This window comes from Pseudoalteromonas luteoviolacea (assembly GCF_001696455.1).
Taxonomy (GTDB): Bacteria; Pseudomonadota; Gammaproteobacteria; order Enterobacterales; family Alteromonadaceae; genus Pseudoalteromonas; species Pseudoalteromonas luteoviolacea_C.
The window spans coordinates 117,665-233,007 of sequence record NZ_MAUJ01000008.1 but is presented as its reverse complement, the minus strand read 5'-3'; the positions used below and the strand labels follow the sequence as shown (position 1 = coordinate 233,007).

The following is a 115,343-nucleotide window of genomic DNA, read 5'->3' as shown; positions in this document are numbered from 1 at the left end:
CACTACCTACACGTTTTGAGCGTTTCACTGTATTGATCTCTCCGCACGTAAACAAAGACGCGCGTGATCAGTATGAAATCCGCACCCATAAACGTCTGATCGACATCGTAGAACCAACTGACAAGACTGTAGACGCTCTAATGCGCCTAGACCTTGCTGCTGGTGTTGATGTTCAAATCAGCCTGGGTTAATCGAAAGATTAGAGAGGTTTTAGGAAAATGGCATTAGGTCTAGTCGGTCGTAAAGTGGGTATGACACGTATCTTCACTGAAGATGGTGTATCTATCCCTGTGACAGTTATCGAAGCGACGCCTAACCGTGTAACTCAGATCAAATCTGACGCTACAGACGGTTATAACGCGCTTCAAGTTACTGCAGGCGAGAAAAAAGCAAGCCGTGTAAACAAACCAGCAGCGGGTCACTTCGCTAAAGCTGGCGTTGAAGCGGGTCGTGGCCTGTGGGAATTCCGTCTTAACGGCGGAGAAGGTGAGTTTGAAGTAGGTTCAGAACTAACTGTTGAACTTTTCACTGAAGTGAAAAAAGTAGACGTTACTGGTACTTCAAAAGGTAAAGGTTTCCAAGGTGGTGTTAAGCGCTGGAACTTCAGCATGCAAGACGCTACACACGGTAACTCTCTATCTCACCGTGCTCCTGGTTCAATCGGTCAAAACCAGTCTCCTGGTAAAGTTTTCAAAGGTAAGAAAATGGCCGGTCAAATGGGTAATGTTCGTTCTACGACACAGAACCTTGAACTAGTTCGTGTTGACGCTGAGCGTAACCTGCTTTTAGTTAAAGGTGCAGTACCTGGCGCTATCGGCGGCGACGTTATCGTTAAACCTGCTGTTAAAGCATAAGTCCTGGAGATTTAGTGATGGAATTAGCAATTAAAGGCGCTGGTGCGCTTGAAGTTTCCGAAGCTACTTTTGGACGTGAGTTTAACGAAGCATTAGTACACCAAGTAGTTGTTGCTTACGCAGCAGGTGCTCGTCAAGGTACTAAAGCTCAGAAGACGCGTTCTGAAGTACGTGGTGGTGGTAAGAAACCATTCCGCCAAAAAGGTACTGGCCGTGCACGTGCTGGTACAATCCGCAGCCCAATCTGGCGCAGCGGTGGTGTGAGCTTTGCAGCTAAGCCGCAAGATCACAGCCAAAAAGTTAACCGTAAGATGTATCGCGGTGCGATCAAGAGCATCTTATCTGAACTAGTTCGTCAAGAGCGTCTTGTTGTTGTTGAAAACTTCGGTTTAGAAGCACCTAAGACAAAAGAACTAGTAGCTAAGCTTAAAGAGCTTGAGCTAAAAGACGTATTAATCGTGACTGAAGAAGTAGATGAGAATCTATTCCTTTCATCTCGTAACCTGTACAAGGTTGATACTCGTGACGTAGCTGGCATCGACCCAGTAAGCCTAATCGCTTTCGATAAGGTTCTAATTACTGCTGGTGCTGTGAAGCAACTTGAGGAGTCATTAGCATGATCAGTGAAGAACGTCTTTTAAAAGTAATTCTTGCTCCACACATCTCTGAGAAAAGCACAATCTCTGCTGAAGCGAACAACACTATCGTGTTCAAAGTAGCAAAAGATGCAAACAAAGCTGAAGTTAAAGCAGCTGTTGAAAAGCTTTTTGAAGTAGAAGTAACTGGTGTTCGCACTCTAAATGTTAAGGGTAAAACAAAGCGTACAGGCATGCGTTTCGGCCGTCGTTCAGACTGGAAGAAAGCCTACGTTACTCTTAAAGAAGGCAGCGAGCTAGACTTTGTCGGCGGCGCCGAGTAATAAGGGGAGTTAGAATTATGGCACTTCAAAAGTGTAAACCAACTTCTGCGGGTCGTCGTCACGTCGTTAAAGTGGTTAACCCTGATCTACACAAGGGTAAGCCATACGCTCCGCTACTAGAGAAGAACTCTAAATCAGGTGGTCGTAACAACAACGGTCGTATCACGGTTCGTCATATCGGTGGTGGTCACAAGCATCACTATCGTGTAATTGACTTTAAACGCACTAAAGACGGCATTCCAGCTGTTGTTGAGCGTCTAGAGTACGATCCAAACCGTAGCGCAAACATCGCTCTTGTATTATATGCAGACGGTGAGCGTCGTTACATCATCGCACCTAAAGGTGTTAAAGCAGGTGATGCAATCCAGTCTGGTGTTGATGCACCAATCAAAGCTGGTAACACATTACCAATGCGTAACATCCCAGTAGGTACTACAGTACACAATGTTGAGCTTAAGCCTGGTAAAGGTGCTCAGATTGCACGTTCTGCTGGTGCATATGTACAGATCCTAGCGCGTGAAGGCCAGTACGTGACTCTACGTCTACGTTCAGGTGAAATGCGTAAAGTTGAAGCGGATTGTCGCGCAACTATCGGTGAAGTAGGTAACGCTGAACACATGCTACGTTCACTAGGTAAAGCTGGTGCTAACCGTTGGCGTGGTATCCGTCCTACAGTTCGTGGTGTTGCCATGAACCCGATTGACCACCCACACGGTGGTGGTGAAGGTCGTACATCTGGTGGTCGTCACCCTGTGTCTCCATGGGGTAAGCCTACTAAAGGTGCTAAGACACGTAAGAACAAGCGTACTGATAAATTTATCGTACGTCGTCGTACTAAGTAATAGTTGAGGAATTGCCATGCCACGTTCTCTCAAGAAGGGTCCATTCATTGACCTACACTTGCTGAAGAAGGTAGAGAAGGCGTTGGAAAGCGGTGACAAGAAGCCTATCAAGACTTGGAGCCGTCGTTCAATGATCATCCCTAACATGATCGGATTGACCATCGCTGTCCATAATGGTCGTCAGCACGTACCTGTATTCGTTACAGACGAAATGATCGGTCACAAACTAGGTGAATTTGCACCTACACGTACTTACCGCGGTCACGCTGCGGATAAGAAAGCTAAAAAGCGTTAATCGGAGGGTATGATGGAAGCATTAGCTAAACACAAATTCGCCTCTGGTTCGGCGCAAAAAGCACGTCTAGTTGCTGATCAGATCCGCGGACTTCCGGTTGATCGCGCGCTAGAAATCCTAGCGTATAGCCCGAAGAAAGCGGCTGTATTGGTTAAAAAAGTACTTGAGTCTGCTATCGCTAACGCGGAGCACAACGAAGGTGCTGACATTGATGAGCTTAAAGTGGCTAAAGTATTTGTAGACGAAGGTCCTACAATGAAGCGTATTATGCCACGTGCTAAAGGACGCGCAGACCGCATCCTTAAGCGTTCAAGCCACATCACTGTTGTGGTTTCAGATAGCTAGGAGATATAAGTAATGGGACAAAAAGTTCATCCTACTGGTATTCGCCTAGGTATCTCAAAGCCTTGGGTATCTACTTGGTACGCGAATACAAAAGATTTCTCTGAGCAGCTTTTTGGCGATCACAAAGTGCGTCAATACCTTACTAAGGAATTGAAAAACGCTTCTGTGTCTAAAATCGTTATTGAGCGTCCAGCTAAATCTATCCGTGTAACAATTCACACAGCTCGTCCTGGTGTTGTTATCGGTAAAAAAGGTGAAGACGTTGAAAAGCTTCGCCAAGCTGTAACTAAGCTTGCTGGTGTACCTGCACAAATCAACATTGCAGAAGTACGTAAGCCAGAGCTAGATGCACAATTAGTTGCTGACGGTATCTCTTCACAGCTAGAGCGTCGTGTTATGTTCCGTCGTGCTATGAAGCGCGCAGTTCAAAATGCAATGCGTCTAGGTGCTAAAGGTATCAAGGTTGAAGTTAGCGGTCGTCTAGGCGGCGCTGAAATCGCACGTTCTGAGTGGTACCGTGAAGGTCGTGTACCTCTACACACTCTACGTGCTGATATCGATTACGCTACTTCAGAAGCTTTGACTACTTACGGCATCATCGGTGTTAAAGTTTGGATCTTCAAAGGCGAAGTTATCGGTGGTCTTCCACTGAAGCAAGAGCAAGAGAAGCCAGCTAAACGTGCACCGAAGAAAGCTAAGAAAAGTGCTAAGTAAGAGGTAGCGACTAATGTTACAGCCAAAACGTACAAAATTCCGCAAGGTACACAAAGGCCGCAACCGTGGTCTTGCTACTAGCGGTAACAAAGTTAGCTTCGGTTCTTTCGGCTTGAAAGCGACTGGCCGTGGCCGTATGACTGCTCGTCAAATCGAAGCAGCTCGTCGTGCTATGACGCGTCATATCAAGCGTCAAGGTAAAATCTGGATTCGTGTATTCCCAGATAAGCCGATTACAGAGAAACCGCTTGAAGTTCGTATGGGTAAAGGTAAAGGTTCTGTTGAATACTGGGTTGCTGAAATTCAGCCTGGAAAGTACTTTAGAGATGGAAGGTGTTTCAGAAGAGCTTGCTCGTGAAGCATTCGACCTAGCTGCTCGTAAATTACCTTTCAAAACAACATTTGTAACTCGGACGGTAATGTAATGAAAGCTAGCGAATTGAAAGACAAAAGCGTAGAAGAGCTTAAAGCTGAACTTCTAGAGCTTCTTCGTGAGCAGTTCAACCTGCGCATGCAAGCGAGCACTGGTCAGCTAGCTCAAACTCACGAGCTGAAAAAAGTACGTCGCAATATTGCGCGTGTTAAAACGGTTATCAACCAGAAGGCAGGTGCATAATGAGCGATAAAATCCGTACTCTTCAAGGTCGTGTAGTTAGCGACAAAATGGATAAGTCAATCGTTGTTGCTATCGAGCGTCAGGTTAAACACCCGATCTACGGTAAATTCATCAAGCGTACAACTAAGTTGCACGCACACGATGAAAACAACACAGCACTAGCAGGTGACGTCGTGACTATTCGCGAATGTGCGCCAATCTCTAAGAATAAATCTTGGACGCTAGTTGACGTGATTGAACGTCCTAAGAAAGCTTAATTTTTAATTAAGTTGACTTATAAAAACCCCAGCTTCGGCTGGGGTTTTTGTTTTTAATAGCCTGTAAATTATTGTTAACATCGATTCATTGGCACGCCATAAGTGCTGTCTCTTAATATTCAAAACCTGTCTAACTTAATAATATTGCATTATTTTTTATGATTTCAGTCATGGTAATATTCTATTTGTTGACGCCCTAATCATGCATATAAATACATTTATATACGGATTTGGTAGCTTCTTAGCTAGATTGGGTTATTCATTAGTTCCAATACAATAAAGCTCAACGAAACGGGTAATTGAATGAGAGGATTCTCATTTGTGTTGCCCACGTCTCTACTCTCATCTATAAAGGATCTAGTTATGCTTAAATCAATTGGCTTAGCATCCCTGTTAACCGCTATGACGCCTGTCGCGCAGGCGTTTACGTTAATAGAAAACGTCTCCATTACGGACCAGACAATCACCATTCCTATCAATGGTTATCATGACCCAATTATCATTCCGTCTGTGCCTACTTTTAACGATAAGGAACCTGGTGTTGTCGCCATTTCTAACGTGACAGCGAGTAGCTTTGACGTACAATTTAAAGAGTGGCCATACTTAGATGGGATTCACGGTGAAGAATATGTGTCGTTTTTAGTGGTTGAAAAGGGACGCCACCATTTAGAAGACGGCAGTGTGTGGGAGGCTGGGGAGCTGACGCTTGGTAGTGGCTCTAAGCATCAGTTTTTTAGTGAGAGCTTTGCTCATGCACCTCATGTTTTTGTGAGCGGACAGACTCAAAATGACCCTGATGCATATTCACTCAGAGTTTCAAGTACTTCTCAACAAACGTTTGGCATTAGCCTCAATGAACAAGAAGCTGGTAATGCACATGTTGAAGAGTCTATTGGCTATTTAGCTGTGTACAACAAGGTGAATAGTGGTACGACAAATGATGGGACACCATTTAACCTGACTCAAGAAGCGATCAACGAAGCGGGGTTTCAAAAGCTACAGGGCAAGTTGTTGCTACAAGAAGAGCAATCAAGGGACACAGAAACCAGTCACTTGCTAGAAATGGTCAGCATTCTATCAATGAAAAACAATTTGTTTGCCCAAGATAATACCCATTATGGTAAAGACACCATGTCACTGCGTTTATCAACCTCAGACTCGTTTACAGTAGTACCGGGAGAGACCAGTGGACAATATGGCAACATCGCACTTATAGGCACAAATGGTTTAACGGATTCATCTTATAGCTCAAGTCATAATTATGCGGCAGACAGTGCTTCGGGCGCCTTTGATGGTTATAACTCCTCCACCAAGATTAACGCTGATGCGGCGGCTAAAATCAAACGTGGCATTTGGTTGACAACACTTGCCCAAGAGCATTGGCTGCAAGTGAGCTTTAACTCTTCTGCCTATATCACGGCGTTTAGAGTGATGTTGTACTCTGCCGCTTCAGATCCAGGTATGGGCGTTAAAGATGTCACACTGCAAGTGTCTAACGACAATGTGAACTTTGTTGATCATGAGTCATTCTCGCTGGTGAAAAGTTTAGACCAAACGATTGAACTATCGCAGCCTGCGGTTGGTAAGTTTGTTCGCCTGAAGATACATAATACGCAAGGTCACAGTTATCGTGTCATTGGAGAGTTGGAGTACTTTGGGGGCTTTGTAAATTCGGGAGATGTTGTCACTCCACCAACAGAGCCAGAACCATCATTGGGTACTACTTGCGCATCAATTAAACAACAAGACCCCACTGCAAGCTCAGGCATGTATGAGATTGACCCTGATGGCGAGGGGGGCGTTGCGCCGTTCTACGCACACTGTGAAATGACCGCAAATGGTGGAGGCTGGACCTTAGTCGCGCATCACAAAGATGGGTTGGACAATATTGCCGTAAGTTTGCCACTGAGTCTAAATGAGTTGGGTGTGCTTCCCAGCGAGCAATGGCAAGCAATACAGAAAAACATGACCACAGGTATGATGTTTGTGGATGAGCATGGCAAAGTTTCTCAGTTAAATAAAGACAAGCTTGAGAGTGCAAACTGTGTTGCTTTATCACAAACTACCGATCTCAGTCAGCCGCCAGTACCGTATGACATTGGCATGATTTGGTTGCAAGAAGGTTCTGGCTGTAGTGCTTCAGGGCTAGATTACTCATTCATTAGCTTAAGTACAAAGTCTACGAGTCGTGGTGATGGTTATACACGTATTGGTGCGGCGTTGTATCAACATAATGTGAAGTTTGATCAATGGCCATATAGTAGCGGAGCGTATAGCGGCGCAGAGCAAGATACGCTGTTTTACTACGTAAAATAGTCAGTGTGATAATGAAACCAAAAAATCGGCAAGATTGACGTAAAGCCTCGATGATAATCGGGGCTTTACTTTTTATCATGCGAGTGAAATTCAACCTATGCGTTGATCGCTTTATCGTTGGTTGTACTTGTAATTAAAAGGCCATTCTTGAAAATAAAAAGTATTTTTTACAGAAACCTGCGTTGCCACGGGTGCAAACTCGGTCCATTTATGATTACTGAGTCATAAATAATGAGCGGCCTACGCTGTGGCATTTTGCTTTATCAAAGTAGCTAAAATTGGGGGTCAGAAAGTGTAAATTGCCGCGCTCAGTTTGAGGTTTGGTGCGCCTCTCTTAATATTTAAAGTATAGGCACTGTCCTCAAGTAATGGCTTGTGAACATTCAGGTGAAAGTGTCACTGCGATTCATTGTTCATGAGTTTCTTATCTAGGTACTTTAAGTACAGTAGTGCAGCAAGGCCACCTGCTAAAGGTAATGTAATGAAGCTTGCCCAACCACTCACATAAAAACTGGCCAGTAGCATAGTAATGTCAGTACCCAGCAACTCGCAGGGCGTATCACTGCGTTCATTGACAATACAATCTAATTGGCTGGACACGAATTCAGCTATCAAAATTGCAACCAATGGGGCGATGGCTATACATGCCATCATGATAGATAAGGCTAATAGCCGTCTTTGGCTAAGCATATATGTCATCCTTGTTTACTTTATATGTCCATTGTCTGATAGGGGTAACAAGAGATCAAGTCTATCGACACGTCATGAGCAATCATGAGGGAAAGTAAGAAACGTGCTCACTTTCCCATCGAGATCAATTAGCTTGATGGTGGAGTTGTACAATCTGGTGAGAACCAGAAATCATCAGAGGCTGATGTCCACTCGTCGCCACAAACGCCTAATTGTTCACCTTCCACGTCTGCGCAAGCATCGTGATTTAAACAATCTTGTGTGTATTGACCATCGCCAAACATTGGGCAACCAGCACCACAACGCGCGGCACAGAAACCGTGGCCACCTACTTTATAACGCTTGGTCTTTACGCCAACATAAGTGACATCCCAAATGGCCGTTTTGTACTTGCCCATATAGGGGCAAAGATCAGTCCAGCCTTGTGCCGAAAAGTCTTGTTCAATTGATTGTTCTAGAGGCATGCCAACAGGGTAAGTCGAAAGGAATTCAAAAAACTTAAATAATACGATTTTTGAATCTGTGTCTAGTTTGGTTTGTGCGTTCATAATAGCTTCGACATGATTTTGAGAATCGCGAAAAATACTGGTTAATGTACTTTTCAGCTTTTCACTATTAACCAGCTTTTTGTTATTAATGTCAAAACCAGAAATATCAACCGTTTTATTTACATTATCTAGTTTTAAATTGAAGGTATTGCCATTAAACGTAATGGAACTACTTATTTGGTTATTTAGGTCATCTGAGAGGCTAAATTTAACGGTATTATCTTTGTTAGATATCGTTTTTTTAAGTGAACTTACATTGAGGGTTGTTTCGAAGTGTCCACTCACTCCGTAATCTTCACTTTGAACTGTGATACCCTCGTTTGCATTCGACGCATAACTGCCAAGAGTACAGAGTGCAAACGCAATTGCAGCTAGTTTTTTCATAATAAATCCTTTTTGTTATTTTCAAAATTAGGAACGTAATTCCTGTGTTCAGAAATTGAACAAAAAGCACTTTATTTTAAGTTTGGTTAATGTGTCAATACTGTTTATTTTTTGTGACTTTTCGTTGTTTGAAACTTATGAATAATGATGTTTTATATCATTATAAATTTCTCATTAAGAGATACTAATGGTTAGAACATATCTTTTATTATCAGTGGCGTAATGCTTTAAATTGGACGATTTATAGAATTTTATTAGCTTTATTAAAATGAATTTGTGGCGTTCATAACGATTTTGTAAATGAAATTTATTTTAAGGACGTGGTATCTATATATACGTACCCAGAATCAAAGTGCGCAATATACGATTAAGTATATGTCTAGTGTGTAAATGGGTTACTGCAAATGGAGTTGACCATTTGCAGTGCCAATCTAAATAACGCGTGAGAAGCGTGTATTTTTGATCTGTTGTTGTAAGTATGCATCAAAGCTCATACATATAATACGGATGAATAAGGTTCCACGAGCCGTCACCGTGATGGTGTCATTCTCATTGACCACGAGCCCATCATCAATGAGCGGTTGTAATGACTGTAATGAATCTGCGAAGTAGGCATCAAAGTCAATATTAAATGCGTGACTAATGCCTGATTTGTCTAACTCAAAATGGCAAATCAATTGTTTGATAACTTGCGCTCTTATCTCATCGTCCTGCGTGAGTGTGACACCTTTACAGATAGCACTTCGCTGATCGGTGATGGCAGCGTAATAGGTTTTTAAGTCTTTTTCATTTTGCAGTATCGCATTACCTATTTGTGAGATAGAAGAAACACCGAGTCCCAATAAATCACAATTTCCATGTGTGGTATAACCCTGAAAGTTACGGTGTAAATGGTTCTCACGCTGTGCAATGGCAAGTTCATCATCGTGCTTAGCAAAATGATCCATACCAATATACTGGTAGCCTGCCTCTGTCATTTGCTCTAGTGCATTTTTGAAAATCTGCAGCTTTTGTTCAGCAGAAGGCATATCTTGTTCTTTCAGTTTGCGCTGAGCAGCAAATCGGTCTGGTAAATGGGCGTAATTGAACAGAGAGACTCTATCAGGTGATAGCTCTATCAGTTGCGTGATGGTCTCTTGATAGCTCTCGGGCGACTGATGTGGCAGGCCATAAATCATATCCATGTTGATTGACTTGAACCCCAATGTGCGAGCCTGCAGTAATATATCGAGTACTTCGTCTATTTGTTGTGGGCGATTTACTGCCGCTTGAACCTGATCATTAAAATCTTGAACACCAAAGGATACTCTGTTGAAGCGTAAGTCTCTTAACGTAACCAACATGTTGTCTGCCAGTGACCTTGGATCAATCTCTATGCCGCGTTGCGCATTTTCAGAAAATGTAAAATGCTGTTCAATGGTATCGATTAAGCGCGTCATTTGCTCTGCTGTGAGAAATGTCGGTGTGCCGCCTCCAAGATGGAGCTGCTCCACGCGATATGCTTTAAACAGTGCGGCTTGGGCTTCAATCTCTGCACACAAGTGATCTAAATACACATCCGCTTTAGATTGATGGCGGGTGATTATCTTGTTGCAACCGCAGTAATAACAAAGCTGATGGCAAAACGGGATATGGATATACAGAGACAAAGATCGACTTTTAGAACTGTCGACAGCTTCTGTTAACGCTTGCTGATCATACCCTGATGCTAATGATAAGGCGGTTGGATAAGATGTATATCTGGGGCCAGAAATATTATATTTCTTGATAAGGGAGTTTTCCCAAAGAGGTAATTTAATCACGATCGCACTCAAATTCAATGACACACCTTGAATTATAATTGTGTGGGCCAATGTAAAGTTTGATCTGACTCAAGTGGGCGATTAGTAGGCAAATGTAAGGCAAGTTACCTTACATTTGCAGAAACTATTCTAAAGTTGATAACGCTTGGCTGTTGTGGCTAATTCCTCAGCCAGTTTGGCTAGTTGCGCGGCATCTCTTGAAGACCTTTCAGCGCCTTGGGCTGTTTCTTTGGCTGTATTGGTCACTTCTCTGACCCCCTCAGAAATCTGTTGAGTAACGGCATTTTGTTGCTCAGTCGCGCTGGCTATTTGAATACTCATATCTCGAATAGAGACGACTGAATCAGAGACATGTTCCAGTGTTTGACCTGTTTCATGTACACGCTGAGCTGTGATCTCCGCGTTATTAACGTTATTGCTCATCAATTCAACAGAGCGTTTGGCTTCCTGTTGTAAGCGCGAAATCATGGCTTGAATTTCTTCGGTACTTTGTTGCGTGCGACTTGCTAGGCTACGTACTTCATCTGCAACAACGGCAAAGCCACGTCCTTGCTCACCAGCTCGAGCAGCTTCTATGGCGGCATTGAGAGCAAGTAAGTTAGTCTGATCGGCTATGCCTCTAATGACGTCTAAAATTGACCCCACGGATTGGGTCTCCTCTGCCAAGCTTGAGATGGTAAGGCTGACATTATTGATGTCTTCTTTGAGCGTTGAAATTGCGCTGCGTGTTTCAGCAACGGCCTGTAACCCTTGTTGTGAAGTCTGTTCTGTTGAGGTGGCAGTATCAGCGGCTGACTGGGTGCTACGCGTAATTTCTGAAACGGTTTCTGTCATTTCATCCATGGCTCTGTCTGTGTATTCAAGCTGCGCCATTTGCTGTTCTGCACCATGTTTAGCTTGTGTCGTAATCGCACTCATTGTTTGAGATGTACCAGCAAGCGTGTCAGTTGATTGGTGGATTTGCTCAATGAATTCTCGCAAATTTTGAACCATGCTGGCCATGGCTTGATAAATGCCTGTGCTGTTAGCGTGATGATTGAACTGCACAGTCAAATCGCCAGCGGCAATCTTTCTGGCTATCGCTTCTATTTCCCGTGGTTCCCCGCCAATTGGGAGTTTAATAATTTTGCTGATATACCAACTAAAAAAAATGCCGAGCAAGATAATCAAGCTGGCAAAGGCGACAACGGTAAATTTAGAGTTAGCGCTAGCAGATTGCACGACTGGACCTAGCTGATCTTGCACTGCTTTGATGTCCAGTTTAATGTTTTCTAATTGGGTGGCGACCTTTGGACCTATGGTATCTAACACTTGTGAGATCTGCTGATTGCGCTCTGTTATCACTTGATAAACCGCTTCCTGGCCATCTTGATAGGCCTTGAGTGCTTGCTCAAATTCAGCAGTAGCTTGTGTTGAGCGCTGCCCTAAAGATTTTTGAAATTGCGTGCTTAAGGTGTCAAAACTTTGCTTGGCAACCTGAAAGTCTTTTTGTGCATTGGTCACTAGAAATTTATTTGTCGATAGACGGCCTTGCTGTAATAGACCCCGCAGCGTACTTATATTTCGTATGTCAGCTAATGACTGCGAATCGCGGATCATATTACTGAGTATATTATCTAATTGTGGGCCTCGGACATTCAAGACGTCATTGACTAGCTGGTGACGACGCTCGTATAGCGACACGATATTATGAAAGCTTTTTTTGTATCGTTCCACTTGTTGTTGGCTACGCTCAATCACTTGTAATTGTGCAGGGTCTTGAAATTGCTTTTGTGCTTGTGCCATCAACTGTTCAAGTAGCGCCAAACGTTGATTAAACTGATTAATAGCCGTTGGGCTTTGATGTTTTAGATATTTACCAGCTTGTAACCTCACTTCAAGTAAGTTCGCCTGAATACGACCAGCTAAGGTGTTGTCTCTTGCTTTTGTACGATATTCGACGAAATTTGTGTACCCAGAACTTAAACCCCAATATGCAACAATAGAGAGGATTAGCATCATAAAAATCATCACGCCGAAAGCGCTATTAAGCTGTTGGTTCAGCCGCCAATTTTTAACCATTTAAAAGCCTTATGTTTGAGTTAAGCTGTTGATGAAAGACCAGGAGGAAAGTAGGCTTTCCTATGAATAGTTTAGTGTAAATATTGCAATAGGATCATATTATTTATCAGGTGAAAAAAAATACCCAATTGGCGAAATGAAGATGAAATTATTTGACTCTAATCAATAGTTTTAACTTTTCGTTTAGCACCTGATAGTTAAGGTGTTTTTACTTGGCGATGACCAATTAACACATCGTCATGGTGGATTATTGTACGCTTTGTTTTTATCTCAGGTGAAGATAATTTGATGAGTGGTTTGTGAGAGGGGAGGCCTGAGCGTGCAGCGCTATGCCGCACGCCCACTGTATTACAATTTAAATTGATTAACCGTTGCGTTCAACGCTTTAGCCAAGTCATTGAGATCTCGAGCCTCATCAGCTAAAAGGTGGGCATGGTTGGCGGTGCTATTCACCAAGTCGTTAATAGCATTTAAGCTATTATTGATGTCTTCTGCAACAACGGTTTGCTCTTCCGTTGAGGTCGCAATCTGATGGCTTTGATCTTGCACCGTATTGACGGACTCTGTGATATTGCGAAGTGCATCCAGTACCTCTTGTGTTTGTTCAACAGAGCTTTGTGCGCGCTCTTGGCCTTGCTGCATCATGGTCGATGCCTGTTGTGCAATTTGTTGCAGCTTGGAGATCATATTGCGAATATCATCCGTCGACTCTTGGGTACGACTTGCTAGGCTTCTCACTTCATCGGCCACAACCGCGAAGCCTCGACCTTGTTCACCCGCTCTAGCGGCTTCAATAGCGGCGTTAAGCGCAAGGAGGTTAGTTTGCTCTGCAATACCATTGATAACGTCTATAACCGCACCGATGTTACTGGTTTCTTGCTCTAGGCCCTCAACCACTTTTGCCGCTTCACCTATGTGGCTTGCTAGCTCTGTCATCACTTCTTGTGCTTGGCTGGAGCGATCCGCACCATCGTTCGTCATACTCTGTACTAAATCTGATGCACGGTTAGTTTCGTGTGCATTTCGAGATATCTCGGTGACAGTCGCTGCCATCTCTGTGACTGCGGCAGATACGCTATCAACTTGCTCTTTCTCTTGTTGGATTTCTGTATTGGTATTGTTCGAAACATCTCGCAACTGAGCAGAGGCCCCGCTCAGTTGTTCAGCCTGTGCTGCTGTATCGATCATCATGGCGCGCAATTTATCAATGAAGGTGTTCATGTGCATGGCAAGCTGGCCCACCTCATCTTTGCTGTCTATGTTGATTCGACGAGTAAGGTCGCCTTCACCTGTTGCAATGTCACGCATGGCGTCGGTTAGTGTAATGATAGGGCGAGTGATCATCTGTGCGGCAACAAGTATCATGGCAACGATGATGCTCAGGATAATGATCACGGCAGTTACTGTGCTGGTGACGGCATTGTCCACTGGTTCATCAATTAAGCTCACAGGGATTAAAATACCCACATGCCAATCAAGCACGGGGGTATCTAATTTGACGCTATTAAACACAACGTAGTAATCCTGACCTTTTAGCGTGACAACAGCAGTACCGGAGTCTTGGTTACTGATGGAGCGCGTTAACTCACTAAAACCTGATGTGTCCTGAAACTGTTGCTCTAAGCCTGCTAACCCTTCTTTACCTTTTGGTCCAGAGTCAGTCGTTGACAAAGAATGGCCCGTGCGTTTTGAAAGGTGTACTACTTTTAAGTCGTGATCGAGCAGGAATCCATAGCCTTCTCCATCAAACTGAATTTCTTCAACCATGGCGCTGATCCGGTTGATTTGTAAATCAACTCCGCCGACTGCAACCAGTTCACCTTGTTTGTTATAAATAGGCTGCTGTACCACGGCAGACACGTCACCGGTATTGATATCCACTGAAAGCGCACCAACATAAAGCTTGCCATGACTAAGGGCATCTTGCCACCAAGGGCGTTTGTAAGCGTGGTAAGGACGGCCATCGGCGAAATTTGACGTGCGCTCATTTTCTTTAAAATATTCACCGGTACGTGCCGATGCCATAAAGGCCGAAAGAATATTTTCGTCACTTTTACTAATACGAATGAAGTCCTCGTTTACCTCATCATAGCCTTTGTCATTGGTTAAGTCTCTTTCACGTACACTGTAATTATCGAACCAGTTAATGTTGTGCGGGTTGGTGACAAAGGTTTCTACTACCTTACCGTATTGGGCGAAAAATGACTCCATTGAGAGTTTTTCTGAATACAAATAGCTCTGCGCTTCACGTTCAATACCTTGACGAGAGATTGTTGCAATATGATTAACAAAGTACGTGGAGGCCAGAATCAGAAGCACAGAGATTGTACCGCCGATTAATATGAGAATTTTTTTACGAAGAGATAAGTTTTCAAACATGACATATTCTTTTTATTGGGACAGCAACTAGCATAATAAAACCATATCTCACCTTAATTGGCTACCACAAATGGTTAAGGTTCAGCCAATGTGAGATCATGCACAATCATCATATCTTCACTTGTGAAATAAAAAAATAGTACAGAATCATCAAATTACTGCATCACTTTTATAACCTAAAGCTGAGAAAGTGTTGATAGAAATTTAATTGCTTCTGTACTAACATTGTGACCTACTTTGGGTAAATATAAGAAAATATTATGAGTAAAAAGTTAGTCGTTTTAGGTGCTGGGTGGCTGGGTAATGCACTCTCACAAGAGGCCAAGTTAGCCGGCTGGCAGGTTGAGGCGACCCGCAGAACCGCTGACAGTCAAGCCCAAATCTGTGCCTTTGATTTGACTGATTCTGGGCTTCACCACACGCTAACTTTGACTGATGCATATTGGGTTTGTGCCATCCCACCACGTATGCGCCAAGCCAACAGTAACTACTTAGAGACATTGAAGCATGCATTGGCAACGGCTCAAAGTATGGCATGTAAAGGGTTTATCTTGTGCTCTTCAACCGCAGTTTATGACACCGCAGATGGTGTATATACCGAACAGGGCACATTAGCTGAACAAGACTCGAAGCGACAGCAAGTGCTACAGGGCGCTGAAGAATTGGTAAAGGGAACTGGCGGTAAAATCGTGCGTTTAGCGGGATTGGTTGGGCCTGAAAGAGAACCTGGGAGATTTATATCTGGCAAACAGCTATCCAGTTCATCGCAAGCCAAAGTGAATATGTTACATCAACAAGATGCAGTGAATGGCCTAATTTGTCTCATAGAAAACTGGCCGCATGCACAAGGCATTTATAACTTATGTCATCCTGATCATCCAACGAAGCAGGACTACTACCAAAAGCATTGTGAGAACTATGAGAGTACACCACCGACGTTCAATAGTGACACGCAATCAGAGCGAATCATTGAGGGTTCTGCGATTTGTCAGCTAGGTTTTAAATACAATCATGATATATAGCGCTTCGGCTCATTTTACCTGCGCTATGAGGCTACTTTTTAAAGGTTAAATGGCCACCCAATCGATATTTACTGCCCGGTGAAATTAGCCGGGCGAAGCTCACTATTCCGTGTGATGACCAAGTTCTACGGATCACTTGAAGGCACGGTTCTTCATTGAACATACCCAGCCACTGACAGATCTCTTCGTTTGGCATAATGGCTTCAACAGTATGCCTTGCCTCCGTCAAAGGAGCGACTTGAGTGAGATATTCATGGGGCGTTGTGGTGCTAAAGTCCTGCTGTAAATATTCAGGTGCAAGTGCCGGGTTAACAAAGCGCTCTTCTACCTGCAGCGGCGCTTCATTCTCGTTATGCACGATAATACTGCGATAAATCAAACTGTCCATTTCAACGCCTAAAGCGATGGCGATGGGGGCAATGGCCGCGATCGACTCCAGCGACAGTACCACACAGGTGTAATCGCCACCTCGCTCCCTAACCTCATCAGCGATGTTACGGATCTCAAGCAGCGAAGACTGAGATTTGAAACTCGCGACAAATGTTCCCAGCCCTTGACTACGGGTGAGTACGCCGCTTTCGGTGAGCTCACTTAATGCACGTCTGGCGGTCATTCTGCTAACCTGAAACTGATCCGATAGCTCATTTTCAGAGGGCACGCGTTGATGTTCTTGCCAAGCGCCAGCGCGAATGTTCTCGATAATATATTGTTTTATCTGTGCAAATTTGGGTTGTTCGCTCACTATCCGCCGCCGCCAAGTTAAAGGTTACTCATAAAGGTGGCACAGTTATCTTGTATATACAAGTATTCTTGCTAAACTCGTATTAATTTTACCCAACTGAGTATAGACAGTGATCAATGTAGATTTAGTGATAACTAATGCAAATATTGCGACAATGGACGCGCAAATCGAAGGTGCATACGGTGTGATTGAAAATGGTGCGGTCATGATTGAAGGCGACACCATCGTTTGGCTTGGTAAAGAAAGTGATTTACCAGAGTTTGATGCGCTATCTACACCTGTGACTTCAGCAAAAGGTGCGTGGTTAACACCAGGCTTAATCGATTGTCATACACACATTTTATTTGCGGGCTCTCGTGCTGAAGAGTTTGAAAAGCGTTTAAATGGTGTGTCTTATCAAGAGATCGCTGAGCAAGGTGGCGGTATTGCAACAACGGTAAAAGCCACGCGCCAAGCATCTAAAGAAACGCTTTTTGTTGCTGCAAAAGAGCGCTTAAATGCGTTACTGCGTGAAGGCGTGACGACCGTCGAAAGTAAATCTGGGTATGGGTTAGATACAGAAACTGAGTTGAAGTTACTAGAAGTAAACCAAATTTTGGATGAACATCATCCAATTCAGATTCAAAGTACTTTCCTCGGTGCACACGCATTACCACCAGAATTTAAAGGGGATAGTGAAGGTTACATTGACCTAGTCTGTGACGAAATGCTGCCTTTGGTTGCCGAGCGTAATTTAGCAGACGCGGTGGATGTGTTCTGTGAGAATGTGGGTTTTAGTCATGCACAAACTAAGCGTGTGTTTGAGCGAGCAACTGAGCTTGGGCTAAAAGTGAAGTGTCACGCAGAACAATTGTCTAACCAGCATGGCAGCGAACTTGTGGCTGAATTTAATGGCCTCTCTGCCGATCATATTGAATACCTAGATGAGCGTGGTGTGATGGCAATGGCAAAATCAGGTACTGTTGCTGTTATTCTACCGGGCGCATTTTATTTCTTAAGAGAAACACAACACCCACCAATTGAATTGTTGCGTAATCATGGGGTGCCGATTGCTATTGCCAGTGATTTTAACCCAGGCACAGCACCTCTGTGTTCGCTTCGGTTAATGCTCAATATGGCATGTACTCTGTTTAAAATGACACCAGAAGAAGCACTGCTTGGTGTAACAAGGCATGCTGCTCAAGCACTTGGACTGCAAGACCGGGGTGTGCTGAAAGTTGGTAGCAAAGCTGACATTGCAATGTGGCAGATCCAGCATCCGGCGGAATTAAGTTACCAATTTGGCGTAAACGATCTGTTAAATCTGTGGATATCGGGTAGACTTATTCAATAATAATGAAGTAAAAAGTGATTGAGTAATGGCAAGAATGATGTCTGCAAAATGGGTCTGTGCGTTGTTTATGGCGTGTATGATATTTCCGGTTTGGGCTAGTTCAGCATTGTCGGAGTTGTCATTGTCGGAAGCTTGGCAACCTGGACTCATCAACGCATTCTTAGCGGGTACTGTCATGAGCCTGAGCCTAGTTGCGATGGCTCGCTCTCACTTTGCTGTTAACCGAATCATACATGCTTTATTGGGGGCGGGATGTTTGGCTGTCCTTGCCGCTATGGGTGATTTGGCGCTGTACAGTTTGGTTGCACTACTACTTCTGCATATTTGGCAAAGCGATAGATTGGGGCAGGGCTGGCATATTGTCGCTGCTGCCTTTTGCTCAGTCAGTGCAACTTTGTTGATACTGTCTCATTTCTGGTGGTATTGGCCTGAAATCTATGTCGTTATTGCTATTTTGCCTATCTTTGTAAGTGAACTGTTTTTACCTTCTCCCAATGCGGGTGTTCCCGTGCCTGTCGAACCTCAACAAATGCCCAACAGCGACATATTGGGTTTACCCGATCGCGCTGGTGTCAGAGAAGCGTTCAACGAATACCGCGCTAGAGAACCCGGCACGGCCATGCTCGTGATGATCCGACTTGAAGGATTTCAGCAAGTAAACTTTCATCTTGGTCGTGAATTTGGTGATCTACTGCTTGCGCAGTCAGCAAATCGGATGAAACAGTATTTGCAAAGCCATGACGTTATGCCAATTGCTTTGGGAAATGAAGTGGCTCGACTTGCGCACTTGGGAGGATTGCATTTTGTCTTTGTATGCAGCTTAGCCCATCAAAAGCATCTTCATGAGCACCTTTGTGCAGAGATCATAGAAAGTACGCTCAAGCCTTTTAATGTGGGTAATTGCATTATTGAAGTAAGTGCGCGCGCTAGCTTTGTCAATTGCGATGAGGAACTTGGACAGTTCGATGATTTATTAACCTGTGCTTTTTTAGCCTTGGATAGCTCGCCTGAAAAAGTCATTTCGCCATACGAGCAAAAAATGCAGGTGGATCGTCTAGAGCAGCAAGCGCGATTGGCCGAATTAGCACACATCGATTTTAAAAACGAACTCGAACTGTATTTTCAGCCTATTGTGAGAAACGGTGACGGTGATATTGAGTATGTTGAGTTACTGCTGCGTTGGCAGCACCCTAAACAGGGAATACTTGCTGCGAGTAAGTTTATCGATGATATTCGGATCGCAGGTTTAGCTTTACCGCTGGCTCAGTACGTGATTGAACGTGCCGCAGAAATTGCATTGGCGCTTAGGGTTGAAGGGATCCAAATGCCGTTAGGTATTAACCTGTTTGGTCCAGAGATGCTACATGAAGAATTCATTGAGTTTGTCGACAGGGTATTGGTTGAGCATCAATTGTTGCCACAAGATATTATCATTGAATGCCCTTCCCAAATGTTTACCACGCTTGACCAGCAAGGTATTGCCATGGTGGCAAGGCTTCGCACAATGGGTGTGAGGTTATGTGTAGATGGGTTTGGGGAATCTCCTCTACTACTCGCTAAACTGCCAAAATTGGAAGTGGACTATGTTAAGCTTGGCCGTTCTCTCACTACGCCAAACCAAAGCCAAGGTAATTTTAAGGCGGTGGTGCGCGGTATCGTCGAAATGCAAAATGTACAAGAATGTAAGGTGATCTGCGAGGGCGTTGAATCTCAAGAGCAGCTGCAATTTGCGCGAAATCTGAATGCTTTTGCAGCGCAAGGCTATTTATTTACGAGGCCATTGAGCAGTGTTGGTATGATTAGTTGGCTAAAACAGTGGCGTTGGGAGCACCCAATAGAAAACCCATCGAGTGCAACCGATATTGACTAGCTTTGTTTTGCTCTAAGGTAGCTGCATACCAAACCAGACAGGACTTGGCCGGCTTCTATGTCACCTTGTTGCTTACCTTGTGGGTGATTAGCTGGGGCCGCTTCACACAAATGTAGGTATTTTGCATTGGGCTGAAGTGCGCTTTGATATACAAAGTGCTCGGCATCATTCACACTGAACCCGCAGTTAGTAAAAGCACTGACCGGCATACCAGAAATGGCATCAACGTCAACTTCAACACCCAGTGGTCGAGATTGATCAAAGCGCTTTAATGCAGGCTTGATGGCATCCGTTAAGCTAACTTGGCGTGATACTAAAATATCTTGATAGCTTGTATAGGTGAACCCGGCTTTTGTCAGGGCGCTGACAATCGTGTCATTATTTTTCTGCTCATGCATGCCCACGACATGGTAATTGTCTAAGTAACCTTCGTGGTGTGCATAGCTAAAGCCGTTACCCGAATGACGTCCCTCTAACGCTCTAAAGTCTGCATGAGGGTCGAAGTTTATTGCTTGGCAAGGTACTTTTTTGCTGTGTGAGAGTGCTTTTAACAACCCATAGCTGTTATTGTGCCCGCCGCCAATGACGATTGGCTCAAGGTCTGCATCAAATATTGCCTGTAAAACACCACTGACACGTTGATCCAGCTCTTCACACAGAGCGCGAAGTTGCTCGAGTCCGTCCGCAGTACGATTGTCTATGTGTTCACTTTTAGCCTGTAGATCCACCGTGATAATTTCACCGAGAAGTAATACGTTGTCAGGCTTCAAAAATTGGTTACAGGGTAAATTTAGAAAACGCTTTAAAAATGCAAACCAGCCATCGGTTGCACCGCCATTACCACAGTTACCTCGTGGGCCGATGTCTTCATTGATTGCAACGAGTACATATTTAATCCCAAATTGCGCGGCATCTTTTAATGCTTGAGAAAATTCGTTTTGTACTTGTAAAAAAGAAAGTGATTGCCAAAATCGCGTTTCATTTTCACGTGTCGCAGTGTACTCGTTGATATTCGATTCGTTATAAATTTTGATCCAGTTATTTACAGTCATGGTACTCAGGTGTTGTTTAATGCAGGTAGTACTTTGAAGATAGCAGAGCTGAGCACTGTTAGTGCATCAGCTCAGGTTATGTGGCGCGTTAGTCCTCTGCAGAGTCTTCATCTATCTCTAGCAGGAGTTCTTCAGCAGAAATGATGATGCCTGTAGAGTCGGCATAGAGAAAGTCGTCATCAAAAAAAGATACGCCGCCGAAGTTCACAGGCACACCTTGTTCACCCGCACCCTCGCTATCCGCTGCGACGGGGATTGAAGCGATTGCTTGAATGCCCAATTCACATTCTTCAAGCTCTTCCACATGGCGTACAGCACCATACACAACGATACCTTGCCAGTTATTGTCTGAAGCTAACTCTGCGAGGTCTATATCGATCAGCGCACGTCTGGTTGAACCTCCGCCGTCAATCAAGAGGACTCTTCCCGTACCATCTTGTTGTAGTACCTCAGCAATCATCTCATTGTTTTCAAAACATTTAACGGTTTTTATGCGTCCACTAAAGGCGCTTTGACCGCCAAAGTTGATGAACATTGGCTCAAGTACGTCAATGGCATCGGCGAAGTGATCGCACAGATCAGAAGTGCTGTAATCCATCATAGTATCCTCAGAGAATGGCTAAACTGTTGCCAGTATACTCCCATTCCTATGCGGCGCAATGCTTTGAATCAACTTACATAATTGTGTAACAAAAATGTCGTGTGATTGTTATTAAGCTCTTCTATGCTGAATTTGTGAACAAATGTAAGCAACTATGATGAAAGCACAAATAATTAAGCTGGATACGGCGCTTTACTTTGCACTTTATAAGCCGAAGCGAGGACCATGGTTCAAGTGGTTTATGTTGATGTTGTCAAAAAGCGGCAACGGCGGTCTGTATGTCATTCTCGCGCTACTCAATGGCTACTTTATGGGTAAGGTAGGTGTCATTTTCTTTCAAACTGTACTCGTGGCATTTGCAATTGAGCGGCCCTTGTACTTCTTATTGAAAAAACACTTTGCCCGCGTAAGGCCGTGTGATTGTTTGGCAGTGAAAGCGATGCTGACACCGAGTGATAAGTTTAGTTTGCCATCAGGACACAGCGCGGGTGCTTGGTTATATGCAACTTGTTTAATGGAAGTCTATCCAATCCTGACGATCCCTTTAATCGTTTGGGCAACAGGAGTTTCGCTATCACGAGTATTGGTGGGTGTTCATTACCCTGCCGATGTGATTATAGGTGCGTTGATGGGAAGTGGCTGTGCCGTATTGGCAATTGGGATTTTAGGAGAGTTATGAAAATTTTATATGGTATCCAGGGAACAGGAAATGGTCATATAACACGTGCGCGTGTTATGGCTGAGTGCTTTAAAGGCATGAATATTGAAGTGGATTACCTATTTTCTGGTCGACAGGCTGATCAGTATTTTGACATGGATATATTCGGTGAATACCAAACGCGAACTGGCATGAGCTTTATTACGAAAAGTGGCCGATTGAATTATCGTGAGACGGCTAAGCAGCTTAAATTCGGCACCTTTGCGCGTGATGTGAAAACGTTAGATATCAAACGTTATGATATGGTATTCAATGACTTCGAGCCAATATCCGCGTGGGCTGCGAGGCTAGCTAAGGTGCCAGTGGTTGCGATGAGTCATCAAGCGGCATTTTTATCCCCTGAAGTACCCTTGTTCGGTGCAGGATCTATGCAGCGGGCATTGATACGTTGGTTTGCGCCAGCGGATGTCTACTTGGGTGTGCATTGGCAACCTTTCGCGAAAAATATTGTGCCACCATTTATCGCCCATCATGGTACACATAAAGCCTCCATTCCAAATAAAGTCCTGGTTTATTTACCCTTTGAAGATTTGAATGGCATTGTTGAATTGCTTGGTGATTTTCCTGATAGGGAGTTTTATTGTTATCACCCCGATGCAAGTAATCAATCAATCAACCATATTCATTTGCGCGCGCCATCACGCCAAGGGTTTTTAGAAGATCTTGCAAGTGCATCGGGTGTGGTTGCCAATGCCGGTTTTGAACTATCGAGTGAAGCATTGAAGTATGGTAAAAAGTTACTACTCAAACCATTGCAAGGGCAGTTTGAGCAGTTAAGCAATGCCATGACTCTGGAATCATTGGGGCTGGCAAATGTGATGAATTACCTTAATTCAGAGGCGCTAGCGGAATGGTTGGAGTACCCTGAGGGACAAGTGATCGATTTTCCATCGGATGCGACGCCGCTAGCAGATTGGTTGGCGAAGGGTCAGTGGCAAGATTACAGTGCACTTCACGATAGTTTATGGTATCCAGTCCTACAAAATAGGAACAAAGTTGCATAACAGGTGAGCATTTTGAAAAAAAATTGCATAAAGTTGTAGATTGAATTCCGACGCAAGGTGACTTTGGCTATACTGTATTGCAGGTTCTGTAATAATTAGGTAACTGTATGGCTCTACTTGAAAATCTCACCATTAAAAGGCGTTTGCAATTAAACGCTGTGGTTGTCGGTGTAGCATTGCTTGTGATGTTGGCGGTGATCATCACCGAAGCCAATACAATGCGCCGTTTGAATGAAACCATTCAATATGCGGAAGAACTGGATGTTCACGAACTAGCGATGCGAAAGTACGAGAAGAACTTTTTGTTCTACAAAGATGTTGATGCGCTAGACAAATTTGAAAATGAATATCGTCAGCTGCAAGAAAAGAAAGCGCTGTTAAACGAGATTTTTATTGAGTTCGATATAGACAGGTCTCAGCTTCAAGAGTTTGACCAGTTGGTAAAGCAGTACCATTCGTCATTTAACAACGTTGTGTCACTGCAAAGAACAATTGGCTTACATCCAAAAGACGCGTTGTATGGCGAATTGCGAAAAGCTGTACATGGTGTTGAGACGCTGCTCAAACAACGAGAAGACTATAAACTACTGACGACTATGCTACAGCTTAGAAGGGCAGAGAAAGACTTTATGCTGCGCTTGGATACCAAATATCTAGGTAAATTTAATAAGCATATCGAGACGTTTGAAGGGCAAATTCGCGATTCAGACCACGATAGTAGCTATCAACAAGATCTGATCCGACTGCTGAATGTGTATCAAAACAAATTTAAAGGTTTAATCGATGCACAAGTGGCGCTAGGGGTTGATCTCAATAGTGGTGCGTTGGGCGAGATGAAGCGCACGGTGCAAAAGAGTGACGCCGTGGTTGCTGCCATTGTACTGCAGACGAAAAAGGAAATTCACAACAATGCGGAGTTTGCCAAATCTGTTGCCATTGTCATTTTTCTTGTTGCGGCAGTGATTGTGATGTTCTTAGTTTGGTCGACCAGCCGTTCGATTATTCGTCCAGTTGAGCGTGTTTATCAAACCATTGAACGGATCCGCAGAGAAAATAACTTAGGTATTTTCATCGAGCAGACGGGTAATGATGAAATTACCGATATGACCCGAGACTTCAATAGTTTAATTGCTGACTTTAAAGAATTAATCGCAGATGTAAATCGTGCGCTTGTGACCATTAATGATGCGACAGATCACTTATCGAAAACAACGGCGCATACAAGCTCTGGTATGAACGAGCAACTCCATGAAGCCGATATGGTGGCGACAGCTGCAACAGAAATGCAAGCGACTATCCAAGACATTTCGCACAATACAGAGGCTGCTGCACAAAAAGCTGAATCTACGAATAACAATGCACAGCAAGGTCGCAGCGAAGTAACGTCAACCATCGACCACATTATGGCGTTGTCTCACTCGTTAAGCGGCGCATCTGAAGTCGTTGGTCAGTTAGAGCGTGATGGCGAAACAATCGGCTCTGTGCTGGATGTAATACGCGGTATTGCTGAACAAACTAACTTACTGGCGCTGAATGCGGCGATTGAAGCTGCGCGAGCGGGTGAGCAAGGGCGAGGTTTTGCCGTGGTTGCAGACGAGGTGCGTTCATTGGCACAGCGTACTCAGGACTCAACGCAAGAAATTGAAAGTATTATTTCGACGTTACAGCAACGTACCCGAGACGTTGTCAGCATTATGGAAGAGTGCCGTGGGCAAAGTAATGAAAGTGTCGAGCAAGCCGAAAGAGCTGGCGAGTTACTTGGTCTGATCACTGAGGATGTGCAAAATATCATGGATATGAGTACACACATTGCGACGGCCATCGACGAGCAAAATCAAGTGGCATCGGAAGTGAACAAGAATGTTGTAAAAATCAGAGACATTGCACAAGATGCTTCTGAGCATGCAGCGTCAAATGCGCAAAGCAGTGAAGAGCTGTCAGAGCAGGCTCGAGCATTACACATGGCGATTGATAAGTACAAAGTGTAACTTTGAATTAAGTGCCTGAAGTAAAAACTTTGGGCACTTAACTTTTCCCACTATAGCAGTCTTTAATGTCATTTTAGATAGATAAAGCAATCTCCAGATATTACTTACCGATCAAGGCACAAATTTAATGGGCACGCTGTCTTTATTTTGTTGGTGTGCAGTCACGCGCTGTTGATAGGTGTGCCATAAGGACTCGTGCTCAGTACAGAGTTTGCGTAAGTATTGCCAACTGAACAACCCGGAGTTGTGACCATCATCAAAACAAAGTCTGACCGCATAGTGACCGACAGGTTCTAGTTGGGATATCTGCACATCTTGTTTATTCAAGACCAATTGCTGTTGTGAGGGACCGTGTCCTTGCACCTCAGCTGAGGGAGAGTGGGTGCGCAAAAATTCGCAGCTCAATGTCACCGTTAAGTCGTCATCAAAGTAAATATCGAGCTGCTTGCTGGCGCGGTGGTAATGTAATTTTGTGACTTGATACATAAAAGTAAGGCCAGCATATGCTGGCCCTGTCCTCAATTAAAGAATGAAGCGACTGAGGTCTTCATCTTGTACGAGCATATCTAAATGCTGTTCTACGTACTTTGCATCGATAGTCAATGATTGACCTGCTTTATCCGATGCATCAAATGAGATCTCTTCCATCAGTTTTTCCATTACCGTATGCAGACGGCGTGCACCGATGTTTTCAGTTTTTTCATTGACCTGCCAAGCGGCTTCAGCAATACGTTCAATGGCATCATCAGTAAACGCTATACCCACTTGCTCGGTTTCAAGCAAGGCTTGCTGTTGCTCTGTTAAAGACGCATGCGGCTCAGTTAAGATACGCTTGAAATCTTTTGCTGTTAGCGCTTCTAATTCAACGCGAATTGGCAAGCGACCCTGTAACTCAGGGATTAGATCAGATGGTTTTGCCATCTGGAAAGCACCCGAAGCGATAAATAAGATATGGTCCGTCTTCACCATGCCGTGTTTCGTACTGACAGTAGAGCCTTCAATCAGCGGTAATAAGTCACGCTGCACACCTTCGCGGCTCACATCTGGACCTGATGCTTCGCCACGCTTACAGATTTTGTCGATTTCATCAACAAATACGATACCGTTTTGTTCAACAGCAAAGATGGCTTGCTCTTTTAGCTCTTCTGGGTTTACTAATTTAGTTGCTTCTTCTTCCACAAGCAGCTTAAACGCTTCTTTAATTTTCAGCTTGCGATTTTTCTTTTTATCGCCAGACAGGTTTTGGAACATGCCCTGAAGTTGGTTAGTCATTTCTTCCATGCCTGGAGGTGCCATGATCTCAACTTGTGGTGACGTTTCTGCGATATCAATATCGATTTCTTTGTCGTCTAGCTGGCCTTCACGTAGTTTCTTACGGAACACTTGACGTGTTGAGCTATTCTCAGCTGGTTGGGATTCACCCCACGCATCTTTTGCTGGTGGCAGTAAGGCGTCCAAAATACGCTCTTCGGCCGCTTCTTCAGCACGATGCTTGTGTTTTTTAGTTTGCTGTTCGCGTGTCATTTTAAAAGACACTTCAACCAAATCGCGAATAATGGTCTCAACCTCTTTACCTACGTAGCCTACTTCAGTAAATTTCGTTGCTTCGACTTTGATAAATGGTGCATTGGCCAGTTTTGCCAGTCGACGTGCGATCTCGGTTTTACCAACCCCCGTCGGACCTATCATGAGAATGTTCTTAGGTGTTACCTCAGCACGTAAGTCATCGTTTAATTGCATGCGTCGCCAACGGTTTCGAAGGGCAATTGCAACCGCTTTTTTAGCTTTGTCTTGACCAATAATGTGCTGGTCTAACTCATGAACGATTTCTCTAGGTGTCATTGCAGTCATGGATTTTCCTATTACAATTCTTCGATGGTCTGGAAATTGTTTGTAAATACACAGATATCACCTGCTATCTTTAAACTTTTCTCAACAATTTCACGTGCACTGAGGTCGGTGTTTTCAATTAGCGCTGTTGCAGCTGCTTGAGCGAAGTTACCGCCACTACCAATGGCGATAAGGTCGTGCTCCGGCTGAACAACATCACCGTTACCTGTGATAATTAATGACGCAGTCTCATCAGCTACGGCAAGTAGGGCCTCTAGTTTCCGAAGGGCGCGATCTGTTCGCCAATCTTTGGCCATTTCGACAGCTGCGCGAGTAAGGTGTCCTTGGTGCATTTCTAGTTTAGTTTCGAAACGCTCAAACAATGTAAATGCATCGGCCGTACCGCCAGCAAATCCAGCTAGTACTTTACCGTTATAAAGGCGACGCACTTTTTTGGCGTTGCCTTTCATCACCGTATTGCCAAGAGAGACTTGGCCGTCGCCACCGATAACAACTTTGTCATCACGACGAACGCTTACGATAGTAGTCATAGTATTCCTTAATGGGAGGCCTGTGCCTCAGATAATTATATCAATAAATGCATAGATGAGGGCGGCTGTGCTAATTTCAAGTCCAGCCCCAAATTCCACAATCTACAATTTTGATACGTTTTAGGCGGTTTTTATCACTTTCTGCTGTACGTTTTTTTTCATAGGGGCCCAGACGCACGCGATACCAGACGCCATTTTTACCTTCTGTTCTGCGGATCTCAGAAAGCAACCCCGCAAAAGCAATGCGAGCTTTGCGTTTTTCGGCTTGTTCATAGGTTCTAAATGAGCCGCATTGCATTTGAAATGGCCCTTTGGACTTTATTTCTTTTACTTCGGCATCTACGGTCGCGCGTTCCATATCTTTGATAAAGGGAGGGGGTCTAGGCAGCGCTTTCTTTTGTTCAACAGGGGCTTCAATTTTGGCTGGTTGCTGCGCTTGCTGCACTTTTACTGGATCGGCATGTTGTTTGATATACCACAGGCCATACGCAAACCCCCCGATTAAGAGGAGCGCGAAAACCGCGAGAATTGTTGGAAAAGGCTTTTGAGCAGCGGGTTGCTTCTTCTTTTGGCCCTTTTTTGGAGTTTTATTTATATAATCGTGTTGTGCCATAACAGTTTAAAAGGTATCCATAGGATCCACATCAATATTCCAACGCACCTTCGTTGCTAGCTTGTGATTGCTAATATAATCCTTAAGTTGCACTAGGTATTGATGCAAAATATTACGTTGTGTTGCCTGTATGTGTAGTTGATAGCGATATTTTCCTGCCAAACGCTCCATTGGGGCAGGAATTGGTCCCAGCAATTGTATACCAGAGAATGGCTGAGCAGGAACCAGATCAGACAAAAATGTCATAACTAAATGTGACGAGGTTGCTTCGGCTCGGATAATTGCCAAATGAGAGTAGGGGGGGAGTAACACTTCTTCTCGCTCGGTCAGAGCATATCGCGCGAAATCTTGGTAGCCGTTATTCACCAAGTCTTGCAATAAAGGGTGTTCTGGAAAATGCGTCTGTAATAGTACAGTGCCCGGTTCTCCACTCCTGCCTGCTCGTCCTGCAACTTGTGTGACTAATTGCGCCATATGCTCAGTAGCCCTAAAATCGCTGGAGTATAGACCACTATCCACATCTAAGATGATTACGAGGGCGACATCGGGAAAGTGGTGTCCTTTAGCGAGCATTTGCGTGCCAATTAATACTTGCGCGCCTCCTTGATGAATTTGTTCAAGTGCGCTCTCTAAACTTCCTTTTCGGCGTGTCGAATCCCGATCAATACGACTGACTGGTATCTCTGGAAACTCAGCCGTTAAAAACTCTTCTAACTGCTCAGTACCCAGACCTGTCGGCATAATTTGCGTACTGCCACAATCCGGGCATTGATGTGGCACAAATTGTTGCTCGCCACAGTGGTGGCAGACCAATCGTTGCATGTTCTTATGATAAGTTGCGCTGGTACTGCATCGTTCGCAGTTACTAAGCCAGCCGCACTCATGACATATCAAAGTGGGGGCAAAGCCACGGCGATTCAAAAATATCATCGCTTGCTTACCGATTGCCAAGGTTTGTTTAATGGCCAGCAAACTGCCACTGGCAAATCCCGATTGAGTTTGTTGGGCTTTCATATCAATGATATGAAAGCTGTTATCTTGACTGGTTTGGGCTCTTTTACTCAGTGTGATGAGTTGGTATTTGTTGTCCAGTGCCTTTTTTAATGTTTCTAATGCGGGTGTTGCGGTGCCTAATAATAATGGGATCTTTGCTTGGCTAGCACGGTATGCCGCTAAGTCCCTTGCGTGGTAGCGCAGGCTATCCTGCTGCTTAAAAGAATGATCATGTTCCTCATCTACGATAATCATAGCTAAAGATTTAAAAGGCAGAAAAATACTTGAACGGGTACCGATCACCAATGCTGTCGTCGCTTGCTGTGCGCGTCGCCATGTATGTAATCGCTCATTATCGGTGAGGTTTGAGTGCCATAAATCAATAGGTAGCCCCGGGAAACGGCGCTTAAATCGATTAACGGTTTGTGGGGTGAGGCCTATTTCTGGCACCAACACTAATGCTTGTTTGCCAGCTGCCAATACTTTTTCAAGGCATTGCAAATACACCTCAGTTTTACCACTGCCCGTCACCCCTTCTATCAGGAAAGTACGAAACCCCTGATGGTGATTAACTGCACTACATGCCGTTGCCTGCTCAGGATTAAGCACTGGCTTATTACCGATTTGCAATGGCGTCGTTTGCCACGAGGTGTTCTGGCGAAGCTCTTCTCGAATCAGTTGCTTCTCTAATAACGCCTTAATTTGTGCTTGGCTGAAGCCGAGTGTTTTCAACTCGGTCCCCGTAGCGTCACCTGCATTGCGCAATTGGGTTAATAAGGCTAATTGCTTTTTAGCGCGCAGTTGTGTTGTGGAGCGTCCCGATTCTGTCAGCGTGATAATAGGGATTTGTGTTTTATCCGTATCTTGACCATCTCTCAGTGCGCCGGGTAACGCAGTAAATACGGTGTCACCAAATGGATAGCAATAGTACTGGCTGGTAAAGCGTAAAAATTCCAAATGCGATTTTGACAGCACAGGCGTGTGATCAATGATTGATTCAATGGCTTTTACTTTATCTTTTGGTACGTCGGTATGTTCTTTTAGTTCAGTCACTACAGCGACATATCGACGGTTAGCGAACTTGACCCATACTCGTCCACCGATACATGGAGGGTGTGAGGCATCATAAGCATAGTCAAAAGTTTTGTGTAAGGGTACTTTGATTGCGACAGCTGCAAATGGCATTGTGTCTCCGGTAGCTAAGCCTATTGCTGTTGAAAGAGAAGGTAAGCGGCATTGAGTATACCTTATCCCCGATAGCTTGTACGCGTAAATTACTGGTATTGCATAAAGAAACAGAAAAATCTCTTATTAGTCTCAATTATTGCTTGTAGTTTGAGCATATAAACAATAAACTACGCGTCCAATTTATATGTATAACGACGTATGGTGCCAAACTTCGGGTTTGGAGAGCGATACGGCCTTAAATAGAGGTTTCCTATGAAAGAAGGTATTCACCCTAAGTACGAGACGATCTCAGCTACGTGCTCATGTGGTAACAAATTCGAGACTCGTTCAACACTTTGTAAAGACATTCACCTAGATGTATGTTCTTCTTGTCACCCGTTCTACACTGGTAAGCAGAAGATCCTTGACACAGGTGGTCGTGTTGATCGCTTCAACAAGCGTTTCGGAGCGCTTTCTACTAAGCGTTAATCAACAGCTTGGTAATGATAGAAAAGCACCTAAGGGTGCTTTTTTTAGTTTTACCGTTCGGTAATTCCTCTTTTTTACAAAAACAGCCCTTTCTTTTTCATCTCGAATAAAAATTTGTGCAATTTGGAATTGTATTAAAAAGTTGCCATATTTGTCTTATAACATTTATTTGAATAAGTACCTTGTAGACAGTGTGTTGTCTATCAACCTACTGTTGTTAGGTGTTTAAATTATTTCTTGTTATGAATATTTATGCTTGAGTAACCTCATTTTTTTTAGATTAAATTCATCTAAATGTCACTAAAAGTCGCTATTTTTGGTTAAAGTGCATTGATATGTAGTTTAATTCTCAATGGGTTGTTGTTGTGTTTACTTCTGCATAATAATTACTCAGAATTGCTTTTTAGAAACTGATTCTGAGTCGATTTATAGTAGAAAAATTGGAAGAAAAGACATGTAAAAGTCGCTAAATTCTAAAAAAATGTCCTTAAACAGGATAGACCTGATAGTGCTTGAATTAATTTTCAAAAAGGGTATTGTGAAAGCAGTTAGCGAATTTTTATCTCACTCTCACTTTTAACTTCTCGTAGGAAAAAATCGCGTCATGTCAGATTTACGTGAAAAAGCATTACATTACCACGCTCACCCCGTCCCAGGAAAAATCAGTGTTGAGCTTACTAAGCCAGCAGAGTCTGTAAAAGATCTAGCGCTTGCCTATAGTCCAGGTGTTGCGGAACCAGTCCGTGAAATTGCCGCTGATCCTGCTAATGCATACCGTTATACAGGTAAAGGCAATATGGTTGCTGTTATCAGTAATGGTACGGCTATTTTAGGCTTAGGTAACTTAGGTCCATTGGCATCTAAACCCGTTATGGAAGGTAAGGCGCTTCTATTCAAGCGTTTTGCAGGTTTAGATTCAATTGATATCGAAGTAAAGCATCGCACTACAGAAGATTTCATCAATACCGTTGCAAACATTGCAGATACGTTTGGCGGTATCAACTTGGAAGATATTAAAGCACCTGAATGCTTTGAAATTGAAAAAGCGCTCATTGAACGATGTGAAGTGCCAGTTTTTCATGACGATCAACATGGTACGGCGATTGTAACCGCGGCAGGGATGTTGAACGCATTAGAAATTCAGGGCAAAGACATCAAAGAAGCCATTATCGTGTGTTTAGGTGCAGGTGCTGCAGCGATTGCGTGTATGGAACTATTGATTAAATGTGGCGCGCAGCGTGAACACATTTATATGCTTGATCGTAAAGGCGTGATCCATACTCGTCGCGATGACCTAAACGAATATAAAACGCTGTTTGCAAACAACACTGACAAGCGCACGCTACAAGATGTTATTGAAGAAGCTGACGTGTTTGTGGGCGTATCTGGCCCTGATCTGCTGTCTCCTGAAGACCTTAAGCTAATGGCTAATAAACCAGTCGTATTCGCTTGCTCAAACCCAGATCCAGAAATTAGCCCTGAAGTGGCTCATGGCGCTCGCGATGATTTAATTATGGCAACGGGCCGTTCTGATTATCCAAATCAGGTAAATAATGTATTGTGTTTCCCATTCATCTTCCGAGGTGCATTAGATGTGCGTGCAACGGCCATCAATGACGAAATGAAGATTGCTGCTGTAGAAGCGATTCGTAGCATCGCCAAAGAGCCTGTACCGCAAGAAGTGTTAGTGGCTGCTGAAGTGGACAGCTTAGAGTTTGGTCCAGAGTATATTATTCCAAAACCAATGGATCCACGCTTACTGCCGCGTATCGCAAAAGCGGTAGCGCAAGCTGCGATTGACTCAGGTGTCGCACAAATCGATATGCCAGAAAATTACATGGCTTAATCGCATTCGACAAAAAAAGCCTCACACTGTGAGGCTTTTTTCGTTTTTAGACGAAGTGTCGAATTATTCTTCGTTGATTTCCGGAATTTCCAGTCCCATCTTTTCCATAATATTACGTACTTCAGCAGGAATTTTTTCCGGGTTATCTTTTCTTAAATCTTCATCGTTTGGTAAAGGCTGTCCTGTAAAGGCATGTAAAAATGCTTCACATAATAGTTCACTGTTTGTCGCATGGCGCAAGTTATTTACTTGGCGACGAGTCCTTTCATCTGTCAGTACCTTGAGTACATTCAGAGGAATAGAGACAGTGATTTTTTTCACTTGCTCAGATTTTTTACCATGTTCTGCATAAGGGTGAACATATTCACCGTTCCATTTAGCCATAATTCTGTACTTGCCTCAGTGTTTACTTGGGATGCAAATAAGACTGTGTTTTTGCTCGTGGGGTGTACTGCAGACGGTATAACTAAAGTGGTCCAGCTCAAGAAAAGTGGCACTTTATACATAAGTGGCAGAACAACACGTCTTTTGCCATATTTGGTCAAAGACTCAGTCTTATTTACATACGAGATCGCTTAGTGGCGAAATTTTATCGGTTTGAATAAGATAGTCAAATACTAGTTATTTAGCCATATAGAAGTATAAATGTTTTGACTTCTTTGATTTGTTCATCTAACCTTTTAGACGTCTAAACATCCAAGTATCTAGGTGACCTATGAGCCAAAGCAACAAGTCAACTATCGCAGTTAGAAATGGCATTGATGCCGACAAGCACCATGGCGCAGTTGTGCCGCCTCTTTATCTCTCTACAACCTACTCGTTTGCAGACTTTGATAAGAAGCGTGATTACGATTATGGGCGCAGTGGTAATCCAAATAGAGACATACTCGCTGATACACTTACTCAGCTAGAAGGCGGCGAGAAAGGCATGATCACGGCGACTGGTATGGCGGCTGTGCACCTAGTTACTCAGTTACTTAATCATGATGATACCTTGGTGATCCCTCATGATTGTTATGGTGGCAGCTATCGTCTATTCACATCACTAGAAAAACGTGGGCTGTTAAAAGTGGTGGTGTTGGATTTGACTAAGCCTGAAAGTTTAGAGCAAATTGCAGGCATCGCGCCGAAAGTCGTTTGGATAGAAACGCCAAGTAATCCAATTTTGCGATTGACCGACATTGAAGCTGTTGTCAAAGCCGCGCACGGTTGTGGTGCTTTGGTTGCAGCAGACAACACTTTCTTATCTCCGGCATTGCAAAATCCCATTGCGTTTGGTGTTGATATTGTAGTGCATTCGACAACAAAGTTTATTAACGGGCACTCCGATGTTGTGGGTGGCGCTGTTATCACGCGAACGAAAGAATTGGGTGAAGAACTGGCGTGGTGGGCGAACAATATCGGCATCACGGGTTCACCATTTGACAGTTACTTAACACTGCGTGGATTGAGAACGCTTAAAGTGCGCCTAAAGCAACATGAGCAAAATGCGTTAGAAATCGCACAGTACTTAGAAGCATCACCTTTTGTCGAACAAGTTTACTACCCAGGTTTGGCATCGCACCCACAGCATGAACTGGCTAAAAAGCAGCAACATGGCTTTGGGGGCATGGTGAGTTTTGACATTAAAGGCGGATTGGCTGACTCGGCTGCTTTTCTAACTGCATTGAAACAATTTTCTCTTGCCGAGTCTTTGGGTGGGGTTGAAAGCTTAATCTGTCACCCTGCAACCATGACACATGCAGGCATGGATGCACAAGCGAGATTGGAAGCTGGTGTTGGAGACACGCTCATTCGCATTTCGGTGGGGATCGAAGAAGTAGAAGACTTACTTGCTGATATTGAACAAGCTTTCCAACGGATCAAGCCTGACACGCAAGGTGGTCCTGACAGTGCAAAAGATTTTAAATTGTCTCCGGCCCATACGGTATTGTGGTAATAAATATGACAAAAGTAGTACATAAGTTTGGCGGTTCAAGTTTAAGCTCCGCCACAAGGTATAAAGCGGTAGCAAATATTGTGCTTGGGCAGTGCCAAGATGGTGATTGCGTTGTGGTATCAGCGGCTGGTAAGACAACAAACACACTGGTCAAACTATGGCAGAGTTTTACTCAACAAGATGATAAAGCCTTTAACGATATTCTTTTGCAAGTTGAAAACCATCAGCGTCAATTGCTGAGTGAGTTGTTTTCAGAGCAAGCGGCTCAGGCATTACGTGATCAACTTCAAGACGAATTAGTCGCTATTGCCAAGTCTGCAAATACACGCACGTTGCATGAAGCAACCTTGCTTGCTCATGGAGAACTGTGGTCTGCAAGGTTGTTGGCTCATCTTCTGAATACCTTAAATGTCGCTGCCACGGATGTCGATGCCCGCGCTTTGTTTACTCAACACCAAGGTCAGTTATTACATGCGCAGAATAAACAGGCCTGTTTATCTCAAATAGATAACACGAAAATTAATGTTGTCACTGGATTCATTGCTGCTGACTGTAACGGTAATACGATCACGTTAGGACGCAATGGCAGTGATTACAGCGCAACTTTACTGGCCAATTACATCGATGCAGAGTCTGTCTCGGTATGGACAGATACGCAGGGAGTATTCAGCACGGATCCACGTAAAGTCGGGACTGCACTAAAATACCCTAAAGTGTGTCGAGTACAAGCAAACTTGTTGGCTAGGCTAGGCAACCCTGTATTGCATGCAAAGACGCTTTCACCACTGAAAGATACGAATATCAAATTACAAGTTCGCAGCAGCTACGAACCTGAAATCATCGGTACAGAGATTGTTAAACAAGGGTATAGTAAAGAGAAGCGCTTTATCACAACGTTTGATGAGTTGGATTTAATTCGAGTTGAAGCGCTGGTAAGCGGAGAAGTACGCACCCTGAGCCAACTTATTCAGCATAGTATCCATCATTTCAGCAAAGGTGGAGAAGACTACCTCTTGGTACCAAGCAACGATACTCATGCAGTCGCAACGCATTTGCAAGGTCGTGGAAATATTATCGAGACGCACTTAAGAGGGGTGGCATTGGTGGCCCCTGAGTATGAAGTGGCACAGCTTACGCAACAAGCTGCTGCAGTATTGGAACAACAAGATGTTGTGGTGCGATTTACGCACAGTGATAGCAATTATGGGCTGTTTCTGACAGATCAATCTATCGACAGTGATGTATTGGCGATTTTACATGATAAGTTAGTTAATAAGGGGCGTGAACTCGCTGTGATCATTGCTGGCTTGGGGAATGTAGGCGAAGTCTTCGTTGCGCAGTGCCAAGCACAGATTGCCAAGTTACAGGCCTCATTTGATTTAAAGGTGGTTGCACTTTTACGCTCTAAAGACATGCTATTTTGCCCCAGTGGTATCAATATTGGCAATTGGCAGCAGCAATGGCGTAGTGAAGCACAAAGTTACACACAGTCTGATTTGCTGGAGCGTATCAGTGAACTTGATTACGAACATAAAGTGATCATCGATATTACGGCCAGCGACGCGTTTAGTGAATTATATCCGAGCTTTGTAGAGCAAGACTGTCACCTTATCAGTGCAAATAAATATGCAGGTACAGCACCGCGTAAATGGTACTCACAGTTGCTTGAACAGCTACAAGAGCGAAATCTATTGTGGCGTTACAACACCAGTGTAGGCGCAGGTTTGCCAATCAATTTTGCATTGGCAGATCTACAAAATAGCGGAGATAGAATAACCCGTATTGAAGGCGTATTTTCTGGCACTTTGTCTTGGTTATGTAGCAGTTTCGATGGTTCAAAGCCATTTTCAGAGCTCGTTTTGGCAGCGCAGCAAATGGGCTATACAGAACCGGATCCAAGGGAAGATTTATCTGGCCGAGATATGCAGCGCAAATTACTAATATTGGCTAGGGACTTAGGGCTCGAACTTGATGTTGATGATATTGCGCTAGAACCACTGATGCCAGCCCACTTGGCCGAGGGGGATTGGAACGCGTTTTTAGCCAATAAACAAGACTTAGATACGTTTTACGCCACACGTGCTGAGCAGGCTGAGCAAGAAGGTAAAGCGCTGCGCTACACTGGGGCGTTAGATATTGACGAACAGGGCAAGGTGACGGCAAAAGTTGGCATTGCGTATGTTGACAATGGCAGTGCTATTGCCAATCTAACACCTGGAGACAATATTTTCGTGATTACGAGTCAATGGTATGAGACGAACCCTTTGGTCATTCAAGGACCGGGTGCGGGTAAAGAAGTGACAGCGGCAGGCATTCACTCAGATCTCTACTGGCTAACACAAAATTTAAAATAGCGATGTCATGTCGCTATTGTTTAGCATATGTTTAAACTTTAAATTTGCCTATTAAAAAGGGCCATGTCTAGCATGGCCCTTTTCTTATCGATTAAAATAATTCTTCTGTGGCAGGCAATGCATCTTCAAAGGGCGTACTGCCGCCGGAATCTAGCACATATTTTGTCGGCGCTGTGCCCCGTTCAAAGTATTCAAAGCGACTCGTAAAATCGTTTTTCTCGCTGAGTAAGCCTGTTTTTAAATCAATGCGCACCGAAACAAGACCCGGAGGAGGGTCGATAGGTGCAAGCGGCGCATCTTTAAGAGCATGGCGCGTATATTGAACCCAAGCAGGTTGTGCAGCCGTTGCACCCGCTTCACCCCCAACGATTTGCTTTTTACCCAAGTTGCTGTTGTATGTAGCGCGACCAAGCGGTTTACTCGCATCATCAAAGCCAACCCAAACCGTGGTGAGTAAGTCGCGGTTAAAGCCTGTGAACCAGGTATCGACAGCATTGTTTGTAGTACCTGTCTTACCCGCTAAGTCTTTACGTTTTAAAGCCTGTGCCCGCCAGCCTGTGCCGGTCCAACCCGTTTTATGGCGCCAGCTTCCGCCACCCCAGATCGCGCTTTTTAACGCATCAGCTACCAAAAAGGCATTTCTTTCAGAAATGATTCTTGGTGCACACACATATGGGTCGGTTTCTAGTTCAATTTCATCACATACTCTTAATGGGCTGGCAGTCCCGAGTTCATTGCCGAATGAGTCAGTCATGCGGTCAATAAAATATGGCTCAATTAAGTGCCCACCATTAGCAAATGCACTCATACCTCGAGCCATTTCTAGAGGGGTTAACGCAGCACTCCCTAATGCAAGCGATTCACTGCGGACTAAGTCTTCATCATTGAAACCAAATTTAAGAATATGGTCCGCAGTATTGTTTAACCCTACACCGCGCATTAAGCGCACTGAAACAACGTTTTTAGACTGCGCGAGTGCTCGGCGAATGCGAATCGGACCGCTATAAACATCAGGGCTGTTCTTTGGTCGCCAAGCGACACCCAGACTCTTATCCCAGTGGTTAATTGGCGCATCATTGATGATGGTTGCAAGCGTGTAATTTGACTCTAGCGCTGCGGAGTAAATAAAGGGCTTGATGTTAGAGCCCACTTGGCGTTTTGCTTGAACAGCGCGATTATATTGACTCTGCTTAAAGCTATATCCGCCGACGAGCGCTTTTATTTGGCCACTTTGTGGATCGAGAGACACAAGTGCACTGGCTGGCTGCGGTAGCTGGCTCAATTGCCATTGTTCGTTAACGTTTCTAACCCAAATCTGCATGCCGGGTTTAAGAATGTCAGTGGTCGCTTTTGGCGCTCGGCCTTGGCGTTTTTCATTGATATAAGCTCTTGCCCAGCTCATTGCTGGCCAGTCTAATGTAATCGATTGGCCTGAAGTTAAGGTGACTGAAGCTGACTTTTCTTCAATTGCCGTGACCACTGCAGCCTGTAATGGCGCGATTGCTTTGACTTTTTTCAAACGTGCAATGATTTGTTCTGTGTTCCACGGTGCTTCATCTTCTTGCCAATAAATGGCGGCTGGTCCACGAAAACCATGGCGTTTGTCGTAGGCATGTAAGTTATCAATGAGCGCTTGTTGGGCAGCTGCTTGGGTTGCAGAGTCGACCGTAGTGTACACTCTAAAGCCAGAGTTATAGGCCGTATCTGTACCATATTTTTCAACCATATAGGCACGCACCATCTCAGAGATATAGGGCGCGTATAGTTCTATTTCTGCACCATGGCGTTTTGCCGTGATAGGGGCTTTGGTTGCTTCCTCATATTCCGCTCGCGAGATGTATTTTTCAGCCAACATACGACCAAGCACAACGTTTCTTCTTGCTTTAGCGCGGGTCGGATTGCGAATAGGGTTTAACGCTGAAGGCGCTTTTGGCAACCCGGCAATCATGGCCATTTGTGGCAGCGTCAGCTGATGTAATTCTTTACCGTAGTAGACCTGTGCTGCAGCACCGATACCAAAAGAGCGGTGACCAAGCTCGATTTTATTGAGATACAACTCAAATATTTCATCTTTACTCAATAACCTTTCAATATGCAGTGCGATGAATATTTCTTTGACTTTTCGGATGTACGCTTTTTCTCTCGTTAAGAAAAAGTTTCTTGCCAGCTGCATAGTGATGGTACTGGCCCCTTGCTTTTTTTGCCCAGTACTGACTAATACAATAAATGAGCGGACGATGCCGATAGGATCGATACCAAAATGTTCGTAAAAGCGGTTGTCTTCGGTTGCAAGAAAGGCATTTAATAGTGGTTTGGGGACATCCGAGATCTGCACGGGGATCCTGCGCTTTTCACCAAACTGATTGATAAGCTTACCGTCCCGTGTAAATACTTGCATAGGGGTTTGAAGTTGTACGTCTTTTAGTACTTTGACGCTGGGGATGTCGGATTTCACATAGAAGTACAAGCCGATTAGAATCAATACGCCAAAAAGGCCAAAAACGAAAACAGTCTGTAATAATCTTTTTAATAAATTCACGAATTTATCCCTACTGAGACTCCCAATTGCTATTGGACACTGTTAGTATATCCTGATTAAAAAGCGATTAATAACTTTTACGTAAATTCTTCTGCCCGGACAGGTGTTAAAAGATGCACCGAAGTTGTTTGGTAAGTATAATGCATAATACTTAATGCGTATCAAATGTTAATTCTTAACAGAGAGCGCCAAGATAACTACTAAATAAGATATTTGGGTTAATTGCATGTTTGATCAAATATTTAAAAAGCACGCGCCAGTAATGGTTGGGATCGACATCGGCTCACACTGCATTAAAGCGGTGCTCTTAGCTGAATCTAGCGCTGGCTTCCGAGTTGAAGCTGTTGCTATCGAACCCTTACCAAAAGGGGCGATGAAAGAGCGTGCTGTTCAAGATATCGAAGCAATTGGGCGCGTTATTTCAAAACTTAAAAAGCGCCTACCCAAAGGGACGCAATATGCGTCCGTTGCCGTATCCGGGCAAACAGTCATCACCAAAATGATTTTTATGGATGTATCTTTAACCGATGCTGAACTAGAGTCACAAATAGCCATCGAAGCGGATAGCCTGATACCTTACCCACTAGATGAAGTCAGCCTAGATTTTGAAAAATTGTCTGTCAACGAAGCTGACCCTTCAAAAGTAAATGTACTTTTATCTGCAGCACGTACCGAAAGTGTTCAAGCGAGAGTGGGCGCATTAGAAGAGTCCGGGTTGAAAGCCAAAGTTGTTGATGTTGAAAGTTACGCGCTAGCTCGCTCGGTGGATGTACTTTACGAACAGTTGCCATCTGATGCATACGATAAAGTTGTTGCTATTATTGATATTGGAGCAGTGGTTACACTGATAAGCGTGGTGCAATCGGGGAAGACCCTTTATACGCGAGATCAAGTATTTGGTGGTGAACAGTACACGAATAGCATCGTAGCGTACTACAATAAAACATTTGATGAAGCTGAACTTGCTAAAACGACGGGGGATCTGCCGCCAAACTATACATTCGAAGTACTGGCACCGTTTCAGACCTCTCTGTTGCAGCAAATTAGGAGAGCATTACAGATGTTTATGACAACCAGCGGCCATGATCAGGTTGATTATATTATATTGACTGGTGGTACTGCGTTGGTGGAGGGGCTAGATCGATTGTTAGTAGACGAATTAGGCGTACATAGCATTATCGGAGATCCATTCGCAAATATGGAAGTGGCCCCGAAAGTTGATAGAAGTGTATTGAATAGACATCGTGCTCAATTTTCGATAGCAACAGGGCTAGCTTTGAGGAGCTTTTCGACATGCCACATATAAATCTACTCCCTTGGCGTGAACAGCAGCGTCAGGCATCTCAGCAAAAATTCCTGACCATTTTAGCAGTGATCGTTGCGAGTAGCTTGGCGCTCATGTACCTAATGGGGACTTTTTATGATGGTTTGCGTCAAGGGCAGGAGATTAAAAATCGATATTTGCAAGGTGAGATTGTAAAGTTAGATAAGCGCATCGGCGAGATCGAAGGTCTGAATAAACAAAAAGAAAATCTGCAAAGGCGTATACGCTTAATCGAGGTTCTACAAAGCAACCGAAATTTGGGAACTCAAATCATTGATGAAGTGGCCAGAGTTGTGCCTGCTGGGGTATACCTCACAAGTTTAGAGCGCACGGGTGACATGATTAAAGTGATTGGACGAAGCGAGTCAACAATCGCCTATCGCAAATGTTAAGAGCGGTGGAGTCATCTTATTTGTTAGAGCGACCCGTTATTCAGGGGATAGTAGCAGGGAGCAATGACGATAGATTATTGAGTGATTTTATGATGCATTTTTACGTTAAGTCATTCGAGCAGATGGAACAAGAACGCCAGGAAGGAGATGGCACGCAGTCTGGAGTACCTGCTACATGAAATTGGATGTAAAAGCGTTACAAGAGATAGATTGGAATGAAATTGAGCTAGATAACATTGGTGAGTGGCCTTTACCAGTGAAGGCGTTATGCTGTGCTATGGTTGTGCTAATCATGCTGATTGTGGGCTACACTATGCTCGTTTCAGCTTCAATCGATAGGTATGAAGGCGCGGTAAATAAAGAACAAGAGTTACGTAAAAGCTATCGAATTAAATACGGGCGTTCTAATAATTTAGAGCTTTATCGGCAGCAAATGGCCGATATGGAAGAGCAGTTTTCTCAACTACTGAGAAAGTTACCAACATCTAATGAAACGCCAGGATTACTTGATGACTTAACTTATGTTGGTACATCAAGCGGACTGACGTTTCTAAAAATAGGGTGGCTCCCAGAGGTTAAAAAAGAGTTTTACACTGAGCTACCCATTAACCTTGAAGTGGTTGGAAGTTATCACGAATTTGGTGAGTTTGTGAGTAAAGTTGCACAGCTACCACGAATAGTGAGCTTGCATGACTTTAGAATAGAAAATGCAGGTAACAACTCATTAGTATTTGGTGTGGTTGCTAAAACATACCGATATGAGCAAGGGGAAAGCCAATGAAATGGCTGACGCCAGCGTTGATGTTAGTATTATTAGCTGGGTGTAACGATGACACCGCAGAACAAAAAGAATATATAGATAAAGTTCAGGCCAGTGCGACGCCGTATATTGAACCTATTCCTGAAATGATGAACTTTGAGCACTTTGCTTATCAGGCTTCTGAGTTACGCAGCCCATTTGTTGCACCAGAGCCTGAAGTCATTGAGAGTCGATTGGTACAGATTAAAAACTGTTTGCACCCAGACCCTGATAGAACAAGAGATCCATTGGAGAAATTTCCTTTGGACAATTTAGTGATGAAAGGGATTATTGCCACAAATGCGTCGACATGGGCTTTGATTAAGGCGGCTGATCAAGGTCTTTACAGAATCAAAGAAGGACAATATATGGGGCTTTACCATGGAGAAGTTGTTGGTGTCTTTTCCGATAGAGTTGAGTTGATGGAGCTCATCCCTGATGGCTCAGGCTGTTGGAAAGAGCGCCTTACTACGATAGAAATGCCAGAAGCTGATGAAATTGGCGCGAGCGAATAATAAAAAGGTGAAATGACTATGACGCGCAATCTAGCGAATAGCTTTGCGAAAACGCTTATCAGTGGAGCTCTGCTAGGAGTTTCAATGCTCTCACATGCAATCCCCATGCTTTATGATATTCGATATAACCCAGTTCCTTCTGGTGAAACTGAACTACAACTGGTTTTTGATGAACAGCTGGATATGGAACCTAAAGTACAGGTACTTAGCGATCCAGCCAGGCTAGAGTTATTTTTTTCTGAGGCTGAATTTGAAGAGAGCCTAAAACAAATGGCCATTAATAAGGCTGGCATTAAATCAATTAGTAGCTTCATGGAAGAAGGCGGGTTTAAAATCAGCATTACATTGGATGAACTTAAATTATATAAAACAACAGTAAAAAATAATTTGGTGTATCTTCAGGTTTCTGATCAACCAATCCCCGATCCAGCAGCGCCTTCTGCCACCAATCAATATATCAATGGCATACAAAGTATAGACTTTAAAAGAACTGATAAAGGTGCAGCACAAATCCTCGCGTTTTTGAACACGTCACAAAGTGCCATCGATGTACAGCAAATTGGCGATAAAATCATTGCTGATTTTCATCATATTAGTATTGCAGATGATCATTTGTATGAACTGGATGTCACAGATTTTGGGACGATAGTTAGTAAAATTGAAACATTCAGAGAAGACAATAAGACACGCATTGTTATTGAGCCAAATGCTGCATTTAAGTTTAATTATCAGCAGTTAGAAAATATTTTTACACTGACTGTCGAAAAAGATACAAATGATTTCAACTTTGGTGGTGATAAGTCATATCAAGGGCAACCGATAACACTGAACTTCCAGGATATTCCTGTACGTTCTGTGCTACAGATCATCGCAGATACGAATAATTTTAACTTGGTCACCAGCGACTCAGTCTCGGGCAATATTACATTGCGATTAGATGGTGTGCCGTGGGATCAAGCTTTGGATGTGGTTTTACGAGTCAAGGGGCTGGATAAAAGGATGGAAGGCTCTATCCTAATGGTAGCACCTTCTGAAGAGCTCAGTGCGCGCGAGGCAAAGGAGCTGCAAGCTAGAAAGCAAGTTGAGGAGTTAGAGCCGCTCTATACTGAGTACATTCAACTTAACTATGCTAAAGCTCAAGAATTTTCTGATTTGTTGAAAACGGATGTTAATTCTATTATTAGTTTGCGCGGCAGTGTGTCTGTGGACGTACGCACTAATACCCTGCTGATTAAGGATACAGCACGTAGTATTGAGAATGTGCGCCGTATGGTAGAAAAACTGGATGTGCCAGTTAAACAGGTCCGTATAGAGTCACGGATGGTCACGGTAACAGATAACGTGCAAGAAGATCTTGGTATACGATGGGGCTTTAGTGATCAGCAGGGTACAGATGCTATCTCAGGTAATTTGACCGCAACTGAATTACTTTCTGGCGGAACTATTCCACAGCTATCAGATAGGTTAAATGTCAATTTACCTGTCCAAGGTACTGCGGCGAGTATTGGGATGCATATCGCGAAACTGTCTGATGGCACACTCATTGACTTAGAGCTCACCGCGCTGGAGCAAGAGAATAAAGGTGAAATCATTGCGACACCGAGTATTACGACTGCTAACCAAAAGACCGCACGCATTGAGCAAGGTACCGAGATACCGTTTGTTGAAGCGACGTCGAGTGGCGCGGCATCGGTTGAGTTTAAAAAGGCTGTATTGAGTCTTGAAGTGACGCCTCAAATTACGCCGGATAACAAAATAATTTTGGATTTAATTATCACCCAAGATACTCGAGGTGATACAGTACAAACCGCAAATGGTCCTGCGGTGGCAATCAACACCCAACAAATACAGACACAAGTATTAGTCGATAATGGGCAAACAGTTGTACTTGGTGGTATATATCAGCAAGAAACGACTAACGCAGTAAGCAAAGTGCCGTTATTGGGTGACGTGCCTTATTTAGGCATGTTTTTTAGAAATACGAAAGAAATCAATGAAAAGAGAGAGTTATTGATTTTTGTCACACCCAGAATTATGAATGATAATTTGTAATGGCGAGAAATTAACAAATAAAGGTGGAATTTGCGCCTTTTCACTTGAAATTTTGAATGAAATACTGAGATAATCCCCTCCTTAATTTTGGGGCCAGGTCGTTAGGCGGGGTTTTATTTCAAATTTTAGAGTTCGTTTGTACTAAAAAGATATGGCTGAGAAACGTAATATATTTCTAGTAGGCCCTATGGGGGCTGGTAAAAGCACAATTGGTCGTCACATTGCCGATCAATTACACCTTGAGTTTTTCGATTCGGATCAAGAAATTGAGCGCCGCACTGGTGCCGATATTGCTTGGGTTTTCGATATTGAAGGCGAGGAAGGTTTCCGTAAGCGCGAAGAAACTGTGATTTCAGATCTGACTGAAAAGCAGGGCATTGTTCTGGCGACAGGCGGTGGTTCTGTGATCAGTAAAGAAGTGCGTAATAAACTGTCAGCTCGTGGGATAGTCGTGTACTTAGAAACGCCAATTGAAAAACAAGTGGCTCGAACACAGCGAGATAAGCGCCGACCTCTGTTGCAAACAGGTGAAGACTCAAGAAAAATTTTAGAAGATTTGGCAGAGCAGCGTAATCATTTGTACAGCGAAGTTGCAGATATCGTTGTACGCACTGATGAGCAGAGTGCTAAAGTGGTTGCGAATCAAATAATAGACAAACTAGATTTCTAATAACCAATAAAAAAGGAGGGAGTGGTGATGCTTGAACTGAATGTGGATTTGAACGAGCGTAGCTATCCCATCTATATTGGTCAGGATCTATTGTCCGATCAGGGGCGACTTCGACAGCATATAGGCAGTAGTCGTCCGGTCATTATCAGCAATGAAACCATTGCGCCTCTTTATTTAACCGTTTTGCAAGAACAGTTAAATGACCTTTCTCCATTACACTTTATTATTCCCGATGGTGAACAATTTAAAACCTTAGAATGGTTTGAGAAAATCTGTGGTTTTTTATTGGAGCACAATTGTGGTCGTGATACTTGTCTGATTGCTTTGGGCGGTGGAGTGATAGGTGATTTAACCGGCTTTGTGGCTTCTGCGTATCAGCGTGGTGTGCCTTTTATCCAAATTCCAACAACATTACTTTCCCAAGTCGATTCATCTGTGGGTGGTAAAACAGCGGTCAATCATCCTCTAGGTAAAAATATGATTGGGGCTTTTTATCAACCAAAAGCTGTTTTTATTGATACCGACACCCTACGCTCATTACCTCCACGTGAGTTTGCCGCGGGTATGGCTGAAGTGATTAAGTATGGGCTTATATATGACGCCGAATTTTTGGCCTTGTTGGAAAATGCATCTGAGCAACTGACTGCATTGGAAACGCAGGCTTTAAATCAAGTCATTTACCGTTGCTGTGAGATCAAAGCAGAAATTGTCGCAAAAGACGAAAAAGAAGCCGGATTAAGAGCCTTGCTAAACTTAGGGCATACGTTTGGTCACGCCATCGAAGCACAAATGGGTTATGGAAACTGGTTACATGGTGAGGCGGTTGCTGCAGGAATTGTATTGGCGATGGAACTAGGTCGACAGCGTGGTGATATTACAGCGCAAGAAGTTGAACGCGTGCGTGCGCTATTATCTCAGTATAATTTGCCTGTCGATCCACCCAGTGACATGACATCTGAGCAGTTTATTCATCATATGCGCAAAGACAAGAAGAATAAACGCGGTAAAATTCGCTTTATCGTACCAACTGCTGTGGGCGTATGTGCATTAGTGGATGATGTATCAGATGAAAGTGTAGGTAATTTAATAGGGCGGTAATGCAGTCTCAAATATTACCAAGCCGAGCTGCCTTGGTAGACCGAGTTGCGATGCAATTCGAGTACGGTCAAAGCTTGATATGTTTGGTTGGCAACTCAGGTTTAGGCAAAAGTTATTTAGCAGAAAGCTTTATAACTGATAAATACGAAGACTTTTCTAAAGCGTTTATTCAGCTTTCAGCTCAAAGTAAAGACACCGATGTGATACGGCAATTGATGGAACACACCTTTCGTTCACCGATTGTCGATCAAAAGCTTTCGCTCTCTGAAAACTTTTTTGTCTTACATAGTGAGCAACCTGCCGAACCGTGTCTATGGGTTTTAGACGGTGCTCGGCATCTCAGTGATGAATTGATTGCTGAATTACAACGTTTAGCGACAAGCGCGCCCACTACCTTGTATATATTGGTAACAGCTCAAAGTCCGGGCATGGTACCTGGTGCGCTTGATATCCATCTCGAACCACTGTCATTTTCAGAGTCAAAACAACTTATGAAGATGTTCTTTAGAGAGTTACCTCCTGAAGACGATCCCATATTTACTACGTTCGTAACAGAAGCACATGGCAACCCCAGTGTGCTACTTGGCTGGACAAAACAAAGCCAAAGTTTAGATCTAAGACAGCCATCAGGGACGAAAAGTAAGCAAAAACACTTTTTCATTGCGGCATTTTCGATTGTACTCGCATTGTGCTTGATTGCTGCACTTTACAATAAACAGTTGATGAACTTGCTAGAACAACGCCAATCGGCTGCTCAGCAAAATAGTACGGCACTCACTGAGCCTACAGTCTTAGAAGCGGAACAAGTTTTGACTGATTTAGTTGTTACAGACCTCAAGCGTGAAGAGCTAACGCCTATAGCCGATGACCAAAAGGGTGAATCGTCTCAAGTCTCAGCGGTGTTAGGGGCGTTGTTATCGGCGCCAAGTGCTGAGGTTGAACAGCGAAAACGTTTGGACGGATCTGAAAAAGGGAACACGCCCGTAGCCGAAAATGTAGAATCCGAGATTGCATCGGGTGAACGATTAAGTACGTCGTCAGTGATACCCGACACAGTCAGTGGCATACCAGCGCCACCACCAGTTGAGAGTACATCGGTTAAGGTACAACCGCCTATTTCGGAGTCTTCGATCGCCAGTTCATCCAACGACAATGACTGGTTTACCTCTCGACCTGATACTGAATGGAGTATTCAACTTTTAGCGGTGACGGATAGAAAAGTCGTTGACGATTTTCTTACTCGGTACTCGGTAGATAACCTGAGAGTAGCTGAAGTGATACGCAGTGGCAAAACATGGTGGTTTGTAACTTTGGCACCATATGGTCAGTTAGAAGATGCGAAAAGGGCACGTGAGAATCTATCGGAGGATTTGTTAGCTGCAAAGCCATTTTTTAAGCGCATCTCTCAAATAAAGCAACAAATCCAACAGTCACAATAAGAAAAATAGTGTAAAATCGCGCTACTTTTGAGTAATTAGATCGATCATGCAGAAAAAGACCAGAGCCTTTTTAAAATGGGCAGGCGGAAAATATAGCTTAGTTGAAGAGATCACTAAGCGATTACGTAGTGCGAACCCTGAGGCAGATACACTAGTCGAGCCGTTTGTGGGGGCTGGCTCGGTATTTCTGAATAGCCATTTTAAACGCTACGTTTTGAATGATATTAACGCTGATCTGATCAATCTGTATAAAGAATTACAACGCGCTCCGGAAGAGTTCATTAGTGATGCTAAGAGGTTGTTTGTTGAACAAAATAACTGTCCTGAAGCCTATTACGAGTATCGTAAGCAATTCAATGAATGCGTCGATGTTTATGAACGCGCTATTTTATTTTTATACATGAATCGTCATGGTTATAACGGCCTTTGCCGATATAACTTGAAAGGCATATTTAACGTGCCCTTTGGTAAATATAAACGACCTTACTTCCCAGAAAACGAGTTATTCTACTTTGCCGAAAAAGCGCAAAATGCCACATTTACGTGTTTAAGCTACGAGCAAGTATTTAGCAAACTGCCCAAAAACTCTGTCATTTATTGTGATCCTCCCTATGTGCCTTTAAGTAAAACGGCGTCTTTTACTAGCTATGCAAAAGGCGGTTTTAACTTGGATGACCAAGCAGAACTGGCAAACCTTGCAGAAACTGCAGCATTTAAAAGTAATAAACCTGTATTGATCTCAAATCATGATACGGTTTGGACAAGAAAAATTTACAGCCAAGCCAATTTGGATGTTATCCAAGTGAAACGAACTATTAGCCCAAAGGGGAATGCGCGAAACAAAGTGAACGAATTGATGGCCCTGTACGACGCTGATAAGCGACCTACAACTTAATTGTTGAGTGCGATGATACCGTTTACGAGTGTAATGAGGAAAACTACAAACAGCACGACGAATAGTGTGCCCGCAACTGCGTAAGGCCAAAATCGACCTTGTTGGAAGTCAAATTGGTATTTTTTGTTGCTTTGCACACCAAACATAGCAGCCAAGACGCTTTGAATGAGATTAATGAAAGTCATCATTTTGCGTCCAAGCCACGTTTAGCATTAGAATTGTGAAATTGACGAAGAGTCTTGCTTGTCATCAGAACCAATTAACAGTTCTAACAAGTCTAGGTAGTGAAATTGAGCATTACTACTACCACCTGTTAACCAAGCAAACCAACTTGTGTGTGCTTCACGTTTACAGTACGGAACATTGTAATTATTATAGTTAGAATTGGTGCACTGACATTGCTCGTACTTTGTAACCACAATCTCTTCGTTTCCAAATGAGAATACACCCACTGAAACTACAGCAGCTGCTGCAAACAATACCGTCCGTGTTTTAAGCCATGTTGCCATAACTATCCCCTCAGCGATGAGCTATCTATAAATAGTACACTATGGATGTTTATTAAACAATCGCTTTATCTACGATTCCTGTTATTTACTCGCAAATTGCACAATTGTTGGTCGTGTAATTGTGGGCAAATTGGGGTAAAGTAGCGTCGACATTTTACTTGAAGGGGGTCCCATGTCTTTAGCCAGTTCACAGCCTGAATTTTTAATTGCGCCATCTATTTTATCTGCAGACTTTGCGCGTTTGGGCAGCGATGTGGAGCAAGTTATTAATGCCGGTGCTGATGTTGTACACTTTGATGTTATGGATAACCACTATGTGCCTAATCTCACATTTGGTCCGATGATTTGCGAGGCGCTAAGAGGCTATGGTATTACAGCCCCTATCGACGTGCACCTAATGATTAAGCCTGTAGACTCTTTAATTCCAAGTTTTGCCAAGGCGGGCGCTGATATTATCACATTTCACCCTGAAGCGAGTGAGCACGTTGACCGCAGTTTAGCACTGATCAAAGAGCTTGGTTGTGAAGCAGGTCTGGTGCTTAACCCTGCGACGCCACTACATTGCCTAGATTATGTTATGGATAAAGTAGACCAAATCTTATTGATGTCTGTGAATCCAGGGTTTGGTGGTCAAAGTTTTATTCCAAGTACGTTAGACAAATTAAAACAAGTCAGAGAACGCATTGAAGCGTCGGGTCGAAAAATCCGCTTAGAGGTTGATGGTGGTGTGAAGGTCGAAAACATTGCAGAAATTGCGGCAGCAGGGGCTGATATGTTTGTGGCGGGGTCCGCAATATTTAATCAACCAGACTATAAAACCGTGATAGATGCAATGCGCCAAGAGTTGGCAAAGGTACGCTAATGAGATTGAAAGGTCTTATATTTGATTTAGATGGCACCTTAGTGGATAGTGTGCAAGACATGCACTGGTCGTTAAACTTGGCGCTATCAGATGTGGCTTTCCCCGTAGTATCAGAGGCACAAGTACGCAATTGGGTCGGTAATGGCATCGATAAGCTGGTCATGCGAGGGTTGAGTTGTGACTTTGAAGTCAACCCTGACTTATCTGAGACACTCATTCAACAAGCTACAGAACAGTTTAAGCATCATTACCATACACTTATTGGAGAGTATGCTCAGCTTTATCAAGATGTTGAGAGCGTATTGAGAGAGCTTTCAGCTATGCCAAAAGCGATCGTCACCAATAAAAATAGAGCATTTACATTGCAGTTGTTGCAAAAACTTAACATTGACACATATTTTGATGTTATTGTATGTGGTGATGATGGAAACAAAAAGCCAGATCCTGAGCCTCTACAAGCGGCCTGTAAAGAGCTCGGGTTAACAGTTCAAGAAGCGATAATGATTGGCGACTCCAAAAGCGATATTTTGGCAGCACACAATGCAGGTATGCCAGTGATCGCATTAACTTATGGGTACAATCAGGGCTTTGATTTGAAGCAGTTGAATCCAGAGTACCTCTGCGATAGGTTCTTAGATATAATCCCCATTTTAAATAATTCAGACTTGAAATAAATAAAGGAACAAGATGACTAAACCAGTAGTATTAAGTGGCATTCAGCCAACCGGTGGTATGACAATAGGCAATTACGTAGGTGCCATAAACCAGTGGCTTAAGCTACAAGAAGATCACGACTGTTTCTTTATGCTGGTTGATCTTCATGCCATTACCGTGCGTCAAGATCCAGCGGCTTTACGTGAGCGTGTTTTAGATGGCATTGCCATGTACACAGCATGTGGTATTGACCCAGAAAAGTCAGCTTTATTTGTGCAGTCGCAGGTGCCAGAGCATGCGCAATTGGGGTGGGTACTTAACTGTTACGCGCAGATGGGTGAATTGAATCGTATGACTCAATTTAAAGATAAATCATCAAAGCATGCAAACAATGTAAATGTTGGTTTGTTCTCTTATCCGGTATTGCAAGCTGCAGATATATTGCTATATCAAGCTGATCAGGTCCCAGTTGGGGAAGACCAAAAGCAACATTTAGAGTTGACGCGTGACATTGCGACTCGCTTTAACAATATCTACGGTGACGTTTTTAAGGTGCCTGAGCCATATATTCCAGAGTTGGGTGCGCGTGTAATGAGCCTTCAAGATCCAACGAAAAAAATGTCAAAGTCAGATGAAAACCCGAACGGTTTTGTACTGCTGTTAGATGAACCGAAGAAAATTGAGAAGAAGCTGAAAAAAGCGGTTACTGACTCAGATGAGCAAGCACGCATTTACTTCGACCGTCAAGAGAAGCCCGGTGTGTCTAACTTGCTGACATTATTGTCTGTTGCAACAGGTCGCTCCGTTGAAACGCTTGTGCCAGAGTACGAAGACAAAATGTATGGCCATTTGAAAAAAGATACTGCGGCAGCGGTTGTTGAGATGCTTGAGCCAATTCAGTCTCGCTTTCATGAGATTAGAGCCGACAAAACACTGCTTGAAAACATCATGCGTAATGGCGCCGAAAAAGCCAGCGAACGCGCAGAGAAAACGTTAAAAGCAGTCTATGATGCAGTGGGCTTTATCCCTCGTCCGTAAATATTTTGGCTATCTCATCCTATGAGCCAAGGCAATAAAATGCTTTGGCTTTTTTATTTTCACTGATCCGTTTGAAATTGCATTGGTACTTTTGGGAAGTGGTAACGGCGCGGGGCAGGAAAAGAAAAAAGGGTGGTGACAGAGCCACCACACCTTAGCAAGTAAGTCTCAGACCTACCTACTCTCACGCAATGTGTTGTGCCAAACCTATTTAGGGCTGGCCTTATAATTCGAAGTAGTTGGTAAACAACTTATAGAGTTCAGTACCTTGGTTCACGCTCGCTGACGCAAAGTGCAAGATTGCGATGCCATCTTGTGCAAAGGTTATTGGCTGCAGTGCTTCTCCATCGCAATATTTATCCATACGCAACACTGTTGCCAGAGAATCTCCAGCTTTTACATGGGCACCTAATGAAGCTTGATAATCAATCATGCCCCCCATAGGCGCGTAAACCGCCACATAATCTTTTAAATAACAGGCATAGCGGGTGATAGGCTGCGGCCGGTAACCTGATTCCAATATGACCTCTTTGTGAGTGAGGTAACTGAGAATGCTATTGGCGTCATTGTCAGCTTCTTTGAGGTCAATATGTTCTTGTGACCCCAGTTCGACGGTGAAGGCTTCAACTAACGTTGAAAATTCTCGCCCCTGTGCTGCAAAAGCCTCACTGAGTTGCCACCAAGGGCAGAAGCAAGCTTCATCCATGGCACCGTCAAATTCATTGGGGATCAGTAAGGTGTGCGGAATATCAAAATGCTTTGCACTATCTTTAGCATATTCAGGGCAATAAAGATGCTTAGCTGATACTGGGCCTGTGTGTAAATCCAAAACCAAATCTGCTTGATGTGCTAAGTGCTGGAGGTGCAGTGCAATACGCTTACCCGTTTTCAATTGGTGCAGTGGCCCTGTGAGCAAACGCTCGGTTTGTTCAATCAACAACTGCTTGAATTCGGCACGAATGATTTCTTCAGGCTCATCTTTAAAGCGCGTCGCAAACTCTGCAATAAGGTGGCTATGGTCATGATAAAGTCTATTCCAATTTTCACCTGTAATTGGGTCAAAACGGCCAAGCGTAAATTCGCCTGACTTTTGGTTGCAACCAATTGGGTTGGCGTAAGGTACTAAGGTAATGGAGCCTGCGAGCCGTGCTGATTTTAATTTTTCAAGCAAAGCATAAATCACGGCATTGCCCTGAACTTCAGCACCATGCATATTGGCCTGAATATATACGTTTGGACCTGCTTGGATATCGCCAACAGTAAACACAGGGATCGTTAATGCTTGTCCATTGGCAAGCTCACCAACTTGAATGGTTTGTTGAGTGATCTGATTCATAATTACCTCAAGTACTCACTTGGTGTAAGAGGGGCACGCATGCAACGTACCTCTCCAGCTTGATAGATAAATTCAGCGGGCAGTGTATGGCACAGGAAATAAGGCATACTCTCAGTAAAGCCATAAGCACCACACTGGCTAAATAACAGCCAATCATTTTCATAGGCATCAGCTGGGAGCTGGTGTTCCCCTAAATTATCTAACGCGGTACACAAAGGGCCATGTAATGTAAAAGGTACCGTAGTTGCTTGGCTTTCTCGCAGCAACGTTGCAGGAAAAGCTTGCCCGGTAACCGCTGGGCGAAGCAGGTGGTTTATACCGCCTGCTAGAATTAATTGGTTTGCACCATAGTTTTTCTTTTGCTCTATGATTGGGTTGAGATAATAGCCACATTCTCCTACTGCATAGCGACCTAACTCCATCCATAGCTCATCGACTTGCGCATCGGCTTTAAACTGGGCTAAGCTCGTTAAAATTGCTTGCCAATCAATAGCAGAATCTTCGCGGCTGTAAGGTATACCCAAACCGCCACCCAAATCCAAAATACGTAGGTTCATTTTAAGTCTTTTAGATAGACTTACGAGCGGTGCAATCATTTGCTGCCAGAGCGAGGCGAGCTTGCTTGCATCGAGCATGTTGCCCCACTGGAAAATATGTAAACCCGCAAAGTCTAGGTTGGGATAGTCAATTAAACTGATTGTTGCCCATTCGTCAGCCCCTAAGCCAAAAGGGGTCAGGCTATCACCACCAAGTGGATTTTTTTCATTATTTGGCCAGCGAAGTTGAACACGCAATAAAATCCGAAGTTGCGTATCATGCCTCAATGCGGCTTCTTGTAGCCAGGCAACTTGATTGACACTTTCCGCAACAAAGGTAGTTACACCAAGGGTCAGGAATTCTTCTATTTGCTGTTTAGACTTCGCAGGTCCAGTGTTGAGTACGCGTTTAGCGTCGATACCTTGAGACAGTACTTGCTTTAACTCCCCACTACTTGCGACGTCAAAATCAAACCCTGCTTGATCTAAGGTTTGAATGACGGCGGACAGTGGGTTTGCTTTGACTGCGTACCATAGCTTGACAATCGATTGGTCATTTATCGTCTTTAAATGTTTAGCCAGCTGGTCTAAGTCATAAAGATAAAATGGTTCGTGTTGCTGGGCTGTTAGTTCGGTTATCGCTGCTTTAACTGGCGTACTCAAGGTTTGCATTAGCGAAGCACCTCTTCTAATTCAAGTGCCGCGTCGCTTTGTTCATCGCGGTATTTAACAATCAGTGCGCACGATAGGCTTAGTCCTTGTTGTTGAGCCCAATCTCCTTTAGCTGGTCTTGAACCTGGGATCACAATGGCATTTTCAGGGATGGCTTCCCCTTTTTCTAGTACACGCTCATTCACACAGTCATACACTGGGATACTGGCAGAGAGGCGTACACCAGGGGCTAACACAGCGCCCTTTTTAACCACGACACCTTCAACTAAAACACAGCCCGCACCGATAAACGCATTGTCTTCAACGACAACAGGGCTTGCACCAATTGGTTCAAGCACGCCTCCAACCTGTACCGCGGCACTGAGGTGTACATTTTTACCAATTTGAGCACATGAACCAACCAATGCATGGCTATCTACCATTGTACCTTCATCGATATATGCACCAATGTTTACATAGGCTGGTGGCATGATAATTGTGCCTGCTGCTACATATGCGCCACGGCGAACACTGCTGCCACCCGGGACCATTCTTACGCCAGCGTCAGCGGCGAAGCCCTGCGGTGCTAAGTTATCTTTGTCGACAAATCCACCTGGGTATTCTGTATTAGTACCATTTCTAAATGCTTCTAAAATGCCTTGTTTTACCTCGACATTCGCGTGCCAAGTGCCTTGTTCGTCCTGTGTTGCTGCGCGAACAGTGCCGTTTTCGAGGTTATTTAATAGGGTTAACCAGCTCATGTATACTTCCTTAACTCCAAGATAAAATTGTTGAATTTGCGGTTTTAATAAAAGTGGTATCTGTCAGTTCTAAATGGGTTAGCGGTGGTCGCAATCGTGGTGTGGAAAGCTGGCCCTGCAAGTGCATTAGTACCTTAACCGGAATTGGATTAGCGACGCTAAATAAGCTATTTACGGCATCGGTCCAAGTGGTGAATAAATTCGGAAATGTCCCAGCAAGAGAGCGGCTGACAAATTCAGCAGTCTGCTGTGGCCAAGCATTGGCTGCGACAGAAATAAGTCCAGCTGCTCCTGCTTGTGCAAAGTAGGGCATCAGTCCATCATCACCACTGAAGATGGCCAAGTCTGGTGATGCCTTACGAAATGACTCAAACGTTGCAATGTCGCCACTGGCTTCTTTGAGTGCCCAAAGGTTGGGGTGAGAAGACAAGTTTTCGATGACATTAGGGCTAATTGAAACTGCACTGCGACTAGGCACATTGTAAAGCATACAAGGAAAGTCACTGGCATCTAGCAAGGTTTTAAACCAGTGTGTGAGGCCCACATTACCTGGTTTTGCATAAAGCGGTGAACCCAGTAAAAATGCGTCAATGGGTTTGTCATTGCAAAATTTAACCCACTCAAGTTGAAGCGCTAGATCAGAGCCTCCAACGGCAACCATCAGGGGCACACATGGGGTTAAGTCACAGACAAAGTTGACAATATCACGTTGCTCTTGCTGTGAAAGTGCGAGGCCTTCACCAGTGCTGCCGAGCAGTAATATCCCATTGCCCGCGGATTGTTGGGCGTGAACCAATGCTTCTAAAGTTGCAAAATCAACTTGGTTATTGTCATCAAACGGCGTGACTAATGCCGTCCACAATGGGTAGTCAGATAAGGTATAGTTTGATTTCATCTCTACCGAACTTAAAAGCTGTTCGATAGTTAGGTGCTTGTTGAGCGAGCCCATCTTTCGAACAATTAAAATTCGAAGAGCAATGGACTTAAAATAGAATAAGGCAGGCCTTATCTTTCTAAGACCAGAAGCTCTCCACCAAATATGTTGGTGACAGTCGTTGGGATTCAGCCCAAGCGCCCGAAAAAACCGCCAAACAAAAACGGTTTCTTCTCGGCGTTAATTCCCCTCACTGAGTGTCATTGGAGTTTGCTCTCCTCGACTCAGCTACCTGAATAACGCACCTCTTCCAGCCCTCAAAACAGCAATAATAGCTATTTTGCGATAATAGGGTCAGGAGGATTGAAACATTTTGGCCATCTAGGTGTCAAGCTCTGAAAGGTAAAAGATTAAAAATAAGCTAGACTGAGAGAGTTAATCGGAAAGTTTATTTGCTGGCATTGGGGGCCTTGAGGAGCGCATCGGTTGTTGAAAATCCTGAAAAATTTTAGGCTGAGATATATTTTAGCGATATCCATCATGGCGATTTTGATCACCACTGCAATGGTGACCATGCAGGTTTTGCTTTCACAGCAGTCTATCAGCGCAAATGTGATAAACACTGCGGGGATGCAAAGGATGCTGTCTCAAAAGGCGGCTTTGTTACTGGGTAACGAATATATCAAAGAGCAACAACACAAGTTTGTGAACGAGCAGGCATTTCTTGAAACGTTGGAGATGATACGTGCAAATCATGCTTTTTTAGTTGAAAAAAATGCCGATGGATATGTGCATTTATCACCTGAATTAGTGCAGTTTTACTTTCAACAGCCTGTGGCGTTAGAAGCACAGATAAAAGACTATCTGCTGATGCTACTTGACGCACATAGGCTGGCCCTTGCCAATAAGTTAAGCATTGAAAAGTTGGAACAAGTTAATGCCAGAGCGTTACAAATACTGGTGGTGCTAGATGAAGCTGTAACGTTACATGAAGCGTTTGCTAACGCAAAAGTCGCTAAAATCCAAAATGCCGAATTGCTGATTTGGATCTTAGGGTTAATGATTTTAGCCATTGAAGTGAGATGGATATTTTACCCAATGGAAATCAGCATTAGAGATAAAATTAGTCATTTACAGCGTATGCGGCAAGAATCTAACCGTTTGAAGCATAGTAAAGGGGAGTTTTTGGCTAGAGCAAGTCATGAGATGCGCACCCCATTGCAGGCAATCTTGGGATATTTACATTTATACCAAGAAACAAAAAAGCAAGCACATTTAGACATCGTTAGTCGAAGTGCGCAGCAATTACATGTCCTACTGTCATCCATTGATGATTATAACGCACTGTCTGAGCAGAAAAATATAAAGCTAGAAACCAAAGTTGCTCGCCTAGCTGACACATTAGATTTGCCAATCTCGACCTATGAAGGGGTCGCGAGTAACAAACAGTTGCAGTTTGAAGTGGATATTGGGGATGAATTGAATCAGGTGGTAGAGTGTGACCACAATCGAGTTGCGTGGCTAGTCGGTGAGTTATTAGGTAATGCGGTTAAGTTTACCGAACACGGAAAAGTGAATATATCGGCATTTGGGGTATTTGGTGCACATGAGCAGGCGAGCATGGTGTGTGAAATTTCAGATACTGGCCTCGGCATGACGGGGATTAAAAACAATGAGGAAGAGACAAAAAACTATCAGGGAATGCAACTTGGGTTGGCCCGGGCTCGTTTACTGGTAAGTATGATGGGCGGGAAAATGGTGTTCAGTGAGTGTGACCCTAGCGGTACAAAAGTAAAGTTGGAGCTTCCAGTAAAATTGATCTTACAGAAATCTTCAGCGCCTCACCAGCAGGGAACTGCACAAAAAGTGCTATTAGTTGAAGATAATTTATTAAATGCGCGGATCGTTATTTCTATGCTGGAGAAGCTCAGCTTGCGTGTTGTGCATACCATTAATGGTCAAGAAGCTATTAACGCATTGCAAAATGAAGAGTTTTCCTTAGTGATTATGGACTTGAATATGCCTATTATGGATGGCTTTTTAGCGATTAAGCTCATTCGACAATCGTTGGGGTTGGAGTTGCCAATACTCGTTCTTACTGCAAATACATCGGAACAATCTATTGCGCGAGTGTATGAATTAGGCGCCAGCACCCATCTTTTCAAACCGGTTGATTTTGCAGCACTTCAAGAAAAAGTCGAAGCGCTGCTGATCCCCACTGCGCTCAGTGAGTAACTTTAATATTACCCACACCTACGTCGACCTCTAATTGGTATTTGCCGTGACCACGATATTTGGTTGTCGACCCAACCATCGATTTTTCGTGATTAGATTTACCTGAAAAATTCTTCAGTTTTGTTTTTCCGACACCAGACTCTAATTCGACACTTTGATAATCTTTCAAACCACTTTGGATCTTGACATTACCAACACCAACTTCAATTTCGGCACTGTTAGCAAGCGCATCAATATTGATATTTCCAACACCTAACTCGGCCTCAAGTAGTAACGAAGCTGGCATTTTAACGTGCCAAGTCTGCTCTACTGTTTCTTCGTCTATGGTGAGGTATATCTCTTGGTTTTGCTGCTGTCGCTCAAGCCTAATTGCGCTTAAATCTGTTTTACCAAACCAGCCTTCTTCTTTCTCTCTCAATTCAATATTCACTTGAATTGAGTCCCCTTGATAGGTTTCTACGTTGAGTTTGCCTACCGGAAAAGAAATTTCTAATGATTGATTTGAAGCGATAGGAAACTGCTCTGAAATAGTATGAGTTTGGGTTGCTTGTGCCTGCCACATAACACTTAAAGACAGCGGTAGCCAATATAATTTATGCATACAATGCTCCATTCATTGATTATTAATATACCTATTGGTCGCAACCCGAACAGAAAAGGTTTAAAAACAGGATAAACGAGGGCAGGAAAAAGCATGAATGCGTCTAAAAACGCACTCATGCTATGGGTTTTAAAGTCTTTTTATCGTAAAGCCTTGCGCCTTTAAAAGCGTGAGTAAGCCGTGTTCTAGTGGCAAATGTAGTGCCCCAACAGCAATAAAATGCGGCTCTTGTGCCAGAGCTGGCACGAGTGTTTTGGCCCATGCGTGGTTTCGATCTATCAGCAACACCTGTTCAGCAAGACGCGCATATTGCGAGTCGTCAAAGCTCAAATGATAATAGTTTTCCAACCGCTTCTGATCACCTGTTTTCCATGCCGCTATCATGTCGTTGATAAAGGATTGTGTGTCTTTCATCTGCGATAAAGTTTGTGTCATCATTTCATCGCTCATTTTTGCAATCTCACTAAACATAGTGAGCTGTTGTTCGAATGTTTCCAGTGGCTTGATGACTTTGCTGTGCTGTTTAGCATGGGCAATAACCTGTTTATCAATGCCAAATTGTTCACTGTATCCCGCTTTTTGATACTCAAGCTGAATGATTGTGAGCATTACCATCCAGACAGGCTGACCACGAAATAATTCGATATTAATTCCTCGCTGTGAAAAGTACGTTTTAAGTTGCTTGTATATAGGCGGGGAGAGCGCTTCATGAAGCGGTTTAAAGTTTTTGCTGGCGACAAAGTGAGCGATTTTTTGTTGTAGCTCCAATGGGGATAAGTCACTCATATCCAATTCAACGATGGTGTATTTTGAACGATTAATTGCCTCTTTTACTTGAGCAGGTAGTCCATCCATACTGACATCACCGACATGAACGGTACCGAATATATAAGATGTTACGCCATTTTTTTCTACGCTCCACAGTGCTGGGGCTGCTTGGCTTAAGGTACTGAGAAAGAGTGCAAGGAATAGAAATAGGCTCTGCACTATGGTTAATTTTAGTTTCACACAAGTCTCCTTATCGGGTCTAAGTGAACATCATAATCAAATGAGGAAGTAAATCACAAAAATTTAATACTCAAAAATGCTATGCATAAAGTTGTTTTTTATTCAGGAGCGAATTGACTTAAGGGCATACTTTTTAGAGGTAAATGAAAAAATTTTTCTAAAATTGTTTTGTTTTAGGTTTTTAATTTCTTTTGTATAGACTTGGTGATTTAATAAAGCATAGATTTTATGGTTGACTTGGTGCCACACGCGGGTTACTAATAGAATAAAGAACGGGCAGACAGCTTTTTATGCCCAAATTGTTTCGCAGTACAGACTAAGAAATTAGGTTAAGAATTTATGTTACATACAGCAACTCTACTAGTCGTGATTATCAACGTGGTGATTATTATTACCGCGGGGGCTGGTTAGTGCTGTAAGAAAATAACAGCTAAGAGCCCCCCGCACTGAAAAGTTCGGGGGGCTCTTTCGTTTTAGGGCTAAAAAAACAGAGCAAAGGGCAATGAGCAAAACAATGACAGGCGCACAAATGGTAATAGACATCCTTGTAAAGCAAGGTGTTACAGACGTATTCGGATATCCCGGTGGTGCGATTATGCCGATTTACGATGCACTGTACGGTGCGCCTCTCAAGCACTATCTGACACGCCACGAACAAGGCGCGGGATTTGCGGCGGTGGGCTATGCGCGCAGTACAGGTAAGCTTGGCGTATGTTTTGCGACCTCAGGCCCTGGTGCTACAAACTTAGTGACTTCATTAGCCGATGCCATGATGGACTCAGTACCTCTGTTAGCCATCACTGGACAAGTACCCACTGCGGCCATCGGTTCTGATGCATTTCAAGAGGTGGATGTATTGGGCATGTCTCTTTCCTGCACTAAACATAGCTTTATGGTAGAGCGCGTAGAGGATTTGGCTGAAGTATTGCAGCAGGCGATGCATTTAGCGACCTCCGGTAGACCGGGTCCGGTTCTCGTTGATATCCCTAAAGATATCCAGCAAGGGCAGGTTCCTTTCACGCCTTGGCTTGCAGATACTCAAGAATGTGACAGTACCTCATTGCAAGAATTAGAAGCGGCAAATGCGCTACTGAAAAGTGCTAAAAGACCCATTGCCTATGTGGGTGGTGGCGTACAAAGTGCCGATGCACAAGACGAGTTGATGGCGTTTTTGGCAAGAACACAAATGCCAGCCGTTTCTACTTTGAAGGCACTGGGCAGTGTGTTACCGGAATACGAATATGAGCTAGGCATGCTGGGTATGCATGGGACAAAAGCGGCGAATTTAGCAGTACAAGAGTGTGACTTGCTCGTTTGTATAGGCGCTAGATTTGACGACAGAGTCACTGGCAACTTAGCAAAATTTGCCGCGAAGGCAAAAGTGATCCACCTAGATATTGATGCTGCAGAAGTCGGTAAGCGTAAACCTGTGGCGGCGTCTCTTATCGCAGATTTAAAAGCGTCTTTACCGTTACTAGAAGGGATCTTAGCAGCACAAGAGTGGCGTGAACATGTCAGTCAAATGAAACGCGATTATGCATGGCGATATGACTATCCAGGAGAGAAAGTCTTTGCGCCATACTTACTGAATAAATTGAGCCATGATATGCCTAAGCAAACCGTCGTGTGCTGTGATGTTGGTCAGCACCAAATGTGGGTTGCGCAGCATATGAAGTTTAGTCATCCCAGTAACCACTTGAGTAGTGGGGGAGCAGGCACAATGGGCTTTGGTCTACCCGCGGCAATTGGTGCGCAAATAGCGCGGCCACAAGATACGGTAATCACCGTTTCTGGTGATGGCTCAATCATGATGAATATCCAAGAACTAGCGACGATTCGCCGAAATAACCTACCGGTCAAAATTGTCATTTTAGACAATCAAAGACTCGGGATGGTAAGGCAGTGGCAGGAGTTATTTTTTGCTGGGCGATATAGCGAAACGAACTTATCGGACAACCCAGACTTCGTACAACTTGCAGCGGTTTTTGGTATCCCAGGTCAGACAATTACACATGCCTCAGAAGTGGATGAGGCTATCAATAATTTAGTATCCAGTGAAGGACCTTACATTTTACATGCCTGTATTGATGATAAAGAAAATGTTTGGCCTCTTGTACCGCCTGGTGCGGCAAATGATGAAATGATAACGGAGAACACTCAATGAAACATCAATTAACTGTGGCTGTAAAAAATCAGAGCGTCGCTGTGGAGCGTTTTCTACGTGTGGCACGCCATAGAGGATTTCGTCTTATGCAATTGCAACTGGAAGGACAAGATGAATTGTTTCACGTCAAAATGACGGTGGACAGTGACAAGCCGATCTATCTATTAACATCACAATTAAATAAGCTAGTGGATGTGCAATCAGTTGATTTGCACACATTACAGCAGCAGGCAATATAACAATATTAAGGTTTTAAAATAATGACACAAACTTCAGAATTTATTTGGCACAACGGTGAAATGATCCCTTACCAGCAAGCAACAACGCATGTACTCAGTCATGCATTGCATTATGGTAGCTCGGTCTTTGAAGGGATCCGTGCCTATGACACGCCAAATGGACCCGCTATTTTTAGGTTGGATGATCACATTCAACGACTATTTGATTCTGCAAAAATTTACCGTATGGAGATTCCCTACACGAAGGAAGAGATCATGGCTGCGTGTAAGCAAGCGGTAAAAGAAAATGGTTTCACAAATGCTTACCTACGTCCGTTTGCATTTTTAGGTCATGTCGGGCTTGGCCTAAATCCGAAATCGCACCTTGCTGATGTCACGGTTGCAGCAATGGAATGGGGCGCATATTTGGGTGACGAAAGTCTCGCTCAAGGCGTTGATGTATGTGTTTCTTCTTGGAGCCGTTTAGCACCGAATACGATGCCAACTGCGGCAAAAGCAGGTGGAAATTACTTATCCTCGCAACTTATCTCTGGTGAAGCAAAGCGCAATGGTTATGTTGAAGGGATTGCGCTTGATGTCAATGGCTACCTCAGTGAGGGCGCTGGAGAAAATCTATTTGTTGTGAGAAAAGGTGTGCTTTATACCCCGCCTACAACAGCGTGTATTTTACCCGGATTAACACGAGATACGATTATTCACCTCGCCAAAGAGCGTGGTTACGAAGTGCGTGAAGAGCCGATAGCCAGAGAGGCCTTATACCTTGCGGATGAGTTTTTCATGGTAGGCACGGCAGCTGAGGTTGTACCTGTGCGCAGCGTTGACCAGATCCAAGTTGGCGAGGGCAAACGAGGACCAATCACAACCGAGCTTCAAAAAGCTTATTTTGATTTAGTGAAAGGTCAGGCTGACGACCCACAAGGTTGGTTGGCTTTCGTAAACGAATAATCAGCAAATTTAAGTATTGATATTTTGGGAATGAGGTAATGCCGGTTAGCGGCTAAAAATAGGTTAAGGGGTCAACATGGCTAAGTTACGCAGTAAAACTACAACAGAAGGTCGTCAACGTGCAGGGGCGCGTGCATTATGGCGTGCAACAGGAATGACGGATGAGGACTTTCATAAACCGATTATTGCGGTCGTGAATTCATATACGCAGTTTGTACCTGGCCATGTTCACCTTAACCAACTGAGCGAGCTCATGGCAGAAGCCATCAGTGAAGCCGGTGGTGTACCAAGAGAGTTTAACACCATTGCCATCGATGATGGCATTGCGATGGGCCATGGGGGAATGTTGTACTCTTTACCCTCACGAGATCTCATCGCCGACTCTGTTGAGTACATGGTAAACGCGCACTGCGCAGATGCCATGGTGTGTATTTCTAACTGTGACAAAATCACACCAGGGATGCTATTAGCTGCGCTGCGTCTCAATATTCCAGTTATTTTCGTCTCTGGCGGTCCCATGGAAGCTGGAAAAACACGCCTAGCTGATATCGAGCTTAAACTTGATTTAGTGGATGCGATGGTGAAAGGTGCTGATCCCAGTGTGAGCGACGAAGACTCAGATCAAGTAGAGCGCTCAGCGTGCCCAACGTGTGGTTCGTGTTCAGGCATGTTCACAGCCAACTCCATGAACTGCTTGCTAGAATCTCTTGGCTTGGCTCTGCCCGGAAATGGTACGACTTTGGCGACGCACAAAGACCGTCGTCAGCTTTATGATGGTGCTGCAAAACGCATCATGGCATTGTGTGATGCGTATTATCGTCAAGATAACGATGCTGTGTTACCACGTAACATCGCAAATAAGGCCGCTTTTACTAACGCCATGACACTTGATATCGCTATGGGTGGCTCATCAAATACGGTACTTCACATTCTTGCAGCAGCGCAAGAAGCTGGTGTTGACTTTGATATGGATGACATCGATCAATTGTCTCGTCAAACACCATTTTTATGTAAGGTGGCACCCGCTACCCAACAGTACCATATAGAAGATGTACACCGTGCAGGTGGCATTATGGCGATTCTAAATGAATTGGCCAAAGCGGATAAACTTGATTTGAGTGTTGGTCATGTGGCTGGTGGCACACTGGGTGAGGTGATTAATCGATGGGATGCATCTGATAGCAGTAACCAGCGCGCACAGACTTTTTATCGTGCAGGCCCGGCTGGGATTCGCACAACTCAAGCGATGAGTCAGGAGTGCCGTTGGGATGAATTAGATTTGGACCGTGAAGGCGGCTGTATTCGCAGTGTTGAGCACGCTTTTCGTCAAGATGGCGGGCTAGCCGTACTGACAGGCAACCTCGCGCCTGATGGCTGTATCGTTAAAAGTGCGGGGGTTGTGGATGAAATGCTGCAATTTACCGGACCTGCGGTGGTTTATGAGTCGCAAGATGATGCGGTAGAAGGGATCTTAGGCGGACAAGTTAAAAAAGGGGATGTGGTTATCATCCGCTATGAAGGACCTAAAGGTGGACCGGGTATGCAAGAGATGCTTTACCCAACCAGCTATTTAAAATCGATGGGGTTAGACAAAGATTGTGCGTTATTGACGGACGGTCGCTTTTCCGGTGGTACGTCGGGCCTGTCAATCGGCCATGCTTCGCCAGAGGCTGCTAGTGGTGGCACCTTGGCGCTAATTGAAAATGGCGACTTGGTTGCCATCGATATTCATGCTCGTTCAATTGATGTGTTGTTAGATGAAACCGAACTCAACCTGCGTAGAGAAAAGCAGTTAGCACGTGGCAAAGACGCATTTAAACCGCTTGATCGTGAACGCGTAGTATCCTCAGCTTTGAAAGCCTATGCGCTTCTGGCGACCAGCGCAGATAAAGGTGCTGTTCGTGATCTCGCAAAATTAGAGGAGCTCAGTTAGCTATGGTGGCACAGGAGCTAGACTATTTTAGAGCCATAATCCAAGCGAATATGGCGCCTTTGGTAAGACATACGGATGTAAGTAGTTTAACTGGACTGTCTAAAAAGTTAGCAAACCAAGTTTGGCTTAAGCGAGAAGATCAGCAGCCGGTATACTCGTTTAAATTACGTGGAGCGTTCAACAAACTACGCCAACTTCCAGCGCATTCTCATGTTGTAACGGCTTCGGCAGGAAATCATGCGCAAGGCGTGGCTTTGAGTGCGGCGCACCTAGGTCATAAAGCCACGATCGTGATGCCGGTAACAACACCTGAAATTAAGGTGAATGCTGTGCGCAACTTGGGTGGGAATGTTATTTTGCATGGCCATCACTTTGATGCGGCAAATAGCCACGCAAAAGAATTATGCGAGCGTGAAGCTGGGGTATTTGTCCCACCGTTTGATGACAAAGATGTCATTGTGGGGCAGGGGACTGTTGCGCGTGAAATGATGCAGCAACTTGATAAGCTGGATGCCGTGTTCATTCCTGTTGGCGGTGGCGGTCTATTGGCTGGCATGGCGGTGTACATTAAATCCTTGCGGCCGGATATTCGAATCATAGGTGTAGAGGCCACAGAAAGTGCTTGCTTACATGCAGCAATGGAAAAAGGGAGACCCGTAGAGCTGGACCAAGTTGGTAGCTTTGCTGACGGTATTGCCGTAAAAAAAATTGGTGAAGAGACCTTTCGTTTGGCACAGACGTACTGTGATGAGGTTGTGGTGGTCTCAACCGATGAGATCTGCGCAGCAGTGCAAGACATCTTTGTAGAGACGCGCGCAATCGCCGAGCCATCTGGAGCGGTTGCCTTGGCTGGCCTAAAGCGATGGTGTGAGACAAATACTGTGCAAGGTATGTCATTGGCGGCAGTATTGTCTGGCGCAAATCTAAACTTTGATAGATTACGCTACATTGCAGAGCGAACAGCGCTGGGGGCCAAAAGCGAAGCATTATTTGGCGTGACGATAGACGAACAAAAAGGTAGCTTTAAACAGTTTTGCCAAACGTTAGGTGGCCGTTCAATTACCGAGTTTAATTATCGTTATGCAGGTGGCAGAGAAGCACAAATATTTGTTGGGGTCGGATTACGCGAGGGAGAAGCTGAGTTACGTGAGTTACAAAATAGCCTCTGTGACAACGGTTATGTATTTACGGATTTATCTGACAACGAATTAGCCAAGCTACATATTCGCTATATGGTTGGAGGTAAACCTCCCGTTGCCCTTGAGGAGCGCTTGCTGCGATTTGAATTTCCTGAGTATCCAGGTGCTTTACTGAGATTTCTTGAAACTTTAGGCAGTGAATGGAATATTACGTTGTTTCACTACCGCAATCACGGCGCGGCAAAAGGGCAAGTATTGGCAGGGTTTGAACTTGGTCCGCAAGAATGTCCTAAATTCGAAGAGCATCTTGAGCGGCTTGGGTATTATTACCAAGATGAAACAAACAACCCTTGTTTTTCTCAATATTTACAGTCCAATGAGGAATATACTCGCAAAGTGAGTTAAGCGACTTTTCAATCGGTGTTTCGGCTTCTATAGTGTGACTATGTATACAAGGGACTGCCTATGAAACACCGCTTCCTTCCATTTGTTATGCTCGTATTTTTCAGTTCAAATGTGTTTGCGCTTGAACCGGTTACCTTGCAGTTGAAATGGGTACATCAGTTTCAATTCGCAGGGTATTATCTGGCAAAGCAGAAAGGGTTTTATCGCGAAGCAGGGTTAGACGTTAATATTGTACCAGCGCAAAAACACAATCCTGATGAGCAGTTTAAAGTGCTCTCTGGGCAAGCACAGTTTGGTGTGACCCACTCAGGAATATTAGAGCAGCGCTTGTTGGGCAAACCACTCGTGGCTTTAGCCTCCATATTTCAATCTTCTCCTTATTGTTGGATGGTACGTGCCGACAGTGACATTTATCTGCCTAAAGACTTTCAAAATAAACGGATTAGTCATTTGGGGCGCAGCGAAGGCGCTGAGCTGGTATTGATGTTGGAGCGCGCAGGCATTGATATTGAAAAACTGCCTATCTATTCGGGGTTGGAACCGTTGGCGGATTTTAAAGCAGGCAAATTTGATGCCCTTCAGGTCTATATTTCTAACGAGCCTTACAAAATGTCTCAACAAGGGGTTGCAACACGGCAGATCTGTCCAAAGCACTACGGAATTAATGTATATGCGGATATTTTATTTACCTCAGAAGATGTATATAAGTATCGCCCTGAAATGGTGGCAAAGTTTCGCAGTGCCAGTTTAAGAGGATGGCGCTATGCACTGGCCAATCTCGATGAAGCGTTGCAAGTGACAAAATACTATGCAAAAGACAAAAGCTTTGAAGAGTTAGCCAGTGAGGCTGATAAGCTCTTGCCTTTTATTAAGGCGCCCGGGATCCCGCTTGGTAATATGTCTGTGGCGCGTTGGCAGTGGATTGCACAGCTTTATCATTTGGATGTTGTGGGCTTTCACGAGCACAAGGGCATGTTTCTCTATGCTGATGACAGTGAAGGAGAGTTGAGTTGGTCTTGGATGCTTACTTTGGCTGTGGTCCTGAGCTTGCTCTGTATTCCAATGTATATTCATCTTGTCTTGTTCAAAAAAAAACACTTTATGATCAATTAGAAGTAAGGCGATAGCCGAAGAGGCAGGATACGAGGTTTTCCAAGACTCGAGGGATAGATTACAATGCATGGCTAAATGTAGTAACACTTCAAACTTATGACTTCTAATTTTGTTTCGCACTTTAAGGCTCTTGACCAACTACTTTATGAAACGCGTCAATATTGGCAGCTATTGGCATTTGACCACCTTTGCACACCATGGCCAGAGTTAGATGATTACTTGACTCAATTGAGCGACGTAAACTTGAATGCATTAGATATGGATCAAAGTGCTTTGCAGCGGGCACTTGCAAACTATATCCCGCAATTGAATGAAATAGCGAAACTGATTGAAGTAGATACGCTTAAACCGCAAAGGCCTACGCTGCCATTTTGGTTGAGTAATGGAATTAAAGGTCGCAAGGTTAATCAGTTGCAAGATTTTGTCGGCGCTTTAAATGAACACAGCTTGCCAGTATTGGAGTGGTGTGCGGGCAAAGGTCACTTAGGTCGCATTATGGCGTTCACCGGTGTTCCTCACGTAGACAGTGTTGAGCTGCAAGCGCATTTATGTGCACAGGGTGCTGAAAGTGCTCAGCAACAACACTTGTCGATGACATTTCACTGTGCAGACATCTTGCAAGATCCAGTTGAACAGTATTTTAGACCACAACAACATGCTGTTGCTTTGCATGCATGTGGCAAATTGCACCAAAACTTTATGAGTGAAGCATCTAAAGCAGGGTGTGAAAAAATTAGTCTGTCCCCTTGTTGCTATCATCTATTCACGCCTGCGCAGTATGAGCCAATGAGCGATGCGGCTAAACAGAGTTTGTTGAAGCTCACTCACAATGATATGAAACTGGCACTGCAAGAAACGGTCACGGCACCAACACGAGTAGGAAAGGTTCGTAAAAAAGAAGTGCTTTGGCGTCTGGCGTTTGATGCCTTGCGTCGTGAGATCACTCACAGCGATAAATATGTCAGCGTGCCTTCTGTCAATAAGGCGATATTTTCCGGAGAGTTCGATGAATTCTGCCACTGGGCGGCGAATCAAAAGGGTATTTCTCTGCCTGAGGATATCGACTATGGTGCGTATTTAGAAGTCGCGAGACAGAGACAGCAAATCACAGAGCGTATAGAATTTGTCAGGCATGCATTTAGACGAGCAATTGAATTATGGTTAGTGTTAGACAGGGTTTTATATTTGCAGGCTGCTGGGTATGATGTGACTTTGAAGCAGTTTTGTGAAAAATCTCTAACACCAAGGAACTTATTGATCCAAGCGGTAAAGCGCTAACACATTATGGGAGAGAGCAATGTGCCAACAGGAAAAAAGCCATTTAGAACACCTGTTAAACAACAATCGGCAATGGGCGCAGCGCACCCAAGCCCGTGACCCAGAGTTTTTTAAAACCTTGTCTATGCAGCAAAATCCAGATTATTTATGGATTGGTTGTTCAGACTCGAGAGTGCCCGCCAATGAAATTGTGGACTTACTTCCTGGCGAATTGTTTGTGCATCGCAATGTGGCTAATGTTGTTGTGCATACTGATCATAACTGCTTGTCTGTCATGCAGTACGCTGTCGAGGTACTAAAAGTAAAGCATATTATGGTTGTGGGACATTACGGCTGTGGTGGTGTTAAAGCGGCTCTGGATGGCGCTAAGTTTGGTTTAATCGATAACTGGCTTAGGCACGTGGTTGATATCAAAGAAAAACATCAAGCGGTCTTGCGTGAAGTTGTGGAGTCACAACGCAGTGATGTGCTGTGCGAGTTAAATGTGATTGAACAGGTTCGCAATGTGTGCAGAACTGCAATCGTCCAAGATGCATGGGACAGAGGCCAAGCGCTGCAAGTTCATGGTTGGGTATATGGACTCGCGGATGGTTTATTACAGGAACTAATTCAAGCCGTGGGTTCCGAAGCGGTGTTATCATCGAAGTATGAGCAAGCCATGCTGTCTTTACTGACTCGTAGTCAACAGGGTGTTGAATAGACGCTTGCTCATTGCAAGGTGATTTTTGCAGCGATGTTTGGGTTACGCGTCAGAGTCGTTTTGCTGTGCTAATTTTGCTTCCAGCTCGGCGACTTTTGCTTCAAGCTCTGTCATCTTTTCTCGTGTTCTGATCAATACCTTGCTTTGAATGTCAAACTCCTCGCGACTTACAAAATCCATTTCAGTGAGCTTTGCTTGAATGGCTTGCTTGGTTCTGGTTTCGAACGTTTCTGCTAAATTGCGTACACCTTGTGGCATATTGCTTGAGATCTGTTTTGCAATCTCTTCGATTTTTGCAGGGTTTATCATGAGTTGGCCTCGTAGCTAGTTGATAATCTGTATCTTACCGTAAAGTCATTAACCATTAAACGCCTTTTCATAGAACAATGGGCGGCAATTGCCCCCTGTTGATGTGAAAGTAAAAGTACCCATTATCGCAATTGGTATTAATCGCTTTATACGATAAACTAAGCGGCTTAGTAGGCAAAGTACACACCTTTTATGAAACTTAATCCCAAGCAAGATGAAGCTGTTAAATATATTAGCGGCCCTTGTCTCGTATTAGCAGGCGCAGGCTCAGGTAAAACGCGTGTAATCACAAACAAGATAGCCTATCTTGTCCAACACTGTGAGTACAAAGCTCGTAATATTGCGGCCGTCACATTTACCAACAAAGCGGCAAAAGAAATGCGTGAGCGTGTTTCTCAAACTCTTGGTAAACAGGATGCAAAGGGATTATGGATCTCAACGTTCCACACTTTGGGCCTTAACATCATAAAAAAAGAGGTGAAAACGTTAGGGTATAAACCTGGGTTTTCGCTGTTTGACGATCAGGACACGGGTCAGCTGTTGGCTGAACTGACAGAAAAAGAGTTAGACAGAGACAAAGATCTGCTTAATCTGCTAAAAATGCAAATTGGCAACTGGAAGAATGATCTGATTTTGCCAGAGCGTGCAATTAGAGAAGCGAGAGAGCCGCAAAAAGCACTTTTTGCTCAACTATATGCACGTTATCAAACCCAACTGCGCGCCTACAATGCATTGGATTTCGATGACTTGATAATGGTCCCGACTTTGTTACTGGGCAGCTCTGCTGAAGTGCGAGAGCGTTGGCAGAATCAATTTCGATATTTGTTGGTGGATGAGTATCAAGATACCAACACCAGTCAATATCAGTTGGTAAAGCTACTTGTTGGTGAACGGGCTCGCTTTACGGTTGTGGGAGATGACGACCAGTCCATTTACTCTTGGCGTGGCGCTAAACCTCAAAACCTCGTGCTCTTAAGTAAAGACTTTCCGGGCCTCAGGTTGATAAAACTAGAGCAAAACTACCGCAGTGCAGGCCGAATTTTGAAATCGGCCAATATACTCATCGCGAATAACCCTCATGAATTTGAAAAAAAGTTATTCAGTGAGTTGGGCTATGGTGATCCGCTCAGAGTCATTGCAACTCGAGATGAAGAACATGAGTCGGAGCGTGTGGTTGCGGAGATTATTTCGCATAAATTTATGAAGCGTACCAGCTATAAAGATTACGCGATTCTATATCGCGGTAATCACCAAGCCCGTGTGTTTGAAAAAGCGCTGATGGCCAACCGTATTCCATATAAGATCAGCGGCGGCATGTCGTTTTTTGCTCGCAGTGAGATAAAGGACATCATGGCCTATCTACGCTTGCTAGTGAATCAAGATGATGACAATGCTTTCATTCGTATTGTAAATACACCGAGGCGAGAAATCGGCCCCGTGACGCTCGAAAAGTTGGGCAGCCTCGCTAATGATAAACACATCAGTTTATTTGAAGCTTGCTTTGATCCTGATTTGACTCAGCGCTTGACTGGAAAAGGCTTTAACGCACTGGCTGGCTTTGGCCGTTGGGTAGTTGAGTTAAGTGATAGAGCAACACGCGGTGATACATTGGAAGCGGTCAAGGATATGATCAGAGAGATCAATTACGAAACGTATCTCTATGAGTCTTCCACCAGTGCAAAGGCTGCGGAAATGAGGATGAAGAACGTTTCTGAATTGTATCGTTGGATCAGTGATATGTTGACAGGAGATGCTGATAATCCGCCTATGACATTACCCGAGGTGGTGACAAAGCTAACGCTGAGGGACATGATGGAGCGTAACGAGGAAGAAGACGAAAGCGATGCGGTCCAGTTACTGACGTTGCACGCCTCCAAAGGTTTGGAATATCCACATGTGTTTATGGTGGGTATGGAGGAGGGGCTGTTGCCCCATCAAACCAGTATTGATGAAGACAATGTTGAGGAAGAGCGTCGCCTTGCTTATGTGGGGATCACCCGTGCCCAGCAGACGCTGACGCTGACCTATGCGAAAAGTCGTCGTCAATTCGGTGAGCAGATCACGCCTGAGTTAAGTCGCTTTGTGCAAGAGCTACCTCAAGACGACCTCGAATTTGAAGGGAAAAAAGCGGTGGTCTCGCAATCAGAGCGAATGGAAAAAGGTCAAGCCAGAGTCGCAAATCTTCGTGCCATGCTAAAACGTTAGTGTTTCTTGGGTGTCAGCCTTACTGACACCCTTGAGGGTGCTTTTAAGGTTTTGCTGTTTTCCGAAAAATAACTGCAATCCATGTTTTTCGAGCAGGCTTCTGAAGTTTAATATCGCTGGCCCTTTGGCGATAACTTGAATGGCTTTTAACTGTGTAATTGCCAAGATCCCTTGCAGTTGAATGTCGTAGCTATTTTGCTGCAACACGCGTTTACTGAACACTGAACTTAACAACACGTACTTGAAGTCGATGTTACTTAAAAAAGCCAAATCACAGCGATCTTTGGCAAAGTCATTCAATCCAATGTTCACCCCCAACTGAGTCAATTCCTTTAAATTCTCAATTTGTACACTAGAGGCGTAGCGCACTTCATTTTCATCAAAGACTAGGCATAGTTGCGAATTTCTTTTGCTCAGTCGTTGTTTTAAAAGAGTGAAAGCGGAGGATTCAAGTATGATAGTCGAACATGCGAACAACACATCTTGCTGATAATTGGCGGCAATTTCTTGCGCTTTACTCAACAGGTCAAGTTCAATATCTAAGTGTTCGTCCTGAGCCGCCGCAAATTTCTTCAAAATATCAAAGCTAGTGCTGCCTAGCACAGGGTGTTCACCAAAGGCTTCAAGTGTCACTATTTGTTGAGATTGATTGCTAAAATCCACAATCTCCGTACTTCTAAAGTGTGTTGGTAAGGCGGTTAAATGGTGGCGCTCAGTCTGTTTGTTTGCACTGCTCGTCGATGCCGTGAGTAGTGGGTGATAAAACTCATAGCGACCACGTCCCGCATTTTTTGCGTAATACATCGCCGCATCTGCATCGCGAATAATTTCATCGGTATTTTTATAGTGCTTGTTACTGTAAGTGATGCCAATACTGGCACCGCTTTGCATGCATACACCTTTCATGCAAAATGGCTGTTGCATGACTCTAATGAGTCGCTTAGCGACATCTTCAGCTTGCTGTTTGTCTGTTAAATGATCTAACAAGATCACAAATTCATCACCAGCCAAACGCGCAAGTAAATCGTGTTCGCGAATACACTCGGAAAATGCTTTACTCACCCAAATTAAAAATTGGTCGCCAGCTTGGTGGCCAAGTTCGTCATTGATGACTTTAAATTTATCTAAATCGATAAATAATACGGCAAAGTTGTGCTCGGGGTAGCGTTGGTACTTTTGCAGCGTTTTTTCGAGCTGTGTCAAAAACAGACTGCGGTTTGGCAGACTGGTTAAGGGGTCATGGTGTGCATCGTGATAAAGCTGTTGCTCAATTTTTTTCCGCTCTTCAATTTGCATTTGTAAATGCAAATTGGTTTGTCTCAATGCTTTGGTTTTTTCGGCGACGCGATGCTCAAGCTCTTGGTTACTCGCTTTGAGAGCTTGATTGGCTAAATGTGTTTGTAATACCGATGCGATTTGATTAGAAACAAATGAAATCAGCTCAACATCTTCATGATTGTACTCATATTCGTGGTTATAAGCCTGACATGCAATTAAACCTATCACACCTTGTGCGGTTTTTAAGGGCGCGCCAAGCCAGCTGGTGGCTGTTTCTAAATGATCGTAGTCAGGCGGACGTTTGACAACCCCGCCTTCGATTAATACGCCCGCTCTTTTTGTATCTATGAGTTGGCTGCGCTCCGTGGTAATAACAAGCTCACTATAGCCTTTGGCAAAAGGGCGTGGTCGGTATTCTGTGACTTCATCGATACAATAAGGAAAGCTAAGCCAATTTGAGCTTTTGTCATGGAGGGCAATATATAGATTATTGGCAAACGTGATCGAGCGAATAATCTTATGCACCTGCTTGTAGACATCGTCGATGTCACTAAATTGTGTCGCTAATTCCGAGATTTTAAAGAGAATCTGTTGTCTTTCGAGTGCACGCTTGCGTTGTTCAATTTCTTTATTCAAAGCATCATTACTTTGCATAAGCGCACGTGTACGGATTTTTACCTCTGATTCGAGTAACTCGCGTTTTTTAACCCGTTCAATGGCTGTTGCCAAATAAAGTGACATCACTTCAAGCAACTCAATTTGATGTTCGCTGTATGCTTGCTGAGCTTGATAGCTTTGTGACACCATTACGCCAATAATATTGTCATCTCTAAAGATCGGGACGCCTACCCAGTGCTCAGCAGGACTTCCTAGCGCTTTAAACTTGCCCTCATCAATCATTTGCTGCATTTGTTGCTTTGTTAAATACAGCACCTGTTTATGTTCAAAAACGTAGCCTGTAACCCCTTGATCAAAATGATGTGATTCGTGCAAAGGCACTGATATGCCGTCTTTTTCATCGACGAAATAAGACAGTTCTAGGGTTTGTGTAAATTGGTTCTGCAATACTACATAAAAGCTTTTGCTAGGTAGATGTTGTTCTAGAATACTGTGAATTGCAGGGTATAGAAGAGTAAGCTCGGCAACAGTACTAGCCTGTTCAGAGAGCTGGATCAGGGCATGTTGCAAGTGATAGTTTTGTTTGTATTTTTTCAACAAGGACTCTAAGCGGCGATTCTTTCGAGTTAACTTGCGAATTGCAACGTCGTTTTGATCTTCCAATGATTAAACCAAAGGCTATTATTGTTTATTTATTAAACTTTATATTTTCATTTTTGACATGGAGGGTCAAGTGTAAAATTTTAATAAAGTTTCCAGTCCAATATTTTGCCTGATTTGAAAGAAATAAGCGAGCGCTTGTCTCGCTTATCTGTACAAATTTTATTTGATCATAAACTCAATTGCTGCCGCAATTTCTTCATCGCTACAGTCCATACAAGTGCCTTTAGGTGGCATAGCATTGAAGCCATTAATAGCGTGATCAAGTAACACATCAGAACCTTTAGTCAGTCGTGCAGCCCAGTCGTCAGCTGTTTTTGGTGCGCCTAATGCGCCTGTGCCATGACAGGCAAAACAAGAAGCTTGATATATCTGCTCACCTGTACGCGGCCCTGTAGGGGCAGCAGCGGCTGTATCTTCTGCGCCAGCTAAGTAGACAGAACCAATCGGTTCTAAACGCTTTTTAATGGCTTCTTCGGTTAGAGAATTATCATACGGCTGTGCGACGGCGGCCGTGGATAGCATTAAGAGTGCTGCTGACAGTTTCTTCATTTACCTTGCTCACTTCAAATTTAATGTCTTCGATCTCGAAGCACGACGGATGACGGTTCCAAATTGAGTATAACGTCACCAACTAATTTATCAAAAATGTAAACTTGATCTTAAGCGTATAAAAAACAACTTTTATTGCGTTAGGGCAAAGATTTGGCATTTTATGCTTAAAACCAAGTAATTTTTGTTCGAAATTAGTTTATAAATTTGGCTAGGCGTGCAATTGCTTTTTCGATTCCCGCAGATGCTTCGCTGATATTTGCAGCCAGCATGTATGCCGGTGTGCTAATCACTTGTTGCTGCTCATCCACAACAATATCAGTGACTTCACAGTTCACATGTTCAGCACCCATTGCAGTGACAGCGGCTGCCGTATCTGCGTCTGTACCAATCGTTGCTAATGTACCTTGTTGGTGGATATGGCCTATTAGTGCAGGTGCAATACATAAATAAGCAATGGGTTTTTGTTGTTTGTTAAATTGCTGGCAGGTGTTTTTTAGTGCGTCTAATACTTGCGAATCAGCCCCTTTAAAAGCAAAGTCAGATAAATTTTTGGCTACTCCAAACCCTCCTGGGAGTACCAGTGCAGAGAAATCATCTGGATTTAAATGCGCTAAATCTGTGATATCACCACGGGCAATTCTTGCAGCTTCCGTAAGCACATTACGGGTTTCATTTTGCTCTTCGCCAGTAAGGTGATTGATCACGTGATGTTGATCGATATTTGGTGCAAAACACTTATACGTGATGCCATGGCGTTCTAAATGCAGCATCGTAAGCACAGATTCGTGAATTTCAGCGCCATCAAAAACGCCACAACCACTAAAAATGATCGCAACTTGTTTCATGTTTTATCTCCTGAGGCCTGTTATGCCTGCTATATTCAATGTAAGAATGTCGAGTGTGAAAAAAAATATAAAGGATCTGCTTTGATCTTTGATCGTTTGTGTTAGTATACGCCTCCGCCTGAAAAAATCAGGTTGTTTTCTCGCCACTGTCTTAGTGAGAAAAATACATTAGGAACGACATTTCCACAAATGTCCAATTAAAAATAAAAAATATTTATCTGTAGTTTTTTATTATTTATCAATAGGTTGCTGTATATTTTTAGGGGCTTAATAGATTGAGCTCACGGTACCCTTATGTTTATCTACAGAGTTATCCACAGCTTTTCCTCGATAAGTAACATTGCGCTCCTCTCGTTTTATGCTAATCCTTGTGGCATTCTTAGCGAGCTTTTAAATATTTATAATTAGGATCCCAAATATTATGCCTCAGATCCCAGAAAATCCCTTAATTTTGGTGGATGGTTCTTCCTATTTGTTTCGTGCGTACCATGCGCCACCGCATTTAACCAATTCTCAAGGTGAGGCGACGGGCGCAATTTATGGCGTCATTAACATGCTAAAAAGCTTGTTAAAGCAGTTTGATCCTAGTCATATGGTTGTTGTCTTTGATGCGAAAGGGCCCACATTCAGAAATGATATGTATTCTGAATACAAGGCAAATAGGCCGCCTATGCCTGATGATCTAAGGACACAAATCGAGCCCATCCATGAAATTATTAAGGCAATGGGCCTCCCTCTAGTCAGCATAAGTGGTGTTGAAGCTGATGACGTCATCGGTACTTTTTCGCGTATCGCGGCTGAGCAACAACGTCATGTTTTGATCAGCACAGGTGATAAAGATATGGCTCAGTTAGTAAATGAGCATGTCACTTTGATTAATACGATGACAGACACCGTGCTAGATCCTGCGGGGGTGGTTGAGAAATTTGGCGTAGGTCCTGAGCTGATTATCGATTTCCTCGCCTTGATGGGTGACAAAGTCGACAACATTCCAGGTGTACCGGGTGTTGGAGAAAAAACGGCGCTGGCTATGCTACAAGGCCTAGGTTCGATAGAGTCGTTATATGCTAATTTAGATCAGATTGCGCCGCTTGGGTTCAGAGGATCCAAAGGCATGGCGAAAAAGCTTGAAGAGCATAAAGACCAGTTACATCTGTCCTATGAGCTGGCCACCATTAAGCTTGATTGCGAAGTTGAGCAAGATCTTGAAACTTTTAAGATTCAAGAGATGGATAAAGACCGCTTGGTTGAACTTTATGGTCAGTGCGAGTTTAAACGATGGTTGGCTGAGCTACTTGATGGCAAGACTTCAAGTGCAGATAAACAAAGTGTAGTAGAAGTGAGTGCACCTGCTGCTGTGGAAGGCAACTACGAAACGATCCTAACAGAACCACAATTAACAGCTTGGATAGAAAAGTTAAAAACGGCAGAAGTCGTTGCGTTTGACACTGAAACGACGAGCCTTGATTATATGCAGGCTGATTTAGTGGGGATGAGTTTCGCTGTTGAGGCGGGGGAGGCGGCATATTTACCGTTGACGCATGACTATGTAGGGGCACCTGAGCAGTTAAGTAAAGAGCTGGTGTTTTCGTACATGAAACCAATTCTTGAGGATGAAACCATCAAGAAAGTAGGCCAAAACCTCAAGTATGATAAGAGTGTTCTGGCACGTGCAGGTATTACATTAAACGGCATCGCTTTTGATACCATGTTAGAGTCTTATGTTTTTAACAGCGTGGGTACTCGCCATGACATGGATTCATTGGCACTGAAGTACCTTGGGCACAAAGCAATTAGCTTTGAAGACATTGCGGGCAAAGGCAAAAAGCAACTGACTTTTAACCAAATTGAGTTGGACAAAGCTGCACCTTATGCTGCCGAAGATGCGGATATTACTCTACGACTTCATCAGCATTTGTGGCCATTGCTTGAAAAAGAGCCTTCATTGTTAAACGTGTTCAATGAAATAGAGCTACCACTGGTTAACGTGTTATCCGCTATAGAGCGCACCGGTGTGAAAATAGATGGCGGGATGCTCGCAGAGCAAAGCCTTGAGATTGAAAAACGCTTGGCTGAGCTTGAACAAGAAGCTTTTGATTTAGCGGGAGAGGAATTTAATCTGAGCTCTACCAAGCAACTTCAAGCTATTTTGTTTGAGAAGCTGGAACTGCCAATACTGAAAAAAACACCAAAAGGAGCGCCGTCTACAGCGGAAGAAGTGTTACAAGAGCTGGCGCATGATTACCCATTACCTAAGTTGATCATTGAGCACCGAGGCTTAGCAAAACTTAAATCGACGTATACAGATAAATTGCCTAAGTTGGTGAATGACGACACGCAGCGTGTGCATACTTCTTATCATCAAGCGGTAACAGCAACTGGGCGTTTAAGTTCGAGCGATCCTAATCTACAAAATATTCCAATTCGTAATGAAGCGGGGCGTCGTATCCGTCAAGCGTTTGTAGCAGATACAGAACATGTGATCCTAGCGGCGGATTACAGCCAAATCGAATTACGCATCATGGCACACCTGTCCCAAGACAAAGGGTTACTCAATGCCTTTGCAGAAGGGAAAGATGTGCACAGTGCAACTGCATCAGAGGTATTTTCTGTGCCACTAGATGAAGTGACCTCAGATATGCGACGCAAAGCAAAAGCGGTTAACTTCGGATTGATCTACGGCATGAGTGCGTTTGGCCTATCGCGTCAACTGGATATTCCAAGAAACGAAGCGCAGCACTATATGGACAAGTACTTCGAACGTTTCCCGGGCGTGTTGGATTATATGGAAAGCACTCGAGAGAAGGCCGCAGAGCAAGGGTATGTTGAAACCTTATTCGGACGTCGTTTGTATTTACCTGATATTAAAGCGCGAAACGGTGCTCGTCGCAAAGCGGCTGAGCGTGCAGCGATTAATGCACCGATGCAAGGGACCGCGGCTGATATAATCAAAAAAGCGATGATCAAAGTACATCAATGGTTAGTACAGCAAAGTACGGATGACGTGAAGTTGCTTATGCAAGTACACGATGAATTGGTGTTTGAAGTCAAAGCGGACAAAGCACAGGCGTTTAGCGAGCATATTTGTACGCTGATGAGTGAGGCGGCCGAACTGGATGTACCGTTACTGGTTGAAGCTGATTACGGCGAAAACTGGGAGCAAGCGCACTAAAAGCTAATCATCACCACCTGAAAAGCAGGATACTTCAGCTTTTCAGGTTTCCTCTAGGGCCTAGCCAGCTGGCCCGATTTACTTGTTATTCTGTAAATCTATAGTAAAAACATTAATTTTTTTGTGTACAAAATATCAAATTGGCGCATTATTTGCTTTGCGCTGTTTATTTCTAGATGGCTATTTGATACAGTGCGCGCCGTCCTCATCCTGTAGGACATCCTGTTGATGATGTATCTCTCGTAAGAGGATACTGTGTATTGATAGCTTCTCCCCAGATTGCTATAACGGCTCGTAAAAGGTTTATACGAGCGATTTTTCTTCCCTGTTTAAACTTCTTTTTGTGTCTTTATTTTATCTTTCTACTTGGTTATTCGCACAATAGTGATGTTCAGTTTGTACCTAGCTCATCGGCTGACTTTAGCGCTGCTTTTTTGTTAAGATGCGATAAATATTTAAAAAGGAATACGTCATGCTTAAGCCCCTACTATTAGGTACTTTATGTTTTACGTCACAGTTTGTTTCCGCGTGGCAGCTAGATAATGATTTGAGTGATTTAAGCTTTACTTCAGTGAAGCTAAATAGCATTGCAGAAAATCATCACTTTGAGAAATTATCGGGTGAGATCTCAAAATCTGGTCAGTTACGTCTTGCGTTAGATTTGACGAGCATTGAGTCGCTTATCCCAATTCGTAATGAACGAATGAAGAAAATGCTGTTCAATGTTGAAAAATACGGCACTGCGACTGTAACCGCAGATTTGAAGCCTTGGTTAAGCCAATTGAATGAGGGCGTGCAACTCGTTAAAGCCTTGCCTGTAACACTGAACCTTCACGGTAAAAGTGTTGTGCTCAATTTAGACTTAGTTGTTAATAAAGCTGGTAAGGTGATGCAGGTTACAACGCAGCGCGCGGTATTGATTAACAGTCGTGATTTTGGCTTGCAAGATGGTATAGAGTCGTTAAGAAAAATAGCTGGACTAAATAGCATCTCACAGAGTGTGCCTGTTACTTTTAATTTAGTATTTAATGACTGATAAGCTATCTCTATTATTACAGGAGTACCTCTCGCATCATGCGCCAACGGAGTTTTGGCAAGCTGGTGAATGTGGTGTGGGTGACTTTCGTATTGACAGCAGTGGGCGCTGGTTTCATCAAGGTGATGAAATCAAACGCTTGCCGCTGGTGCGCTTGTTTGCCAGTGTTTTGAGCTACGGCGATGAACAGTACCTTCTGAAAACGCCGGGTGAAACGTGCACGGTCTCTGTTGAGGCGACGCCTTTTGTGATTGTTGCGTGGCATGAATGCCCTAAAGCAATGCAATTTGGGTTTGATCGAGTCATTATTTGTGAAGATAATTTGGGCAGATATTGGCCTGTTTGTAAGCGGTTTCCACTTTATATGGCAACGTATAAAGATCAGAAAGTGCCCCATCTACAGTTAAACTATGGCTTATGTGCACGCATCGAGCGAAACGTGTTTTACCAATGGGTGGAGCTGGCAGAGTACAGTGACGACGAAGACGTGATGTTACTACACTCTGCAGGTGAGGTGTTTACCTTGAATTAATCTTCTTCAGGTGCTGGCTCTTCTTTCACATAAGGGCCTAGAAACCAATCGTCCAACTGCCATGCAAGTTCTTTTAATCCAAGTCCTTTCAAAGAAGAAAATGCGTGTACTGTGATGTTTCCATCCAATTCGGATAACGCCTTGCGTACTTGTAACACTTCTGCTTTACGCTTACCTTGTTTCAACTTGTCCGCTTTGGTCAGCAGCGCTAGCACAGGAATATCACTTCCAACTGCCCAATTGATCAGGTCCATATCGAGATCTTTCATTGGGTGTCGAATATCCATTAGGACAACAATGCCTTTCAAGCTCTGGCGTTTTTGTAAATATTCACCTAGTGATTTTTGCCACTTTTTCTTCATCTCAATTGGCACTTTGGCAAAGCCATAACCTGGTAGGTCGATGAGTCTTTTATCTTCCTCTAGGGCAAATGTATTTATCAGTTGGGTACGACCAGGGGTTTTACTGGTACGCGCAAGTTTTTGATCAGTAAGTGCATTTAAAGCACTCGATTTGCCGGCATTGGAGCGCCCAGCAAAAGCCACCTCTATGCCACTGTCAGCGGGGAGGCGGGAAATATCTGGTGCGCTGGTAATGAAAGTAGCGCGGTTGTATGGCATACGAGATTTTAACACTCTTACTCCTAAGCGGATTGATTGAACCCGAAATCTGATTCTTTAATTTTATCGTATTTTATTACATCTGGCCCGCTTTGCAAAAGCAAAGAAAGTCTACAAATTTTAGCGGCGTCAAGGGAATTTCTGGACTAAGTTTAATCTATGTCAAAGCCATATAAATTATAGGTTTAATCTGAGTGGAAAATATATCGAAGAATTTTTTATCGTGTACTATGTAAAAATTGCAGCGTAAAGCGTGGGCATATTGAGCGTCACTTAAGCAATTAAGTCAGTATGCATATGATTAGTCTTCACCCAGTATTGCGAATTATAGCGTATTTCGTATGGGTTGAGAGTTACAGGGTCGAAACAGAGAATTTACCATGAAAAAAATAGCATTATCTTTAACTATGCTGCTAGGTACGTTGTCAATTAACAACGTTGCAGCATTCGATGGCGACGCAGAGGCTGGTAAGGCAAAAGCGGCAACTTGTGCTGCATGTCATGGACCAAACGGCAATGCCCCTGTGACAATGTACCCGAAAATAGCTGGGCAGCATGCAGACTATATCTACAAGCAGTTAAAAGAGTTTAAGTTGGGAATGACCTCTGGTGGTAAAGAGGGTCGTATGGATCCTGTTATGAGTGGTATGGCGATGCCGCTATCAGATCAAGATATGAAAGACTTGTCTGCGTACTTTGCAGCTATGCCAATGAGTTCAGGGACAACACCTGAAGATGTGGTTGCTGCTGGCCAGAAGCTATATCGTGCTGGTGATGCGGAACGCGGAATACCGTCATGTATGGCATGTCACGGGCCTCGTGGCAACGGGACGTCTTTGGCTAAATTTCCGAAGATATCTTTCCAACACCCTGAGTATATAAAGGCTCAACTCGAAAAGTTTCGTGACGGTGCGCGTGTGAATGATGCTAACGGTATGATGAGAGATATTGCCATCAAACTGACAGACAAAGACATTGAAATATTGTCGAAATATTTAGGCGGACTGCACTAAAGTCGTATGTAATTTATACCCCCTTAGAGTTTACTCTAGGCATGAAGAAAGGCAGCTTAATAGTTGCCTTTTTTTGATCTGTTGTATGTGAGATATATCTCAAGGTGATTGTGAGATTATAGCCAAATAAAAATGTAAGCATTAACGCAAAATGAATTTTATTAAATTTATAAGCTTATGTATTTATTTGTATTTTGTTTTTTTCTCTGTTGCTGAGGTAATAATTTTGTTATTGATTAGTTGTAACTGTTTAAAATCAGCGTAGATTAATCCCTGTCGTCAAGACAATACAAAAACAGGGACAATACGGTAGGAAGCTGAGACGACAAGAATTAGGTGTTCATTTGGATACCACTTAAATGGATGAATAATAAAGCGTTAGGAAGACCGAAAATAAAAAAAGCAATGGAAGTTTGATAACAATAACAATATGGAAAGACTCACGGAAGTAAAATAAAAACAAAATGGATGATAAATAAGAAGAATAATAAAAGACTAAAAAGTCGAAGGGAGAAGTGTCCGAATTGTGACGCTCAGATTAGCAGGCGGTAGAGAGTAATCTCTGCCGTCTTTTTATTTGTACACTTTTTAATTGCTGGTACAATACTTCTTTTAAGCTCGTTTGGTTCATCATCTTTGCAAAATCCTCAAGCACTTCAGTGTGGTCTCTGTGGCGCAGGACAGCTCGAACATTACCACCAAGACAAATTTCGCGATTACTGGCAATGTCAGCGCTGTAAGTTGGTAAGTGTGGCAAAGTGGCATAGACTTTCACCGCAAGCAGAAAAAGCCATCTACGATAGTCATGAGAACGATCTCCATGATCTAGGTTACAGACGCTTCTTATCTCGAGTGTTTGATCCTGTGTGCGCGCGTTTGGATGGCATGAAGCGTGGTCTGGACTTTGGTTGTGGACCTGGCCCTTTGCTTGCCAAAATGTTTACTGAAGTCGGTCATACTGTGGCGCTGTATGATCTATATTATGCCAACGATGCTTCCGTGCTTGAGCATGAGTATGATTTTATAACGTGCACAGAAGTAATTGAACACGTGGCGCAACCAGAACAGGTATTAAGTCAATTAATGGCCCTGTTAAAGCCAGGTGCGCCGCTGGCGATGATGACTAAACTGGTAATTGATAAAACACGTTTTGCGTCTTGGCATTATAAAAATGATCAAACACACATTTCATTTTTTAGTCGCGAAACATTTGAATATATAGCAGAGCAATTCAACACCGACATTGAGTTTATTGGCAATGATGTGATCATTCTCACTAAACGTTGATTCGGTATAGTAAGTGGTAGAGAAACATGACGAGAAAGAAGAAATCACGCAAGCTGGGTGAAAACGGCACACCTCGATTAAGCAAAGAGAAATTAAGAGAGTTACGCGCGATCAAAGAGCAGCGCGTGAAAAAGAAAAAAGGTAATAAAGCAGGCACGCGAAATGCTCAAGAGGCTAAAGAGGTGCTTACTGCAAATTCGGGCGCTAAAGTTGACCCTCGTGCTGGCAGTAAGAAAAAAATTGCTTTGACGCCAGATCAAAACCCTCAACCTAAGACGCCACAAATGAATCGTGACTTGAAGCCGCAAGCGATGTTAAGTAAGGCTCATGAGCCTGAGTTGACGTTAGAGGAAGAGCTTCAACAGCTAGAAAATGATGAGCGCCTAATGAAGTTACTTGAACTACATGAGCGTGGTGAGTTATTGACTGGTAAAGACGCGAAATTCTTTAATCGTGCCATTGCGCGTCATCAAGAGTTGTGTGAGTTACTTGGTATTGATGATGAATTTGAAGAAGAAGACATGGTTGATGCTGATCCATTAGCTGATTTTGTCAGTAATGACTTAGCAGACGAATGGTTAAGTGATGACGAGGATGATAAATGAGTACGTTGTGGATCATTGCGCTTGTAATCGGCGCGTTGATAGTAGCGGGTCTCGCTTTTTATGCTGGTAAGCTGCTATGGCAATTGAAAGTACAAAAAGAAACCATTGCTAAATTGAAAGCTGAGCAAGCCGACAAGTTAGAAAAATCTAGACAAGAGCGCAATGGTAAGCTGGCGGATAGTATCAATTTGATAGCAAAAGCGATGAAACAAAAGCAGTGTGAATATTCAGAAGGGTGTTTGCGAGTTTGGGTACTCATCTCACAGTATAGTTTTGATAAAGAAATCTCTCTTGAAACGACTTATCCGGGCGTTTATGAGATGTATGATGAAGTCAAAGAAATGCCAACACACGATGCTAGAAAAAAGTATTCCAAGAAAGAAATTTTTAAAATGGATACGAAGCGTTGGCGTGCTGAAGAGCGCCTAGAGGCGCAAATTCTGCAAGACTGTGACAAGCTGCTCAATGAATTTAAAGCTTTGCCTGGCAGTGAAAACGTTGTTTTCCAATAGCGCGTTGACCGAAATTTTATTGTGTAGGGGCAATTAATATATGCCCCTAGGTTCGCTTTATTGGGTCTTACAGGTAACTTGACCTTTTGAAAAATCATTAAATTTTGCGAGTGCAGCGCCAGCGGCTATTCTAGCCGTTTTATCTGCGTCAAGGTATTGATTTAAAGATAAGTTTTTGATGTTTTTCTTCTTCATTATTAGTGTCATATTTTTTCCTTAATCATTATTGGCTATGCCATTCTTTACTTTACCTATAACAAGTATTTTTGCCATCACCTGTCTGTAAGAATATATTTCCAAGAGTAGGTGCACTGAGGAGTTTCCCAGTTTTAAGAGTTAATGTTAGCTTGCGGACTAAATGTGGTAACATGGCGCGCCACACGGTACGCACAATGTTTGACATAGTCAGTGTGTGTGTGAAGGTTTTTTTGGTGTTTTGCTGCGGTAGTGAAAATGGCAAGTTGTAATCGTTTTGAGGTGAAAACTGAATGTTATTAATGATCGATAATTACGATTCTTTCACGTTTAACCTCGTTCAATATTTTCAAAAGCTAGACCAAGAGGTCTTAGTTAAGCGCAATGATGAGATTTCCCTCGCGCAAATTAAACAGCTCAATCCTCAACATATTGTGATTTCGCCGGGTCCATGTAGTCCCAATGAAGCCGGTATTTCTTTGCAAGTAGTAGAACAATTGCAAGGTGATTTTCCCATATTGGGTGTTTGTCTTGGCCACCAAACCATCGCACAAGTATTGGGTGCGAGAGTGATGAGAGCGAAACAGGTAATGCATGGCAAAGTTTCTAAACTTCACCATAATAATAAGGGCGTATTTAATGGGTTACCTAGTAGCTTTAACGTGTGTAGATATCATTCTTTAGCAGTAGATATTGAATCTCTTCCCCCTGAATTGGCGCTCACCGCTTGGACTCAGACTGAAACGGGGGTGCTAGATGAAGTGATGGGTTTATGTCATACTGAACGCGCGTTAGAAGGGGTACAATTCCATCCTGAGGCTATCTTAACCGAGTATGGGCTAAGACTACTTGATAACTTTATTGCTCGCTTCTAACCTTTAAAGAGCAAATTCTAATATACCAAAAAAGATTATAATTGATGACACAAGACATTAGGCAGTCACATATTGCCCAGGCAATTGCACAGCGTGCACATGACGTTCTAATCAGCCACAACTTTGCACAACAGCAAATAGGATACATTCATACTTTTGATATGAACTTTGGCGAGTCGGTTCCGCAAAGAACCATGCTAGAGGTCGAGTTAGCTGCTGCCGCAAAACGACAAGAAAAAAGCACCAGTCATCATAAGTATATTGCAAAAGCCAGTAATCATTTACATCAAGTAATAGAGTCTGGTATTGAAATGCAATTAAGTGACTTAGATTCTATCTATTCTGAGGTTGTAGGTGTTCAGGATGCGGTTCCGACGATTCTGGATATTCTTGCTGTAAAGTCTGCTTCAGTCGGTCGATTAGAACCTTTGGTCAACGATCTGTCGTGGTTAGGCCGAGATTTAGTGTCATTGGTTAATTTACCCCAATATCGCAAAGTAAATAGCAAAGGCACTTCGGTTAAAGTGGATACGCCAGCCTTAGCATTGCGTTACCTTGGTCTTGAAAATTTGCAAATGGTCATTCCGACTTTTGCGGTACGTCATTGGATGCCACATTCAACAGAACCATTTCCATTGTTAAAGCGGAAGTTACGCGATATCAGTATGGCGACTGCAATTGCCGCAAAAGCGCTTGCGCCGTTATATGACGTAAAAGAACAGCATGCGTTCACACTGGGCATGCTTGCTGATTTAGGCAAGATTGCGCTCACACGCCTTTATTTAAAAACGTTTGATCGCGTCTGGCAGGGAAAAATAAAAATCGCCCGTGATAAAAATCAAAAGGACCTTCATACTGCTTTATTAGAGCTTGGCCCGGACCCCTTATTTTTACGAAATTTGTTATTGGAGCATGCGCCAACGGTTTCTCAACGTCTGGTCGAGCAAATGGCATTCAAATATCTGCCATTTAATGCGGCGATAACAGAAGTCGCGCAAAGTTATTTGCCAAACATGAATAAAAATCTTGATGATTTATTGCCTTTAACTCAGGTGTTAAAAAAAGCATATGGCTATGCGCAATATCAATTGTTAAAAGACAGTCACTTGATAGAAGATGAAGAAGCAAAGTATTGGTTTGCCCACCTAGAATTGACAGACCAAGAGCAAGATTTATTGTCAAAAACTTCGTTACAGAGCCTACAACTGACAATTTTGTAAAAAAACTGGAAATTTTTTCTCGCTTATTCATTCATTCGCCCCACCGCCAGAGATCGACTAAAATCCTTATGTGGTGGGGGCGTATCCAATCTAATCGCTAATAGTTATTCACTGTTCATGAAAAATTATACTAAAGCCTTGAATATTAAGGGCTGCAGGAATGTTTTCTATGAGACATTAAGGTAATTTTTTGGAATAATGTGCGTATGAAATTTGCACCGATTTGGGTAAATTCGGATCTTTTACATGACGGTTGAAGGTAATTGTTGTTAAAGCCGAGCGCTCAATTTTCAGTGCTGAACTCGCTAAAATGAGGATTTAAAATGACTATTAATCGTGAATTATTCGATCAAGTAATGGTACCTAACTATTCACCTTCTGCTGTTATTCCTGTTAAAGGTGAAGGATCTCGTGTTTGGGACCAAGAAGGTCGTGAATACATCGATTTTGCAGGTGGTATCGCTGTAAACTGTTTGGGTCATTGTCACCCTGCACTCGTATCTGCTTTAAAAGAGCAAGGCGAAAAAATCTGGCACTTATCAAATGTCATGACCAATGAACCAGCACTTCGACTAGCTAAGAAACTGACTGACGCAACGTTTGCTGATAAAGTTTACTTCGCTAACTCAGGTGCAGAAGCGAATGAAGCAGCATTGAAGCTGGCACGTCGTTGGGCACTAGATAAGTTCGGTGCTGAAAAATCTCAAATCATTGCATTCAACAAAGGTTTCCACGGTCGTACTTTCTTCACGGTAACAGTGGGTGGTCAGGCAGCTTACTCTGATGGTTTTGGTCCAAAGCCAGGCGACATCGCTCATTGTGATTACAATGACCTTGCAGCTTTTGAAGCGCTAATCTCTGATAACACATGTGCAGTTATGATGGAGCCACTTCAAGGTGAGGGCGGCATCGTTTCTCCTGAAGCTGATTTTGTTAAAGGTGTTCGTGAGTTGTGTGACAAGCACAATGCGTTGCTTATTTTTGATGAAGTACAAACAGGTGTTGGCCGTACGGGTGAGCTTTATGCGTATCAAGGTCTAGACGTCACACCAGATATCCTAACGACGGCAAAAGCGCTTGGCGGTGGTTTCCCAATTGGTGGCATGATCACAACTGCTGACATTGCACAGCATTTAAAGATTGGTACTCACGGTTCTACATACGGTGGTAACCCACTAGCGTGTGCGGTTGCAGAAGCTGCATTTGATACAGTAAACACACCAGAAGTACTTTCAGGTGTTAAAGAGAAAGAAGCACTATTCCGTGAGTTGCTAACAGCAATTAACGACAAGTACCAAGTATTCTCTGAAATCCGTGGTAAGGGTCTACTATTAGGTGGTGTAGTGACAGAGAAGTACGCGGGTAAAGCTAAAGAGTTCTTAGTTGAAGGTGTTAAAGAAGGCGTTATGTCACTGGTTGCTGGTGCAAATGTTGTTCGTTTTACACCGTCTTTGGTTATTCCTGAAGCGGATATCCGTGAAGGTCTAGCGCGCTTTGAAAAAGCGGTTGCACGCGTTGTTGAAAACAACGCTTAAGTTATTGCACTAACCTGAGTGTTATAACCAATGCGGTGTTCTATATGGACACCGCCTGTCTAAAGGTTTATTGAGGAGTAAGCGGGCTCATGATGATCCTTCGCCCAATCCAAAAAAGCGATTATCCAGCGCTTTTGAACATTGCCCAAGAGTCGGGGCATGGTTTTACTTCATTACCTCTAAATGAAGAGTTGTTACAAAACAAGATTGAACGTTCAATGACGTCTTTTGGCAAAGAAACGGATGTCCCATTCGATGAAGGGTATTTGTTTGTGCTTGAAGATACAGAGACGGGAGAAGTTGTTGGAACCAGCGCAATTGAAGCTGCGGTTGGACTTGACGACGCGTTTTATCACTATCATTTGAGTAAAGTTATCCATTCATCTCGTACTCTGAATGTTTACAAAGCAGTGGATATTCTTACTTTATGTAATGATTACACTGGCGCAACAGAGCTTTGTACTTTGTTCTTAAAAGATAAATACCGCAAAGGTTTCAATGGCAAGTTACTGTCAAAATCTCGCTTTATGTTTATTAACCAACATAGAACGCGTTTTGCAGAGACTGTGATTGCGGAAATGCGTGGTGTATCAGATGAAAATGGTAGCAGCCCATTTTGGAAGTGGTTAGAAGAGCACTTTTTCTCAATGGACTTTCCAACGGCAGATTACTTAACTGGTATTGGTCAAAAGGTCTTTATTGCGGAACTGATGCCGAAATACCCAATTTATGTAAACTTATTGAGTGAAGAAGCACAAGCGGTTGTTGGTGAGGTGCACGACAATACGCGTCCTGCAATAGAACTGCTAAAAAGTGAAGGCTTTACATTCAACGGTTACGTGGATATTTTCGATGCGGGTCCAACAGTAGAAGCTAAAGTCGATAACATTCGCACAATTCGCGCGACAGAATTTTTTAAAGTGCGTATTGATGATGCTGTGAAATCACAAACGGGTGGTTCCCCAGTGCTTATTGCAAATGATAAACTTGCAGGTTATCGTGCGACGGCAATTGAGCTAGAGATGCCTCAAGGCGATGAAATCGCTATTTCGGCAGAACTTGCAAGCGCGCTTCAGGTCACTGATGGCGACACCGTTAGTATCGCAACTCTTTAATTGGGAAAGAATTATGACAACACATGCAGCACAATTTATCAATGGTCAATGGTTAGCTGGTGAAGGTGCAGAATTTGCGTCTTTAAATCCAGCAAATAATGAACAAATCTGGTCGGCAAATGCTGCGACCGCAGAGCAAGTAGACAGTGCAGTTAAATCTGCGCGTGAAGCATACTATCTGTGGAGTGACCTATCTTTTGAAGCGCGTTTAGACATCGTCAAGCGCTTTGCAGAAGTATTAAAAGAGCACAGCGAAGAGCTTGCAATTGCAATCGCGAAAGAAACAGGTAAGCCACTATGGGAAACGCGCACTGAAGCGGGTGCAATGGTGGGTAAAATTGCTATTTCTGAAAAAGCATACCAAGAGCGCACGGGTGTAGTTGAAAATGCGATGCCTGTAGGCCGCGCAGTGATCCGCCATAAAGCGCACGGTGTTGTTGCTGTATTTGGCCCATACAATTTCCCAGGTCACTTGCCAAATGGTCACATTGTTCCGGCATTGCTTGCGGGTAACACCGTAGTATTTAAGCCGTCTGAAATGACGCCATATGTTGCAGAATTAACGCTGCAACTGTGGGAAAAAGCAGGTTTACCAGCAGGCGTGATCAACCTAGTTCAAGGTGAAGTAGAGACTGGTAAAGCGCTTGCTTCGCACAAAGGCATTGATGGCTTATTCTTCACAGGTTCTTCTCGTACAGGTCATTTCCTGCATGAGCAGTTCGCGGGTCAGCCTGGCAAAATTTTGGCACTAGAGATGGGTGGTAACAACCCACTGATCGTGAAAGATGTGTCAGACACAAAAGCGGTAGTGCATGACATCATCCAGTCTGCGTTTATTTCGAGTGGTCAGCGCTGTACGTGTGCGCGTAAGCTATTCTTACCACAAGGTGAGCAGGGCGATGCAATCCTAGCGCAATTATTACGTGCGACTAAAGCTATCAAGATTGGTAACTTCGATGATGAAGATCAGCCATTCATGGGTTCTATGATCTCAGAAGCGGCCGCAGCGGGCATGGTTGCTGCTCAGCAACAACTTGTTGAACTCGGCGGTGAGAGTTTACTAGAGCTGACTCACACTCAAGGTACTGGCTTTGTAACACCAGGTATTATCGAGTGTACTAACGTGACAGACTTCCCTGATGATGAGCATTTCGGCCCGCTATTAAAAGTGTTCCGTTACACAGACTTTGATGCTGCCATTGAACTAGCAAATGATACGAGCTTTGGCCTATCTGCGGGTCTACTAAGCGACAATGAAGCCGATTACGACCATTTCCTACGTCGTATCCGCGCGGGTATTGTTAACTGGAATCGTCCAATTACAGGTGCTTCAAGTGCTGCACCATTTGGTGGTATTGGTGCATCTGGTAACCACCGTGCAAGTGCTTACTATGCGGCGGATTATTGTGCGTACCCAGTGGCATCTGTTGAACTTGAAAAAGTTACATTACCAGGAAGCTTGAGTCCGGGCCTATCATTGGATTAAAATTACCTCCAATCGGTAATTTATAATAACGCGTGACGCAATATTATTTTGCATTGAATTTATCTCACGCTTTATTCTTAAAAAAGCAGCATTCGCTGCTTTTTTATTTTTCTGGGGCGCTGAAAAGTAGCAATCAGATCAAGTTTCTGCTTAAATCAATAGGAGATGTCGTTGGTAAACTCAGGTGGGCAATATATGGTTTTAGATAAACAAGGATATGATGAGTTAGTCATGTATCTGACACAAAATTTAGCCTTGTTTGAGAAGCCGGGTGTAGTAAAGCCTAATGCACCTAAGGTTGTTGAATTAATTGAAGATGTCATTGCTGAGCACGTGATCCGCTTGTGTGAACAGCATACTGGATTGTCGACTGAACAACGCAGCTTGATTGTGAGAGAAGTCGATGGCATTGTTTATGACCTACAGGAAGTGTTGTCTAGCGTTGTCGATCAGCGTGTAACTGAAGAACAACAAGAGTTTATCGAAGAGTTTGCTGGTTTAGTTAAAAATTTATTTGATTCAGCTATTCAGTGATCTGAGATAAAGATTGAAAGAAGTTAACACCGCCTATTGGCGGTGTTATTCGTTTTAAGAAGGTAAAATATGCAAGCAAGTGTAAAATGGGTTGAAGGCGATACGTTTTTAGGACGTTCTAACTCGGGTCACAACGTGGTTTTTGATGCTGGCAGTGACAGTGCTGCACCAAGTCCTATGGAAATGGTGCTAATGTCTGCTGGTGCTTGCGCGTCTGTGGATGTCGTGAGCATTTTGAAAAAGGCTAAGCAAATTGTCCACAATGTTGAAGTAAAGCTTTCTGCTGAGCGTGCGGAATCAGCGCCTAGAGTATTTACAAAAATCAATCTACACTTTGTGGTTACTGGTGAGAATGTGTCTGAAAAGCACCTCGCACGTGCCGTTAATTTGTCAGCGGAAAAGTATTGCTCGGTGGCTTTAATGCTTGAAAAAGCAGTGGAAATTACACATACCCACGAGGTTGTACAAAGTGAAGAAAAATAACGCTTTTTCAGCGACTATTTTTCGTATAAAATCCGCGAACTTTTAGTTCTGCAGCGCAGATTTTCTTGTTTTAAGGTGGGTCTATCGTGAACAAGCCCTTTAATAAAATTAAACTCCATGGCTTTAACAACTTAACAAAGAGTTTAAGCTTTAGTATCTACGATATTTGCTACGCCAAAACTGAGCAACAGCGAAAAGAGTACATTGAGTATATCGATGAACAGTACAGTGCTGATCGTCTGACCGATATTTTAAAAGAAGTTGTCGATATCATCGGTGCCAATGTCTTGAATATTGCTCGTCAGGATTATGATCCACAAGGTGCCAGCGTCACAATTTTGGTATCTGAAGAGCCTGTTGAAGGTACCGTGCCACACAGTCAAGAAACTCCGGGGCCATTACCCGACTCTGTGGTTGCACACCTAGATAAAAGCCATATTTGTGTACATACCTACCCAGAAGCACACCCACATGATGGTATTTGTACTTTCCGTGCAGATATTGAAGTGTCAACGTGTGGCATTATCTCGCCACTCAAAGCATTGAACTTTTTGATCCACTCATTAGAGTCTGACGTGGTGACAATCGATTATCGTGTGCGCGGTTTTACACGTGACGTGAATGGGGTGAAGCATTATATCGATCATCCAATCCATTCTATCCAGAACTTTATGACTGATGACACTAAAGACGCCTATCAAATGGTGGATGTGAATGTGTATCAGGAAAACTTGTTCCACACCAAAATGATGTTGAAAGAAACCGACTTAAACACGTATCTTTTCGGTATTACAACGGACGAGTTAACGGATGAGGAAGAAGAGGAAATTCGCAATAAGCTTAATCGCGAAATCCAAGAAGTTTTCTATGGTAGAAACTTACCGGATCCCGAGTAAATTGAGAAAAAACGGCGCTTTAAGCGCCGTTTTTTTTAATGTTCGTATTTAAATGTAATCCCCACTAACCTTGGTTCGCCATACTGAACATAATCCCTAACGGCATAGCTTAGCCTAGGGTCGGCTGCGAATTGGAAGCCCCTTACTGGGATATCTCTATCGGCTAAATTTCTTCCCCAGAATGTCAGTGACCACTGATCCGCGTAATATGAAGCGCTGGCGTTAATTAAATTGTGACTTGGGGCTTGACCAAAGTGACTATCAGAAAGGTAGTAATCGTCTTTACCTTCAAGGCCGACTTGTACAGAGATTGCTTCTGAAAAGTCATACTGTAAATTTGCTGAATATTGATACTTTGGTGCCTGTGCTTGCTCACGACCATCTAGACTTACAAGTACATCGTTACCTTGATCATCTTCTTGTGTGATTGCGTAGTCATTAATCTTGGTTTCTAAATAGCCAAGAGTATAGTTAAAGCTTAACGCGTCACTCAGTTTTGAATGTCCTTCGATTTCAATACCATAATTCGTTCCGTCGGCGGCGTTACTGATAAAGGACGTAAACTCTGCGCCACTTAGCTGCAATCCTTGATTCAACTGCATACTATCTCGGTCCATATAAAACGCAGTGATATGAAGTGTATGGCGAAGGTCTTTTGATTGTCCCTTCACACCAAACTCATAGTTCCAGATGTATTCAGGATCAAAATTGGCTGGTAAGTCAGTACTGTTATTTGCACTGGCCAACGCTACTGCATTGATACCACCGCTCTTATATCCGCGATTAACACTTGTATAAATCATCGTCTGAGGCGTGGCTTGATACTCTAGGGCAATTTTACCGCCTAGCATTGTATCGTCGGTCGACTGATTGACTTGTCTACTGTCAATGTAATCGGAGTCAAAGCGCTCAGCTCGAAGGCCAGTAATAAGTTGTGTTTGTTCATTTAAATCGGTGATTTTATGAATAAACACAGCGTGATTATTTACCTCATTAGACGACTTAAAAACATCACTGACCCATGAGTAATGTCGAGTCAAATCGACGTCATATTTTTGCGTGAAAAGTCCCACAGTCCAGTCGGCGTCTTTACTGGTAAGGCGCACTTCCAACGCGCCTCGCTCATGGTCTCTCAAGTACTGATCTGTCGCTGCGCCCCAGTAGTTTTCGTTAAGCCCAGCTTCGCAAAGGACTGGCTGTGAAGCGTCTGTGCAAGTCCAATCTTCGTCGTAGCTGTATTCTGTATCGGCTTGCAAGCCTGTCGCAATGACTTCAAGATTAAATAGGTCGAAGCCTTGATAATCCATATTTACTGCAAAAGCGTCGCTTTGCTGAGTATCTTTACCCGGTTGATCTGCAACACTTGTGCGGCTGTTATCTAGGGTAAAACCATCGTAACCATTGTCTATATCGATCAAGTGGTAAGTGAACCCTATTTTTAGATCATCGCTAAGCTGTGAATTGAGCTTAATTCGAGCGACGCGTTCATCTTGATCCTGTGTGTCTTGATTTAAAAATATGTTGTCTACGTACCCATCTGACTTTTTCTGATACAAACTGACACGAGCTGCTGTGGATTCCGTGATACCTGTGCCTGCTGCAATACCTGCTTCATAAGTACCATAATTAGCAGCGCCTAATTTAACTTTAAATTGATTACTTTGGCTGGCGGCTGCAGAGTGCATATCGATAACCCCGCCCATCGCGTCTGCACCGAACTTTGTCCCCTGCGGACCGCGATAAATTGCAACTTGGTCAACGTCAAATAGCAGGCTACTCCCCCCTAGTCCAGAGTAGTTAATGCCATCAATAAGCAGACCCACACTCGGTGTAATTGGGTCGACAAACTGTGAGCGTAATCCGACTCCACGGATCTGAACGAAGCGACCGCGTGACGCACCAGCTGTAAAGTTAACATTTGCCGCACTATTTAATATTTCATCTAAATAGCTCGCGCCACGTGTATGGATTTCAGACTCGTCAAAAACAGACGCGCTGGCACTTAAAGTGAGCAATGATTCTTGTTGAAAGTCTCCAGTAACTTGAATCTTTTCAATATCTTGGTTTGAAGATGTTTGTTCAGCAGCAGCTGTATTTGAAAATGCCACCGATAAACTGGCAGCGAGCAATGAGAGTTTTAGCTTCATTTGTTATTTATAGTCCCGTGTTAGTTGCGCTCTAGTTTAGCAAAAGCCCGACCACATAACTGAATATTTATGATATAAACTTTCGCATTCTAATCAGAGGACGAACTATGACGTTTAAAGTTGACTTTAAAGTAAGAGATTATGAATGCGATTTGCAGGGGATCGTTAACAACAGCGTATACTTTAATTATTTAGAGCATGCACGACATGAGTTTTTAGCATACAAAGATATTGACTTTGCAGCACTGGCGGAACAAAAAATCAATCTTGTGGTGATACGATCAGAAATGAACTACAAAGATTCACTGAGGCCAGGTGATGAGTTTTATGTTGAAGTTGAGGCTCAAAAAGAGAGTAAATTAAGATTTGCCTTCTATCAAAAGGTAATAAGAAAGCATGATCAAAAACTAATGCTGGATGCCGTAGTGACTGGGACTTCGGTTAATGAGCGTGGTAGACCGTTCCTACATCAGGAAATTGAGCGGCTATTTTCTTAATTTTTGTACAAAAAGGCAAATTATTACACATTTTTACTGCCTATTCTGTGCGACCAAGCGTTATAATTAAGTTTGATTTTTAAACGTTTGGTTTACCAATGAAAAAGACCTTTTTATTTTGTCTAATGAGCTTCGTACTCATTGGCTGTAAAAGTACAGGGACGGTAAACGCTAATTCGCTCAAATATTCCAGTTGGCAATTGAAAGCGCCAGCAGAGATAGCAGCGCAGGACGCCATTACAATAGAATTTTTAGATGCGTTCAGAGTAAATGGATACGCTGGGTGTAATCGCTTTTTTGGTCAGGGTGAAATTAGAGAAGGGCAGTTATTTGTGTCTAACATAGGTATGACGCGCAAACTCTGTGAACCCGAGATAAATGCAAAGGAACAAGCATTTTTGAATATGCTGCAAATCGGAGCACCCATAGAACGTGTTGCCGATGAATTAGTTTTGCGTGGCGAAGCAAATTGGCATTTCGGACCAGTTGAAAGGCGCTTTGACTAATCGCCTGACATTCAGTAGACTTTGTCTCAATTCGTTACTTGTCGGAGTGCCCATTTGGGCTGAGATCGCTGTATTGCGGGATCCGTGGACCTGATCAGGTTAATGCCTGCGTAGGGAACAAGCTGCTTAGTGTGTGTCACCAAACTTGGATACCTAAGCTGCAATTTGTTAGCGTCGTGCTAATGAGTTATCCACCAACATCTGCACTGATATCGTTATTGGTTTTATCAATAGCGAGGTCGTGTATGAACCCAGTCTCTTCCTTTTCGGAATTCTGACAAGACACCTTAACTAAAAATGAGGCACGTCATGTCAAATAACAGTAGCAAGTTGTCACGTCGCGAATCGCGCGAAGCGGCTTCGGAATTTATCTATAACCTTAAGGGCCAACCATTCCCGAACTCTAAAAAGATTTATGTAGATGGTGAGCAAGAAGGTGTTCGCGTGGGGATGAGAGAGATCTCGTTGAGCGACTCTTTCGTGGGTGGAACAGAAGAAGAACCTGTTTTTGAAAAGAATGAGCCTGTCAGAGTGTATGATACGTCAGGCCCTTATACAGATCCTGAATTCACGTTAAACGTACGTGAAGGCTTACCTAAATACAGAGAGAATTGGATTGTTAATCGAGATGACACGGAGTTATTAAACTCAGTAACGTCTCAGTTCTCTCAGCAGCGTATGGCTGATGAAGGTTTAGACCACATTCGTTTTGAGAACTTACCCAAGATTCGCCGCGCGAAACCAGGCAAAAATGTCACGCAAATGCACTATGCTCGCCAGGGCATCGTAACGCCTGAAATGGAGTTTGTTGCGATCCGTGAAAACATGGGGCGTGCAAAGATCCGTGAAGAGTTGTTAGCACAACAACATGAAGGCCAATCTTTTGGGGCTGAAATCCCTGATTTTATTACGCCTGAGTTTGTGCGCTCAGAAGTTGCTCGTGGTCGTGCAATCATTCCAAACAACATTAATCACCCAGAATCTGAGCCTATGATTGTTGGCCGTAACTTCTTAGTTAAGGTGAATGCCAATATCGGTAATTCATCGGTGACATCGTCTATCGAAGAAGAAGTTGAAAAACTAGTATGGTCTACTCGTTGGGGGGCGGATACCGTAATGGATTTGTCTACGGGCCGCTATATCCATGAAACGCGAGAGTGGGTTGTACGTAACTCTCCAGTACCCATCGGTACAGTGCCAATTTACCAAGCACTTGAAAAAGTGAATGGTGTTGCAGAGGATCTTACTTGGGAAATCTTCCGTGACACGCTGATTGAACAAGCAGAACAAGGTGTGGACTACTTTACAATCCACGCGGGCGTACTGTTGAGATATGTGCCAATGACGGCTAAGCGCGTGACAGGGATTGTATCTCGTGGCGGTTCGATTATGGCGAAGTGGTGTCTTGCACATCATAAAGAAAACTTCCTATATACACACTTTGAAGACATCTGTGAGATTATGAAGCAATATGATGTTTGTTTCTCTCTAGGTGATGGTTTGCGCCCAGGTTCAATTGCTGACGCGAATGATGACGCGCAATTATCAGAACTGCGTACTCTCGGTGAGTTAACCAAGATTGCATGGGAACATGATGTTCAGGTCTTTATTGAAGGCCCTGGTCACGTGCCAATGCACATGATCAAAGAGAACATGGATGAGCAGCTTAAGCATTGCCATGAAGCACCTTTTTACACACTTGGTCCACTCACCACTGATATTGCTCCGGGCTATGACCACTTCACTTCAGGAATTGGTGCAGCGCAAATCGCTTGGTATGGCACCGCCATGCTATGTTATGTAACACCAAAAGAGCACTTAGGCCTACCAAACAAAGAAGACGTTAAAGAAGGCTTGATCACTTACAAAATTGCAGCCCATGCAGCTGATCTTGCTAAAGGCCACCGTGGTGCGCAAATCCGAGACAATGCCTTGTCTAAAGCGCGATTCGAATTCCGTTGGCACGACCAGTTTAACCTGAGTCTAGATCCTGAAAGAGCGCTTTCTTACCATGATGAGACGCTGCCACAAGAGTCCGGTAAAGTAGCTCACTTCTGTTCTATGTGTGGTCCTAAGTTCTGCTCAATGAAAATCACTCAAGACGTTAGGGATTATGCCAAAGAGCTTGAAGCACGAGGTATTGACCCGAACAACGTAGGTGACGCCATCGAAATTAAAATGATCGATGTTGAAGCTGAAATGAAAGCGAAATCGGAAGAGTTCAAAAGCAGTGGCTCTGAGATATATCACAAAGCTATCTAGTCCAGTTCACACCATTTGCTAACGCAAATGGTGTTTTTTTTTAGGGTATCTCATGTCAGAACTTGGTAAAAAACCGCGTGTGGCTATCGTCGGGTTTGGTTTAATTGGTCGGATCGCTGCGTTAGAGCTAATGGATCGCTATGACATCACAGTCTTTGAGAAAGACCGACAAGATGCACAGACCGGCGCGGGTATGTTAGCTGCGGCAATGTTAGCACCATTGGCCGAGTCGGTTATCTGTTCACAAGTATTGGCACAGCAAGGGCTAGAAGCGATTGCGATGTGGCCAAAGCTATTGGCAAAACTTGATGCAGACGTGTTCTTTCAGCAGGCAGGGAGTTTGATTGTCGCTCACCAACAAGATCGCGGAGATTTAAGAAGTTTTGAACAACGTTTGAAACCGCTTGATGGCCATCACCCACTCAGTGCAGATCGACGAATGATTGCTGAGCTAGAACCCGATCTGAGTGGCCGTTTTACACATGGTTTATATCTACCCTGTGAAGGACAGCTTGATAACTTGGGTTTTTTTAAAGCCAGCTATGACACCTTGAAACGCCGCGGTGTGCAGTTTAACTATGGTTGTGAAGCGGTTGTTGCTAATGGCTGTGTCGATAATCAAGCTTACGACTGGATTATTGATAGCAGAGGCGTTGGAGCGAAAGTGGACAATGCCCAATTGCGTGGTGTGCGTGGGGAAGTGGCGCGCATCTATGCGCCCGAAGTCTCTTTGCAACGCCCAGTTAGATTAATGCATCCAAGATACCCTATTTATATTGCGCCTAAACCAAATCACCAATTTGTTATCGGTGCAACTGAAATTGAATCTCAAGACGATGCAGATATTACCGTACGTTCAACATTAGAGTTACTGTCAGCTGCTTACACGGTTCATTGCGGGTTTGCCGAAGGTCGGGTATTGTCCTTGAACGCTGGGCTGCGTCCCGCTTTTGTTGATAACCATCCGCGTATTGAGAAAAAAGACAACGTGATTGCAATCAATGGATTATATAGGCATGGCTATCTGCTCGCGCCGGTTGTCGTCCAGCAAGCACTTTGTGAGGGTCTATTATGAATTTAATTTACAATGGTGAAGACATCCAAGTGGATGCCCATTTATCATTACAGCAAATCATCACTAGCAAAGGGGCTAAACCGCCATTTGCAGTTGCCCTGAATGGGCAATTTGTGCCTGCGGGGCGCTTGCCTGAAACCAAGCCTGAGAATGGGGATAGCGTCGAAGTGTTGTCTCCAATTCAAGGGGGTTAAATGGATAAGCTGACAATTTACGGCGAACGTTTTGATAGTCGATTGCTTATTGGCTCCGCCCTTTATCCATCTCCACAGATCATGCAAGATGCCATTCAAAGCTCTGGGGCTGATATTGTAACGGTGTCATTACGTCGCCAAAACTCAGTTGCCGCAGGTGAAGACTTTTGGCAATTGATTAAAGACACCGGTTTGCGCGTGCTGCCAAACACTGCGGGGTGCCATAGTGTCAAGGAAGTTGTGACGCTGGCACATATGTGCCGTGAAGTTTTTCAAACGGACTGGATAAAGCTGGAATTGATCGGTGATGAATATAATTTACAGCCTGATCCAATTGGTTTATTAGAGGCGACAGACATTTTATTGAAAGACGGGTTTAAGGTGCTCCCTTATTGCACCGATGACCTTGTACTCTGTCAGCGTTTAGCTGACCTTGGCTGCGAAGTGTTGATGCCATGGGGCGCGCCAATTGGCACTGGTAAAGGTCTTATCAATCCATATAACTTGAAAACGATTAGAGAACGATTACCCGAACAAACCTTGATAGTGGATGCTGGGCTGGGATTGCCTTCTCATGCTTGTCAGGCGCTAGAGTTAGGTTATGATGCCGTTCTGCTAAATAGTGCAGTAGCAGGTGCTGGTGATCCAGTGACGATGGCAAGTGCGTTTGCGCATGCGGTAACCGCGGGGCGAATGGGTTATAAGGCACAAGCGATGTCGGAAAAAGACGTTGCAGCACCATCCACCCCAACTATGGGCATGCCTTTTTGGCATCAGAATTAAAATTTTTAGGAGTCTATGTGTCTAACGTTGTTTGGAGTATTGCCGGATCTGACTCTGGTGGCGGTGCGGGTATTCAAGCTGATTTAAAAGCGATGCAAAGCTTTGGTGTACATGCTTGTACTGCAATCACGGCTTTAACTGCGCAAAATAGTCTAGGTGTAGAGGCCATTAATGCGGTATCTACAGAGATAATAGAATCTCAATTATTGGCATTAGAGGCTGATATGCGAGCCGCAGTAATCAAAATTGGCATGCTTGCTAATGTGCAACAGATCCAATTAGTCGCTGAACATATTGCGCGATACAAAAGCCATTGGGATACGGCTCCCCTTGTTGTGTATGATCCTGTGGCCATTGCGACCAGTGGCGACGCTTTAACCGAAGAAGATACTGTTGACGCGATAAAAACACACTTGTTGCCGCTCGTGGATGTGATCACCCCGAATACCCATGAAACGCAAATACTCACCGGTGTATATTTAATCGGCCCTGATGCAGTAAAAGAAGCTGGGCAAAAATTACGTTCATTCGGTGCTAAGTCGATAGTCATAAAGGGGGGACATTGGGACTATCCAAAAGGCTATTGCATTGACTATTGTTGGCATGACGATGAAGAGTATTGGCTCGGTAATGAAGCGATTAACACACCGCATTCTCATGGTACGGGCTGTAGCTTGTCTTCGGTGATTGCTGCCTGCTTGTCTAAAGGTTATCCGTTAAAAGATGCCTTTATTTTGGGTAAAGCCTACATCAATAAGGGATTAAAAACTGCGGTTCGTTTTGGTGAAGGGATTGGCCCTGTTGCACATACCGCATTTCCTCACCAGCTAGAAGACTACCCACAAGTCATTGAGGCTGGCAGCTGGTTGGGTGATGAACTCGATTTCATGGTACCTGACGATTACAACTACGCCGCTGGGTTTGCACCCATCGAAGGTGATTTAGGGTTATATGCGGTTGTCGATTCAGTAGCGTGGGTAGAGCTGTGCTTAAAAAGTGGGGTGAAAACCGTGCAGCTGAGAGTGAAAGATGCTGCTTCACCGACATTAGAGCAAGACATTGAAAAAGCGGTTTTACTGGGTAAACAATATGAAGGCCGAGTGTTTATCAACGACCACTGGCAATTAGCTATTAAACACGGTGCGTATGGTGTGCATTTGGGCCAAGAAGATTTGAATGTGGCTGATTTGAACGCCATTCAAAAAGCGGGTCTTCGCTTAGGCCTATCGACACATGGCTTTTACGAAATGCTACGTGCCCATAATTATCGCCCAAGTTATTTGGCTTTCGGAGCGATTTATCCGACAACGACCAAAGACATGACGGGGCAAATTCAAGGGTTAGAAAAGTTGAAACACTTTGTGCCTCTCATGAAAACTCAGTATCCAACAGTGGCGATTGGTGGGATTGATTTGTCGCGCGCCAATGAAGTGGCACAAACAGGAGTGGGTAGCGTAGCCGTCGTTCGCGCGATAACAGAAGCTGCGTCTCCAGAGCAAGCCATCATTGAACTCAAGCAGGCTATTGGCGAACAATGAACAAAGAGCTAAGCGATAGAGAGCGGCTAAGATACAGTCGCCACTTATTGTTGGACAAAGTGTCAGAAGCAGGCCAGAAACAGCTTAAAGCCGCCCACGTTGCGGTCATTGGTTGCGGAGGGCTGGGGAGCCCAGTGTTATTCTATTTGGCGGCAAGTGGTGTTGGCAAATTATCATTTTTTGATGATGATAAAGTCGAGCTTTCGAACTTACAACGACAGATTCTGTATAAAGTGAACCACCTTGGACAAGAGAAAAGTAATGCCGCAAAAAAGGTACTCGCGAGTCTTAACAACGACATTGAACTAGCGCCTAATAGCGTGAGGTTGAACACTGAGAATATCGATGCGATGCTGTCTGATGTGCAGTGGGTTGTTGACTGCAGTGACAACTTCACAACCCGCTATTTGATCAATCAATATTGCTATCAAAATCGAAAAGTATTGATCTCTGGTGCTGCACAAGGGACCCAAGGCCAGTTTGGTTTTTTTGACTACCGAGAGCAAGGTGCCTGCTATGCGTGCTTGTTTCCAGAGGCATCACAAAGTACAGAAGTTTTGAATTGTCAAAATGCAGGGGTTATGAGCCCGCTACTGGGCATTGTTGGCTCTATGCAGGCCCAAGCTGTTTGTAATGGTATTTTAGGGTTAGCGCAAGGGGAAAACTTTTTTGTGACAATTGATGCGCTCACTTTATCTCAAAGGCGTTTTCAACTGACTAAAGATCCAAGCTGTTCGGTGTGTAGTGAATAGAATTAAAAAGGGCCCCTAAGGGCCCTTTTAATTGGCAATACTATTTTGCGATGGTCGCAAAAGGCGTTCCCATTCTTGTGACTGTTTCAGGCTGTTGGTCTGCTAAAAAGTCTGCTTTATCAGCACCCCAAGCTAAGATGACTGTTGAACCTAGCTTGAAACGACCCATTTCGTCGCCTTTTTTCAGTTTGATGGCATTGTCACCGTCTGCTGGGTAATTCCAGGTAAAAATGTCTTTACCTGCTGGTGGTGTCACTGTACCTGCCCAGATGGTCTCTATGCTTGCTACGATCGTTGCGCCCACTAAAACCATAGAAAGAGGGCCTATATCAGTATCAAAAATAGCAACTACACGTTCATTGCGAGCAAACAGGTTAGGGACATTTTGTGCAGTGAGAGGGTTGACTGAAAATAAATCACCCGGCACATAAATCATTTTTCTAAGTACACCGTCAACAGGCATATGGATACGATGATAGTCTTTTGGTGCAAGGTAGATGGTTGCAAACTTACCACCAAGATAAGGTGCAACATCTTGTTCGCTGCCACCAAGCAGTGTTTGTAAGCTGTAGTCATGCCCCTTGGCTTGGATGATTTGTCCGTCGACCACGTCACCAAGTTGACTGATGGCACCGTCTACAGGGTGAGCTAAAATATGTTCTTCATTTGCTAACGGGCGTATCCCTGGTTTTAGCGGGCGAGTGAAAAACTCATTAAAGGTTTTATAATGCGCGGGATCTTCATACAGTGCTTCGCTCATATCAATCTTATATTGCTTGATAAACAGCTTAATCAACTGAGTGGTTAAGGCACCCGCTTGTGCAGCCGCCAGCTTACCAACCAAACGTGAAACAGCATGTTTAGGGAGCGCATATTGCAATGCAATTTTGATTTTATCCAAGTTCACATTATTTTCCTGAGTTGTATGTGCCAAGCGTTTAAGTGAGGTCGCTTGGCTTATTTAATCGTAATTATCTAAAACCGGTAAAGAATAGTATCAAACTCTGGGCGCACGCGCACCTGCGCGGCCATCAGCCATAGATTCTAAAATTCGATGATAGCTATCAAAGCGCAGCTCACTTATTTTACCTTCTTCAACCGCTTCTAAAATTAAGCAGCCGGGATCATTTAAATGTTTGCAGTCTCTGAATCGGCAACCACCAATAAACTCTCGAAATTCTTTAAAGCACCAAGTTACGCGTTCCACTTCTAAGTGCCAGAGTCCAAATTCACGGATCCCTGGGCTATCAATCAGGTTGCCACCTGTTGGCAAGTGATGGAGCTTAGAAACCGTTGTCGTGTGTTGCCCAAGGCCGCTGTTTTCAGATACTTCCTGCGTTAATATGCCAGCATCTGGCAGTACAGTATTAACGAGGGTTGATTTTCCTACCCCTGATTGACCAACAAAGATATTGTTTTTGTCGACTAAGAGGGTTTTCAGAGCTTCAATACCTTCACTTGACTTATTACTGACAAGCAAGACTTGATAACCGAGATCACGATAAATATCGAGAACGTCATTGACGTACTCTAACCCTTCTTCATCGAGCAAATCGATTTTATTCAGGATAAGGATGGGCTCGATACCCATGTCTTCGCATGCGACTAGATATCTATCAATAATTTGCGGGGTGAATTCAGGCACAACGGCAGAAACCATCAAGATCTGATCGATATTTGCCGCGACAACTTTGACGCCATCGTAGAAGTCTGGGCGAGTTAGCTGGGAGCGACGCTCTTCTACCGCTTCAACAACGCCAGCGAGGTCACCTTCACTTACTTTAGCACGGCGAAATATCACATTGTCGCCACAGACTAAGCTGCCGGCGGTTCGTCGTATATTACAGCGTAAAACTTCGCCGTCTTGGGTTTCGATGTCAGCATGCTGACCAAAGCGACTAACTACAGTCGCATTTTCTGTCGGGCCTAAGTTGTCCGATTGCCATTGCAATTCAGGGCTTTCATTGTGTTTGGCTTTAGCCAAACGCTTTTGTTGGTTGGCCTTAATCCTACGGGATTGGCCATGACTGAGTTTTTTACGTTTTGCCATATCAATAAACTCACGAGACGAATTATTGCGAATGATTGGTGTATAAGCCATTCATAGGCTATAACTCAATAAAATTGCCCCGCTTTGTAAAAAAAAGCTTTTGGTCGAGTGATGAAGCTAATATGATATATCTAATTGCATTGGATCTAAAGGAAAGTACCGCTAAGGTAGTGTATGTCTTTTCATGAATCAAACTTGGTATGGCTCGACCTAGAGATGACAGGGCTAGAACCTAAAACAGATAAAATACTCGAAATCGCGACCGTGATCACCGATGTTGATCTCAATGTGTTGGCGGAAGGCCCTGTAATAGCTATCCATCAGAGTGATGAGTTGCTGGACAATATGGATGAATGGTGTACAAACCAACATGGTCGTTCTGGTCTAACTGCGCGATGTAAAGCAAGCTCTTTTGATGAAGAGCATGCAGTTAAAGAAACGCTCGATTTCTTAAAACAATGGGTCCCTCCGGGTAAATCCCCCATGTGTGGTAACTCAATTGGTCAAGACCGCCGCTTTTTACACAAGTATATGCCTGAATTAGAAGCCTACTTTCATTACCGCAACTTAGATGTAAGTACGATAAAAGAACTGGCGCGACGTTGGAGACCTGAACTTTTGAATGATATTCAAAAGAAAAGCTCTCATTTGGCGTTAGATGATATCAAAGATTCCATTATGGAATTGAAGGTGTATCAGCAAAAATTCTTCAAAATTTAAAAAAAGTACTTGCAAAGCTTTTCGTATCTTGTAGAATCCTGCCCCGCTTGAAAGGACAAGCTCAGTTGCTATTGAGCGAGTTGCTAAGCGGGCATAAAGTAGCACTAGCTCGGCTGCTAAAACGTTAGACGCGACCTGTCGTGCTCCAGCGGAAAAATTAGAGCAACCTATGAAGCGGCACTAGCTCAGCTGGTAGAGCGCGACCTTGCCAAGGTCGAGGTCACGAGTTCGAACCTCGTGTGCCGCTCCAAACTTTCAGTTTTATTCAACTGATAAAATAATGAATAAACCTATGAAGCGGCACTAGCTCAGCTGCTAAAACGTTAGACGCGACCCGTCGCGCTCCAGCGGAAAAATTAGAGCAACCTATGAAGCGGCACTAGCTCAGCTGGTAGAGCGCGACCTTGCCAAGGTCGAGGTCACGAGTTCGAACCTCGTGTGCCGCTCCAATCTTTCTTTCCTAAAATTTCCTTATATCAATTCTTTATAACTATTTTCTCTATTAATCCTGAATTATCGCATAAAAGCATTGCTTATTTTTAGCACTATGCGTAAAATACGCGCTCTTTCGGCCATATTAGTCGTTCCTTGCCTTAACCCGGCCGGCCGAAACGGGACAAGGCTATACTAACCGTAAGGAATATCCATGCGTCATTACGAAATCGTATTCATGGTTCACCCAGACCAAAGTGAGCAAGTTCCAGGTATGATCGAGCGTTATACTGGTTCTATCACTGAAGCTGGCGGTACTATCCACCGTTTAGAAGACTGGGGCCGTCGTCAACTGGCTTACCCAATCGAAAAGCTTCACAAAGCACACTATGTTCTTTTGAACGTTGAAGCGCCAACTGAAGTAATCAACGAGCTTGAAACTTCTTTCCGCTACAACGATGCAGTGCTACGTAACCTAGTTATGCGTACTAAGAACGCTGTAACTGAAGCTTCTCCTCTTGCGAAAGAAGAGAAAAAAGAAGCAGCATCTGCTTAATCGTTATTGATTCGGATTTGACTCACCTTTAGAGGTTATGGTGCAAACTCAAACAGACCTGTATACAAATCAATTTGTTTTGTCTGGGGTTGTTTGTAAAACACCGAAATATAGTCAAAGTCCAGCTGGGATCGCGCATTGTATTTTTGTTTTAGAGCACAAATCAATGCAAGTAGAAGCCGACCTAAATCGTAACAGCTATGTTCGTATTCAGGTGGTTGCCAGCGGAGACAAATTCCGAACTCAACTAGAGCATTTATACGTTGGGCAAGGGTTACAAGTACGCGGTTTTTTAAATCGTCACGAAAGCCGAAATGGTTTGAGTCAACTTGTACTTCACGCACAACATATTGAAAGAATTAATTGAGGAAATTACTCATGGCACGTTATTTCAGACGTCGTAAGTTCTGCCGTTTTAAAGCAGAAGGCGTACAACAAATCGATTACAAAGATCTAGCTACTCTTAAAAACTATGTAACTGAAAGTGGCAAAATCGTACCTAGCCGTATCACAGGTACAAGCGCTAAGTACCAGCGTCAGCTAGCAGCAGCTATCAAGCGTGCTCGCTACCTAGCCCTTCTTCCGTACACTGACTTACATAAGTAAGCCGGCTGATTAATAGTTTTTAAAAGGTGTAGAGACATGCAAGTTATTCTACTAGACAAGATCGCTAACCTAGGTAACCTAGGTGACCAGGTTTCTGTAAAATCTGGCTTCGCACGTAACTTCTTATTCCCTAAGGGTAAAGCAGTTCCTGCAAACAAAGCTAACATCGAAACTTTCGAAGCTCGCCGTGCTGAGCTTGAAGCAAAAATCGCAGAAGAGCTAGTAGCTTCTCAAGCGCGTGCTGAAAAACTTGAAGCACTGGCTGAAGTTACTCTAGTTTCTAAAGCGGGTGACGAAGGTAAGCTATTCGGCTCTATCGGTACTCGTGATATCGCTGAAGCGATTTCTGCTGTTGGTGTTGAAGTAGCTAAAGCTGAAGTTCGCCTACCTCTAGGTACTATCCGTGAGACTGGTGAATTCGACGTAGCTATTCAAGTTCACTCTGACGTAACGGCAACTATCAAAGTTATCGTTATCGCAGAAGCTTAATTTATTAAGCATAAACCGCACACCCTGTGTGCGGTTTTATTCTCTCCCCTGAAAAATAACAACGACATAAATTTTCAGTGTAATAAATCGGTTTTTATCACGGTTGCTCACGGAAGATTCATCACACAAGTTGGAAAATTAATCTAAATCACAAAACCGGAAACCCAACCGTTTTATATTTTAGATGTATTTATATTCAAGTAATCACTTGTAATAGCGTACCCATTTTATATAAGTTTTATTTGTGATAATTTAGTTAACTCTTTTGTACTAGGTACTTTTTTTTGCTGTCTAATTATCATACAGTGTTATTTGTAGGTGATGACAGCGTTATCATTTAGATTAGGAGAACAATGTTTAATAATCGTTTTATGCGTGGATTCACATTGATTGAGGTTTTAATGGTTGTGGCTCTAGTTGCTATTCTTGCGAGTATTGCACTACCAAATTATATGGAATATCTACGCAAGGGAAACCGATCTGATGTTCAGCAGCTGATGTATCAGGAGGCAGCTATCCTTGAGCGTATTTACTCTAGAAATGGTGGCTATCCGGATGAACACAAGCCGGCGCAAAAATCGACTTATTACACATTGGGTTATATCCCGCGAAATAAACCTGACGGGGCTGCGGGAGATTATAGAAATTTAGGATTTGAGATAACCGCCACACCAAATGCTAATTCAAATCAGGCGTCAGATGTGTGTGGGGTACTCACTATAAATGAACAGAGCGAAGAATCATCTCAGGGGCAAAGTAATGAATGTTGGTAAGTCTAAAGAGCAAGGCGTTACACTGATTGAGTTATTGATATGTGTTGCGTTGGTTGCGGTGCTGGCAAGTTTGGCAATGCCCTCTGTGATCACCTACATTAAACAAGATAGGGTCGACTCAAATGTTCATCAGCTCAGTAGTGTATATCAATATGCACGCAGCGAAGCGGTAAAAAGAGAACAAACGGTAAAATTGGTAAAAGAGAATTCTAATTGGCTTGTAAAAACGGTGGTTAGCGGGCAGGAAACCACTTTACGTACATTTACAATTGAACACCAATCTATCCATGTCGATCTGGTCGATCGTGAGGTAAGATCTACCGGTGAGTTAAATTTAATGAGTAACATATTGGTGAGTGACAATGATTCCAGTACACGGGATTATAGACTATGTATTTTGCGCAGCGGTCAAAGCTGGGTAAGTGAGGCCGCAGAAAATTGCGCATAGTAAAGGGGTTTTCACTGATTGAAGTGATGGTGTCGATTGTTATCGCTGGCGTTGCGTTATTGGGCTTGGCGGGGGCGCAATTGAAGTCGCTGCAATTTGCTAATAATAGTTTCTATTACACCATCGCATTGGTGAATGGCCAAAATGCGATTGAGCGCATGTGGAATGAGCTATGCCATTTTGAGCATACCAATCGATACCTGCTATTGAAAGAAAACCCTAGAGTGGCCAATCTACAGCCCAAAGATACGCGTTTTAAGTTAAAAATACAGCCAGATAAATACAATGACAAAGACTTTACACCACTTATTTCAGAGCGACGAGATGTGAAATTTGAGGTGAGCTGGCATGACAGCCGTGTAAGTGACAACCGTGCTTTAAACCAAATTACTTTAGTAGCAAGTTATGTATATGTCCCACTTCCAGAATCAGGTGAATGCGTTCACAATATACCGTAAAACAGGTGGCTATACCTTAATTGAGCTCCTTGTTGCGATGGCGGCAGGGTTGTTTTTATTGTCTGGCGTAGCGATGTCTTACACTGCAATTAAAAGTACGGTCGTGGCAAGTAAAGAGCTGTCACATGCACAAGAGGTTGTACGCTATACCAGCCAAACCATGACGCGAAGCTTAAAACAAACAAGCAAGTTACCTGAAGTGATAAACGAAAAATCAGTTTTGCGTGTTCATCAACAGGCAGGGTTATTAGCCTGTGATGGCAGTATTCCCACCGTGGAGTATTGGGAGACGTATACTTTAACGAATGGGTATCTAACTTGTGATATTGGTAATGGGCAGGTGCAATTGTTACGTGGGTTACAGGCGCTGACATTTGATAACTCAGGGATCTTGATCAGTATTTTTGTGACTCCGGATAACTTACCAAAGCAATTTGACGGCAAGATTCAAATTGATATTGCGGCAAGTCGCTTAGTGCTTGAGAAAGCCATGTGGCGAAAGCCAATCTAGGGCGGATATGCTATGACGAGTTCTGTACGACAATCAGGTTTTACTCTTGTTAAAGTCATGCTGTTGAGCACGATGGCGAGTGTCGTGGTATTTACGTCAATGAAAGATACATTGGTGCAAGAGCGCCTTAGTGGCAACTTTCAAAAGGACCTTAACTCGCGATTGCAAGCCGAGAAAGGGGTGTTTGCCAGTGCGGATGAACTCAATGATTACGTGAATGCCAATTCGGGCGTTACTGCGGATCAGCTACTTTTAGCGAAACCCGGACTCACCCATGGTTCACATTTTGATGGGCAATATGCAACCCAGCACTCGAAGGTCACAAATGCAGATGGCACAACGAGTATAGAAATCGCGAGTCTTGGTCAAAAATATGGGCTGGATGCATCCAATAATATGGTCGCGGTGTTCAAGTATACTGAGGCTGTTTACGAACCGACCTTCAAAAATGCAGTGACAGGCTGTAAAGGCGTTAACCTCTCTGGGAGCGGTCTGGTGGACAGCTATGATTCTAGAAATGGCACTTATGAGCAGACAAGAGCCAGCAATGGTGATGTGAATACCGTAATTGGTGATGCGGATGTTGTGCTGTCTGGGCATTCGCCAATAGAAGGTGATGTTAAAGCATCGGGTATTTTATATCTCAAAGGCTCCTCGCCAGTTATTGGTAACGTGCAATCAAATACGGGTATTGATATTTCCTACGGTGGCGGGCTACGGGTTAAGGGGAATGTGTTAACTCAGGGCTTTGTAATACATCGCGGCGGTGATATTTCTGGGGTTATGCGTGCCAACGGTAATGTTGAAATGCTGTGGGGTGCCGATATTTTGAATGAACAGAAAGAGACGCTCGACATTCAATATGGTGGTACAGGTAAATTTGAACTCGCGGCCGAGCACTCACAAGGTGGGGTTAATTATTCGGCTGCAAAGTTTAATGTGAATCCCAATGTTGAAGCTGTGAGAGTATACGACCCTAATTCGCCTGATTACGACCCTGCAAATCCAGACAAGGAATGCGACCCGCTAGCACTGCCAGCTAATATGCCTAATGTTATTGATAAGAATAATAATTACAAAGACTTTACGGTCGGTGCCCAGCAGGAATTTAAGTTTACGCCGCTTTCTGGTGAATTTACGCAAGGCCAAGGTGACGTACCAGCGTTAAAATCAACAAACATCTACTTATTCGATACCAATAAACAAAATCATGGCAGATCCAATAAAAAAGATACCGAATATGCGTTTGGTATGAAGAACGTTAATATTGGCAGTGATGGTGTTGTGAATATTGACGGGGGGATTACTGGCGGTGACGTTATCTGGCTGATTGATGGCGATTTTACTATGGGTGGAAATAGCCGCCTCAACATTAAGGACAAGTCCAGCTTAACCATCTTTGTGACTGGCAAAGTCAACTTAGGTGCCAGTGCGCAGGTTGTTACAGAAAAACCTGGGATCACAGACAGTGGTTGGGGAACATTTAGCATCTTTTCTTCATATCGCGCAGATCCTAATGATCCGAGCCAGAGAAATAAACCCGGCGTTAAGGTGAGTGGGACGTCTTCATTGTATGCCGTGATTTATGCGCCGATGACCTCCATTTCAATGACGGGCAGCGGACAGTTTTTTGGTACTGTACGCGGGGCGACTATTGAAGCACATGGTGGCAGTGGGGTGCATTTTGATGAGGCACTCAAAGATTTAAAAATAGGCAGTGGTGGCACAGTAAAAACCCCCGCAAAGCTTGTTTTTGACGGTTGGCGATACAAGCACCCAGAAGAGTTCAGCGATACAGACAATAATGAGGTGAGTAAGACAAGATAAAGTCCGCAGCTCTTAATATCATGTTGCTTGCATACACCCTATCAAACTTGACTATTTCTTTTACAAAAAATTATCTACACCCCTTTTAAACCTTTTTAGTGGCCTTTGCGTCTAAATAACTAAATAAAAACAATGCAAAGGCGAGTTAGTATTCGACTTAGCTAATAAAAAGCGACTACATTAGATTTTGATTTTATTTGAGTATGACTTTTTTCTTGGAGAGATGTGTCACCATCTTTGCCTTGGTGTAAAGGAATTTAATTATGTTAGTTGATGCACAAGGCGCATTTGCAAACGACACACTTGATGAGCTGGTACTACGGACCCAGCAAGGGGATCAAGTTGCTTTTGCTGCGCTGTATGAACAGTGTCATCGGCGAGTATATGCACTGTGTTTAAGACTACTTGCCGATCAAGCACATGCAGAAGACGCTTGCCAAGAGGTATTTGTACAGCTGTGGCATAAGATGTCGCAATTTAATGGACAGTCAAAATTTACCACTTGGCTGCACAGTGTGACGTCCAATATTGCAATTAGTTATCTTCGTAAGCAAAAGAATTGGTTGAACAAGGTTGTGAGTTTTGAATGCAGCGGCATGGATGAGGCGAGTATCTCATTGTGTGGAGACTTAGATGGTTTGGACAAATTAATTTTAAAGTTACCCGAGCGGGCACGCTTGGTATTTGTTCTCCATGCAGTAGAAGGGTATCGACACGAAGAAATTGCATCCATGCTGGGCATGGCCGTGGGGTCAAGCAAATCTCAGTATCACAGAGCAAGAAAGCTGTTACAGGAGTGGTATGAAAATGACTAAACCAAACTTTGATGAGTTTTTGGCAAAAAGCTTAGAGGAAAGGGACAACCCTGAACACATGCCTAAGCCTCAAAAGCCGCTGTGGTCTGGCATAGAAAAGGCCATTAATACAGCCTCCTCTGTAGGTACATCGCCAGTTAATCAGCATAACCGTGCGAATGTATGGCGTCAGGTGAGTGCTATTGCAGCTTCGACATTGGTAGGTATGTGTGTGGTCTATTTTAGTATGAAGCCTGTAGAGCAAAGCTCAGTGATGCAGATGAGTAATTACTTTGAGCAGCAAAAACAAACTTTGTTAGTGCAATATGGCTCTCTGCCAGCTCTAACAAATGATTGGCAAGTGCAGTTACAAGAGCTGGAACAAGCCGAGCAAGCGATTAAAACCGCACTAGAGAATGACCCTGAAAATGCAGCATTGTTACAAATGCTCGCGCAGGTTTACCAACAACAATTAGATTTAATTAACCGAGTTCACCAACCCCGTTGGCAGCAGATTTAGGAGACGTAGGATGAAAGCAAGCATATTGAGCCCAGTAGTACTGAGTTTGGCACTGTTGCCAACCTTGGTACTAGCGGGAGATAAAATTGATCAAGAAATCGATATTCCAAAGGATGGTAAAGTTTTTATCGAGAACCAACGTGGTAATGTTGTGATTAAAACGTGGGATCAAGCCAAATTTAAAGTGCAAGGTGAGCTTGACGATGCAGCCAAGGGGTATGAGCTGGTAAATAAAGGGAATAAAACAGTTTTCACTGTTGAAATGCCCTCTCGAGTCAAAGGTTGGGGTCGCCAGCATGAGGGCTCTGAATTAACTATATTTATGCCTAAGCAGAGTGAACTTGTCTTTGAAGGCGTTCAGGTAGATGTAGAGGCTTCTCAGTTGCTCGCAGGAGCGTTCATTAAAACCGTTAATGGTGACATTAAGGCAAGCCAGATAGATGGCAAAGTGAGACTAGAAACGGTTAACGGTGATATTGATGGCACCGACTTAAGTGGGCGCGTGCGCTATGAAACGGTTAATGGCGACATAGAGGATATGAACTCTGCTGGTAAGCTGCGCTTCACTGCCGTGAATGGCTCTATCGAAAGTAAAACTTCAGCTCAGGAGGTCCGTCTAGAAAATGTGAATGGTGAAGTTCAATTTGATATTGCTGCACTGCAAGAGCTGCGACTCAACACGGTTAATGGAGAAATAGAAGTTCGCACCAAGAAATTGCTACCTGGGGCGAGACTGAACCTTGAGTCTGTTAGCGGTGATGTCGATTTATACTTTCCGAGTGACATTTCGGCGCGCTTTGATATTGATGCTCATGCAGGCGGAAAAATTATCAATGAATTAAGCAATGACAAAGTGAAAAAAGCTAAGTATGGACCGTCACGTGAGCTGGAGTTCAATGTTGCGGGTGGTGATGCGGATATTGAGATTGATACGGTCAGCGGTCGTATAACTTTGAAAAAGAATTAGAATTAAGCAACAGCTCGAATAATCGGGCTGTTGCTTTTCTTAGTTTAAAGCTTGTCACTCAAACAGCATTCAGTTTTTTTTGATTTAGGGTTACAATAACAAATCCACTCATTTGTTTTTGTCGTAATATGGCCAAACCTGATCAACAAGTCGATACACTAAAAGTTCCTCCACATTCAATCGAAGCAGAACAGTCTGTCTTAGGTGGTTTAATGCTCGATAACCAAGCATTTGACCGTGTTGCTGAACTGGTGGTTGCTCAAGACTTTTACACCCGTACACATAAGCTGATTTTTGAGGCCATGACTAAACTCGTTGAGCTTGGTCAACCAATCGATCTGATCACGATTTCTGAAAACCTAGAAAAAAATAACCAGCTGGACTCTATAGGTGGCTTCGCGTATTTGGCTGAGATAGCAAAAAATACGCCCAGTGCTGCAAACATTGATGCCTACGCAAGTATCGTGCGTGAAAGGGCGGTAGTAAGAGAGATGATCTCTGTTGCCAATGAAATCGCTGAAGCGGGTTTTAACCCTGAAGGACGCACCAGTCATGATTTGTTAGATTTGGCTGAGAGTAAAGTGTTTAAAATTGCAGAACAGCGCAGTAAAAGCACTGAAGGTCCGCAAAATATTCACAGCATTTTGGAAAAAACCATTGATAAAATTGAAGAGCTTTATCAGTCTCCGCAAGATGGTGTGACTGGGGTGAGTTCGGGTTATTCAGACTTAGATAAAATGACGGCGGGCTTGCAGCCTTCGGATCTCATAATCGTTGCCGCGCGTCCTTCAATGGGTAAAACAACGTTTGCTATGAACTTGGCAGAGCATGCGGCGATGACACAAGACAAGCCTGTACTCATTTACTCACTAGAGATGCCCTCGGAACAGATTATGATGAGGATGTTGGCGTCTTTGGGTCGTATCAACCAAACCAAAGTGAGAACAGGTCAATTGGATGATGATGATTGGGCAAGGCTTTCATCGACTATGGGTTTATTGATGGAGAAAGGGC

Annotated in this window: 111 protein-coding genes, 2 tRNA genes, 2 pseudogenes and 2 riboswitches (2 of these 117 running past the window's edge); of the genes and pseudogenes, 83 read left to right on the top strand and 32 right to left on the bottom strand. The window is 43.7% G+C overall.

From position 1 onward, the window contains the following. The 12 genes and pseudogenes from rpsJ to A7985_RS20275 form a co-directional block, all read left to right on the top strand. A protein-coding gene (gene rpsJ, locus A7985_RS20330) for a 30S ribosomal protein S10 (protein WP_005495349.1) crosses the window boundary here: on the top strand, window positions 1-191 show its 3' portion. Its footprint begins 121 nt before the window's first position; 191 of the gene's 312 nt are visible here — the last part of the coding sequence; its start codon lies off the left edge, out of view; it ends in the stop codon at window positions 189-191. 27 nt (window positions 192-218) lie between these two features. Continuing rightward, the gene (gene rplC, locus A7985_RS20325) at window positions 219-854 is read left to right on the top strand and encodes a 50S ribosomal protein L3 (RefSeq protein WP_010376387.1); all 636 of its coding nucleotides are present in this window, start codon (window positions 219-221) and stop codon (window positions 852-854) included. A gap of 17 nt (window positions 855-871) precedes the next feature. Continuing rightward, on the top strand, window positions 872-1,474 hold the full coding sequence (gene rplD, locus A7985_RS20320) for a 50S ribosomal protein L4 (RefSeq protein WP_023398458.1): 603 nt from the start codon (window positions 872-874) through the stop codon (window positions 1,472-1,474). Further along, window positions 1,471-1,773 carry a 50S ribosomal protein L23 gene (gene rplW / locus A7985_RS20315; RefSeq protein WP_023398457.1) on the top strand — a complete coding sequence of 101 codons (303 nt, stop codon included), beginning with the start codon at window positions 1,471-1,473 and terminating at the stop codon, window positions 1,771-1,773. Before rplD ends, rplW begins: the two co-directional genes overlap by 4 nt. A 17-nt stretch (window positions 1,774-1,790) precedes the next feature. Further along, complete coding sequence (gene rplB, locus A7985_RS20310; protein ID WP_023398456.1) at window positions 1,791-2,615, top strand: 50S ribosomal protein L2; 825 nt, start codon at window positions 1,791-1,793, stop codon at window positions 2,613-2,615. A gap of 16 nt (window positions 2,616-2,631) precedes the next feature. After that, window positions 2,632-2,910, top strand: a complete 279-nt coding sequence (rpsS, locus tag A7985_RS20305; protein WP_010367084.1) for a 30S ribosomal protein S19 — start codon at window positions 2,632-2,634, stop codon at window positions 2,908-2,910. Between the two features lie 12 nt (window positions 2,911-2,922). Then, a complete protein-coding gene (gene rplV / locus A7985_RS20300; RefSeq protein ID WP_010386167.1) occupies window positions 2,923-3,255 on the top strand; it encodes a 50S ribosomal protein L22 in 333 nt (110 codons plus the stop codon). 12 nt (window positions 3,256-3,267) lie between these two features. Continuing rightward, window positions 3,268-3,969, top strand: coding sequence for a 30S ribosomal protein S3 (gene rpsC / locus A7985_RS20295; RefSeq protein ID WP_023398455.1), 702 nt, complete (start codon window positions 3,268-3,270; stop codon window positions 3,967-3,969). Window positions 3,970-3,982: 13 nt separating this feature from the next. Further along, window positions 3,983-4,394 (top strand): annotated as a pseudogene (gene rplP, locus A7985_RS20290) (50S ribosomal protein L16). Beyond that, window positions 4,394-4,585 (top strand): 50S ribosomal protein L29, encoded by a 192-nt coding sequence (gene rpmC / locus A7985_RS20285; RefSeq protein WP_039607538.1) that lies wholly within the window; start codon window positions 4,394-4,396, stop codon window positions 4,583-4,585. Before rplP ends, rpmC begins: the two are co-directional and overlap by 1 nt. Then, complete coding sequence (gene rpsQ, locus A7985_RS20280; protein WP_039607539.1) at window positions 4,585-4,842, top strand: 30S ribosomal protein S17; 258 nt, start codon at window positions 4,585-4,587, stop codon at window positions 4,840-4,842. Before rpmC ends, rpsQ begins: the two co-directional genes overlap by 1 nt. Window positions 4,843-5,205: 363 nt before the next feature. After that, the gene (locus A7985_RS20275) at window positions 5,206-7,158 is read left to right on the top strand and encodes a discoidin domain-containing protein (RefSeq protein ID WP_065792292.1); all 1,953 of its coding nucleotides are present in this window, start codon (window positions 5,206-5,208) and stop codon (window positions 7,156-7,158) included. A gap of 396 nt (window positions 7,159-7,554) precedes the next feature. Here A7985_RS20275 and A7985_RS20270 read toward each other — a convergent pair whose 3' ends face one another. From A7985_RS20270 to A7985_RS20250, 5 genes are all read right to left on the bottom strand, one after another. After that, window positions 7,555-7,848, bottom strand: coding sequence for a hypothetical protein (locus tag A7985_RS20270; protein ID WP_065792291.1), 294 nt, complete (start codon window positions 7,846-7,848; stop codon window positions 7,555-7,557). A 128-nt stretch (window positions 7,849-7,976) separates the two neighbouring features. Beyond that, entirely contained in the window at window positions 7,977-8,780 is an 804-nt protein-coding gene (locus A7985_RS20265) for a hypothetical protein (protein WP_065792290.1), read from the bottom strand. 431 nt (window positions 8,781-9,211) lie between these two features. Continuing rightward, a complete protein-coding gene (gene hemN / locus A7985_RS20260) occupies window positions 9,212-10,582 on the bottom strand; it encodes an oxygen-independent coproporphyrinogen III oxidase (RefSeq protein ID WP_065792331.1) in 1,371 nt (456 codons plus the stop codon). A gap of 129 nt (window positions 10,583-10,711) precedes the next feature. Then, complete coding sequence (locus tag A7985_RS20255; RefSeq protein ID WP_065792289.1) at window positions 10,712-12,643, bottom strand: methyl-accepting chemotaxis protein; 1,932 nt, start codon at window positions 12,641-12,643, stop codon at window positions 10,712-10,714. Between the two features lie 348 nt (window positions 12,644-12,991). After that, window positions 12,992-15,022, bottom strand: coding sequence for a methyl-accepting chemotaxis protein (locus tag A7985_RS20250; RefSeq protein WP_065792288.1), 2,031 nt, complete (start codon window positions 15,020-15,022; stop codon window positions 12,992-12,994). 260 nt (window positions 15,023-15,282) lie between these two features. Here A7985_RS20250 and A7985_RS20245 point away from each other — a divergent pair, with 260 nt between their 5' ends. Continuing rightward, window positions 15,283-16,044: an NADP-binding protein gene (locus tag A7985_RS20245; RefSeq protein ID WP_065792287.1), complete on the top strand. Its 762-nt coding sequence runs from the start codon at window positions 15,283-15,285 to the stop codon at window positions 16,042-16,044. A 31-nt stretch (window positions 16,045-16,075) separates the two neighbouring features. On the opposite strand, the gene hutC is transcribed toward A7985_RS20245, so the two are convergent. Next, complete coding sequence (hutC, locus tag A7985_RS20240; RefSeq protein ID WP_176716778.1) at window positions 16,076-16,786, bottom strand: histidine utilization repressor; 711 nt, start codon at window positions 16,784-16,786, stop codon at window positions 16,076-16,078. A 154-nt stretch (window positions 16,787-16,940) separates the two neighbouring features. Between hutC and hutI the strand changes: the two genes are divergently transcribed. Together hutI and A7985_RS20230 are read left to right on the top strand one after the other, a co-directional pair. Further along, complete coding sequence (gene hutI, locus A7985_RS20235; protein ID WP_218061304.1) at window positions 16,941-18,119, top strand: imidazolonepropionase; 1,179 nt, start codon at window positions 16,941-16,943, stop codon at window positions 18,117-18,119. Window positions 18,120-18,153: 34 nt separating this feature from the next. Then, window positions 18,154-19,989, top strand: coding sequence for an EAL domain-containing protein (locus A7985_RS20230; protein ID WP_370671180.1), 1,836 nt, complete (start codon window positions 18,154-18,156; stop codon window positions 19,987-19,989). Here the strand turns inward: A7985_RS20230 and A7985_RS20225 are convergent. Together A7985_RS20225 and rraA are read right to left on the bottom strand one after the other, a co-directional pair. Beyond that, the gene (locus A7985_RS20225) at window positions 19,986-21,041 is read right to left on the bottom strand and encodes a formimidoylglutamase (RefSeq protein ID WP_065792284.1); all 1,056 of its coding nucleotides are present in this window, start codon (window positions 21,039-21,041) and stop codon (window positions 19,986-19,988) included. The two genes, A7985_RS20230 and A7985_RS20225, sit on opposite strands and share 4 nt — an antisense overlap. 88 nt (window positions 21,042-21,129) lie before the next feature. Next, entirely contained in the window at window positions 21,130-21,639 is a 510-nt protein-coding gene (gene rraA / locus A7985_RS20220) for a ribonuclease E activity regulator RraA (protein WP_065792283.1), read from the bottom strand. 157 nt (window positions 21,640-21,796) lie between these two features. On the opposite strand from rraA, the gene A7985_RS20215 reads away from it, so the two are divergent. The 3 genes from A7985_RS20215 to A7985_RS20205 all read left to right on the top strand — a co-directional run bounded on the left by A7985_RS20215 (window position 21,797) and on the right by A7985_RS20205 (window position 25,352). After that, entirely contained in the window at window positions 21,797-22,321 is a 525-nt protein-coding gene (locus A7985_RS20215; RefSeq protein WP_065792282.1) for a phosphatase PAP2 family protein, read from the top strand. Beyond that, a complete protein-coding gene (locus tag A7985_RS20210; RefSeq protein WP_065792281.1) occupies window positions 22,318-23,364 on the top strand; it encodes an MJ1255/VC2487 family glycosyltransferase in 1,047 nt (348 codons plus the stop codon). The genes A7985_RS20215 and A7985_RS20210 overlap by 4 nt, the downstream gene beginning before the upstream one ends. Window positions 23,365-23,471: 107 nt before the next feature. Further along, entirely contained in the window at window positions 23,472-25,352 is a 1,881-nt protein-coding gene (locus tag A7985_RS20205; protein WP_065792280.1) for a methyl-accepting chemotaxis protein, read from the top strand. Between the two features lie 111 nt (window positions 25,353-25,463). Here the strand turns inward: A7985_RS20205 and A7985_RS20200 are convergent, their stop codons facing one another. The 5 genes from A7985_RS20200 to priA form a co-directional block, all read right to left on the bottom strand. Beyond that, window positions 25,464-25,838 (bottom strand): gamma-butyrobetaine hydroxylase-like domain-containing protein, encoded by a 375-nt coding sequence (locus A7985_RS20200; RefSeq protein WP_065792279.1) that lies wholly within the window; start codon window positions 25,836-25,838, stop codon window positions 25,464-25,466. A 36-nt stretch (window positions 25,839-25,874) separates the two neighbouring features. After that, on the bottom strand, window positions 25,875-27,203 hold the full coding sequence (hslU, locus tag A7985_RS20195; protein WP_065792278.1) for an HslU--HslV peptidase ATPase subunit: 1,329 nt from the start codon (window positions 27,201-27,203) through the stop codon (window positions 25,875-25,877). Between the two features lie 11 nt (window positions 27,204-27,214). Beyond that, entirely contained in the window at window positions 27,215-27,733 is a 519-nt protein-coding gene (gene hslV, locus A7985_RS20190) for an ATP-dependent protease subunit HslV (RefSeq protein WP_023398436.1), read from the bottom strand. Window positions 27,734-27,809: 76 nt separating this feature from the next. Continuing rightward, a complete protein-coding gene (locus A7985_RS20185) occupies window positions 27,810-28,346 on the bottom strand; it encodes an SPOR domain-containing protein (RefSeq protein WP_065792277.1) in 537 nt (178 codons plus the stop codon). A gap of 6 nt (window positions 28,347-28,352) precedes the next feature. After that, on the bottom strand, window positions 28,353-30,524 hold the full coding sequence (priA, locus tag A7985_RS20180) for a primosomal protein N' (RefSeq protein WP_065792276.1): 2,172 nt from the start codon (window positions 30,522-30,524) through the stop codon (window positions 28,353-28,355). Window positions 30,525-30,779: 255 nt separating this feature from the next. On the opposite strand from priA, the gene rpmE reads away from it, so the two are divergent. Both rpmE and A7985_RS20175 read left to right on the top strand, forming a co-directional pair. Beyond that, on the top strand, window positions 30,780-30,995 hold the full coding sequence (gene rpmE / locus A7985_RS25855; protein ID WP_081310650.1) for a 50S ribosomal protein L31: 216 nt from the start codon (window positions 30,780-30,782) through the stop codon (window positions 30,993-30,995). Window positions 30,996-31,599: 604 nt separating this feature from the next. Further along, window positions 31,600-32,841: a malic enzyme-like NAD(P)-binding protein gene (locus A7985_RS20175; protein ID WP_065792275.1), complete on the top strand. Its 1,242-nt coding sequence runs from the start codon at window positions 31,600-31,602 to the stop codon at window positions 32,839-32,841. A 63-nt stretch (window positions 32,842-32,904) separates the two neighbouring features. Here A7985_RS20175 and metJ read toward each other — a convergent pair whose 3' ends face one another. Next, window positions 32,905-33,225 (bottom strand): met regulon transcriptional regulator MetJ, encoded by a 321-nt coding sequence (gene metJ / locus A7985_RS20170; RefSeq protein WP_063373454.1) that lies wholly within the window; start codon window positions 33,223-33,225, stop codon window positions 32,905-32,907. 331 nt (window positions 33,226-33,556) lie between these two features. On the opposite strand from metJ, the gene metB reads away from it, so the two are divergent. Beyond that, entirely contained in the window at window positions 33,557-34,780 is a 1,224-nt protein-coding gene (gene metB / locus A7985_RS20165) for a cystathionine gamma-synthase (RefSeq protein ID WP_065792274.1), read from the top strand. A gap of 5 nt (window positions 34,781-34,785) precedes the next feature. Further along, window positions 34,786-37,134: a bifunctional aspartate kinase/homoserine dehydrogenase II gene (gene metL, locus A7985_RS20160; protein ID WP_065792273.1), complete on the top strand. Its 2,349-nt coding sequence runs from the start codon at window positions 34,786-34,788 to the stop codon at window positions 37,132-37,134. Window positions 37,135-37,225: 91 nt separating this feature from the next. Here the strand turns inward: metL and A7985_RS20155 are convergent, their stop codons facing one another. Beyond that, the gene (locus A7985_RS20155) at window positions 37,226-39,673 is read right to left on the bottom strand and encodes a penicillin-binding protein 1A (RefSeq protein WP_065792272.1); all 2,448 of its coding nucleotides are present in this window, start codon (window positions 39,671-39,673) and stop codon (window positions 37,226-37,228) included. A gap of 226 nt (window positions 39,674-39,899) precedes the next feature. Here A7985_RS20155 and A7985_RS20150 point away from each other — a divergent pair, with 226 nt between their 5' ends. From A7985_RS20150 to A7985_RS20110, 9 genes and pseudogenes are all read left to right on the top strand, one after another. Then, entirely contained in the window at window positions 39,900-40,979 is a 1,080-nt protein-coding gene (locus tag A7985_RS20150) for a pilus assembly protein PilM (RefSeq protein WP_065792271.1), read from the top strand. Beyond that, window positions 40,967-41,568: pseudogene (locus A7985_RS20145) on the top strand (PilN domain-containing protein). The gene A7985_RS20150 and the pseudogene A7985_RS20145 overlap by 13 nt, the downstream one beginning before the upstream one ends. After that, complete coding sequence (locus A7985_RS20140; protein WP_065792270.1) at window positions 41,565-42,170, top strand: type 4a pilus biogenesis protein PilO; 606 nt, start codon at window positions 41,565-41,567, stop codon at window positions 42,168-42,170. The pseudogene A7985_RS20145 and the gene A7985_RS20140 overlap by 4 nt, the downstream one beginning before the upstream one ends. After that, the gene (locus A7985_RS20135; protein WP_065792269.1) at window positions 42,167-42,703 is read left to right on the top strand and encodes a pilus assembly protein PilP; all 537 of its coding nucleotides are present in this window, start codon (window positions 42,167-42,169) and stop codon (window positions 42,701-42,703) included. The genes A7985_RS20140 and A7985_RS20135 overlap by 4 nt, the downstream gene beginning before the upstream one ends. A gap of 12 nt (window positions 42,704-42,715) precedes the next feature. Then, a complete protein-coding gene (gene pilQ / locus A7985_RS20130) occupies window positions 42,716-44,755 on the top strand; it encodes a type IV pilus secretin PilQ (protein WP_370671179.1) in 2,040 nt (679 codons plus the stop codon). Between the two features lie 151 nt (window positions 44,756-44,906). Further along, entirely contained in the window at window positions 44,907-45,425 is a 519-nt protein-coding gene (aroK, locus tag A7985_RS20125) for a shikimate kinase AroK (protein WP_036975093.1), read from the top strand. Between the two features lie 27 nt (window positions 45,426-45,452). After that, window positions 45,453-46,523 carry a 3-dehydroquinate synthase gene (gene aroB, locus A7985_RS20120; RefSeq protein WP_065792267.1) on the top strand — a complete coding sequence of 357 codons (1,071 nt, stop codon included), beginning with the start codon at window positions 45,453-45,455 and terminating at the stop codon, window positions 46,521-46,523. Next, window positions 46,523-47,962: an AAA family ATPase gene (locus A7985_RS20115; RefSeq protein ID WP_065792266.1), complete on the top strand. Its 1,440-nt coding sequence runs from the start codon at window positions 46,523-46,525 to the stop codon at window positions 47,960-47,962. Before aroB ends, A7985_RS20115 begins: the two co-directional genes overlap by 1 nt. A 46-nt stretch (window positions 47,963-48,008) precedes the next feature. Continuing rightward, window positions 48,009-48,857: a Dam family site-specific DNA-(adenine-N6)-methyltransferase gene (locus A7985_RS20110; RefSeq protein ID WP_065792265.1), complete on the top strand. Its 849-nt coding sequence runs from the start codon at window positions 48,009-48,011 to the stop codon at window positions 48,855-48,857. On the opposite strand, the gene A7985_RS20105 is transcribed toward A7985_RS20110, so the two are convergent. Next, a complete protein-coding gene (locus A7985_RS20105; protein WP_247684855.1) occupies window positions 48,854-49,045 on the bottom strand; it encodes a DUF2970 domain-containing protein in 192 nt (63 codons plus the stop codon). The two genes, A7985_RS20110 and A7985_RS20105, sit on opposite strands and share 4 nt — an antisense overlap. Window positions 49,046-49,069: 24 nt before the next feature. Next, complete coding sequence (locus tag A7985_RS20100; protein ID WP_065792264.1) at window positions 49,070-49,366, bottom strand: hypothetical protein; 297 nt, start codon at window positions 49,364-49,366, stop codon at window positions 49,070-49,072. A 172-nt stretch (window positions 49,367-49,538) separates the two neighbouring features. Between A7985_RS20100 and rpe the strand changes: the two genes are divergently transcribed. Genes rpe through trpS form a run of 3 tightly spaced genes read left to right on the top strand, consistent with a single transcriptional unit; the run spans window position 49,539 to window position 51,920 of the window. Further along, on the top strand, window positions 49,539-50,228 hold the full coding sequence (gene rpe, locus A7985_RS20095; RefSeq protein ID WP_065792263.1) for a ribulose-phosphate 3-epimerase: 690 nt from the start codon (window positions 49,539-49,541) through the stop codon (window positions 50,226-50,228). Then, the gene (locus tag A7985_RS20090) at window positions 50,228-50,902 is read left to right on the top strand and encodes a phosphoglycolate phosphatase (RefSeq protein ID WP_065792262.1); all 675 of its coding nucleotides are present in this window, start codon (window positions 50,228-50,230) and stop codon (window positions 50,900-50,902) included. Before rpe ends, A7985_RS20090 begins: the two co-directional genes overlap by 1 nt. A 13-nt stretch (window positions 50,903-50,915) precedes the next feature. Further along, window positions 50,916-51,920, top strand: coding sequence for a tryptophan--tRNA ligase (gene trpS, locus A7985_RS20085; RefSeq protein ID WP_065792261.1), 1,005 nt, complete (start codon window positions 50,916-50,918; stop codon window positions 51,918-51,920). A gap of 223 nt (window positions 51,921-52,143) precedes the next feature. Here trpS and A7985_RS20080 read toward each other — a convergent pair whose 3' ends face one another. From A7985_RS20080 to dapA, 4 genes are read right to left on the bottom strand one after another with little or no spacing between them, the layout of a single operon-like run. After that, window positions 52,144-53,256, bottom strand: coding sequence for a succinylglutamate desuccinylase/aspartoacylase family protein (locus tag A7985_RS20080; protein ID WP_065792260.1), 1,113 nt, complete (start codon window positions 53,254-53,256; stop codon window positions 52,144-52,146). 2 nt (window positions 53,257-53,258) lie between these two features. Then, complete coding sequence (locus tag A7985_RS20075; protein WP_065792259.1) at window positions 53,259-54,464, bottom strand: PLP-dependent decarboxylase; 1,206 nt, start codon at window positions 54,462-54,464, stop codon at window positions 53,259-53,261. Beyond that, on the bottom strand, window positions 54,464-55,204 hold the full coding sequence (locus A7985_RS20070) for a 2,3,4,5-tetrahydropyridine-2,6-dicarboxylate N-succinyltransferase (RefSeq protein ID WP_065792258.1): 741 nt from the start codon (window positions 55,202-55,204) through the stop codon (window positions 54,464-54,466). Before A7985_RS20070 ends, A7985_RS20075 begins: the two co-directional genes overlap by 1 nt. A gap of 10 nt (window positions 55,205-55,214) precedes the next feature. Next, entirely contained in the window at window positions 55,215-56,099 is an 885-nt protein-coding gene (dapA, locus tag A7985_RS20065; protein ID WP_065792328.1) for a 4-hydroxy-tetrahydrodipicolinate synthase, read from the bottom strand. A 120-nt stretch (window positions 56,100-56,219) separates the two neighbouring features. Further along, window positions 56,220-56,396: riboswitch (Lysine riboswitch) on the bottom strand. A gap of 222 nt (window positions 56,397-56,618) precedes the next feature. Between dapA and A7985_RS20060 the strand changes: the two genes are divergently transcribed. After that, window positions 56,619-58,313 (top strand): response regulator, encoded by a 1,695-nt coding sequence (locus tag A7985_RS20060; protein WP_065792257.1) that lies wholly within the window; start codon window positions 56,619-56,621, stop codon window positions 58,311-58,313. On the opposite strand, the gene A7985_RS20055 is transcribed toward A7985_RS20060, so the two are convergent. Both A7985_RS20055 and A7985_RS20050 read right to left on the bottom strand, forming a co-directional pair. Next, complete coding sequence (locus tag A7985_RS20055) at window positions 58,303-58,914, bottom strand: hypothetical protein (RefSeq protein ID WP_065792256.1); 612 nt, start codon at window positions 58,912-58,914, stop codon at window positions 58,303-58,305. The two genes, A7985_RS20060 and A7985_RS20055, sit on opposite strands and share 11 nt — an antisense overlap. A gap of 129 nt (window positions 58,915-59,043) precedes the next feature. Beyond that, window positions 59,044-59,922: a TraB/GumN family protein gene (locus A7985_RS20050; RefSeq protein WP_256096813.1), complete on the bottom strand. Its 879-nt coding sequence runs from the start codon at window positions 59,920-59,922 to the stop codon at window positions 59,044-59,046. Window positions 59,923-60,436: 514 nt separating this feature from the next. Between A7985_RS20050 and ilvG the strand changes: the two genes are divergently transcribed. The 8 genes from ilvG to can all read left to right on the top strand — a co-directional run bounded on the left by ilvG (window position 60,437) and on the right by can (window position 69,838). Further along, the gene (gene ilvG / locus A7985_RS20045) at window positions 60,437-62,086 is read left to right on the top strand and encodes an acetolactate synthase 2 catalytic subunit (protein ID WP_065792255.1); all 1,650 of its coding nucleotides are present in this window, start codon (window positions 60,437-60,439) and stop codon (window positions 62,084-62,086) included. Beyond that, window positions 62,083-62,325 (top strand): acetolactate synthase 2 small subunit, encoded by a 243-nt coding sequence (gene ilvM / locus A7985_RS20040; protein WP_063356859.1) that lies wholly within the window; start codon window positions 62,083-62,085, stop codon window positions 62,323-62,325. Before ilvG ends, ilvM begins: the two co-directional genes overlap by 4 nt. A 21-nt stretch (window positions 62,326-62,346) precedes the next feature. Next, entirely contained in the window at window positions 62,347-63,270 is a 924-nt protein-coding gene (locus A7985_RS20035) for a branched-chain amino acid transaminase (RefSeq protein ID WP_065792254.1), read from the top strand. Between the two features lie 76 nt (window positions 63,271-63,346). Beyond that, the gene (ilvD, locus tag A7985_RS20030; protein ID WP_065792253.1) at window positions 63,347-65,203 is read left to right on the top strand and encodes a dihydroxy-acid dehydratase; all 1,857 of its coding nucleotides are present in this window, start codon (window positions 63,347-63,349) and stop codon (window positions 65,201-65,203) included. A 2-nt stretch (window positions 65,204-65,205) separates the two neighbouring features. Then, the gene (gene ilvA / locus A7985_RS20025) at window positions 65,206-66,747 is read left to right on the top strand and encodes a threonine ammonia-lyase, biosynthetic (protein ID WP_065792252.1); all 1,542 of its coding nucleotides are present in this window, start codon (window positions 65,206-65,208) and stop codon (window positions 66,745-66,747) included. Between the two features lie 60 nt (window positions 66,748-66,807). Beyond that, window positions 66,808-67,860: an ABC transporter substrate-binding protein gene (locus A7985_RS20020; protein WP_065792251.1), complete on the top strand. Its 1,053-nt coding sequence runs from the start codon at window positions 66,808-66,810 to the stop codon at window positions 67,858-67,860. A 96-nt stretch (window positions 67,861-67,956) separates the two neighbouring features. Continuing rightward, window positions 67,957-69,138, top strand: a complete 1,182-nt coding sequence (locus A7985_RS20015; RefSeq protein ID WP_065792250.1) for a methyltransferase — start codon at window positions 67,957-67,959, stop codon at window positions 69,136-69,138. Between the two features lie 19 nt (window positions 69,139-69,157). After that, entirely contained in the window at window positions 69,158-69,838 is a 681-nt protein-coding gene (gene can / locus A7985_RS20010) for a carbonate dehydratase (protein ID WP_065792249.1), read from the top strand. Between the two features lie 42 nt (window positions 69,839-69,880). On the opposite strand, the gene ubiK is transcribed toward can, so the two are convergent. Beyond that, on the bottom strand, window positions 69,881-70,147 hold the full coding sequence (gene ubiK / locus A7985_RS20005) for a ubiquinone biosynthesis accessory factor UbiK (protein WP_065792248.1): 267 nt from the start codon (window positions 70,145-70,147) through the stop codon (window positions 69,881-69,883). 192 nt (window positions 70,148-70,339) lie between these two features. On the opposite strand from ubiK, the gene rep reads away from it, so the two are divergent. Then, window positions 70,340-72,352 (top strand): DNA helicase Rep, encoded by a 2,013-nt coding sequence (gene rep, locus A7985_RS20000; protein ID WP_065792247.1) that lies wholly within the window; start codon window positions 70,340-70,342, stop codon window positions 72,350-72,352. On the opposite strand, the gene A7985_RS19995 is transcribed toward rep, so the two are convergent. From A7985_RS19995 to elbB, 3 genes are all read right to left on the bottom strand, one after another. Next, window positions 72,341-74,911, bottom strand: a complete 2,571-nt coding sequence (locus A7985_RS19995; protein ID WP_065792246.1) for a diguanylate cyclase domain-containing protein — start codon at window positions 74,909-74,911, stop codon at window positions 72,341-72,343. The two genes, rep and A7985_RS19995, sit on opposite strands and share 12 nt — an antisense overlap. Window positions 74,912-75,070: 159 nt before the next feature. Further along, window positions 75,071-75,460 carry a c-type cytochrome gene (locus A7985_RS19990; RefSeq protein WP_065792245.1) on the bottom strand — a complete coding sequence of 130 codons (390 nt, stop codon included), beginning with the start codon at window positions 75,458-75,460 and terminating at the stop codon, window positions 75,071-75,073. Window positions 75,461-75,654: 194 nt separating this feature from the next. Then, entirely contained in the window at window positions 75,655-76,308 is a 654-nt protein-coding gene (gene elbB, locus A7985_RS19985; protein ID WP_065792244.1) for an isoprenoid biosynthesis glyoxalase ElbB, read from the bottom strand. Window positions 76,309-76,729: 421 nt separating this feature from the next. Between elbB and polA the strand changes: the two genes are divergently transcribed. The 3 genes from polA (at window position 76,730) to A7985_RS19970 (ending at window position 81,048) form a co-directional block, all read left to right on the top strand. Beyond that, a complete protein-coding gene (polA, locus tag A7985_RS19980) occupies window positions 76,730-79,480 on the top strand; it encodes a DNA polymerase I (RefSeq protein WP_065792243.1) in 2,751 nt (916 codons plus the stop codon). Window positions 79,481-79,952: 472 nt separating this feature from the next. Further along, window positions 79,953-80,516: a YceI family protein gene (locus tag A7985_RS19975; protein WP_065792242.1), complete on the top strand. Its 564-nt coding sequence runs from the start codon at window positions 79,953-79,955 to the stop codon at window positions 80,514-80,516. Then, on the top strand, window positions 80,509-81,048 hold the full coding sequence (locus A7985_RS19970) for a DUF1285 domain-containing protein (RefSeq protein WP_065792241.1): 540 nt from the start codon (window positions 80,509-80,511) through the stop codon (window positions 81,046-81,048). The genes A7985_RS19975 and A7985_RS19970 overlap by 8 nt, the downstream gene beginning before the upstream one ends. Here A7985_RS19970 and yihA read toward each other — a convergent pair. Then, window positions 81,045-81,683 carry a ribosome biogenesis GTP-binding protein YihA/YsxC gene (gene yihA, locus A7985_RS19965; RefSeq protein WP_065792240.1) on the bottom strand — a complete coding sequence of 213 codons (639 nt, stop codon included), beginning with the start codon at window positions 81,681-81,683 and terminating at the stop codon, window positions 81,045-81,047. The two genes, A7985_RS19970 and yihA, sit on opposite strands and share 4 nt — an antisense overlap. 365 nt (window positions 81,684-82,048) lie before the next feature. Between yihA and A7985_RS19960 the strand changes: the two genes are divergently transcribed. The 4 genes from A7985_RS19960 to A7985_RS19945 all read left to right on the top strand — a co-directional run bounded on the left by A7985_RS19960 (window position 82,049) and on the right by A7985_RS19945 (window position 85,085). Then, window positions 82,049-82,681 carry a c-type cytochrome gene (locus tag A7985_RS19960; RefSeq protein WP_065792239.1) on the top strand — a complete coding sequence of 211 codons (633 nt, stop codon included), beginning with the start codon at window positions 82,049-82,051 and terminating at the stop codon, window positions 82,679-82,681. Window positions 82,682-83,317: 636 nt separating this feature from the next. Further along, window positions 83,318-83,968 (top strand): class I SAM-dependent methyltransferase, encoded by a 651-nt coding sequence (locus tag A7985_RS19955; protein WP_065792238.1) that lies wholly within the window; start codon window positions 83,318-83,320, stop codon window positions 83,966-83,968. Between the two features lie 26 nt (window positions 83,969-83,994). After that, window positions 83,995-84,573 (top strand): Der GTPase-activating protein YihI, encoded by a 579-nt coding sequence (gene yihI / locus A7985_RS19950; protein ID WP_065792237.1) that lies wholly within the window; start codon window positions 83,995-83,997, stop codon window positions 84,571-84,573. After that, window positions 84,570-85,085: a DUF2489 domain-containing protein gene (locus A7985_RS19945; RefSeq protein ID WP_065792236.1), complete on the top strand. Its 516-nt coding sequence runs from the start codon at window positions 84,570-84,572 to the stop codon at window positions 85,083-85,085. Before yihI ends, A7985_RS19945 begins: the two co-directional genes overlap by 4 nt. 57 nt (window positions 85,086-85,142) lie before the next feature. On the opposite strand, the gene A7985_RS26580 is transcribed toward A7985_RS19945, so the two are convergent. Next, window positions 85,143-85,292, bottom strand: a complete 150-nt coding sequence (locus A7985_RS26580) for a hypothetical protein (RefSeq protein ID WP_176716777.1) — start codon at window positions 85,290-85,292, stop codon at window positions 85,143-85,145. A gap of 281 nt (window positions 85,293-85,573) precedes the next feature. Here A7985_RS26580 and A7985_RS19940 point away from each other — a divergent pair, with 281 nt between their 5' ends. The 8 genes from A7985_RS19940 to speD all read left to right on the top strand — a co-directional run bounded on the left by A7985_RS19940 (window position 85,574) and on the right by speD (window position 93,424). Continuing rightward, window positions 85,574-86,155: an anthranilate synthase component II gene (locus A7985_RS19940; RefSeq protein WP_065792235.1), complete on the top strand. Its 582-nt coding sequence runs from the start codon at window positions 85,574-85,576 to the stop codon at window positions 86,153-86,155. Between the two features lie 44 nt (window positions 86,156-86,199). Further along, complete coding sequence (locus A7985_RS19935) at window positions 86,200-87,375, top strand: HDOD domain-containing protein (protein ID WP_065792234.1); 1,176 nt, start codon at window positions 86,200-86,202, stop codon at window positions 87,373-87,375. A gap of 323 nt (window positions 87,376-87,698) precedes the next feature. Then, entirely contained in the window at window positions 87,699-88,910 is a 1,212-nt protein-coding gene (locus A7985_RS19930) for an aspartate aminotransferase family protein (RefSeq protein ID WP_065792233.1), read from the top strand. An 89-nt stretch (window positions 88,911-88,999) separates the two neighbouring features. Next, window positions 89,000-90,025: an arginine N-succinyltransferase gene (gene astA, locus A7985_RS19925; protein ID WP_065792232.1), complete on the top strand. Its 1,026-nt coding sequence runs from the start codon at window positions 89,000-89,002 to the stop codon at window positions 90,023-90,025. A gap of 13 nt (window positions 90,026-90,038) precedes the next feature. Continuing rightward, window positions 90,039-91,511, top strand: coding sequence for a succinylglutamate-semialdehyde dehydrogenase (astD, locus tag A7985_RS19920; RefSeq protein WP_065792231.1), 1,473 nt, complete (start codon window positions 90,039-90,041; stop codon window positions 91,509-91,511). 195 nt (window positions 91,512-91,706) lie between these two features. Further along, complete coding sequence (locus A7985_RS19915; RefSeq protein ID WP_172642397.1) at window positions 91,707-92,045, top strand: DUF3802 family protein; 339 nt, start codon at window positions 91,707-91,709, stop codon at window positions 92,043-92,045. A 69-nt stretch (window positions 92,046-92,114) separates the two neighbouring features. After that, window positions 92,115-92,528, top strand: a complete 414-nt coding sequence (locus A7985_RS19910) for an OsmC family protein (protein WP_065792230.1) — start codon at window positions 92,115-92,117, stop codon at window positions 92,526-92,528. Window positions 92,529-92,614: 86 nt separating this feature from the next. Next, window positions 92,615-93,424: an adenosylmethionine decarboxylase gene (speD, locus tag A7985_RS19905; protein ID WP_063356831.1), complete on the top strand. Its 810-nt coding sequence runs from the start codon at window positions 92,615-92,617 to the stop codon at window positions 93,422-93,424. Window positions 93,425-93,459: 35 nt separating this feature from the next. Here speD and A7985_RS19900 read toward each other — a convergent pair whose 3' ends face one another. Then, the gene (locus A7985_RS19900) at window positions 93,460-95,571 is read right to left on the bottom strand and encodes a TonB-dependent receptor (protein WP_065792229.1); all 2,112 of its coding nucleotides are present in this window, start codon (window positions 95,569-95,571) and stop codon (window positions 93,460-93,462) included. 107 nt (window positions 95,572-95,678) lie between these two features. On the opposite strand from A7985_RS19900, the gene A7985_RS19895 reads away from it, so the two are divergent. From A7985_RS19895 to A7985_RS19860, 8 genes are all read left to right on the top strand, one after another. Beyond that, window positions 95,679-96,068, top strand: a complete 390-nt coding sequence (locus A7985_RS19895; RefSeq protein WP_065792228.1) for an acyl-CoA thioesterase — start codon at window positions 95,679-95,681, stop codon at window positions 96,066-96,068. A 98-nt stretch (window positions 96,069-96,166) separates the two neighbouring features. Next, on the top strand, window positions 96,167-96,574 hold the full coding sequence (locus A7985_RS19890) for an META domain-containing protein (RefSeq protein ID WP_065792227.1): 408 nt from the start codon (window positions 96,167-96,169) through the stop codon (window positions 96,572-96,574). 32 nt (window positions 96,575-96,606) lie between these two features. Continuing rightward, window positions 96,607-96,708, top strand: a riboswitch (TPP riboswitch). Between the two features lie 175 nt (window positions 96,709-96,883). After that, window positions 96,884-98,836, top strand: coding sequence for a phosphomethylpyrimidine synthase ThiC (gene thiC / locus A7985_RS19885; RefSeq protein ID WP_065792226.1), 1,953 nt, complete (start codon window positions 96,884-96,886; stop codon window positions 98,834-98,836). A 52-nt stretch (window positions 98,837-98,888) separates the two neighbouring features. After that, window positions 98,889-99,911, top strand: a complete 1,023-nt coding sequence (locus tag A7985_RS19880) for an FAD-dependent oxidoreductase (RefSeq protein ID WP_065792225.1) — start codon at window positions 98,889-98,891, stop codon at window positions 99,909-99,911. Then, a complete protein-coding gene (gene thiS, locus A7985_RS19875; RefSeq protein WP_065792224.1) occupies window positions 99,908-100,105 on the top strand; it encodes a sulfur carrier protein ThiS in 198 nt (65 codons plus the stop codon). The genes A7985_RS19880 and thiS overlap by 4 nt, the downstream gene beginning before the upstream one ends. Then, window positions 100,106-100,888, top strand: coding sequence for a thiazole synthase (locus tag A7985_RS19870; RefSeq protein ID WP_065792223.1), 783 nt, complete (start codon window positions 100,106-100,108; stop codon window positions 100,886-100,888). A 17-nt stretch (window positions 100,889-100,905) separates the two neighbouring features. After that, a complete protein-coding gene (gene thiE / locus A7985_RS19865; RefSeq protein WP_065792222.1) occupies window positions 100,906-102,426 on the top strand; it encodes a thiamine phosphate synthase in 1,521 nt (506 codons plus the stop codon). Further along, on the top strand, window positions 102,423-103,178 hold the full coding sequence (locus tag A7985_RS19860) for a HesA/MoeB/ThiF family protein (protein WP_065792221.1): 756 nt from the start codon (window positions 102,423-102,425) through the stop codon (window positions 103,176-103,178). The genes thiE and A7985_RS19860 overlap by 4 nt, the downstream gene beginning before the upstream one ends. A gap of 40 nt (window positions 103,179-103,218) precedes the next feature. Here A7985_RS19860 and asd read toward each other — a convergent pair whose 3' ends face one another. Both asd and rsgA read right to left on the bottom strand, forming a co-directional pair. Then, the gene (asd, locus tag A7985_RS19855; RefSeq protein ID WP_065792220.1) at window positions 103,219-104,085 is read right to left on the bottom strand and encodes an archaetidylserine decarboxylase; all 867 of its coding nucleotides are present in this window, start codon (window positions 104,083-104,085) and stop codon (window positions 103,219-103,221) included. Between the two features lie 90 nt (window positions 104,086-104,175). Beyond that, window positions 104,176-105,228, bottom strand: a complete 1,053-nt coding sequence (rsgA, locus tag A7985_RS19850; RefSeq protein ID WP_065792326.1) for a small ribosomal subunit biogenesis GTPase RsgA — start codon at window positions 105,226-105,228, stop codon at window positions 104,176-104,178. 174 nt (window positions 105,229-105,402) lie between these two features. Between rsgA and orn the strand changes: the two genes are divergently transcribed. The 16 genes from orn to dnaB form a co-directional block, all read left to right on the top strand. Next, a complete protein-coding gene (gene orn / locus A7985_RS19845; protein ID WP_065792219.1) occupies window positions 105,403-105,948 on the top strand; it encodes an oligoribonuclease in 546 nt (181 codons plus the stop codon). Window positions 105,949-106,122: 174 nt separating this feature from the next. Further along, window positions 106,123-106,198: transfer RNA gene (locus A7985_RS19840), tRNA-Gly, on the top strand. 123 nt (window positions 106,199-106,321) lie between these two features. Then, window positions 106,322-106,397: transfer RNA gene (locus tag A7985_RS19835), tRNA-Gly, on the top strand. Between the two features lie 197 nt (window positions 106,398-106,594). Beyond that, window positions 106,595-106,936, top strand: coding sequence for a 30S ribosomal protein S6 (rpsF, locus tag A7985_RS19830; RefSeq protein ID WP_023400735.1), 342 nt, complete (start codon window positions 106,595-106,597; stop codon window positions 106,934-106,936). A gap of 37 nt (window positions 106,937-106,973) precedes the next feature. After that, complete coding sequence (gene priB, locus A7985_RS19825) at window positions 106,974-107,303, top strand: primosomal replication protein N (RefSeq protein WP_065792218.1); 330 nt, start codon at window positions 106,974-106,976, stop codon at window positions 107,301-107,303. 11 nt (window positions 107,304-107,314) lie between these two features. Then, entirely contained in the window at window positions 107,315-107,542 is a 228-nt protein-coding gene (rpsR, locus tag A7985_RS19820; RefSeq protein ID WP_005493466.1) for a 30S ribosomal protein S18, read from the top strand. A 36-nt stretch (window positions 107,543-107,578) separates the two neighbouring features. Continuing rightward, complete coding sequence (gene rplI / locus A7985_RS19815) at window positions 107,579-108,031, top strand: 50S ribosomal protein L9 (RefSeq protein ID WP_065792217.1); 453 nt, start codon at window positions 107,579-107,581, stop codon at window positions 108,029-108,031. Window positions 108,032-108,384: 353 nt separating this feature from the next. Further along, window positions 108,385-108,804, top strand: a complete 420-nt coding sequence (locus A7985_RS19810; RefSeq protein WP_065792216.1) for a type IV pilin protein — start codon at window positions 108,385-108,387, stop codon at window positions 108,802-108,804. Continuing rightward, complete coding sequence (locus A7985_RS19805) at window positions 108,791-109,252, top strand: GspH/FimT family pseudopilin (RefSeq protein ID WP_065792215.1); 462 nt, start codon at window positions 108,791-108,793, stop codon at window positions 109,250-109,252. The genes A7985_RS19810 and A7985_RS19805 overlap by 14 nt, the downstream gene beginning before the upstream one ends. Further along, window positions 109,243-109,710, top strand: coding sequence for a type IV pilus modification PilV family protein (locus tag A7985_RS19800; RefSeq protein ID WP_065792214.1), 468 nt, complete (start codon window positions 109,243-109,245; stop codon window positions 109,708-109,710). The genes A7985_RS19805 and A7985_RS19800 overlap by 10 nt, the downstream gene beginning before the upstream one ends. Then, window positions 109,658-110,221 carry a PilW family protein gene (locus tag A7985_RS19795; protein ID WP_081310648.1) on the top strand — a complete coding sequence of 188 codons (564 nt, stop codon included), beginning with the start codon at window positions 109,658-109,660 and terminating at the stop codon, window positions 110,219-110,221. Before A7985_RS19800 ends, A7985_RS19795 begins: the two co-directional genes overlap by 53 nt. A 12-nt stretch (window positions 110,222-110,233) precedes the next feature. Beyond that, window positions 110,234-112,048 (top strand): DUF7305 domain-containing protein, encoded by a 1,815-nt coding sequence (locus tag A7985_RS19790; RefSeq protein WP_065792212.1) that lies wholly within the window; start codon window positions 110,234-110,236, stop codon window positions 112,046-112,048. 263 nt (window positions 112,049-112,311) lie between these two features. Beyond that, on the top strand, window positions 112,312-112,863 hold the full coding sequence (locus A7985_RS19785; RefSeq protein ID WP_065792211.1) for an RNA polymerase sigma factor: 552 nt from the start codon (window positions 112,312-112,314) through the stop codon (window positions 112,861-112,863). Then, window positions 112,856-113,362, top strand: a complete 507-nt coding sequence (locus A7985_RS19780) for a hypothetical protein (RefSeq protein ID WP_065792325.1) — start codon at window positions 112,856-112,858, stop codon at window positions 113,360-113,362. The genes A7985_RS19785 and A7985_RS19780 overlap by 8 nt, the downstream gene beginning before the upstream one ends. Window positions 113,363-113,387: 25 nt before the next feature. Next, window positions 113,388-114,329, top strand: a complete 942-nt coding sequence (locus A7985_RS19775) for a DUF4097 family beta strand repeat-containing protein (RefSeq protein ID WP_141685406.1) — start codon at window positions 113,388-113,390, stop codon at window positions 114,327-114,329. A gap of 128 nt (window positions 114,330-114,457) precedes the next feature. Beyond that, a protein-coding gene (gene dnaB, locus A7985_RS19770) for a replicative DNA helicase (protein ID WP_063373383.1) crosses the window boundary here: on the top strand, window positions 114,458-115,343 show its 5' portion. Its footprint extends 494 nt past the window's final position; only the first 886 of its 1,380 coding nucleotides appear in the window; it begins with the start codon at window positions 114,458-114,460; its stop codon lies off the right edge, out of view.

Excerpts from the sequence above, each read along its gene's own strand:
- rplC (WP_010376387.1), top strand. The coding sequence starts at position 219 with ATGGCATTAGGTCTAGTCGGTCGTAAAGTGGGTATGACACGTATCTTC.
- rplD (WP_023398458.1), top strand. The coding sequence starts at position 872 with ATGGAATTAGCAATTAAAGGCGCTGGTGCGCTTGAAGTTTCCGAAGCT.
- rplW (WP_023398457.1), top strand. The coding sequence starts at position 1,471 with ATGATCAGTGAAGAACGTCTTTTAAAAGTAATTCTTGCTCCACACATC.
- rplB (WP_023398456.1), top strand. The coding sequence starts at position 1,791 with ATGGCACTTCAAAAGTGTAAACCAACTTCTGCGGGTCGTCGTCACGTC.
- rpsS (WP_010367084.1), top strand. The coding sequence starts at position 2,632 with ATGCCACGTTCTCTCAAGAAGGGTCCATTCATTGACCTACACTTGCTG.
- rplV (WP_010386167.1), top strand. The coding sequence starts at position 2,923 with ATGGAAGCATTAGCTAAACACAAATTCGCCTCTGGTTCGGCGCAAAAA.
- rpsC (WP_023398455.1), top strand. The coding sequence starts at position 3,268 with ATGGGACAAAAAGTTCATCCTACTGGTATTCGCCTAGGTATCTCAAAG.
- rpmC (WP_039607538.1), top strand. The coding sequence starts at position 4,394 with ATGAAAGCTAGCGAATTGAAAGACAAAAGCGTAGAAGAGCTTAAAGCT.
- rpsQ (WP_039607539.1), top strand. The coding sequence starts at position 4,585 with ATGAGCGATAAAATCCGTACTCTTCAAGGTCGTGTAGTTAGCGACAAA.
- A7985_RS20275 (WP_065792292.1), top strand. The coding sequence starts at position 5,206 with ATGCTTAAATCAATTGGCTTAGCATCCCTGTTAACCGCTATGACGCCT.
- A7985_RS20270 (WP_065792291.1), bottom strand. The coding sequence starts at position 7,848 with ATGCTTAGCCAAAGACGGCTATTAGCCTTATCTATCATGATGGCATGT.
- A7985_RS20265 (WP_065792290.1), bottom strand. The coding sequence starts at position 8,780 with ATGAAAAAACTAGCTGCAATTGCGTTTGCACTCTGTACTCTTGGCAGT.
- A7985_RS20255 (WP_065792289.1), bottom strand. The coding sequence starts at position 12,643 with ATGGTTAAAAATTGGCGGCTGAACCAACAGCTTAATAGCGCTTTCGGC.
- A7985_RS20250 (WP_065792288.1), bottom strand. The coding sequence starts at position 15,022 with ATGTTTGAAAACTTATCTCTTCGTAAAAAAATTCTCATATTAATCGGC.
- A7985_RS20245 (WP_065792287.1), top strand. The coding sequence starts at position 15,283 with ATGAGTAAAAAGTTAGTCGTTTTAGGTGCTGGGTGGCTGGGTAATGCA.
- hutI (WP_218061304.1), top strand. The coding sequence starts at position 16,941 with ATGGACGCGCAAATCGAAGGTGCATACGGTGTGATTGAAAATGGTGCG.
- A7985_RS20230 (WP_370671180.1), top strand. The coding sequence starts at position 18,154 with ATGATGTCTGCAAAATGGGTCTGTGCGTTGTTTATGGCGTGTATGATA.
- A7985_RS20225 (WP_065792284.1), bottom strand. The coding sequence starts at position 21,041 with ATGACTGTAAATAACTGGATCAAAATTTATAACGAATCGAATATCAAC.
- rraA (WP_065792283.1), bottom strand. The coding sequence starts at position 21,639 with ATGGATTACAGCACTTCTGATCTGTGCGATCACTTCGCCGATGCCATT.
- A7985_RS20215 (WP_065792282.1), top strand. The coding sequence starts at position 21,797 with ATGATGAAAGCACAAATAATTAAGCTGGATACGGCGCTTTACTTTGCA.
- A7985_RS20210 (WP_065792281.1), top strand. The coding sequence starts at position 22,318 with ATGAAAATTTTATATGGTATCCAGGGAACAGGAAATGGTCATATAACA.
- A7985_RS20205 (WP_065792280.1), top strand. The coding sequence starts at position 23,472 with ATGGCTCTACTTGAAAATCTCACCATTAAAAGGCGTTTGCAATTAAAC.
- A7985_RS20200 (WP_065792279.1), bottom strand. The coding sequence starts at position 25,838 with ATGTATCAAGTCACAAAATTACATTACCACCGCGCCAGCAAGCAGCTC.
- hslU (WP_065792278.1), bottom strand. The coding sequence starts at position 27,203 with ATGACTGCAATGACACCTAGAGAAATCGTTCATGAGTTAGACCAGCAC.
- hslV (WP_023398436.1), bottom strand. The coding sequence starts at position 27,733 with ATGACTACTATCGTAAGCGTTCGTCGTGATGACAAAGTTGTTATCGGT.
- A7985_RS20185 (WP_065792277.1), bottom strand. The coding sequence starts at position 28,346 with ATGGCACAACACGATTATATAAATAAAACTCCAAAAAAGGGCCAAAAG.
- priA (WP_065792276.1), bottom strand. The coding sequence starts at position 30,524 with ATGCCATTTGCAGCTGTCGCAATCAAAGTACCCTTACACAAAACTTTT.
- rpmE (WP_081310650.1), top strand. The coding sequence starts at position 30,780 with ATGAAAGAAGGTATTCACCCTAAGTACGAGACGATCTCAGCTACGTGC.
- A7985_RS20175 (WP_065792275.1), top strand. The coding sequence starts at position 31,600 with ATGTCAGATTTACGTGAAAAAGCATTACATTACCACGCTCACCCCGTC.
- metJ (WP_063373454.1), bottom strand. The coding sequence starts at position 33,225 with ATGGCTAAATGGAACGGTGAATATGTTCACCCTTATGCAGAACATGGT.
- metB (WP_065792274.1), top strand. The coding sequence starts at position 33,557 with ATGAGCCAAAGCAACAAGTCAACTATCGCAGTTAGAAATGGCATTGAT.
- metL (WP_065792273.1), top strand. The coding sequence starts at position 34,786 with ATGACAAAAGTAGTACATAAGTTTGGCGGTTCAAGTTTAAGCTCCGCC.
- A7985_RS20150 (WP_065792271.1), top strand. The coding sequence starts at position 39,900 with ATGTTTGATCAAATATTTAAAAAGCACGCGCCAGTAATGGTTGGGATC.
- A7985_RS20140 (WP_065792270.1), top strand. The coding sequence starts at position 41,565 with ATGAAATTGGATGTAAAAGCGTTACAAGAGATAGATTGGAATGAAATT.
- A7985_RS20135 (WP_065792269.1), top strand. The coding sequence starts at position 42,167 with ATGAAATGGCTGACGCCAGCGTTGATGTTAGTATTATTAGCTGGGTGT.
- pilQ (WP_370671179.1), top strand. The coding sequence starts at position 42,716 with ATGACTATGACGCGCAATCTAGCGAATAGCTTTGCGAAAACGCTTATC.
- aroK (WP_036975093.1), top strand. The coding sequence starts at position 44,907 with ATGGCTGAGAAACGTAATATATTTCTAGTAGGCCCTATGGGGGCTGGT.
- aroB (WP_065792267.1), top strand. The coding sequence starts at position 45,453 with ATGCTTGAACTGAATGTGGATTTGAACGAGCGTAGCTATCCCATCTAT.
- A7985_RS20115 (WP_065792266.1), top strand. The coding sequence starts at position 46,523 with ATGCAGTCTCAAATATTACCAAGCCGAGCTGCCTTGGTAGACCGAGTT.
- A7985_RS20110 (WP_065792265.1), top strand. The coding sequence starts at position 48,009 with ATGCAGAAAAAGACCAGAGCCTTTTTAAAATGGGCAGGCGGAAAATAT.
- A7985_RS20105 (WP_247684855.1), bottom strand. The coding sequence starts at position 49,045 with ATGATGACTTTCATTAATCTCATTCAAAGCGTCTTGGCTGCTATGTTT.
- A7985_RS20100 (WP_065792264.1), bottom strand. The coding sequence starts at position 49,366 with ATGGCAACATGGCTTAAAACACGGACGGTATTGTTTGCAGCAGCTGCT.
- rpe (WP_065792263.1), top strand. The coding sequence starts at position 49,539 with ATGTCTTTAGCCAGTTCACAGCCTGAATTTTTAATTGCGCCATCTATT.
- A7985_RS20090 (WP_065792262.1), top strand. The coding sequence starts at position 50,228 with ATGAGATTGAAAGGTCTTATATTTGATTTAGATGGCACCTTAGTGGAT.
- trpS (WP_065792261.1), top strand. The coding sequence starts at position 50,916 with ATGACTAAACCAGTAGTATTAAGTGGCATTCAGCCAACCGGTGGTATG.
- A7985_RS20080 (WP_065792260.1), bottom strand. The coding sequence starts at position 53,256 with ATGAATCAGATCACTCAACAAACCATTCAAGTTGGTGAGCTTGCCAAT.
- A7985_RS20075 (WP_065792259.1), bottom strand. The coding sequence starts at position 54,464 with ATGCAAACCTTGAGTACGCCAGTTAAAGCAGCGATAACCGAACTAACA.
- A7985_RS20070 (WP_065792258.1), bottom strand. The coding sequence starts at position 55,204 with ATGAGCTGGTTAACCCTATTAAATAACCTCGAAAACGGCACTGTTCGC.
- dapA (WP_065792328.1), bottom strand. The coding sequence starts at position 56,099 with ATGAAATCAAACTATACCTTATCTGACTACCCATTGTGGACGGCATTA.
- A7985_RS20060 (WP_065792257.1), top strand. The coding sequence starts at position 56,619 with ATGGCGATTTTGATCACCACTGCAATGGTGACCATGCAGGTTTTGCTT.
- A7985_RS20055 (WP_065792256.1), bottom strand. The coding sequence starts at position 58,914 with ATGCATAAATTATATTGGCTACCGCTGTCTTTAAGTGTTATGTGGCAG.
- ilvG (WP_065792255.1), top strand. The coding sequence starts at position 60,437 with ATGACAGGCGCACAAATGGTAATAGACATCCTTGTAAAGCAAGGTGTT.
- ilvM (WP_063356859.1), top strand. The coding sequence starts at position 62,083 with ATGAAACATCAATTAACTGTGGCTGTAAAAAATCAGAGCGTCGCTGTG.
- A7985_RS20035 (WP_065792254.1), top strand. The coding sequence starts at position 62,347 with ATGACACAAACTTCAGAATTTATTTGGCACAACGGTGAAATGATCCCT.
- ilvD (WP_065792253.1), top strand. The coding sequence starts at position 63,347 with ATGGCTAAGTTACGCAGTAAAACTACAACAGAAGGTCGTCAACGTGCA.
- ilvA (WP_065792252.1), top strand. The coding sequence starts at position 65,206 with ATGGTGGCACAGGAGCTAGACTATTTTAGAGCCATAATCCAAGCGAAT.
- A7985_RS20020 (WP_065792251.1), top strand. The coding sequence starts at position 66,808 with ATGAAACACCGCTTCCTTCCATTTGTTATGCTCGTATTTTTCAGTTCA.
- A7985_RS20015 (WP_065792250.1), top strand. The coding sequence starts at position 67,957 with ATGACTTCTAATTTTGTTTCGCACTTTAAGGCTCTTGACCAACTACTT.
- can (WP_065792249.1), top strand. The coding sequence starts at position 69,158 with ATGTGCCAACAGGAAAAAAGCCATTTAGAACACCTGTTAAACAACAAT.
- ubiK (WP_065792248.1), bottom strand. The coding sequence starts at position 70,147 with ATGATAAACCCTGCAAAAATCGAAGAGATTGCAAAACAGATCTCAAGC.
- rep (WP_065792247.1), top strand. The coding sequence starts at position 70,340 with ATGAAACTTAATCCCAAGCAAGATGAAGCTGTTAAATATATTAGCGGC.
- A7985_RS19990 (WP_065792245.1), bottom strand. The coding sequence starts at position 75,460 with ATGAAGAAACTGTCAGCAGCACTCTTAATGCTATCCACGGCCGCCGTC.
- elbB (WP_065792244.1), bottom strand. The coding sequence starts at position 76,308 with ATGAAACAAGTTGCGATCATTTTTAGTGGTTGTGGCGTTTTTGATGGC.
- polA (WP_065792243.1), top strand. The coding sequence starts at position 76,730 with ATGCCTCAGATCCCAGAAAATCCCTTAATTTTGGTGGATGGTTCTTCC.
- A7985_RS19975 (WP_065792242.1), top strand. The coding sequence starts at position 79,953 with ATGCTTAAGCCCCTACTATTAGGTACTTTATGTTTTACGTCACAGTTT.
- A7985_RS19970 (WP_065792241.1), top strand. The coding sequence starts at position 80,509 with ATGACTGATAAGCTATCTCTATTATTACAGGAGTACCTCTCGCATCAT.
- A7985_RS19960 (WP_065792239.1), top strand. The coding sequence starts at position 82,049 with ATGAAAAAAATAGCATTATCTTTAACTATGCTGCTAGGTACGTTGTCA.
- yihI (WP_065792237.1), top strand. The coding sequence starts at position 83,995 with ATGACGAGAAAGAAGAAATCACGCAAGCTGGGTGAAAACGGCACACCT.
- A7985_RS19945 (WP_065792236.1), top strand. The coding sequence starts at position 84,570 with ATGAGTACGTTGTGGATCATTGCGCTTGTAATCGGCGCGTTGATAGTA.
- A7985_RS26580 (WP_176716777.1), bottom strand. The coding sequence starts at position 85,292 with ATGACACTAATAATGAAGAAGAAAAACATCAAAAACTTATCTTTAAAT.
- A7985_RS19940 (WP_065792235.1), top strand. The coding sequence starts at position 85,574 with ATGTTATTAATGATCGATAATTACGATTCTTTCACGTTTAACCTCGTT.
- A7985_RS19935 (WP_065792234.1), top strand. The coding sequence starts at position 86,200 with ATGACACAAGACATTAGGCAGTCACATATTGCCCAGGCAATTGCACAG.
- A7985_RS19930 (WP_065792233.1), top strand. The coding sequence starts at position 87,699 with ATGACTATTAATCGTGAATTATTCGATCAAGTAATGGTACCTAACTAT.
- astA (WP_065792232.1), top strand. The coding sequence starts at position 89,000 with ATGATGATCCTTCGCCCAATCCAAAAAAGCGATTATCCAGCGCTTTTG.
- astD (WP_065792231.1), top strand. The coding sequence starts at position 90,039 with ATGACAACACATGCAGCACAATTTATCAATGGTCAATGGTTAGCTGGT.
- A7985_RS19915 (WP_172642397.1), top strand. The coding sequence starts at position 91,707 with ATGGTTTTAGATAAACAAGGATATGATGAGTTAGTCATGTATCTGACA.
- A7985_RS19910 (WP_065792230.1), top strand. The coding sequence starts at position 92,115 with ATGCAAGCAAGTGTAAAATGGGTTGAAGGCGATACGTTTTTAGGACGT.
- A7985_RS19900 (WP_065792229.1), bottom strand. The coding sequence starts at position 95,571 with ATGAAGCTAAAACTCTCATTGCTCGCTGCCAGTTTATCGGTGGCATTT.
- A7985_RS19895 (WP_065792228.1), top strand. The coding sequence starts at position 95,679 with ATGACGTTTAAAGTTGACTTTAAAGTAAGAGATTATGAATGCGATTTG.
- A7985_RS19890 (WP_065792227.1), top strand. The coding sequence starts at position 96,167 with ATGAAAAAGACCTTTTTATTTTGTCTAATGAGCTTCGTACTCATTGGC.
- thiC (WP_065792226.1), top strand. The coding sequence starts at position 96,884 with ATGTCAAATAACAGTAGCAAGTTGTCACGTCGCGAATCGCGCGAAGCG.
- A7985_RS19880 (WP_065792225.1), top strand. The coding sequence starts at position 98,889 with ATGTCAGAACTTGGTAAAAAACCGCGTGTGGCTATCGTCGGGTTTGGT.
- thiS (WP_065792224.1), top strand. The coding sequence starts at position 99,908 with ATGAATTTAATTTACAATGGTGAAGACATCCAAGTGGATGCCCATTTA.
- A7985_RS19870 (WP_065792223.1), top strand. The coding sequence starts at position 100,106 with ATGGATAAGCTGACAATTTACGGCGAACGTTTTGATAGTCGATTGCTT.
- A7985_RS19860 (WP_065792221.1), top strand. The coding sequence starts at position 102,423 with ATGAACAAAGAGCTAAGCGATAGAGAGCGGCTAAGATACAGTCGCCAC.
- rsgA (WP_065792326.1), bottom strand. The coding sequence starts at position 105,228 with ATGGCAAAACGTAAAAAACTCAGTCATGGCCAATCCCGTAGGATTAAG.
- orn (WP_065792219.1), top strand. The coding sequence starts at position 105,403 with ATGTCTTTTCATGAATCAAACTTGGTATGGCTCGACCTAGAGATGACA.
- rpsF (WP_023400735.1), top strand. The coding sequence starts at position 106,595 with ATGCGTCATTACGAAATCGTATTCATGGTTCACCCAGACCAAAGTGAG.
- priB (WP_065792218.1), top strand. The coding sequence starts at position 106,974 with ATGGTGCAAACTCAAACAGACCTGTATACAAATCAATTTGTTTTGTCT.
- rpsR (WP_005493466.1), top strand. The coding sequence starts at position 107,315 with ATGGCACGTTATTTCAGACGTCGTAAGTTCTGCCGTTTTAAAGCAGAA.
- rplI (WP_065792217.1), top strand. The coding sequence starts at position 107,579 with ATGCAAGTTATTCTACTAGACAAGATCGCTAACCTAGGTAACCTAGGT.
- A7985_RS19810 (WP_065792216.1), top strand. The coding sequence starts at position 108,385 with ATGTTTAATAATCGTTTTATGCGTGGATTCACATTGATTGAGGTTTTA.
- A7985_RS19805 (WP_065792215.1), top strand. The coding sequence starts at position 108,791 with ATGAATGTTGGTAAGTCTAAAGAGCAAGGCGTTACACTGATTGAGTTA.
- A7985_RS19795 (WP_081310648.1), top strand. The coding sequence starts at position 109,658 with ATGTATATGTCCCACTTCCAGAATCAGGTGAATGCGTTCACAATATAC.
- A7985_RS19790 (WP_065792212.1), top strand. The coding sequence starts at position 110,234 with ATGACGAGTTCTGTACGACAATCAGGTTTTACTCTTGTTAAAGTCATG.
- A7985_RS19785 (WP_065792211.1), top strand. The coding sequence starts at position 112,312 with ATGTTAGTTGATGCACAAGGCGCATTTGCAAACGACACACTTGATGAG.
- A7985_RS19780 (WP_065792325.1), top strand. The coding sequence starts at position 112,856 with ATGACTAAACCAAACTTTGATGAGTTTTTGGCAAAAAGCTTAGAGGAA.